The sequence below is a fragment of the Marinactinospora endophytica genome (genome assembly GCF_054780875.1).
The window spans coordinates 1-115,343 of sequence record NZ_BAAGVM010000009.1; the positions used below are offsets into that span (position 1 = coordinate 1).

Annotated in this window: 96 protein-coding genes (1 of these 96 running past the window's edge); 41 read left to right on the forward strand and 55 right to left on the reverse strand. The window is 71.9% G+C overall.

What is annotated here, in order from left to right; all coding sequences use genetic code 11:
* Positions 1-1,351: ABC transporter ATP-binding protein (locus tag ACYVHU_RS17170; RefSeq protein ID WP_498948993.1), on the reverse strand; the 1,351-nt coding region annotated here is incomplete at its 3' end.
* Positions 1,352-1,492: 141 nt separating this feature from the next.
* Between ACYVHU_RS17170 and ACYVHU_RS17175 the strand changes: the two genes are divergently transcribed.
* A complete protein-coding gene (locus ACYVHU_RS17175) occupies positions 1,493-1,840 on the forward strand; it encodes an HGxxPAAW family protein (RefSeq protein ID WP_200813667.1) in 348 nt (115 codons plus the stop codon).
* 91 nt (positions 1,841-1,931) lie between these two features.
* Here the strand turns inward: ACYVHU_RS17175 and ACYVHU_RS17180 are convergent, their stop codons facing one another.
* From ACYVHU_RS17180 to ACYVHU_RS17205, 6 genes are all read right to left on the reverse strand, one after another.
* A complete protein-coding gene (locus tag ACYVHU_RS17180) occupies positions 1,932-3,581 on the reverse strand; it encodes a DEAD/DEAH box helicase (protein WP_078762571.1) in 1,650 nt (549 codons plus the stop codon).
* A gap of 332 nt (positions 3,582-3,913) precedes the next feature.
* On the reverse strand, positions 3,914-4,723 hold the full coding sequence (locus ACYVHU_RS17185) for an enoyl-CoA hydratase/isomerase family protein (RefSeq protein WP_498948995.1): 810 nt from the start codon (positions 4,721-4,723) through the stop codon (positions 3,914-3,916).
* A 192-nt stretch (positions 4,724-4,915) separates the two neighbouring features.
* Positions 4,916-5,128 (reverse strand): helix-turn-helix domain-containing protein, encoded by a 213-nt coding sequence (locus ACYVHU_RS17190; protein WP_078762569.1) that lies wholly within the window; start codon positions 5,126-5,128, stop codon positions 4,916-4,918.
* A gap of 192 nt (positions 5,129-5,320) precedes the next feature.
* Positions 5,321-6,919, reverse strand: coding sequence for an ABC-F family ATP-binding cassette domain-containing protein (locus tag ACYVHU_RS17195; protein WP_078762568.1), 1,599 nt, complete (start codon positions 6,917-6,919; stop codon positions 5,321-5,323).
* A 232-nt stretch (positions 6,920-7,151) separates the two neighbouring features.
* Positions 7,152-8,351 carry an AI-2E family transporter gene (locus ACYVHU_RS17200; protein WP_394330062.1) on the reverse strand — a complete coding sequence of 400 codons (1,200 nt, stop codon included), beginning with the start codon at positions 8,349-8,351 and terminating at the stop codon, positions 7,152-7,154.
* Positions 8,352-8,541: 190 nt separating this feature from the next.
* Entirely contained in the window at positions 8,542-8,949 is a 408-nt protein-coding gene (locus ACYVHU_RS17205) for a YccF domain-containing protein (protein ID WP_078762566.1), read from the reverse strand.
* Between the two features lie 292 nt (positions 8,950-9,241).
* Here ACYVHU_RS17205 and ACYVHU_RS17210 point away from each other — a divergent pair, with 292 nt between their 5' ends.
* The 3 genes from ACYVHU_RS17210 (at position 9,242) to ACYVHU_RS17220 (ending at position 11,009) form a co-directional block, all read left to right on the forward strand.
* Entirely contained in the window at positions 9,242-9,469 is a 228-nt protein-coding gene (locus tag ACYVHU_RS17210) for a hypothetical protein (RefSeq protein ID WP_078762565.1), read from the forward strand.
* 94 nt (positions 9,470-9,563) lie between these two features.
* Positions 9,564-10,217: an MBL fold metallo-hydrolase gene (locus ACYVHU_RS17215; RefSeq protein WP_078762599.1), complete on the forward strand. Its 654-nt coding sequence runs from the start codon at positions 9,564-9,566 to the stop codon at positions 10,215-10,217.
* Between the two features lie 492 nt (positions 10,218-10,709).
* Positions 10,710-11,009 carry a WhiB family transcriptional regulator gene (locus ACYVHU_RS17220; protein ID WP_123201111.1) on the forward strand — a complete coding sequence of 100 codons (300 nt, stop codon included), beginning with the start codon at positions 10,710-10,712 and terminating at the stop codon, positions 11,007-11,009.
* A gap of 255 nt (positions 11,010-11,264) precedes the next feature.
* Here the strand turns inward: ACYVHU_RS17220 and ACYVHU_RS17225 are convergent, their stop codons facing one another.
* Positions 11,265-12,569: a phosphoribosyltransferase family protein gene (locus tag ACYVHU_RS17225; RefSeq protein WP_498948998.1), complete on the reverse strand. Its 1,305-nt coding sequence runs from the start codon at positions 12,567-12,569 to the stop codon at positions 11,265-11,267.
* A gap of 129 nt (positions 12,570-12,698) precedes the next feature.
* A complete protein-coding gene (locus ACYVHU_RS17230; RefSeq protein WP_498949000.1) occupies positions 12,699-13,277 on the reverse strand; it encodes a GNAT family N-acetyltransferase in 579 nt (192 codons plus the stop codon).
* A 284-nt stretch (positions 13,278-13,561) separates the two neighbouring features.
* Between ACYVHU_RS17230 and ACYVHU_RS17235 the strand changes: the two genes are divergently transcribed.
* Positions 13,562-14,782: an MFS transporter gene (locus ACYVHU_RS17235; protein ID WP_498949001.1), complete on the forward strand. Its 1,221-nt coding sequence runs from the start codon at positions 13,562-13,564 to the stop codon at positions 14,780-14,782.
* A 55-nt stretch (positions 14,783-14,837) separates the two neighbouring features.
* On the opposite strand, the gene ACYVHU_RS17240 is transcribed toward ACYVHU_RS17235, so the two are convergent.
* Positions 14,838-15,575, reverse strand: a complete 738-nt coding sequence (locus tag ACYVHU_RS17240; protein ID WP_078762561.1) for an HNH endonuclease family protein — start codon at positions 15,573-15,575, stop codon at positions 14,838-14,840.
* A gap of 113 nt (positions 15,576-15,688) precedes the next feature.
* Positions 15,689-16,876 (reverse strand): YihY/virulence factor BrkB family protein, encoded by a 1,188-nt coding sequence (locus ACYVHU_RS17245; RefSeq protein WP_078762560.1) that lies wholly within the window; start codon positions 16,874-16,876, stop codon positions 15,689-15,691.
* A 439-nt stretch (positions 16,877-17,315) separates the two neighbouring features.
* Here ACYVHU_RS17245 and ACYVHU_RS17250 point away from each other — a divergent pair, with 439 nt between their 5' ends.
* From ACYVHU_RS17250 to ACYVHU_RS17270, 5 genes are all read left to right on the forward strand, one after another.
* Positions 17,316-19,001: a nitrite/sulfite reductase gene (locus ACYVHU_RS17250; protein WP_078762559.1), complete on the forward strand. Its 1,686-nt coding sequence runs from the start codon at positions 17,316-17,318 to the stop codon at positions 18,999-19,001.
* Positions 18,998-19,198, forward strand: coding sequence for a hypothetical protein (locus ACYVHU_RS17255; protein WP_078762558.1), 201 nt, complete (start codon positions 18,998-19,000; stop codon positions 19,196-19,198). The genes ACYVHU_RS17250 and ACYVHU_RS17255 overlap by 4 nt, the downstream gene beginning before the upstream one ends.
* Positions 19,195-19,887 carry a phosphoadenylyl-sulfate reductase gene (locus ACYVHU_RS17260; RefSeq protein ID WP_078762557.1) on the forward strand — a complete coding sequence of 231 codons (693 nt, stop codon included), beginning with the start codon at positions 19,195-19,197 and terminating at the stop codon, positions 19,885-19,887. The genes ACYVHU_RS17255 and ACYVHU_RS17260 overlap by 4 nt, the downstream gene beginning before the upstream one ends.
* Positions 19,869-20,657 (forward strand): sirohydrochlorin chelatase, encoded by a 789-nt coding sequence (locus ACYVHU_RS17265; protein WP_078762556.1) that lies wholly within the window; start codon positions 19,869-19,871, stop codon positions 20,655-20,657. Before ACYVHU_RS17260 ends, ACYVHU_RS17265 begins: the two co-directional genes overlap by 19 nt.
* 151 nt (positions 20,658-20,808) lie before the next feature.
* Positions 20,809-22,443, forward strand: a complete 1,635-nt coding sequence (locus tag ACYVHU_RS17270; RefSeq protein WP_432939851.1) for an acyl-CoA dehydrogenase family protein — start codon at positions 20,809-20,811, stop codon at positions 22,441-22,443.
* Positions 22,444-22,450: 7 nt separating this feature from the next.
* On the opposite strand, the gene ACYVHU_RS17275 is transcribed toward ACYVHU_RS17270, so the two are convergent.
* The 3 genes from ACYVHU_RS17275 to ACYVHU_RS17285 form a co-directional block, all read right to left on the reverse strand.
* The gene (locus ACYVHU_RS17275; RefSeq protein ID WP_498949004.1) at positions 22,451-22,753 is read right to left on the reverse strand and encodes a hypothetical protein; all 303 of its coding nucleotides are present in this window, start codon (positions 22,751-22,753) and stop codon (positions 22,451-22,453) included.
* Positions 22,754-22,940: 187 nt separating this feature from the next.
* On the reverse strand, positions 22,941-23,339 hold the full coding sequence (locus ACYVHU_RS17280) for a helix-turn-helix domain-containing protein (protein WP_498949005.1): 399 nt from the start codon (positions 23,337-23,339) through the stop codon (positions 22,941-22,943).
* 260 nt (positions 23,340-23,599) lie between these two features.
* Entirely contained in the window at positions 23,600-24,502 is a 903-nt protein-coding gene (locus ACYVHU_RS17285; protein WP_498949007.1) for a class I SAM-dependent methyltransferase, read from the reverse strand.
* Between the two features lie 588 nt (positions 24,503-25,090).
* Between ACYVHU_RS17285 and glgX the strand changes: the two genes are divergently transcribed.
* The 3 genes from glgX (at position 25,091) to ACYVHU_RS17300 (ending at position 29,076) form a co-directional block, all read left to right on the forward strand.
* Positions 25,091-27,205: a glycogen debranching protein GlgX gene (gene glgX, locus ACYVHU_RS17290; protein WP_078762554.1), complete on the forward strand. Its 2,115-nt coding sequence runs from the start codon at positions 25,091-25,093 to the stop codon at positions 27,203-27,205.
* Between the two features lie 68 nt (positions 27,206-27,273).
* Complete coding sequence (locus tag ACYVHU_RS17295; RefSeq protein ID WP_078762553.1) at positions 27,274-28,032, forward strand: pyrimidine reductase family protein; 759 nt, start codon at positions 27,274-27,276, stop codon at positions 28,030-28,032.
* Between the two features lie 276 nt (positions 28,033-28,308).
* Positions 28,309-29,076 carry a GntR family transcriptional regulator gene (locus ACYVHU_RS17300; RefSeq protein ID WP_078762552.1) on the forward strand — a complete coding sequence of 256 codons (768 nt, stop codon included), beginning with the start codon at positions 28,309-28,311 and terminating at the stop codon, positions 29,074-29,076.
* Between the two features lie 213 nt (positions 29,077-29,289).
* Here ACYVHU_RS17300 and ACYVHU_RS17305 read toward each other — a convergent pair whose 3' ends face one another.
* Complete coding sequence (locus ACYVHU_RS17305) at positions 29,290-29,550, reverse strand: hypothetical protein (protein WP_498949008.1); 261 nt, start codon at positions 29,548-29,550, stop codon at positions 29,290-29,292.
* A 345-nt stretch (positions 29,551-29,895) separates the two neighbouring features.
* Here ACYVHU_RS17305 and msrB point away from each other — a divergent pair, with 345 nt between their 5' ends.
* The 3 genes from msrB (at position 29,896) to pssA (ending at position 31,916) form a co-directional block, all read left to right on the forward strand.
* Positions 29,896-30,318, forward strand: coding sequence for a peptide-methionine (R)-S-oxide reductase MsrB (msrB, locus tag ACYVHU_RS17310; protein ID WP_078762550.1), 423 nt, complete (start codon positions 29,896-29,898; stop codon positions 30,316-30,318).
* A 130-nt stretch (positions 30,319-30,448) separates the two neighbouring features.
* Positions 30,449-31,102: a phosphatidylserine decarboxylase gene (locus ACYVHU_RS17315; protein WP_078762549.1), complete on the forward strand. Its 654-nt coding sequence runs from the start codon at positions 30,449-30,451 to the stop codon at positions 31,100-31,102.
* Complete coding sequence (pssA, locus tag ACYVHU_RS17320; protein WP_498949010.1) at positions 31,089-31,916, forward strand: CDP-alcohol phosphatidyltransferase family protein; 828 nt, start codon at positions 31,089-31,091, stop codon at positions 31,914-31,916. Before ACYVHU_RS17315 ends, pssA begins: the two co-directional genes overlap by 14 nt.
* Positions 31,917-32,027: 111 nt before the next feature.
* Here pssA and ACYVHU_RS17325 read toward each other — a convergent pair whose 3' ends face one another.
* From ACYVHU_RS17325 to hemG, 3 genes are all read right to left on the reverse strand, one after another.
* Positions 32,028-32,771 (reverse strand): DedA family protein, encoded by a 744-nt coding sequence (locus tag ACYVHU_RS17325; RefSeq protein WP_498949011.1) that lies wholly within the window; start codon positions 32,769-32,771, stop codon positions 32,028-32,030.
* Positions 32,772-32,980: 209 nt separating this feature from the next.
* Positions 32,981-33,622, reverse strand: coding sequence for a chlorite dismutase family protein (gene hemQ / locus ACYVHU_RS17330; protein ID WP_498949102.1), 642 nt, complete (start codon positions 33,620-33,622; stop codon positions 32,981-32,983).
* A gap of 126 nt (positions 33,623-33,748) precedes the next feature.
* Complete coding sequence (gene hemG / locus ACYVHU_RS17335) at positions 33,749-35,218, reverse strand: protoporphyrinogen/coproporphyrinogen oxidase (RefSeq protein WP_498949013.1); 1,470 nt, start codon at positions 35,216-35,218, stop codon at positions 33,749-33,751.
* A gap of 166 nt (positions 35,219-35,384) precedes the next feature.
* Here hemG and ACYVHU_RS17340 point away from each other — a divergent pair, with 166 nt between their 5' ends.
* A complete protein-coding gene (locus ACYVHU_RS17340) occupies positions 35,385-36,338 on the forward strand; it encodes a DUF4349 domain-containing protein (protein WP_498949014.1) in 954 nt (317 codons plus the stop codon).
* A 44-nt stretch (positions 36,339-36,382) separates the two neighbouring features.
* Here ACYVHU_RS17340 and hemE read toward each other — a convergent pair whose 3' ends face one another.
* Positions 36,383-37,351: a uroporphyrinogen decarboxylase gene (gene hemE / locus ACYVHU_RS17345; protein WP_498949103.1), complete on the reverse strand. Its 969-nt coding sequence runs from the start codon at positions 37,349-37,351 to the stop codon at positions 36,383-36,385.
* A 388-nt stretch (positions 37,352-37,739) separates the two neighbouring features.
* On the opposite strand from hemE, the gene ACYVHU_RS17350 reads away from it, so the two are divergent.
* The 4 genes from ACYVHU_RS17350 (at position 37,740) to ACYVHU_RS17365 (ending at position 41,508) form a co-directional block, all read left to right on the forward strand.
* Positions 37,740-38,318 carry a DUF3000 domain-containing protein gene (locus ACYVHU_RS17350; RefSeq protein WP_432939835.1) on the forward strand — a complete coding sequence of 193 codons (579 nt, stop codon included), beginning with the start codon at positions 37,740-37,742 and terminating at the stop codon, positions 38,316-38,318.
* 128 nt (positions 38,319-38,446) lie between these two features.
* Complete coding sequence (locus ACYVHU_RS17355; protein ID WP_498949016.1) at positions 38,447-39,721, forward strand: ribonuclease D; 1,275 nt, start codon at positions 38,447-38,449, stop codon at positions 39,719-39,721.
* A gap of 176 nt (positions 39,722-39,897) precedes the next feature.
* The gene (locus tag ACYVHU_RS17360) at positions 39,898-40,788 is read left to right on the forward strand and encodes a tetratricopeptide repeat protein (protein WP_394330061.1); all 891 of its coding nucleotides are present in this window, start codon (positions 39,898-39,900) and stop codon (positions 40,786-40,788) included.
* Positions 40,789-40,923: 135 nt separating this feature from the next.
* On the forward strand, positions 40,924-41,508 hold the full coding sequence (locus ACYVHU_RS17365; RefSeq protein ID WP_498949017.1) for a tetratricopeptide repeat protein: 585 nt from the start codon (positions 40,924-40,926) through the stop codon (positions 41,506-41,508).
* Here the strand turns inward: ACYVHU_RS17365 and ACYVHU_RS17370 are convergent.
* Positions 41,495-43,279: an ABC transporter ATP-binding protein gene (locus ACYVHU_RS17370; protein ID WP_498949019.1), complete on the reverse strand. Its 1,785-nt coding sequence runs from the start codon at positions 43,277-43,279 to the stop codon at positions 41,495-41,497. The two genes, ACYVHU_RS17365 and ACYVHU_RS17370, sit on opposite strands and share 14 nt — an antisense overlap.
* 287 nt (positions 43,280-43,566) lie before the next feature.
* Here ACYVHU_RS17370 and ACYVHU_RS17375 point away from each other — a divergent pair, with 287 nt between their 5' ends.
* The 3 genes from ACYVHU_RS17375 (at position 43,567) to ACYVHU_RS17385 (ending at position 47,655) form a co-directional block, all read left to right on the forward strand.
* Complete coding sequence (locus ACYVHU_RS17375) at positions 43,567-44,769, forward strand: thiolase family protein (protein WP_078762539.1); 1,203 nt, start codon at positions 43,567-43,569, stop codon at positions 44,767-44,769.
* Complete coding sequence (locus tag ACYVHU_RS17380; protein ID WP_432939829.1) at positions 44,766-46,859, forward strand: 3-hydroxyacyl-CoA dehydrogenase NAD-binding domain-containing protein; 2,094 nt, start codon at positions 44,766-44,768, stop codon at positions 46,857-46,859. The genes ACYVHU_RS17375 and ACYVHU_RS17380 overlap by 4 nt, the downstream gene beginning before the upstream one ends.
* Before the next feature lie 157 nt (positions 46,860-47,016).
* Complete coding sequence (locus ACYVHU_RS17385) at positions 47,017-47,655, forward strand: STM3941 family protein (RefSeq protein ID WP_498949020.1); 639 nt, start codon at positions 47,017-47,019, stop codon at positions 47,653-47,655.
* Between the two features lie 77 nt (positions 47,656-47,732).
* Here ACYVHU_RS17385 and ACYVHU_RS17390 read toward each other — a convergent pair whose 3' ends face one another.
* The gene (locus tag ACYVHU_RS17390; RefSeq protein WP_498949021.1) at positions 47,733-49,925 is read right to left on the reverse strand and encodes an MMPL family transporter; all 2,193 of its coding nucleotides are present in this window, start codon (positions 49,923-49,925) and stop codon (positions 47,733-47,735) included.
* 165 nt (positions 49,926-50,090) lie between these two features.
* On the opposite strand from ACYVHU_RS17390, the gene ACYVHU_RS17395 reads away from it, so the two are divergent.
* Positions 50,091-50,840, forward strand: a complete 750-nt coding sequence (locus ACYVHU_RS17395) for a TetR/AcrR family transcriptional regulator (protein ID WP_498949022.1) — start codon at positions 50,091-50,093, stop codon at positions 50,838-50,840.
* 102 nt (positions 50,841-50,942) lie between these two features.
* Positions 50,943-52,019 carry a neutral zinc metallopeptidase gene (locus ACYVHU_RS17400; protein ID WP_078762534.1) on the forward strand — a complete coding sequence of 359 codons (1,077 nt, stop codon included), beginning with the start codon at positions 50,943-50,945 and terminating at the stop codon, positions 52,017-52,019.
* Positions 52,020-52,924: 905 nt separating this feature from the next.
* On the opposite strand, the gene ACYVHU_RS17405 is transcribed toward ACYVHU_RS17400, so the two are convergent.
* The 4 genes from ACYVHU_RS17405 to ACYVHU_RS17420 form a co-directional block, all read right to left on the reverse strand.
* Positions 52,925-54,280 (reverse strand): ferredoxin--NADP reductase domain-containing protein, encoded by a 1,356-nt coding sequence (locus ACYVHU_RS17405; protein ID WP_498949024.1) that lies wholly within the window; start codon positions 54,278-54,280, stop codon positions 52,925-52,927.
* Positions 54,281-54,359: 79 nt separating this feature from the next.
* Entirely contained in the window at positions 54,360-56,273 is a 1,914-nt protein-coding gene (gene dxs / locus ACYVHU_RS17410) for a 1-deoxy-D-xylulose-5-phosphate synthase (RefSeq protein WP_078762531.1), read from the reverse strand.
* Between the two features lie 113 nt (positions 56,274-56,386).
* The gene (mug, locus tag ACYVHU_RS17415) at positions 56,387-56,959 is read right to left on the reverse strand and encodes a G/U mismatch-specific DNA glycosylase (RefSeq protein ID WP_078762530.1); all 573 of its coding nucleotides are present in this window, start codon (positions 56,957-56,959) and stop codon (positions 56,387-56,389) included.
* A gap of 54 nt (positions 56,960-57,013) precedes the next feature.
* Positions 57,014-57,733, reverse strand: a complete 720-nt coding sequence (locus ACYVHU_RS17420; RefSeq protein WP_078762529.1) for a TSUP family transporter — start codon at positions 57,731-57,733, stop codon at positions 57,014-57,016.
* A gap of 90 nt (positions 57,734-57,823) precedes the next feature.
* Here ACYVHU_RS17420 and ACYVHU_RS17425 point away from each other — a divergent pair, with 90 nt between their 5' ends.
* Positions 57,824-58,621 (forward strand): endo alpha-1,4 polygalactosaminidase, encoded by a 798-nt coding sequence (locus tag ACYVHU_RS17425; RefSeq protein ID WP_078762594.1) that lies wholly within the window; start codon positions 57,824-57,826, stop codon positions 58,619-58,621.
* 145 nt (positions 58,622-58,766) lie between these two features.
* Here ACYVHU_RS17425 and ACYVHU_RS17430 read toward each other — a convergent pair whose 3' ends face one another.
* The 5 genes from ACYVHU_RS17430 to ACYVHU_RS17450 all read right to left on the reverse strand — a co-directional run bounded on the left by ACYVHU_RS17430 (position 58,767) and on the right by ACYVHU_RS17450 (position 63,970).
* On the reverse strand, positions 58,767-60,017 hold the full coding sequence (locus tag ACYVHU_RS17430; protein ID WP_078762528.1) for a sugar ABC transporter permease: 1,251 nt from the start codon (positions 60,015-60,017) through the stop codon (positions 58,767-58,769).
* Positions 60,017-60,802: an ATP-binding cassette domain-containing protein gene (locus ACYVHU_RS17435; RefSeq protein WP_078762527.1), complete on the reverse strand. Its 786-nt coding sequence runs from the start codon at positions 60,800-60,802 to the stop codon at positions 60,017-60,019. Before ACYVHU_RS17435 ends, ACYVHU_RS17430 begins: the two co-directional genes overlap by 1 nt.
* A 113-nt stretch (positions 60,803-60,915) precedes the next feature.
* Entirely contained in the window at positions 60,916-62,055 is a 1,140-nt protein-coding gene (locus tag ACYVHU_RS17440) for a sugar ABC transporter substrate-binding protein (RefSeq protein WP_078762526.1), read from the reverse strand.
* 240 nt (positions 62,056-62,295) lie between these two features.
* Positions 62,296-63,477, reverse strand: coding sequence for an ROK family transcriptional regulator (locus ACYVHU_RS17445; RefSeq protein WP_078762525.1), 1,182 nt, complete (start codon positions 63,475-63,477; stop codon positions 62,296-62,298).
* Positions 63,478-63,598: 121 nt separating this feature from the next.
* Positions 63,599-63,970: a hypothetical protein gene (locus ACYVHU_RS17450; protein WP_078762524.1), complete on the reverse strand. Its 372-nt coding sequence runs from the start codon at positions 63,968-63,970 to the stop codon at positions 63,599-63,601.
* Positions 63,971-64,152: 182 nt separating this feature from the next.
* Between ACYVHU_RS17450 and ACYVHU_RS17455 the strand changes: the two genes are divergently transcribed.
* From ACYVHU_RS17455 to ACYVHU_RS17480, 6 genes are all read left to right on the forward strand, one after another.
* The gene (locus ACYVHU_RS17455) at positions 64,153-64,728 is read left to right on the forward strand and encodes a nucleoside/nucleotide kinase family protein (RefSeq protein WP_144390163.1); all 576 of its coding nucleotides are present in this window, start codon (positions 64,153-64,155) and stop codon (positions 64,726-64,728) included.
* 100 nt (positions 64,729-64,828) lie between these two features.
* Positions 64,829-65,233 (forward strand): nitroreductase family deazaflavin-dependent oxidoreductase, encoded by a 405-nt coding sequence (locus tag ACYVHU_RS17460; protein WP_078762522.1) that lies wholly within the window; start codon positions 64,829-64,831, stop codon positions 65,231-65,233.
* Positions 65,234-65,586: 353 nt separating this feature from the next.
* The gene (locus tag ACYVHU_RS17465) at positions 65,587-65,724 is read left to right on the forward strand and encodes a hypothetical protein (RefSeq protein WP_159457276.1); all 138 of its coding nucleotides are present in this window, start codon (positions 65,587-65,589) and stop codon (positions 65,722-65,724) included.
* A 44-nt stretch (positions 65,725-65,768) separates the two neighbouring features.
* The gene (locus ACYVHU_RS17470) at positions 65,769-67,577 is read left to right on the forward strand and encodes an asparagine synthase-related protein (protein ID WP_432939806.1); all 1,809 of its coding nucleotides are present in this window, start codon (positions 65,769-65,771) and stop codon (positions 67,575-67,577) included.
* Complete coding sequence (locus tag ACYVHU_RS17475) at positions 67,574-67,861, forward strand: lasso peptide biosynthesis PqqD family chaperone (RefSeq protein WP_078762520.1); 288 nt, start codon at positions 67,574-67,576, stop codon at positions 67,859-67,861. Before ACYVHU_RS17470 ends, ACYVHU_RS17475 begins: the two co-directional genes overlap by 4 nt.
* Positions 67,858-68,286, forward strand: coding sequence for a lasso peptide biosynthesis B2 protein (locus ACYVHU_RS17480; RefSeq protein ID WP_078762519.1), 429 nt, complete (start codon positions 67,858-67,860; stop codon positions 68,284-68,286). Before ACYVHU_RS17475 ends, ACYVHU_RS17480 begins: the two co-directional genes overlap by 4 nt.
* 105 nt (positions 68,287-68,391) lie before the next feature.
* Here ACYVHU_RS17480 and ACYVHU_RS17485 read toward each other — a convergent pair whose 3' ends face one another.
* Complete coding sequence (locus ACYVHU_RS17485) at positions 68,392-71,175, reverse strand: aconitate hydratase (RefSeq protein WP_078762518.1); 2,784 nt, start codon at positions 71,173-71,175, stop codon at positions 68,392-68,394.
* Positions 71,176-71,533: 358 nt separating this feature from the next.
* The gene (locus ACYVHU_RS17490) at positions 71,534-72,466 is read right to left on the reverse strand and encodes an LLM class F420-dependent oxidoreductase (protein WP_078762517.1); all 933 of its coding nucleotides are present in this window, start codon (positions 72,464-72,466) and stop codon (positions 71,534-71,536) included.
* A gap of 958 nt (positions 72,467-73,424) precedes the next feature.
* Here ACYVHU_RS17490 and ACYVHU_RS17495 point away from each other — a divergent pair.
* On the forward strand, positions 73,425-73,934 hold the full coding sequence (locus ACYVHU_RS17495; RefSeq protein ID WP_498949027.1) for a lytic polysaccharide monooxygenase auxiliary activity family 9 protein: 510 nt from the start codon (positions 73,425-73,427) through the stop codon (positions 73,932-73,934).
* 590 nt (positions 73,935-74,524) lie between these two features.
* Here ACYVHU_RS17495 and ACYVHU_RS17500 read toward each other — a convergent pair.
* Positions 74,525-75,784, reverse strand: coding sequence for a class I SAM-dependent RNA methyltransferase (locus ACYVHU_RS17500; RefSeq protein WP_078762515.1), 1,260 nt, complete (start codon positions 75,782-75,784; stop codon positions 74,525-74,527).
* 272 nt (positions 75,785-76,056) lie between these two features.
* Here ACYVHU_RS17500 and ACYVHU_RS17505 point away from each other — a divergent pair, with 272 nt between their 5' ends.
* On the forward strand, positions 76,057-76,746 hold the full coding sequence (locus ACYVHU_RS17505; RefSeq protein ID WP_078762514.1) for a potassium channel family protein: 690 nt from the start codon (positions 76,057-76,059) through the stop codon (positions 76,744-76,746).
* On the forward strand, positions 76,746-77,414 hold the full coding sequence (locus ACYVHU_RS17510; RefSeq protein ID WP_078762513.1) for a potassium channel family protein: 669 nt from the start codon (positions 76,746-76,748) through the stop codon (positions 77,412-77,414). The genes ACYVHU_RS17505 and ACYVHU_RS17510 overlap by 1 nt, the downstream gene beginning before the upstream one ends.
* A 46-nt stretch (positions 77,415-77,460) precedes the next feature.
* On the opposite strand, the gene ACYVHU_RS17515 is transcribed toward ACYVHU_RS17510, so the two are convergent.
* Positions 77,461-78,243: a DUF3159 domain-containing protein gene (locus tag ACYVHU_RS17515; RefSeq protein ID WP_078762512.1), complete on the reverse strand. Its 783-nt coding sequence runs from the start codon at positions 78,241-78,243 to the stop codon at positions 77,461-77,463.
* 286 nt (positions 78,244-78,529) lie between these two features.
* On the opposite strand from ACYVHU_RS17515, the gene ACYVHU_RS17520 reads away from it, so the two are divergent.
* Positions 78,530-79,624 (forward strand): serpin family protein, encoded by a 1,095-nt coding sequence (locus tag ACYVHU_RS17520; protein ID WP_078762511.1) that lies wholly within the window; start codon positions 78,530-78,532, stop codon positions 79,622-79,624.
* 10 nt (positions 79,625-79,634) lie between these two features.
* Here ACYVHU_RS17520 and ACYVHU_RS17525 read toward each other — a convergent pair whose 3' ends face one another.
* From ACYVHU_RS17525 to valS, 10 genes are all read right to left on the reverse strand, one after another.
* On the reverse strand, positions 79,635-80,153 hold the full coding sequence (locus ACYVHU_RS17525; RefSeq protein ID WP_498949030.1) for a GNAT family N-acetyltransferase: 519 nt from the start codon (positions 80,151-80,153) through the stop codon (positions 79,635-79,637).
* Positions 80,154-80,211: 58 nt separating this feature from the next.
* On the reverse strand, positions 80,212-80,760 hold the full coding sequence (gene idi, locus ACYVHU_RS17530; protein ID WP_078762509.1) for an isopentenyl-diphosphate Delta-isomerase: 549 nt from the start codon (positions 80,758-80,760) through the stop codon (positions 80,212-80,214).
* Positions 80,757-81,509 carry a glucose 1-dehydrogenase gene (locus tag ACYVHU_RS17535; RefSeq protein ID WP_235001031.1) on the reverse strand — a complete coding sequence of 251 codons (753 nt, stop codon included), beginning with the start codon at positions 81,507-81,509 and terminating at the stop codon, positions 80,757-80,759. Before ACYVHU_RS17535 ends, idi begins: the two co-directional genes overlap by 4 nt.
* 65 nt (positions 81,510-81,574) lie before the next feature.
* On the reverse strand, positions 81,575-82,699 hold the full coding sequence (locus tag ACYVHU_RS17540) for a tryptophan dimethylallyltransferase family protein (protein ID WP_144390162.1): 1,125 nt from the start codon (positions 82,697-82,699) through the stop codon (positions 81,575-81,577).
* 56 nt (positions 82,700-82,755) lie between these two features.
* Positions 82,756-84,102, reverse strand: a complete 1,347-nt coding sequence (locus ACYVHU_RS17545; protein ID WP_200813661.1) for a cytochrome P450 — start codon at positions 84,100-84,102, stop codon at positions 82,756-82,758.
* Positions 84,099-92,591 (reverse strand): non-ribosomal peptide synthetase, encoded by an 8,493-nt coding sequence (locus tag ACYVHU_RS17550; RefSeq protein ID WP_498949033.1) that lies wholly within the window; start codon positions 92,589-92,591, stop codon positions 84,099-84,101. Before ACYVHU_RS17550 ends, ACYVHU_RS17545 begins: the two co-directional genes overlap by 4 nt.
* Before the next feature lie 542 nt (positions 92,592-93,133).
* The gene (locus ACYVHU_RS17555; protein WP_078762504.1) at positions 93,134-93,865 is read right to left on the reverse strand and encodes a PIG-L deacetylase family protein; all 732 of its coding nucleotides are present in this window, start codon (positions 93,863-93,865) and stop codon (positions 93,134-93,136) included.
* 84 nt (positions 93,866-93,949) lie between these two features.
* The gene (locus tag ACYVHU_RS17560; RefSeq protein WP_078762503.1) at positions 93,950-94,813 is read right to left on the reverse strand and encodes a DUF3710 domain-containing protein; all 864 of its coding nucleotides are present in this window, start codon (positions 94,811-94,813) and stop codon (positions 93,950-93,952) included.
* A gap of 53 nt (positions 94,814-94,866) precedes the next feature.
* Entirely contained in the window at positions 94,867-95,355 is a 489-nt protein-coding gene (dut, locus tag ACYVHU_RS17565) for a dUTP diphosphatase (protein WP_078762502.1), read from the reverse strand.
* A gap of 105 nt (positions 95,356-95,460) precedes the next feature.
* Positions 95,461-98,034, reverse strand: a complete 2,574-nt coding sequence (gene valS / locus ACYVHU_RS17570) for a valine--tRNA ligase (RefSeq protein WP_078762501.1) — start codon at positions 98,032-98,034, stop codon at positions 95,461-95,463.
* A 186-nt stretch (positions 98,035-98,220) separates the two neighbouring features.
* Here valS and ACYVHU_RS17575 point away from each other — a divergent pair, with 186 nt between their 5' ends.
* A complete protein-coding gene (locus ACYVHU_RS17575; RefSeq protein ID WP_078762500.1) occupies positions 98,221-98,505 on the forward strand; it encodes a DUF4235 domain-containing protein in 285 nt (94 codons plus the stop codon).
* A 43-nt stretch (positions 98,506-98,548) separates the two neighbouring features.
* On the opposite strand, the gene ACYVHU_RS17580 is transcribed toward ACYVHU_RS17575, so the two are convergent.
* From ACYVHU_RS17580 to ACYVHU_RS17595, 4 genes are all read right to left on the reverse strand, one after another.
* The gene (locus tag ACYVHU_RS17580; RefSeq protein ID WP_078762499.1) at positions 98,549-99,439 is read right to left on the reverse strand and encodes a hypothetical protein; all 891 of its coding nucleotides are present in this window, start codon (positions 99,437-99,439) and stop codon (positions 98,549-98,551) included.
* A gap of 176 nt (positions 99,440-99,615) precedes the next feature.
* Positions 99,616-99,915, reverse strand: coding sequence for a DUF4193 domain-containing protein (locus tag ACYVHU_RS17585; RefSeq protein ID WP_078762498.1), 300 nt, complete (start codon positions 99,913-99,915; stop codon positions 99,616-99,618).
* A gap of 449 nt (positions 99,916-100,364) precedes the next feature.
* The gene (locus ACYVHU_RS17590; RefSeq protein WP_078762497.1) at positions 100,365-101,675 is read right to left on the reverse strand and encodes a sensor histidine kinase; all 1,311 of its coding nucleotides are present in this window, start codon (positions 101,673-101,675) and stop codon (positions 100,365-100,367) included.
* On the reverse strand, positions 101,672-102,325 hold the full coding sequence (locus tag ACYVHU_RS17595; protein WP_078762496.1) for a response regulator transcription factor: 654 nt from the start codon (positions 102,323-102,325) through the stop codon (positions 101,672-101,674). The genes ACYVHU_RS17590 and ACYVHU_RS17595 overlap by 4 nt, the downstream gene beginning before the upstream one ends.
* Positions 102,326-102,864: 539 nt before the next feature.
* On the opposite strand from ACYVHU_RS17595, the gene ACYVHU_RS17600 reads away from it, so the two are divergent.
* The gene (locus ACYVHU_RS17600) at positions 102,865-103,035 is read left to right on the forward strand and encodes a hypothetical protein (RefSeq protein WP_159457275.1); all 171 of its coding nucleotides are present in this window, start codon (positions 102,865-102,867) and stop codon (positions 103,033-103,035) included.
* 73 nt (positions 103,036-103,108) lie between these two features.
* Here the strand turns inward: ACYVHU_RS17600 and ACYVHU_RS17605 are convergent, their stop codons facing one another.
* The 3 genes from ACYVHU_RS17605 to ACYVHU_RS17615 form a co-directional block, all read right to left on the reverse strand.
* Positions 103,109-103,933, reverse strand: a complete 825-nt coding sequence (locus ACYVHU_RS17605; protein WP_078762495.1) for an inositol monophosphatase family protein — start codon at positions 103,931-103,933, stop codon at positions 103,109-103,111.
* 44 nt (positions 103,934-103,977) lie between these two features.
* A complete protein-coding gene (locus ACYVHU_RS17610) occupies positions 103,978-106,005 on the reverse strand; it encodes a S9 family peptidase (protein ID WP_078762494.1) in 2,028 nt (675 codons plus the stop codon).
* 103 nt (positions 106,006-106,108) lie between these two features.
* Complete coding sequence (locus ACYVHU_RS17615; protein ID WP_078762493.1) at positions 106,109-107,143, reverse strand: ferrochelatase; 1,035 nt, start codon at positions 107,141-107,143, stop codon at positions 106,109-106,111.
* 113 nt (positions 107,144-107,256) lie between these two features.
* On the opposite strand from ACYVHU_RS17615, the gene ACYVHU_RS17620 reads away from it, so the two are divergent.
* On the forward strand, positions 107,257-108,558 hold the full coding sequence (locus tag ACYVHU_RS17620) for a D-arabinono-1,4-lactone oxidase (protein WP_078762492.1): 1,302 nt from the start codon (positions 107,257-107,259) through the stop codon (positions 108,556-108,558).
* Positions 108,559-108,623: 65 nt separating this feature from the next.
* On the opposite strand, the gene ACYVHU_RS17625 is transcribed toward ACYVHU_RS17620, so the two are convergent.
* Complete coding sequence (locus ACYVHU_RS17625) at positions 108,624-109,733, reverse strand: hypothetical protein (protein WP_078762491.1); 1,110 nt, start codon at positions 109,731-109,733, stop codon at positions 108,624-108,626.
* A gap of 557 nt (positions 109,734-110,290) precedes the next feature.
* On the opposite strand from ACYVHU_RS17625, the gene sepH reads away from it, so the two are divergent.
* The gene (gene sepH / locus ACYVHU_RS17630) at positions 110,291-111,316 is read left to right on the forward strand and encodes a septation protein SepH (RefSeq protein ID WP_498949037.1); all 1,026 of its coding nucleotides are present in this window, start codon (positions 110,291-110,293) and stop codon (positions 111,314-111,316) included.
* Positions 111,317-111,328: 12 nt separating this feature from the next.
* Here sepH and ACYVHU_RS17635 read toward each other — a convergent pair whose 3' ends face one another.
* The 3 genes from ACYVHU_RS17635 to ACYVHU_RS17645 form a co-directional block, all read right to left on the reverse strand.
* Positions 111,329-113,083, reverse strand: coding sequence for a PH domain-containing protein (locus tag ACYVHU_RS17635; RefSeq protein ID WP_498949038.1), 1,755 nt, complete (start codon positions 113,081-113,083; stop codon positions 111,329-111,331).
* Positions 113,080-113,598, reverse strand: a complete 519-nt coding sequence (locus ACYVHU_RS17640) for a PH domain-containing protein (RefSeq protein ID WP_235001030.1) — start codon at positions 113,596-113,598, stop codon at positions 113,080-113,082. Before ACYVHU_RS17640 ends, ACYVHU_RS17635 begins: the two co-directional genes overlap by 4 nt.
* An 816-nt stretch (positions 113,599-114,414) precedes the next feature.
* Positions 114,415-115,343, reverse strand: the final stretch of a protein-coding gene (locus ACYVHU_RS17645) for an AfsR/SARP family transcriptional regulator (RefSeq protein ID WP_498949039.1). 2,398 nt of this gene lie beyond the right edge of the window; only the last 929 of its 3,327 coding nucleotides appear in the window; its start codon lies beyond the right edge, outside the window — the gene reads right to left on this strand; the stop codon is at positions 114,415-114,417.

The following is a 115,343-nucleotide window of genomic DNA, read 5'->3' on the forward strand; positions in this document are numbered from 1 at the left end:
GGTCCACCCCGCCCACGCGCACCACACCCTCCACCGGGTCGTACAACCGGGTCACCAGATGCGTCAACGTGGTCTTCCCCGCCCCCGACGGCCCCACCAACGCCACCATCTCCCCCGGCGCCGCCGAAAACGACACGTCATCGAGCACCAGCGGCGTCGCCCCGTCGGCCTCCTCCTTCCCCGATGTCCGCGACACCGACTCCAGGGAGGCCAACGACACCTCCGCCGACCGGGGATAGCGGAAAAAGACGTGGTCGAACTCCACGTCCAGCGGGCCTTCGGGCAGGGGGCGCGCGTCGGGACGGTCGGTGATCGCCGGGCGCAGGTCCAAGACCTCGAACACCCGGTCGAAGCTGACCAGCGCGGTCATCACGTCGACGTGGACGTTGGACAGCGCCGTCAACGGCCCGTACAGGCGGGTCAGCAGGGTGGCCAACGCGACCAGCGTGCCCAGCTCCAGGATGTCGCCGATGGCGAGCAGGCCGCCGACACCGTAGACGACCGCCGTGGCCAGGGCCGCCATGAACGTCAACCCGGTGAAGAAGATCCTGCTGTACATCGCCGAGGTGACACCGATGTCGCGCACCCGCGCGGCGCGGACCGCGAAGCGCTCCGCCTCCTCCTCCGGGCGCCCGTAGAGCTTGACCAGCATCGCGCCGCCCACGTTGAACCGCTCGGTCATGACCGAGCTCATCTCCGCGTCCAGCCGCATCCGCTCGCGGGTGATCCCCGCGAGACGGCGGCCGAACGCCTTGGCCGGAACGATGAACAGAGGGACCAGGACGAGGACGATCAGGGTGATCCGCCACGACAGCGCCAGCATGGTGGCCAGGACCAGGACCAGGCTCACGACGTTGGAGACCACCGACGACAGCGTCGTGGTGAGCGCTCGCTGGGCGCCGATCACGTCGGTGTTGAGCCGGCTGATCAGCGAACCCGTCTGGGTGCGGGTGAAGAACGCCAGGGGCATGCGCTGCACGTGCGCGAACACCTGGGTGCGCAGCCCGTAGATGAGCCCCTCGCCGATCCGCGCCGACAGCCAGCGTTGCGCCAGGGTCAGCACCGCCTCCACCAGGGCCAGGCCGGCCAGGGCCAGCGCCAACCCGACCACGAGGTCGGCGTCACCGGGGATGACGCCCTGGTCGATGAGCGCCTTCATCACCAGCGGCGTGGCGACGACGATGCCGCCGCCCAGGGCGGTCAACACGAGGAAGGCCACCAGCGCGGGCAGGTGGGGGCGCGCGTAGCGCGCGATGCGGCGGATCGTCCCCGGCCGCAGCCGCTCCTTTGTCACATCGCGGTCGCGGGAGAAGCTGCGGAAGGTGCTCCACGTGGCGCTGCTGCCCTGCATAGGCGCGTCTCCCCGGGGCGAGGCGGTCGGCCGACATGATCGTCAACACGCCCCTCCCCCACGCTCTTCCCCCGCCACGCCGCGCCGCCCCGGGTTTCCCCCTCCCCGGCGGGGGAAGGGCGCCAGGACAGGAGGTGGCACATGAACACACCAGACGAACGGAGCAGGGTCGGCAAGCCGGACGACCGGGGCAAGCTCGGTAACGAGCCCGAGGGCGGGAAGCTGGTCAAGCACTCCTCCCACCGTGGCCGCTGGCGCTCCTGGATCATGGTGGGCGTGATGACGGCGGGCTTCGTGCTGGCCGGTGTCGCGCTGACCCTGGGGCCCACGTGGTGGATGTTCTGGGCGGGAACCGCGCTGTTCGTCGTGGGAGGCGTGGTGGCCTACCTGCTGGGCATCCAAAACGACGTGGTGCTGGACGAGCCGAGCTGGCGGAACCCTCCCCGCGAGGACCGCGAGAACCGGGGCTACCCGAAGGAAGTGAGCTGAGCCGCGTTCTCCGCCCGGACCGCGACGGTCCGCGGCGAACGCGACGATGGCCGCGCCCCCATCGGGGACGCGGCCATCGTCGTCTCAGCGATCAGGCGCGCGAGGCGCCCGGGTGGCGGCGGTCGCCGCCACGGTAGGGCTTGCGACCGCCACGACGGTCGTCGCCGCGCCAGGCCGGCCGATCGTCGCGGGGCCGGTCCTCGCCACGCCAGTTCGGGCGGTCCTCACGCCGCGGACGGTCGTCGCGGAAGGGACGGTCGTCACGGAAAGGACGGTCGTCGCGCCGCGGACGGTCGTCACGGAACCGGTCCTCGCGGAAGGGACGGCGTCCCTGGTGGCCGTGCGACTCACGGCGCTCACCGCCGAAGTCGCGGCGCTCACCGCCGAAGTCGCGGCGCTCGCCACCGAAGTCGCGGTCGCGTCCGCCGCCCTCCCTGCGGTCACCGTAGGGACGGCGCTCACCGCGCGGGCGACCGCCGTAGCCGCCACCGTTGCGGCGCGGCCCGCCACGACGGCCCCGGGCGCCACGGCGCTCCGGCTCCGGCGGCTCGATCCACGGCTCCCAGGAGGGCTCGCGGGCCCCGGTGACCTCGGTGAGCAGCTCGTCACCCGGGTTGACCAGGTGCTGCTTGGCGTCCACCCCGGCGTCCATGAGCAGACGGCGGGCCTGGCGGCGCTGGTTGGGCGCGACGAGGGACACCACTCGGCCGGACTCGCCGGCGCGGGCGGTCCGACCACCGCGGTGCAGGTAGTCCTTGTGCGCGGTGGGCAGGTCGACGTTAACCACCAGGTCGATGCCGTCGACGTGGATGCCCCGGGCCGCGACGTCGGTGGCGACGAGGGCGCGGATGCGGCCCTCGCGGAACTTGGCCAGGGTCTTGGTGCGGACGCTCTGCGTCTTGCCCCCGTGCAGGGAGGCGGCCGGGACGCCCGCGTTGACCAGCTGCTCGCTGATGGTGTCGGCCCGGTGCTTGCTGCGCACGAACAGGATGGTGCGGCCCTCGCGCGCGGCGATCTGGGTCACGATCATGTTCTTGTCGCGGGGCAGCACCTTGAGGAGGTGGTGCTCCATGGTCGTGACCTGCGAGACCGGCGGGTCGACCGAGTGGGTCTTGGGGTCGTTCATGTAGCGGCGGACCAGCTTGTCGACGTCCCCGTCGAGGGTCGCGGAGAACAGCAGCGTCTGACCGCCGGGGCGCACCTGGTCGAGCAGCTCGCTGACCTGGGGCATGAAGCCCATGTCGCACATCTGGTCGGCCTCGTCCAGCACCGAGATCTCCACGTCGGAGAGCTCGCAGGCGCCCTGCTCGATCAGGTCGCTGAGCCGGCCGGGCGTGGCGACGAGAACCTCGACACCGCGGCGCAGCTCGTTGATCTGACGGGTGTAGGAGCTGCCGCCGACGACGTCGCCGACGCGGACGCCGAGCGTGTGGGCGTAGGGCTCCAGCGCGTCGCGCACCTGGTGGGCGAGCTCACGGGTGGGGACGAGCACCAGGGCGCGCGGGCGGCGCGACGCCGCCCGCTCCTCGGCGGCGCGGACAAGGACCGGCAGGCCGAAGGCCAGGGTCTTTCCCGAACCGGTGCGGCCACAGCCGAGGACGTCACGGCCGGCGAGCGCGTCGGGGATCGTGGCGGCCTGGATCGGGAACGGGGTGGTCAGCCCGTTCTGCGTCAGTTTCGTGACGACCTTCTCAGGAAGACCGAGATCGCCAAAAACCGGGCATACGGCAGTATCCGTCAAGTGACGTAAACCTTCCTCATCGATCGGCGGCGTTTCGAGGAAGGCTCCGTGGTCACAGCGGAAACCGCGAAGAAATCACACAAACGCGCCGGATAATGCGACTCGGGGGGTAGCTAAGACGTCCCCCTGCGCTGGGCGGCCCGGCGCGCCGGATGCGCGCAGCACGAATTGACCGCCTCCAAGAGCGTACTAGACATCCGATCAGAACGGGTAAGCGATGGCCGATATTCCCCGCTCCCCCGGGGGAGAAACGCCGTGATCCCGCACACACCGGCGGGGCCGCCACCTCTGCGCGCCCTGCCCGCCGTCGAGCGCGGGCAGGGCGCGAGACGCTAGCCCGCCGCGCGGGCCAACGCGGTGAGACGGTCGATCTGGGCGGCCCGCTCGGCCGCCGCCTGCTCTTCGAGGCCGGCCTCCGTGGCCCCCAGGAGCAGGGCCTTGGTGGCGGTGGCCGCCTCGGCGGGGACCGCCAGCAGCGCGGCCGTCAGGTCGGCGACCGCCGCCTCCAGCTCGTCCCCGGGGACGACGAGCTCGGCGAGGCGCAGCTCACGGGCCTCGGCCGCGGAGACGGTGCGCGCGGTCAGGCACAGTTCGATGGCGCGGTTCACCCCGACCAGATCCACCAGGGGCTTGGTCCCGGTGAGGTCGGGCACCAGCCCGAGGGCGGGCTCCTTCATGCACAGCCGCGCGTCATCGGCCAGGACACGCAGGTCACAGGCGAGGGCGAGCTGGAAACCGGCACCGATCGCATGGCCGCGCACCGCGGCGACGGAGACGATGTCGGGGCGGCGCAGCCACAGGTAGCCCGCCTGGTAGGAGGCGATGAGCGCGTCGATCTCGGAGCGGTCGCCGTCACCCGCGGCGATCCCGGCCATGAGCGAGGTCTCGCCGGGGACGCCCTCGGGAGAGAACATCGCGAGGTCGATCCCCGAGGAGAAAGACGACCCATCTCCGCTTATGACAACAATACGGACAGATTCGGGCAGACCATGGCCAATATGGGCCAGAGTCGTCCAGGTCCGTCCGGTCATGGCGTTACGCCGTTCAGGACGCGCCAGCGTGACCTTCGCGACCGCCCCCTGGATCTCCAGCCGTAGCCCCGCGGCCGTCAGCTCCTCGGCTGACGGCAGTGCCGCCTCCACCTCGCACACCTCCGCACACCGGCCCCTACCACCGAGCCGGATTCGGTCGACTTGACCGCCTCACCGTAGCCTTTCGGCAATCGCCTGCCATGACCGGGGGGCGAGTCCGGCGGTGAATACGGACGGCACCCTGCTCACGGCGGCACGGGGCGGTCCGGCGGCCGCGCGAGAGCGGCGACGCGCGGAACGGCCTCAGGAGGTGCTACGCCGCGTGGCTCCGCCACGGCCGCGCAGGCTCACTCCGGCCTCGGTGAGCAGACGGTGCACGAAACCATAGGAACGTCCCGTTGCGGCGGCCAGGGAACGGATGCTCTCGCCCTCGTCATAGCGCTTCTTCAGCTCGGCTGCGAGCTGGGAGCGCTCCGTTCCCGTCACGCGGGTGCCCTTTCTCAGGGTCTCGGCCACGTGTACCTCCTGTGCTCTCGGTCGACCGCAGCGACATTGCTGCCCATGATCAGCCATGGCATGCCGGCTGGCTACCCACCGGGAGGGGAAAAGAAGGCGTGTCGAACCGAAGACGAGGTTTCGGACAGTACCTATATCGGGGCCGGGTGGCTCTCCGAGCGGCCCGCCGCGCGGTCACGGCGGGCCGCGAACTCAGGCCAGCGCGATGAGATCGGTGAAGTCGGCGTTCCAGACGTCCTCGACACCATCGGGGAGCAGGATCACCCTCTCGGGCTGGAGCGCGTCGACCGCGCCCTCGTCGTGGGTGACCAGCACGATGGCGCCCTTGTAGTTGCGCAGGGCGCTGAGGATCTCCTCGCGGCTCGCGGGGTCGAGGTTGTTGGTCGGCTCGTCCAGCAGCAGCACGTTGGCGCTGGAGACCACGAGCGTGGCCAAGGCCAGACGGGTCTTCTCGCCACCCGACAGCACCCCGGCCGGCTTGGCCACGTCGTCGCCGGTGAACAGGAAGGACCCCAGGGTGCGGCGGGCCTCGACCTCCGGCAGGTCCGGCGCCGCGCTCATCATGTTCTCCAGCACCGAACGTTCGGTGTCGAGCGTCTCGTGCTCCTGGGCGTAGTAGCCCAGCCGCAGCCCGTGGCCGTGCACCACCCGACCGGTGTCGGGCTTCTCGACCCCCGCCAGGAGGCGCAGCAGGGTCGTCTTGCCGGCGCCGTTGAGCCCGAGGATGACGACGCGGCTGCCCCGGTCGATCGCGAGGTCCACGCCGGAGAAGATCTCCAACGACCCGTAGGACTTCGACAATCCCTCGGCCATCAAGGGCGTGCGACCGCTCGGCGCGGGATCGGGGAAGCGCAGCTTGGCCACCCGGTCCACCTGGCGCTGCCCGGCGACCGAGGACAGGATGCGCTCGGCCCGGTGCTCCATCTGCTGGGCGGCCTTGGCCTTGGTGGCCTTGGCCCGGAACCGGTCGGCCTGCTTCTGCAACGCCGACGCCTGCTTCTCGGCGTTGGCCTGCTCCCGGCGCCGACGCCGCTCATCGGCCTCGCGCTGGACCTGGTAGGCCTTCCAGCCCATGTTGTAGATGTCGATGACGCAGCGGTTGGCGTCGAGGTAGAAGACCTTGTTGACGACGTGCTCGACAAGCTCGACGTCGTGGCTGATGACGATCAGACCGCCCTGGTGGGACTTGAGGAAGTCCCGCAGCCACACGATCGAGTCGCCGTCGAGGTGGTTGGTGGGCTCGTCGAGCAGGAGGGTGTCGGCGTTGCTGAAGAGGATGCGGGCCAGCTCGACCCGGCGGCGCTGACCACCCGAGAGCGTGTGCAGCGGCTGCGAGAGGATCCGGTTGGGCAGCCCCAGGCTGGAGGCGATGGAGGCGGCCTCGGCCTCGGCCGCGTATCCCCCCAGCACGTGCAGGCGCTCCTCGGCCCGGGCGTAGGCCCGCACCCCCTGGTCCCGGATCTTGGGGACGTCGCTGCTCATCTTCTCTTCGGCGACGCGCATGCGGCGCAACACCTCGTCGATGCCGCGCGCGGCGAGAATCCGGTCGCGGGCGATCACGTCGAGATCGCCAGTGCGCGGGTCCTGCGGCAGGTAGCCGACAGTCCCCTTCGTGGTGACCTGTCCGTTGGCGGGCAGACCTGCGCCGGCCAGGACCTTGGTCAAGGTGGTCTTGCCCGCCCCGTTGCGGCCGACGAGGCCGATGCGGTCGCCGGCGGCGACGCGGAAGGAGGTGGGCTCCAGCAGGAGGCGGGATCCGACACGGATCTCCAGGTCGGAGGCGATGAGCATCAGGCTATGACTTCCTTGCGAGGGCATGCGTGGGGACGGTCGGGAACGGCTCCGCAGCGACGCCCGCGACGGCGGGCGGCGCGGAGGCATCGGGGTGGTCAGTCCGGAATCACACGCACGCCCCCAGCCTAGCCTCCGGTGGGGGCCGCCGCGTCCGCTCTGCTGGTTGCCCGTCCGCGCGGGAGGAGGGACCGCCTCCCGCGCGGACGCGCGGAACAACAGGGGACGCGGGTCAGGCCGTGCCGCCCTCCTGCGGGGCGACCGGCGCGGCGGGAGACGGCGGGGCCGGCTCGGGCCCGGGCGGGGCCGTGGCGACGATCCCGCCGGTGGCGATCCGACGCGCCTCGGCGGCCTCGCGCTCGGCGGCGGCGAACGGGCGGTTGCGCAGCAGGGCGGCGATGACCGCGGCCACCGGGGTGGCCAGGAAGGCCCCGGCGATCCCACCGACGATGGAGCCCACCGCGATGGCCAGCAGCACGATCGCCGAAGGAAGCTCCAGCGCCTTCCCGTAGATCCGCGGCGCGAAGATGTGGCTCTCCAGTTGCTGCACCAGCACGGTGGCGCCGATCACGACGAGCGCGATCACCCACCCCGCGTCGATGAAGGCCACCAGCGCGGCGATCAGACCGGTGAGGAAGGCCCCCACCACCGGGAGGAAGGCGCCGATGAACGTCAGCACGATGAGGGGGATCGCGAGCTGGATGTCGATGAGGAAGACGAGGAAGAGCCCGATGCCCACCGCGTCGATGAACCCGACGATCGCCACGCCGCGGACATAGCGCCCCATCACCCCGTAGGTGACCCGCCCCCCGACGCGCAGGGCGCGGCGGGACTGCTGCGGGAACAGTTCGCACACCCACTCCATGAGCCTGTCACCGGAGTGGACGAAGTAGACGGTGAGGACCAGGGTGAGCACCAGCCCGATGAGGACCTCGCCGACGGCGACGGCACCGGCCCAGGCGCCGCTGACCAACTGGGCGCTGTTGCGCTGGAGCTCGGCTTGGGCGCTGCGCACCAGCTGGTTGACCACCTGCTCGTCCAGCCCCAGCGAGGCGGCGAGCCGCTGGAGGGTGGCCACCGCCTGGTTGAGGCTGTCGAGGAGGCCGCCGACACCGTTGATCGCCGGCTGCACGATGAGGGTGACCACCCCGCCGAACACGATCATGGCGCCCAGGAAGGTGATCGTCGTCGAGGGGCCACGGCCCAGACCCCGCCGGCGCAGCCATTTGGCGGCCGGCATGAGCAGCGCGGTCAGGAAGACGGCGAGCACGATGGGCAGCGTGACGACCCGGGTGTAGGTGGCCGCCCACAGCAGCAGGGCCGCGACGACGCCGACGACCAGTATCCGCCAGGACGTGTCGCTGACCCGGCGCAGCAGGTCGTCCTCCTCCATCTCCCCGGGTTCGGGCGGCGGGACCTGTTCCGTCACCACCGGCCCGGTTTCGCGGACGGGCTCCGTCCTCTTGCGCCACATCCACCGCTGTCCCGGTCGGAACACCCTCAACTCCGGCCCCTCTACTCCGTTTCCTGACCAACCGCCGTCTCATCCCCGCACCGGTGGTCGTGTCCAACGTCGCTCAGCAAAGGCGGCGGTCGACGCCGTACCGGGCGGGAAGGGAAGTCTAGAACTGCCAGACGGAGCGGCGTTCGCCGCTGGCAACGATCTCATTGCCGAACGGGGCCAGTGCCACTGGGATCATCTTCAGGGAGGCCCAGGCCATGGGAATGCCGATGATCGTGATCGCCAGGCCGAACGCGGTGACGATGTGTCCCAGGACCAGCCACCATCCGGCGACGATCACCCAGATGACGTTGGCGACCGTGCTGCCGGTTCCCGCGCCGGGGCGGCGGACGAGCTCGCGCCCGAAGGGCCACAGCGCGTAGTTGGCCATGCGGAACGAGGCGACGCCGAACGGGATCGTGACGATCAGGATGCAGCAGATGAGACCCGCGAAGGCGTATCCCACGGCCAGCCAGAACCCGGCGACGAACAACCAGATGACGTTGAGGACGAAACGCAGCAGGGCCATTTCCCCCACCCTTCCCTGTACTCGCGTGTGAGGTTCGCGGGCGGTACGCCCCTCGCGCGCATGTCGTCGTTGTGCCGTTGTCCGCCCCCGGGTGGACCGCGGGGGCTTGCGCCCGCCCTCGCCTCCACCTAGTACGACGGGGCGTGGGCGGGCGTCGTTCCCGTGCGCGCCCCCGAACTCGTCCCTTAGGGGGTGGTGAGGGCAACGCGCCGGGCCGCCGAGGGGCAACAACGGACCAAAAATCCCGCCCCCTTCGGTGTGGCGTCTCGCCGGTCAGGGGAGGCCCTGTCCCGTGGACAAGACGCGAGAACCACACCTGCCCGTTTCGGCCGGAACCCCCGTCACCCCCACCCCGTCCGCCCCTCCCTTCCCGCCCGCGGAGGCCAGGGGGGCACGCGACTCCGTCGACGTCGCGGCGCTGGAGGAACTCCTCCGCCGGGTGCGCCGGGGTCCCCGCACCGCGCCGGCGGACCGCCGGCCCGCCCCCGTCCGCGAGGAGACCACTCCCTCGGCGGGTTAGGGTCGCGCGGCGGGGAGAGGTGTCATGGGAGAGGGCGGACGCCGAGGCGTCCGCCGGACACCTTCCATCCATCGACCGGACCGAGGAACCGACCGTGCGTATCACCAAACTGGGGCACTCCTGCGTACGCCTGGAACGCGACGGGGCGACGCTCGTCATCGACCCGGGCACGTTCAGCGAGCCGGACGCGGCGGCGGGCGCCGACGCGATCGCCATCACCCACGAACACCCCGACCACTTCGATCCCGATCGTCTGTACGCGGCCGCCACCGACAATCCGGAACTGGAGATCTACGCCCACCCCTCCGTGGCGGCGCGGCTCTCGGAGTTGACGGAGCGGGGCGTGCGGGTCCACGAGGTGGTCCATGGCGACACCCCGCGCATGGCCGGCTTCGACGTCCACGTCTACGGGGAGCGGCACGCGGTGATCCATCCCGACATTCCGGTCGTGGCGAACGTGGGGTTCCGGATCGAGGCCCCCGGTGGCGCGCTGTTCCACCCCGGGGACGCGCTGACCGTGCCGGAGGATCCGGTCGCCCTGCTCCTCCTCCCGTTGCACGCGCCGTGGATGAAGGTCGGCGAGCTGATCGACTACGCGCGCGAGGTGGCGCCGCAGCGGGCCGTCGCGATCCATGACGGCCTGCTCAACGAGGTGGGGGCGGGGGTCTACGCCAAGAACCTGGCGCTGACCGAGGTGGCGGGGGGCAACTACGAGCGCCTGACCCCGGGAGAGAGCCGCGAACTTTAGCAGCTCGTCGCCGCCGGGCCGAGGGGAACCGCACATCTCCTGGACCGGCGGCGCTACCGGGCTGGTGTGACCCGGCTATCAACCCGAACCTCTGGCCAGAGACCAAAAACAGACATACGATGTCCCATATCCGGCGCCCGCGTCGGTACTTGCGATTCCGTGGCAAACCGGGACAGATGGCCACACATCCACCGGTTCAAACCGGTTTTCGGTAACGGTTGAGCGAGTAATTTCCCCACCCCCCGTGCGCGATCGGGAGTGGGGATGGCATGATTACGTACCGGCCGGCAGGGAGAGCGTTTCTGCCTCCGCGGCCTATCGCGTGAGCGCCCGCCGGCTTCGGCGGATCTGCGCCGCCGTGGTCTCCACCACACCGGGAACACCGAAGCACGGCATGACGTTTCGTCATGCTGGGCGTCTCACGCTGCATGACCAGTTTTGTGACTCAGCTTCTGACAGCTTACTAGCGATTTCAGTAGAGGTGGTTCAACCATGTCTCAGGTACGCCGGCAGGCCACGCTGCGCCCCCGCCCGAGCTGGGGGTGGCAGGATGCCGCCGCGTGCCGGGGCGAGGACCTTGTGCTCTTCTTCGGCCCGGACGGCGAGCGCCAGCCCGAGCGGGAGATCCGTGAGCGCAAGGCCAAGGAGATCTGTGCTCAGTGCCCTGTTCGTACCGAATGTCTCGACTACGCGATCTCGCGTCCCGAGAAGTACGGCACGTGGGGCGGCCTGAACGAAGACGAGCGCGCTTCTGAGCGCCGTCGCCGCATGCGCCGCGCCAACGCAGCCTGATCCCGACGCCCGCCCCGGGCGAATCGCGGCGGTGACGGTGCGCGTCCTCACGACGCCCCGTGTCCCGCCCCCTCCGTGCGACCCCGTCATCCGCGTGTTCCGTCGCACGGCACGGGACCTCCGGACCCCTCCGGCGGTTCCCCGCCTTCACGGCTTCCCCTGGCCGGCCGTTTCGGCCGTCCCGCGCGATTCCCGCGTTCTTCCCGTGGCGCCTCGGCCCCGTGCCGGGGCGCCACGGCGTTTCCCACCCCGGCCTCACAGGTGCCGACCGAACCACTCCACCGCGGAGTCCGCGGCCCGTTGCCAATCCTCGGGGCCGCTGAGCAGCTGCTCAGCGCCGGCGACCACCCGCAGTTCCCGGGGACCGGCGAGCCGGCCCATCGCCCATTCGGCGATCTCCCGGACGAAGGAGTCCTCCCCCTCGGCCAGCGCGAGGACCGGGACCCGCACCCGCGTCAGCGCGTCCTCGGCCATGTCGATACGGCCGTCGCGGGCCAGGACCGCTCCGACGTCGTCGGGCAGCTCCGCGGCCGCCACCAGGGCCGCCGCCGCACCGGAGCCCGACCCGACGAGCCCCACCGGCCGGTCGGCGGCATCGGTCGACCTGCGCAGCCAGCGCACCGCCGCCGCCAACCGCTCTCCCAACCGGCGCGTGTCGACCCCGCTGGCCCCCGTCTCCTCCTCCCGTCGCCACTCCTGGGAGGTGAGCAGGTCCAACAGCAGCGTGGCATACCCCGCCCGGCGCAGCGCCGCGGCGACCGTGCGATGCCGCGGATCGTGGCGGCCGTGCCCCAGGGCGAAGACCACCGTGCCGTGCACGACCGAGGGCACCGCCAGGTCCCCGTCGAGGTGCTCCTCCCCCGCCCGGATGCGGACCGCGCGCTCGGAGTCGTTCTCGGCGCTCTGGTCGCGCAGCTCCGCCAGCAACGTGGTCACGTGCTCGTCGGAGAGCTGGCGGAAATCCCGGTACCACTCCCCCACCGCGCGGAAGTTCGCCGGGGCGGTGAGGACCACGAGCTGGTCGACCTCTGGACGCAGCGCCTCGACCGCCGTGCCCGAGGCCACCGGAACGGCGAGCACCAACCTGGCCGGGCGCGCGCGGCGCACCATGCGTAGCGCGGCGCGCGCCGTCCCGCCGGTGGCCACCCCGTCATCGACGACGATGACGTCACGTCCGGCAAGGCGCGGCGCCGACCGCGTCCCCCGGTAGACCTCCAGCCTGCGGGCGAGTTCGGCCCGCTCCGCCGCCACCGTCTCGGCCAGGCGCTCGCGCGAGACCCCCAGCCTGGCCAGCATGGAGTCGTCGAAACAGACATGGCCGTCCTCGGCCAGCGCGCCGACGCCCAGTTCGGCGTGGCCCGGAAGCCCGATCTTGCGCACGACCAGGACGTCCAAGGGGGCGCGTAGCCGGCGGGCGAGCTCCGCGCCCACGGGCACGCCCCCGCGAGGCAGGGCCACCACGATCGGGTCGGTGACCGCGAAGGCACGCACCCGTTCGGCGAGCCGGCGCCCGGCCTCGGCTCGATCGGCGAAGGGAAGCGAAACGGGAAGCGGACTCACGGCGACCTACCGCTTGACTCGGCAGTGAAGAGTGCCTACCGGCATACCCCCTCGTTCCACCGCCGCAACCCCGGAAAACCGCAAATCTACATCAGGGCCGACCATAGACGGCCATTCCCTCCGCCCGGCTCACCGGCCGGCCCGCTCCTCCGCCTTGCGGAAGTCGCCCTCCAGCGCGGCCATCACCAAGGCGTCATGGCGGCGCCCCTCCCACAGCAGAGCGTCACGCAACCGCCCCTCGACCACGAAGCCGCAGGCCCGGTAGGCGGCGATCGCCCGCATGTTGAAGGCGTAGACCTCCAGCCAGACCCGGTGCAGCCCGATCCGGCTGAAGGCGTAGTCCAGGACCAGTCTGGTCGCCTCCCGCCCCAGGCCACGACCGGTGAACTGGATGGCCGACAGCGCGATCCGGTAGGCGGCGCTCTCGTTGTCGGCGTCGACGTCCATCAACGACAGCTCGCCGACGTAACGGCCCTGCGCCCGGTCGATGATCGCGAGGTCGAGCCGGTCGGTCCGACGCGCCCGCGAGGCGCACCAGCGCAGCGCCTCTTCCCGGGTGAGGACACGGTGGGTGCCGGTCAGACGGCGGGTCTCGGCATCCTGGGTGGCCTCGTAGAAGACGTCGGCGTGCTCCTCCGCCAGCGGAACGAGGCGGACGAGGTCACCGGTGAGCGTCGGTTTGTCGCGCAGCGCGCTCGGATCGATCATCGGTCGGGGCTCCGGTCATCATGGGCGAGTGAGCGGGGATCGCCGGGTCGGTCGGACGGATGGGATGTTCACCAGGGCTCGGGGTTGCGGTCCGAAAGGACCATATGTAGGACGCCCGACACACGTGACGCAAGCCCGGCTCCCCTTCGGCTTGCCCTCGCTCCCCCCGTTCACGCGACGCCGCCGTGTTCTAGGGTTCGGAGAGTCCCGGCCCCGCCGGACCCGCCGGGCTCCGCGACGGAGGCGACGACCGTCGTCTGGGGCCCCACCCGAAGGAGGAACCGGTGTCCACACACCCCCAGGCCCCCGCGCGGCCGGACACGGTGGCGCGTCGGGCGCGCGCCGCCGTCGTCGTGCTGTTCCTGGTCAACGGCTTCACCTACACCAACGTGGTGCCGTGGCTGCCCGCCATCAAGGACGACCTGGGACTCTCCAACGCCGCGCTGGGCACCGCGATCGCCGCGATGCCGCTGGGGGCGCTGCTGACCGGCATGCTCGCCGGGCCGCTCATCGCCCGGTTCGGCAGCGGGCGGGTGTCGGTGGCCACCGGCCTGCTCGGCGCCCTGCTGCTCCCGCTGGTCGCCCTCGCCCCCAACTGGGGGGTCCTGGCCGTGGCCCTGTTCGGCCTGGGGTGCGCGGACGCCTGGATGGACTCGGCGATGAACTCCCACGGGCTGCGGGTGCAACGCCGCTACGGCCGGTCGATCATCAACACCTTCCACGCCGTGTGGAGCGTGGGCGCGGTGGGCGGCGGCCTGCTGGGAGCGTCAATGGCCGGCCTGGGGGTTCCGCTCCCCGCGCACCTCGGCGGCGTCGCGATCCTGTTGGCCGTTCTCTCCCTCACGGCGGCGCGGATGCTGCTGCCCGGCCCCGAGCACGCGGAACGCTCCGACGGTTCGCACGCCCCGGCCCCCGGCGAGGTGCTGCGGCTGCTGCGTCGCGCGGCCGGCCTCCTGCTCGCCTTGAGCGTGCTGTTGATGATGTCGGCCGCGGTCGAGGACGCCGCGGCGTCCTGGGGGGCGGTCTACATGCGCGACGAGCTCATGGCCACGGCCTTCCTGGCCGGCCTGCCCTTCGTGGCGTGCCAGGCGTTGATGACGGTGGGACGCCTCGTCGGCGACCGGCTGACCGACCGGTTCGGGGCCGTGGCGGTCGCGCGCACGGGACTGCTGCTGTCCGCGGCCGGGCTGGGGGCGGCGCTGCTGTTCCCCAGCCCCTGGACGACGATCGCCGGTTTCGGCCTGACCGGTCTGGGGGTGGCGACGTTGTTCCCGTTGACCCTCACCGCGGCCGGTGAGATCCCGGGGGTGCGCAGCGGCGACGGGGTGACCATCGTGGCCTGGCTGGCGCGTGTCGGCTTCCTGTGCTTCCCGCCCCTGGTGGGACTGGTCGCCGACTCCGCCTCGCTGCGTGTCGGGTTGGTCGCGATCCCCCTGGCGGCGCTCATCGGGGCGGCCCTGGCCGGGGCGCTACGCCCCCGGACCTCGACCGGGGCCGCCGCCTGAGGCCCACGGGGCCGCCCCGGGCGCGAGGTCGGGCGCCGGCGCGGACGGCCGGGGCTCAGCAGGTGCCGAGCATGTCCGCCAGCGCCGCGTGGTCCCGCGCCGCCAGCGGCAGGTCATAGCGGTGGGAGACGTCGATGTAGGCGATGGCGTAGGAGCACTGGTAGTCGGCGTGGGGGCGCCACTCGCCGGGACCGGAGTCGCTCTTCTCCCGGTTGGCCGGACCGTAGGCGGCGACCAGGTTGTCGGGGTCGTTGGCGAACTCGATCCGGCGTTCCCGGTCCCACTCGTCGGCTCCCATCCGCCAGGCCAGCGACAGCGGGACCACGTGGTCGATCTGCACCTGCTGGGGGTCCTCGCTGGTGAACTCGACGCGGTCGCCGGTGTAGGGGTCGTCGAGCACGCCCGCGAGGACCTTGCACTCCTCGTCGGTGCGCACCTGGTCGAGGTCGCGCGCCAGTATGTCGTTACGGGTGGAGCAGCCGTTGCCGTCGGTGTCGATCCACCCGTGGCCGAACTCCTCGCGTTCGTAGTCGCCCCGGGGGGCGGGCTCGGCGGTGGGGATGGCGGCCAGGAGGTCGGCCGCCCGTTCCGCCTCGGCCGAGGAGCCCGGAGCCGGGGAGGCCGGGGAGGCGGGTCCGCCCCCGTCCCCGGCGAGGTCGCGCAGCAGGCCGAGCGGATCCCGTCCGGTGAGCAGGGCCGCCAATCCGACCAGGGCCACGACGACGGCCAGCGCGGCGACCACCCCCGCCGGTCGTCGGCATCCGGAGCGTCGGTCACGGGACGGGACGGCCATGATGGTCACTCACCTCGACGGCGCGGGCTCGGGGACGGGGATGGACGCGCCGATGATCATGAGCATGCCGGATCCGCGCTCCCTCCGGTAGCCGCCGAAGGGTGCTCCTGCTCTCACCCCTCCCCGGCCCGGGCCACCGGCCCCGAGGGGGGAGTCTCGGCGCCCTCGTCCGCCGGCTCCTCCTCCTGCCGTTGCTCCTCGCCCTCCTGCCGTTGCTCCTCGCCGGTGGGGACCGCGGCGGCGACCGTTTCGCCCCGCTCCGGGCGGTCGTTTTCGGGCGCGGGTTCCACGTCGGCCTCGCCCTCCTCCCCGGCCACGCTCTGCAACGCCTTCTCGCGCCGCTCCACCAGACGCGCGGCGCGGGCGTGCCGCCGGGCGGCGATCTCGGCGCGCGCCGTCGCGGTCGTCTCGGTGGGCCACATCGCGTCGATCTCGGCGTTGAGGGACGACCCCACGAGGACGGCCAGGGCCATGACCCACAACCAGGCCAGGATCGCGATCGGCGCCGCGAGCGAACCGTAGATGGTGACCTGGCCGAAGGAGGCGTCGAGGTACAGGCGCAACAGCACCGACCCCGCCAGCAGGACCAGGACGGCGACCACCGCGCCGGGCAGGTGACGCCAGACGGGGGTGCGCACCGGAACGCTCAGCGTGTACAGCCCGACCAGGCACAGCAGGGACAGCGCGACGACCCCGGGCCAGTAGGCCAGGTGGAGGTGGTCGGCGGTCATCGGCAGCAGGTCGCGGACGAGCTCCGGCCCGGCCACGATCGCGGGCAGCACGACCAGGGCGAACAGCAGGCCGCCGAGGTAGCCGACGAACGCCAGGGCGCGCTGGCGGAAGTAGCCGCGCAGTTCCTCCAGACCGTAGGCGATCGTGATGGACTCGATGAACACGTTCATGGCGCGCGACCCCGACCACAGGGAGACCAGGAACGTCACCGAGATCGCGCCGCCCTGCGCGCCGGCCAGGAAATCGTCGACGAGGGGGGTGACCACGGTGTCGACGGTGTCGGTGGTCAGCGCGGTGGCGGCGAGCTCCAAGATCCACTCGCGCACCCCCAGGACCGTCTCGGCGCCCAGCAGCGGACGGAGGTGGCCGAGCGCGCCGACCAGACCGAGGAGCAGGGCGGGCAGTGACAGCAACGAGAAGAACGCCGACTCGGCGGCCAGCCCGACCACCCGGGTGCGGGAGGCGGAGGCCGCGGTACGTGCGACGAGGGAGACCACGGCGCCCAGCCGCGGGTTACGGATGCACAGATCGTCCAGATAGCGCCGGGCCCGTTCCGCGAGAACTCGCACACCGTCCAACCTAGCCGCCGGCTCCCGCCTCGGCGTCCGACCTGTCGATCCTCCCGGTTCCGATGACAAAACGTGACCCTATTTCCTACTTACTTTACCGGTTATACGTGATGTGCTTCACCGACAGGCGGGACGGCCCGCGCCTGGACAAAGGATTCCTCCGCGTGCCATTGTCGAGACCATGACCACTGTTTTGGACCCGATGCTCTGCGTGCGCCGGCACGTGGACTTTCTGCGGGTCCGCAGTGCCATCTGTCGCAACGTCGGCTGACTCCACCGCCGCACTGTCTCCACCCGCCCGCACCCTGGGGCGTATGCGGCGCCGACGTTGCCCTCCGCCTCGCACGACCCCGACTCCGCCACAACGAGGTGCGGATCCTGGGGCCGGTGGGGTGCGCGTCGGCCGACGCGCCCCGCGACCCGCTCGGAGGACCCCGCGATGCCTCCCGCATCCGCAAAGACCAGCCCCACGACCTCACGGCCGCGCCGTGGCGAGGGTCAATGGGCTCTCGGCTACCGCGAACCGCTCAACAAGAACGAAGAGAACAAGAAGAACGACGACGGCCTCAACGTCCGTCAACGCATCATCGACATCTACTCCCGCGCCGGATTCGACTCGATCGACCCCGCCGACCTGCGCGGACGGTTCCGCTGGTACGGCCTGTACACCCAACGCGCCCCGGGCATCGACGGCGGCAAGACCGCCGTCTTGGAGCCCGAGGAGCTCGACGACCGCTACTTCATGCTGCGCGTGCGCATCGACGGCGGCCGGCTCACCGTCGCGCAGCTCCGCGCCATCGCCGAGGTGTCCACGGCCTACGGTCGCGACACCGCCGACATCACCGACCGGCAGAACGTCCAGTTGCACTGGGTGCGCATCGAGGACGTCCCGGCGATCTGGGAGAAGCTGGAGGCCGTCGGGCTGTCCACCACCGAGGCGTGCGGTGACACCCCCCGCGTCATCCTGGGCTGTCCGCTCGCCGGGATCGCCGAAGAGGAGGTCATCGACGCCAGCGAGCAGATCCAGCAGATCTACGACGAGCACATCGGCAGCCCCCTCTTCTCCAACCTGCCGCGCAAGTTCAAGACCTCCATCGCCGGCTGCTCGGTCCACTGCGTCAACCACGAGATCAACGACGTCGCCTTCGTCGGGGTGATCGGACCCGACGGAACACCCGGATACGACCTGTTCGTCGGTGGCGGCCTGTCGACGAACCCGATGTTCGCCCAGCGGCTCGGCGTCTTCGTCCGCCCCGATCAGGTCAGCGAGGTCTGGGCGGGGGTCTGCTCGGTCTTCCGCGACTACGGCTACCGCCGGCTGCGCCACCGCGCGCGGATCAAGTTCCTGGTCAAGGACTGGGGGACGGCGAAGTTCCGCGAGGTGCTGGAGAAGGAGTACCTGGGCTACGCGCTGCCCGACGGCCCCGCCCCCGAGCTCGACCCCGGCCTGCGCCGCGACCACGTGGGCGTGCACCGCCAGCGCGACGGCCGCTACTACGTGGGCTTCGCCCCGAAGGTGGGCCGCGTCTCGGGGACCACGCTGGCGCGCATCGCCGACATCGCCGAGGCCCACGGTTCCGACCGGGTGCACACCACGGCCGACCAGAAGCTGGTCATCCTCGACATCGACGAGGAGCGGGTGGACTCGGCCGTCTCCGCCCTGGAGGCCGAGGGACTCCAGGTCAACCCCGGCACGTTCCGCCGCCAGACGATGGCCTGCACCGGCATCGAGTTCTGCAAGCTGGCGATCGTGGAGACCAAGGCGCGCGGCGCCACCCTGATCGAGGAGCTCGAACGGCGGCTGCCCGACTTCCCCGAACCGATCACGATCAACCTCAACGGCTGCCCCAACTCCTGCGCGCGCATCCAGGTCGCCGACATCGGGCTGAAAGGACAGCTCGTCACCAACGCCGCCGGCGAACAGGTCGAGGGCTACCAGGTGCACCTGGGCGGCGGCATGGGGCTCAACGCCGCCTTCGGCCGCAAGGTCCGCGGCCTGAAGACGACCGCCGAGGAGCTGCCGGACTACGTCGAGCGCGTGCTGCGCCGCTACCTGGAGCAGAAGGAGGACGGCGAGGCGTTCGCGCAGTGGGTGACGCGCGCCGGCGAGGGGGATCTGAAGTGAGCGAACGCGCCGCTCCCTACTACTGCCCCTACTGCGGGGACGAGGACCTGGTGCCCCACGAGGGCGACGCGCACAAGGGCGCGGGTTCCGCGTGGGCCTGCGGCGGCTGCGCGCGGGTCTTTCGAGTGAAGTTCGTCGGCCTACAGGGCATCGCCGCCAGGCCGGCCGGTGGCATACAGACGGGTGGGAACGCATGAACGTCACAGTGGACGGCGAGAGCCTGGCCACGCGCGCGGCGGCCGAGCTGGAGGAGGCCAGCGCGCAGGAGATCATCGAGTGGGCCGCCGACACCTTCGGCGACAGGCTGTGCATGACCTCGTCGATGGCCGACGCGCTCATGGTCGACCTGGTGTCCAAGGTCGTGCCCGGAATCGACGTCATCTTCCTCGACACCGGTTACCACTTCGCCGAGACGATCGGCACCCGTGACGCGGTCGAGGCGGTCTACCCGATCAACCTGATCAACGTCGAACCCCGGCGTACCGTCGCCGAGCAGGACCGCGACCTCGGTCCCCGGTTGCACGGCCGCAACCCCAACATCTGCTGCTACCTGCGCAAGGTCGAGCCGCTGCAACGCGCCCTGGAGCCCTACGACGCCTGGCTGAGCGGGCTGCGCCGGGACGAGGCGGTCACCCGGCGCGACATCGGCGTGGTGCAGTGGGACGCCCGCCGCCAGATGGTCAAGGTCAACCCCATCGCGCGGTGGACCCAGGCCGACGTGGACGCCTACATGGCCGAGCACGGCGTCATGGTCAACCCGTTGCAGTACGACGGGTACCCGTCGATCGGCTGCGCGCCGTGCACCCGGCGGGTGGAGGCGGGCGCCGACCCCCGCAGCGGACGCTGGGCGGGCACCGGCAAGACCGAATGCGGAATCCACCTGTGAGCGCGGCGGGACACGCCCAGGGCCCGCCGCTGGTCGCGGTGGCCCACGGCAGCAGGGACGCGCGCTCCTCGCGCGCCGTCGAGGCGCTGTTCGCGCGGGTGCGCCGGCTGCGCCCGGGCCTGGACGTGCGCGTGGCCTACCTCGACCATGTCGCGCCGGACCCGCGCGCGGCCGTGGCCTCGCTGGCCGCCGAGGGCGCGGGGGCGGCCGTCGTGCTGCCCGCGCTGCTCACCGCGGCCTATCACAGCAAGGTCGACCTACCGCGGGAGCTGGCCGCGGCGCGGGCGGCCTGGCCGTGGCTGCGCCTCGGCTACGCCGCCACGCTGGGACCGCACCCGTTGCTGCTGGAGGCGGTCGAGCGGCGGCTGGCGGAGGCCGGCGTCACCGCGGCGCCCGACACCGCGCTGGTCCTCGCCTCGGCGGGCTCCAGTGACGCCACCGCCAACGCCGTGATCACCCGGGCGGCGCAGACGTTGGCGGAGCGCGGACCGTGGCTCCGCGTGGTCGCGGCCCACGCCTCGGCGGCCTCGCCCACGCCGGGCGAGGCCGTGGCGCGGTTGCGCGCGCAGGGGGCGCCCCGGATCGTGGTCGCCACCTACCTGCTCGCACCGGGGTACTTCGGCGACCTGGTCGCCGAGCAGTCCCTGGCCGCGGGCGCCGACACGGTGTCGGCGGCGCTCGGCGACGCCCCCGAGGTCGCCCGGGTCGCGCTGCACCGCTACGACGAGGCGCTGCATCGGGTTCCGGACGAGGGGGCGGTGGTCCCCTAGGAGTCCGAGCGCGCCGCCGCGGGCACCCGTTCCCTGGGGGGCGGGTGCCCGCGGCGTCAGGGGGGACGTCTCCTACCGAATCCGGTTCGGTCGCGGGCGGAGTGCCGGTTACGCTGAGGCGATCCGTCCGCTCGCCCCCGAGGAGGGTCCCATGCCCGCCACACATGAAGTGTTCAACCAGCCCTCACCGCTGGAGGGCCACGACGTCGCCGCCGAGCCCGCGCTGCTCGAAGGAGTGCGGCGCGAGGGCGCCGGATGGGCGATGGAGGAGCTCCACGAGTTGGGCCGGATGGCCGGCGGCGCCGCCGCGCAGGCCTGGGCCGAACAGGCCAACGTCAACGAACCGGTGCTGCGCACCCACGACCGCTACGGTCACCGCGTCGACGAGGTCGACTTCCACCCCGCCTGGCACGTGCTCGTCGACACCGCCGTCACCCACGGCCTGCACGCCGCCCCCTGGGCCGACGAGCGGGCCGGCGCCCACGTGGCGCGCGCGGCGAAGTTCTACGTGTGGTCGCAGGTGGAGGCCGGCCACGGGTGCCCGATATCGATGACCTACGCCGCGGTCCCGGCGCTTCGCCACGCCCCCGAGCTGGCGGCCCGCTACGAACCGCTGCTCACCTCCCGCGAGTACGACTTCGGGCTGCGCCCGCCGCTGGGCAAACGGGGCCTGCTCGCCGGAATGTCGATGACGGAGAAGCAGGGCGGATCCGACGTGCGCGCCAACACCACCCGCGCCGTCGCCGGCGGCCCCGACGGGGCCTACCGGCTCACCGGCCACAAGTGGTTCACCAGCGCTCCCATGGGGGACCTGTTCCTCACCCTGGCCCAGACCCCCGAGGGGCTGTCGTGTTTCCTGGTGCCGCGCGTGCTGGAGGACGGCACCCGCAACTCGTTGTCCATCCAACGCCTCAAGGACAAACTGGGCAACCGGTCCAACGCCTCGGCGGAGCTGGAGTACGACGGCGCGCTCGGCTGGCTCGTGGGTGAACCCGGACGAGGCGTGCGCACGATCATCGAGATGGTCAACGGCACCCGCCTGGACTGCGTGATCGGTTCGGCGGCGGGAATGCGGGCCGGGCTGGTGCAGGCACTGCACCACGCGCGCGGGCGCCGGGCGTTCGGGGCCGCCCTCGTCGACCAGCCGCTGATGCGCAACGTGCTGGCCGACCTGGCCCTGGAGTCGGAGGCGGCGACCACGCTGATGCTGCGCCTGGCCGGAGCCGCCGACCGGGCGATCCTCGGCGACAGTGAGGAGGCCGCGTTCCGCCGGCTGGCGGTGGCCGCGGGCAAGTTCTGGGTCACCAAGCGTCACCCCGCGCACGCGGCCGAGGCGCTGGAATGCCTGGGCGGCAACGGCTACGTCGAGGAGTCCGGCATGCCCCGGCTGTTCCGCGAGTCGCCGCTCAACTCGATCTGGGAGGGGTCGGGCAATGTCGCGGCACTGGACGTGCTGCGCGCGATGGCCCGCGAGCCGCACAGCCTGGAGGCGTTCCTGTCCGAACTGGCCGCCGCGGAGGGCGCCGACGCCCGTCTCGACGCGGCCGTCAAACGGCTGCACGCCGAGCTGTCGGACCTGGAGGCCGCCGAGTACCGCGCTCGCGCGGTCGTCCAGTCGATGGTGCTGTGTCTCCAGGGCGCGCTGCTGGTACGGCACGCCCCCGCCGCCGTGGCCGACGCCTTCGTCGGCTCGCGCCTGGCCGGGGAGTGGGGCCACGTCTTCGGCACGTTGCCGCGCGGCACCGACGTCGCGGCCATCATCGAACGCGCCCGTCCCCGGGCCTAGCGGCTTGTCACGCGGCCTTGGAACGGTAATCGGTCCAGGACCGGATCGGTGAGTCGGGCGCGGAGTTCGTCTTCGGGTCTGCGCGGGGGCTGCGCCAGCGGACGTAGGCGGCGATGGCGGCGTTCTGTTCGTCGTGGCCGCGCCGGTCGGCGCCGTCGAGCGCGAAGGAGCGCAGGGCCGCGAACTCCGCCTCGATCCAGTTCGGCCAGGAGCCGCGGGACGGCGGAAAGACCGGCTCGATGTCGTCGTCGGCTGCCCGGGTGCGGACCTTGACGTGCTTGTGCGGGGAAGAAGTCGTCCAGCACCACATACGGCTTGTGCCCGGGCCGGCGGGCGTGCGGGGCCCTGAGGAGGTCGAGGAACTCGCGCCACCGCTTGCGCGGGCGAATTCGGCGCTACAGCTTTCCGGTGACCAGATCGAGGGCGGCGAGCATCTGCCGCACGCCGCCCTAGCGGTTGTAGGCGGCCCGCGGGCGGCGCGGACGCCTCACCGGCCCTCACGCCTTGTCCGTGCGGGGCATCGGGTTCAGCGGCCAGAACTCATCGACGCTTATCCCCCGCCCGTCGGCGGTCGGGGTGTCGTACAGCGCCAGGATCCGGCGCATCGTGGCGATGAACTCCGGGCCGGTGGACGCCTTGCACGTGGGGGTGGTCTTCCAGGAGACCTTGCCGGCGTGCAGGATCCGGCGCAGGGTCTGCCTGCTGATGGCCGCGGGCACCTTCTGCTCGACAAGGTGATCGGCGAGCCTGCTCAGGCTCCAGGTGGAGAACGCGGTGATCCTCCAGTCGGTGGGGGACGTCCGGGCGATCAGGCGGACGTGTTCGCCTACCTGGTCACTGATCGTCTTGGGACGTCCCCCTCCAGCCCCCCTGCTCGATGAAGGCGTGGATGACATCGCGGATGTAGTCCTCGCCGCCCTGCATCAGCACGGCGATGTCCGTGGCCGTCTGTCCCTGGGCGGGCATCAAGCGCCACGAGCGTCCGACGGAATCTCACCGGAGGCTTCGCGGTCCGGCTGATCCGCCGCGGCTTCCGCTTCTCCGCCATGCTCACCGACCGGACGAACACACTCGGACACCCCCACGACCACCTCCAAGATCCGCTCTTGGGAGCGGCCTGTCGGCCCACAACCACCAGATCAATCAGCGGCTCGGCCTAGCGGACTGGACCCGCCTGGCGGGTGGGGACGCTCGCACGGGCGAGGACGGACAATTCGAACGGGCGGAGCGCGTCGGTACGCTCCCACTGCGCAGGGGCGATCGTCTCGCGTTGCCGGACGTACTCGATCGGCTGGAGCCGGTGCTCGCGTAGGAGGGCGTCCATCTGCTCGATGCTGAGGAACGTCTGCCAGGGCTCGCCCTGCTCGGCCGCCGCGGCCATGACCAGCTCCGCATACGACTGACCCGCCTCGTCGCGGAGTCCGGCCGGGAGGAGGTGCTCCACGATGAGCTCCGTGCCGGGGGCGAAGCCGCCGATGACGGCCAGGGTCTGCCTGATCGCCTCCGAGGTCAGGTACATCGTGACCCCGAGCCAGCTGACCAGCGCGGGCCGGCCCGGGGCAAAGCCGGCCCGCACGAGGTGATCGGTGAGTGACCGGGCGGACTCCTTCTCGAAGTCGACCGGGACGAAGAAGGCGGACGGTGGCACCGCCGTTCCCGTCTCGACCAGCAGAGCCCGCTTCCAGCGCTGGGCCGTCGGTTTGTCCACCTCGAACACCCGTACACCGTCGGCCAGTTCCGACCGGTAAGCGAAGGAGTCCAGCCCCGCGCCGAGGATCACGTACTGGTCGACGCCCCGGCCGGCCAGCTCGGCCAGTCGGTCCTCGGTGTAGCGGCTGCGGGTAACGGCCGTCGTTCGCGCGCCGGACAGGACGGGGTGCCCACCATAGGACCGGTGGTAGCCGAGGAGTTCTTCAGCACGCTCCCCCAGGAAGGTCTGCGCCAGGGTGTCGGCGAAGATCGAGGGAGTCTCGTCGACGAGGAGGTGTGCCGCGCGTGCCGCGGCCGACATGAGAGCTGTCCGGCTGGGTTGCCCCTTGTTCATCATAATGCTGGACATTAGCCCAAGAATTGGGCATTATATCACAAAAATAAAACTTTCGGAAGGGCTTTCGAGCTCTATTCCGGTAACAAATGCGATCCTCGCGATCCTCGGAATAACCTGCGAGCCGACTCCGACAAGAGACGACCCCCTGCGCGTTCCATCCCTCGCGAGAACGCCCGACGGCCAAACGGCGCCGGATCGATTACGGGGCGCCCCATGGAGCAGGACCACTGGAGCGCCGACCACCTCCATGGACCGAGCGGAGGTGACGCGGCGCCTCCGGGCCGGGGCGGGAGAGGCGGCCCCCTCCCACCCCGGCCCGGCCACCAGACGTGACGGTCCACCCCGCTCCCCCGACGGAGCGGGGTGGACCGTCGCGCCTCCCTCTTCCGCATTCGCCCGCCTCCCCTCCTTTTCGGATTCGGCGCGTCCGATCAGGGGTATCGAAACCGTCACTCACGGTCACCGGAGGGGCGGAGACAGGGGATGACCAGCAAAGCCAGGCACGATCCGGTGTCGATCGCACGCAAACCGGCATACTCCCCCGGCGATGACGGAAGAACCTCCTCATCACGGAGGCCTGAGAAAGAGATAGCGACGCACATGGTGGACGTCTGGCCCGGAACCCCGTACCCGCTCGGAGCCACCTACGACGGCTCCGGAACCAACTTCTCCCTGTTCTCCGAGGCCGCGCACCGAGTCGAGTTGTGCCTGTTCGACGACCACGGAGCCCAGACCCGCGTCCCCCTGACCGAGAACGACGGGTTCGTCTGGCACGGCTACCTTCCCGGCGTCGGCCCGGGGCAGCGCTACGGCTACCGGGTGCACGGTCCCTACGACCCCGCCGCGGGGCTGCGCTGCAACCCCAACAAGCTGCTCGTCGATCCCTACGCCAAGGCCATCGACGGAACCCTGTCGTGGCACGAGTCGCTGTTCGGCTACCACTTCGACGACCCCTCGCGGCGCAACGACCGCGACTCCGCGCCGTTCGTGCCCAAGTGCGTGGTGGTCAGCCCCTTCTTCGACTGGGGCAACGAGAACCGGCCCAACATCCCCTACCACGAGACGGTGGTCTACGAGGCGCACGTGCGCGGACTGACCATGCGCCACCCCGACATCCCCGAACGGCTGCGCGGGACCTACGCCGGGCTCGCCCACCCGGTCATGGTCGACTACCTCACCACGTTGGGCGTGACCGCGGTGGAACTGATGCCGGTCCACCACTTCGTCCCCGAGCACGCCCTGGTCGCCCGCGGCCTGACCAACTACTGGGGGTACAACACCCTGGCCTTCCTCGCGCCGCACAGCGGGTACGCCGCGACCGGTTCCCGCGGCGAGCAGGTGCAGGAGTTCAAGGCGATGGTCAAGGCGCTGCACGAGGCCGGCATCGAGGTGATCCTCGACGTCGTCTACAACCACACCGCCGAGGGCGACCACATGGGACCGACCCTGTCCCTGCGCGGCATCGACAACCTCACCTACTACCGCGTACGCGACGACGACCGGCGCTACTACCTCGACTACACCGGCTGCGGCAACAGCCTCAACGTGCGCCACCCGCACTCGTTGCAGCTCATCATGGACTCGCTGCGCTACTGGGTGCTGGAGATGCACGTCGACGGGTTCCGGTTCGACCTGGCCTCGGCGCTGGCCCGGGAGTTCCACGACGTCGACCGGCTGAGCACGTTCTTCGACATCGTGCAGCAGGACCCGGTGATCTCACAGGTCAAGCTGATCGCCGAGCCCTGGGACGTGGGGCCCGGCGGCTACCAGGTGGGCAACTTCCCCCCGCTGTGGACGGAGTGGAACGGCAAGTACCGCGACACCGTCCGCGACTTCTGGCGCGGCCACCCGGTCCTGCCCGAACTGGGGTCGCGCCTGACCGGCTCCAGCGACCTGTACCAGGACGACGGACGCCGGCCGGTCGCCTCGATCAACTTCGTCACCTGCCACGACGGTTTCACCCTCGCCGACCTCGTCTCCTACAACGACAAGCACAACCTCGCCAACGGCGAGGACAACCGCGACGGCAGCGACGACAACCGGTCGTGGAACCACGGCGTCGAGGGGCCCACCGACGACCCGGCGGTGGTGACCCTGCGCCGTCGCCAGGTCCGCAACATCCTGGCCACCCTCATGCTGTCCCAGGGGGTGCCGATGCTGCTGCACGGAGACGAGATCGGCCGCACCCAGGCCGGCAACAACAACGCCTACTGCCAGGACAACGAGGTCTCCTGGATCGACTGGAAGGCCGCCCGCAAGGAGGAGGAGCTGCTGGAGTTCGTCCGCGGGCTGGCCAAGCTGCGCCGCGAGCATCCGGTGTTCCGGCGCCGCAGGTTCTTCCAGGGACGGCCGCCGCGCGAGGGGGAGCAGCGCGACATCGCCTGGCTGCGGCCCGACGGCTCGCTGATGGAGGACGCCGACTGGGGCCGTGGCGGGCGCGAGCTGGGGGTGTTCCTCAACGGCGACGCCATCACCGAACCCGATCCGCGTGGCCGGACCGTGCGCGACGACTCCTTCCTGCTGCTGCTCAACGCCGGCGACCGGGCCGTCGACTTCGCGATCCCTGGCAGGGAGTACGGCACCACCTGGGAGACCGTGCTGGACACCGCCGAACCCGACGTCCAGGACCGTCCCCTCCTCGCGGCCTCGGGCCGGCTGCGCGTCATCGACCGGGCCCTGGTGCTGTTGCGGCGGGTGTCCCACGCGGGGCGCTGAACCGACCCGGCCGGCGCGCCGCGGGGTTCCCCGGACCGCCGCGAGGCCCACCGCTACCCTCGGTGGACATGAGCCCTACCGACACCACGCCCCCCCGGTTCTCCCGTCTGCTGCCCACCCCCGGCGGCGAGGTCGACCTGGCGACGGTCTACGCCTATCCCGAGGGAATGGGCCGCCCCTGGGTGCGCGCGAACATGGTCTCCAGCGCCGACGGCGGCGCCTGGGGCGCGTCGGGGCGGACCGCCGAGCTGTCCTCGCCCGCCGACCGCGCGGTGATGGGCGTGCTCCGCGGGCTGGCCGACGTCGTCCTGGCCGGGGCCGCGACCGCCCGGATCGAGGGCTACCGGCCGGTGCGTCCGCGTGAGGTGTGGTCCCAGCTGCGGGCCGGCCGTCCGGCCACCCCGCCGATCGCCGTGGTGACCCGCACGTTGGAGCTCCATCCGGACCTGTTGACCAAGGCGCCCCCGCAGTCCCGCACGATCGTGTTCACCACCGAGTCGGCGCCGGCCGAACGGCGGGCCTGGGCCGCCGAGCACGCCGACCTGGTGGTGGCCGGCGGGGATCGGGTCGAGCCGGGGGCGATCCTCTCCGCGCTCGCCGAGCGCGGCCTGTACCGGGTCCTCACCGAGGGAGGGCCGCACCTGCTGGCGGAGCTGTCGGCGGCCGACGCCGTGGACGAGCTGTGCTTGACGGTGAGCCCCCACCTGGTGGGGCCGTCCGCGGCGCGCATCGTCGCCGGGGACGCGCCCTCTCACACCCGGCTGCTGCGCCTGGAACACCTTCTGGAGGCCGAGGGCGCCCTGTTCGCGCGCTACACGCGTGAATGACGACCACGTTCAGGTCATCCTCAAACCGGACTTTTGACGGGTTACGGAACAGGCAGCAATTAACCTCCCAGAGATATCCGAATTCGGATGAGTAACAATCACGCATAAAGCAACGGTCAACCGGACATACCCGCTGTGTAAGAGAGCGATGGCGACGTCCGCCATGACGGGGTGGGCAGGAAGCGGCCCACCGCCCGCCGCGGGGTGGCACCCCCTCAGGACACCACGCCGACGCAGGGAGGTCCCACCACGCGAAGGCGTGGTCCGGGCGAGAGGATGAGCGTAGTGCCGACGTCCGAAAAGGGCTCCCCACCGGTCTACCGGGAGATCGCCGAGGCGTTGCGCTCGGCCATCCTCTCGGGAGAGCTCTCCGACGGAGACCGGATACCGGGCGAGAACGAACTGATGAAGCGGTACGGGGTCGCCCGCGCCACGGCCCGCCAGGCCCTGGCCCTCCTCGTCAACGAGGGCATCGCGGTGGCCGTCCGCGGATCCGGCGTCTACGTGCGGGGGTTCCGTCCGCTACGCCGACACGGCCCGCGCCGCCTGTCCCGGGAGCTGTGGGGTGAGGGACGGGTCATCTGGCAGGCCGATGCCGGCGATCGGGCATTCCAGGTCGAGGACGTCCGGGTCCGCGAAACCGACGCCCCCCGCCACGTGGCCCGGGCGTTGACGCTGCCGGAGAAGGAACGGGTCGTCGAACGCCGCCGTCGCTATCTCGTGGAGGAACGGCCGTTACAGATCGCCACCTCCTACCTGCCGGCCAAGCTGGTGGCGGGCTCGCCGATCACCGAAGTCGACAGCGGTCCCGGCGGCATCTACGCCCGCCTCGCCGAACTGGGCCACGCCCCCGCCCACTTCACCGAGGAGATCCGCGTGCGCATGCCGACGCCGGCGGAGCGGGAGGAGTTACGGCTTCCCGCCGGCACCCCCGTGATCGACGTCGTGCGCACCGCGCTGACCGCCGACCACCGTCCCGTGGAGCTCAACGAGATGGTCCTGGACGGCTCGGCCTACGTGCTGCACTACGACTTCGACGCCTGAGCCCCCCAGAGGTGCGGCGCGGCCGTGGCGCCCTTCTACAGGAAATGGACATTCAAGGGGATACCGGTTGACGGGCCGGTGGTTCTGTGTCGATATAAAAGAGCCGGTTCTCTAGAGAGCCGCCTCGTGTCCCCGGACGACTCCGAGTCACGAGGGAGGGGCTGCGCGCGGTGGGCCGGGGAGGACGGCCCCGGCCCACCGCAGCGGACCGGATCAGTCCCTGGAGCGGCCTCGCCCGCCCCGTCCACGCGCCTGAGCGGTCACCAGGACGGCCAGGCCGAGAAGGATCACGGCCACCCCCAGGCCACCGCCCACAACGGGCAGGACGTCGCTGGAGGAGGTCGCCATCCAACGCGCCAACGCCAGGCCGAGCAGTCCGGCCGTCGCCAACCCGCACAGGCCGATCAGCGTGACCACCGCCAGCAGCGCCCCGTCCCCCAAGGGGCGAGGACGCGGCGTCGCGGCGACGGGCATCGCGCGGAGAACACGGACGGCACGGGGGGCACGAGAGGGGGCCACGGATGCGGGAGCGGACGGGAGGGACTCCGGCACGGGCGGCCTTCCTGGCCAAGGCCACCCAGGGATCATCGGTCGTCGTTGCAGGACTTGTCGATACGGAACGAGCACGGTCGCACTCCCTGCCGGTTTCGACGTTTCGTCCCGCCCTACCCGATTGGGTAAAGGAAGAACTTCTCACCCGCCAGGAAACCGGAAAAGGTGGACGGCTCCGCTCACCGCTCGCACGGCGCCCCGGCTCCACTGCGCGACGGACGGTGGGGAACGGGACGATCCCGCGCCGCCCAAGGTAGCGTCGCCTGTATGGACGAACCAAGGACACCGGTCGACCGGACCGAGGAGGAATGGCGCGAGCGGCTCACCCCGGAGGAGTACGCGGTGCTCCGCGAGGGTGCCACGGAGCGCCCGTGGAGCGGGGAGTACGTCTCGACCACGGTCAGCGGAGTCTACCGCTGCCGGGCCTGTGGCGCCGAACTGTTCCGCTCGAAAGAGAAGTTCGAGTCGCACTGTGGCTGGCCGAGCTTCTATGATCCCGCCGACAGCTCTGCGGTAACCCTGCATGAGGACCGATCGCTTGGCATGATACGTACCGAAGTGCGTTGTGCCCGCTGTGCGTCCCATCTCGGTCACGTCTTCCACGGGGAGGGTTACCCCACCCCGACCGACGACCGTTACTGCATCAACTCCATAGCCCTGACCCTGGAGGCGGACGGCCCAGTGGCATAACATCCTCGTTCATCAGACGGTGCCGGACCGGGTCGGGCGACCGCGACACCGCGGGCCCGACCACCGCGCCACCGCCCCGTGCCCGGCCGCCCCAGGTCCCCTCCGTATGGCTTCTCGACGAAAGCTCCCCATGACCGACGACCATTCCCCTGATCTCCCTCCCCGACCGCGCCTGCGCATGGCCCGCGGCTCGGCCCCCTGGTTGGTACCCGCCTGCGCGGCCGCCGGTGCCGCGGTCCTGAGCGCCCGCGGGTCGCGCGCGCGCACCGCCCTCGCCGTGTCGACGGTCGGCCTGGCGGCCGGCATGGCGTGGTTCTTCCGTGACCCCGAGCGCGGTCCGGCCAGTGGGCGGATCCTCTCGGCGGCGGACGGCGTCGTGCAGACGATCGACACCCAGCCCGACGGCCGGACCCGGGTGGCGGTCTTCATGAACCCGCTCAACGTCCACGTCAACCGCGCACCGCTGGCGGGCGTGGTGACCAGAGTGGAACACCGGCCGGGGGGCTTCCGTCCCGCTTTCGACAAAGACAGCGAGCGCAATGAACGCGTCATCTGGACCTTCGACACCGAGATCGGTGAGGTCACGGTCATTCAGATCGCCGGGGCGATGGTCCGGCGTATCGTCCCGTATTTCGGCGTCGGGCAGAAGGTGGAGCAGGGCGAGAGGATCGGCCTCATCCGCTTCGGTTCGCGCGTCGACGTGTACATGCCAGCAGGAATCGCCCCTGCCGTCGAGGTCGGCCAGAAGGTCCGAGCCGGCGAGACCCGACTTGACCGCGACTGACGAGAGGCTGGCCGCGGCCGTCACCGGCCACGAGCCGGCGCCGCGGCTGCGACTGGTCCTCGCCGACTACTTCACCCTGGGCAACGCGCTGTGCGGCTTCATGGCCGTCTGGCAGCTCGCCTCGGCGCAGGTCGACCAGTTCTCGGCCGGCGTGCACGGGCCGCTACAGCGCGGTGACGTGGCCGCGGCCGTGGTCCTGCTGCTGATCGCGGCCGTCTGCGACCTCTTCGACGGCCGTGTCGCGCGCAAGCTCGGTGGCAGTGGGATGGGCGCGGAACTGGACAACCTCGCCGACGTGATCAGCTTCGGCTTCGCCCCGGCGTTCTTCGTGATCGCCTGGGGCACGCTGGCCTCCGACGAGGGTGGTCTGCTCCCGATCGCGGCGGCGGCGGCCGTCCTGCTCGCGGTCGTGGTGCGCCTGGCCCGTTTCTCCTGCCAGGCGCCCGGAGACCACTACTTCACCGGACTGCCCAGCCCGTTCGGGGCGATGGCCGTCATCACCGTCGTGCTGCTCGACCCCCCCGTGTACCTCGGGGTGGCGACGATCTTCCTCGTCGCCTGGCTCATGGTCAGCCGGGTGGAGTACCCCAAGCCGCGGGGACGCACGGCGTTCGCGGTGCTCGCCTGGATCCTGGGCAGCGTGGGCTGCCTCACCGCCTGGGCGGTCAACGCCCCGGCCGGCGACGCGCTGCTGTACTCGGGGTCCAGCCTCGTGCTGGTGCTGATCCTGGCCATCCCGTTCTACGTGCTCGTGACGCGCCGACGCGCTGGACGGCCCGGCGAACACCCGGTGCCCTCCGCACGGAAGGGCTGACCCTCCGGCCCGCCCCCCCGAAGGGGCGGACCGGAAAGACGCAGAAAAAAAGGGGGCGCACCCGTACGGGTGCGCCCCCTCGGCGTGGAAGCCGGGTGTCCCTCGCCCTTGTCAGTCGACGACGCGGTGCTTGGCGACGTGGTGCCGTCCCTGCGGGCCCCGCGGAGGCTCCCCGCCGTTACGGCGACGCATGATCTTGCGCACGCGCACGACGATGAACCAGACGAACAGCACCGCGATGACGACGAGGACGGCGTTGCTGATGACGCCGCTCCACTCCTCCAGGACCGGCTTGATCGCCGGACCGAAGGCGTAGCCCAGGCCGATCCACAACCCGTTCCACACGGCGCTGCCGACGAAGGTGTAGAGCGAGAACCGCCAGAACGGCATCCGCTCGATACCCGCCGGGATGGAGATGAAGCTCCGTACCAGAGGCACGCAACGGCCGATCAGGACGGCGATGCCCCCCCAACGGGAGAAGAACGCCTCGGCCTTGTAGAAGTCCTCCACCTCCAGCAGAGGGGTCTTCTCCACCAGCCACTTGGTCCGCTCTCGGCCCAGCAACGCCCCCAGCGCGTAGAACCCCCAGGCGCCGACCAGGGCGCCGAGCGTGGCCGCCAGGATCGCCAGCCACAGGTTCATCTTGCCGTCGTAGGCGAGGAAGCCCGCTCCGGGCAGCACCGCCTCACTGGGCATCGGGGGGAAGAACGTCTCAATGAGAAGGGCGAGGCCGACACCGAGCTCGCCCAGGTCTGTCATCAGGCCGAGCACCCAGCCGATGAATCCCTCGTACCCCTCGGAAGGGTCGATGGACGTCGACGTGGTGGACGCGGCGAGCGACGTAGACCAGTCCACAGGTCCCATATTCCTCTTTGATCTCTATGAAGCGGGAAGGGGGGTAATAGCGCGTCTTCCGATCGACGCGGAGATAAGCAGAAAGCTCCGGCCGCCGGGCACGGGTGCCGCACGACGACCGGAGCCGCATTCCCGGAATTATAGGGCCGTGACACCGGTCGTGGCGTCGGTTGCATGCCACGCTCGAAGCACGACCGCTGCCCACGAGGTTAGGGCAGCGCCTCGACCAGTTCGGCCACGCTCTTGCGCCGCCCCGTGTAGAAGGGGACCTCCAGACGGGTGTGCCGACGGGCCTCGGCCCCACGCAGGTGGCGCATCAGGTCGACGATACGGTGCAGCTCCTGGCCCTCGAAGGCCAGCAGCCACTCGTAGTCGCTGAGCGCGAACGTGGAGACGGTGTTGGCCCGCACATCGGGGTAGGGCGCGGCCATCCGGCCGTGCTCGGCGAGCATGGCGCGGCGCTCCTCGTCGGGTAGCAGGTACCACTCGTAGGAGCGCACGAAGGGGTAGACGCAGATGTAGTCGCGCGGTTCCTCACCGGCCAGGAAGGCCGGCACGTGGCCGCGGTTGAACTCCGCCGGCCGGTGCATGCCCACGACCGACCACACCGGGGCGCTCGCCCGGCCCAGGGCGGTGCGCCGGAAGGACGCGTACATCTCCTGGAGCGCGTCGGGGGTCTCGGCGATCCACCAGAACATCACATCGGCGTCGGCGCGGAACCCCTGCACGTCGTAGGAGCCGCGGGTGGTGACCCCCTTCTCGGCCGCGGCGTCGAACAGGCGGGTGACCTCCTCGACCGCCGCGACGCGGTCGACCTCGCCGAGGTCGCCGACCTTGAAGACCGACCACATGGTGTAGCGGATGAGCTTGTTCAGCTCTTCGGCGTCGGAGGCGCCGTTGTGGCTCTCGTGCCCCGTCGTCACGTGGAACTCCCTTGTCGGTTCGATATCGGTGATGGCTGAGCGCCGTGACCGGCGTCAGTCGGAGAGCGCGGGTCCGGCGCCGTGCGCCACCCGCTCGGTCAGGACGGTCGTCAGCGTGCGGGCCGCCTCGGTGGCGCTCGCGACGCAGGCCGGGATGCCCACACCGTCGTAGGCGGCGCCGCACAGGGCCAGGCCGGGGTGCGCGGCCACGGCCGTGCGGGCCCGGGCGATCCGGGCCTCATGCCCCACCGTGTACTGGGGCAGACCGGCCTGCCACCGGGTGACCCGCTGCTCGACGGGCGGCCGGCCGATGCCGCAGATGTCGGCGAGGTCGGCGACCGCCAGCGCGGCCAGCTCCTCGTCGGAGTGCTGGAGCGTCTCCTCCTCGCCCACCCGTCCGATGGAGCAGCGCACGAGCACGGTCTCCTCGTCGGGATGGGCCGCGCGCAGCGCCTCGGCCAGCCAGGGCCACTTGACGCTGCTGAAGGTGGCGGCCTTGATCGTCCGTCCCTCCAGCGCCGGCACCAGGAAGCCGCTGCCCTTCGGCGGCGCGGCGAAGTCCCGCGCCCGGTAGGCCAGCGTGATGACGGCCATGCTGGCGTAGCCGATCCGTTCGAGCTCGCGCGCCGCCTCGGGCACCTCCACGCGCAGCAGCCGGGCGGCCTCGGGGGCGGGACAGGCCAGGACGACCGCGTCGGCCGCGACGGCGCGCTCCGCCCCGGGAGGGCCGGCGACGATCCGCCAGCCCGCGCCGTCACGTCGCAGCTCGCGCACCGGGGTCGAGGTCTCGACCGCGCCGCCCGCCGCCGTCACGCGGTCGACGAGCGCGTCGATGAGGGTGGCCAGACCGCCCCGCAGGGTGGCGAACACCGGACCGGGGGCCGCGTCCCTCGCCTTGGCCGCCTGCTCCTCCTTGATCTCGCGCACGGCGGCCATCAGGGACCGCCGGGTACGCGCGGCCGGCACGATCTGAGGGAGCGCCGCCTCAAGCGACAGGCGGTCGGCGCGGCCCGCGTAGACGCCGCCCAGCATCGGTTCGACGAGGCGGTCGACCACCTCGGACCCCATGCGGACGCCGATGTAGGTGGCCACCGGGACGTCCGCGTGGATGGTCGTGGCCGGCCAGACCAGGTCGCGCGCCGCGCGCAGCGTGCCCGTCCACGACAGGACGCCGCTGCGGGCCAGCGCGGTCAGGCCGCCCGGGACCCCCATGAGGTGCCCGCTGGGAAAGTCGCGCAGCGCGCCCCGGCTGTACAGACGCGCCGGCGCGGGGGCCGGATGGGTGAGCCGATCGCCCAGCCCCAGGTCCGCGACGAGCTCCAAGGCCTCGGGGCGGCGGGTGAGGATGGACTCGGCCCCTGAGTCCACCGGGACCCCGGCCACCGGGGAGCTGTGGAGCTTGCCGCCCGGTCGCGGTGCGGACTCCAGCACGGTGACCCGGGACCCGGTTTCGATGAGGCGATGGGCCGCGGTCAATCCGGACAGTCCGCCACCGACGACCACGACGTGCGGTTTCGTCTCCATGCCCCCAGCTTTCCAGATGGTTTCGCGTCCTCGTTCGCACCCCGCCATCTGCGCGCGTCCCTGGTGCGCGGGTGCTGACGGGGTGCCGTGAACCCGGCCCCTCCAATGTGATGCGAGCGTTATCCGAGGGCCGCAACGGCCTCACCCCGTGGCACGTCGAAGCCGCATGAACCTGTGTGTGGGAGCCCTGCGCGGCCGTCGCCGAGCCGTCGCGCTCGCCTGTCTGACGCTGGCAACCGCCCTGCTGGCGGGCTGTTCGGAGAGCCGGTCCAACCTCGGGACGGCCTCCGTTCCCGACGCCGCGATGGAGGCGGCGCCCCCCGAGGGAGGGGCCGACGGTGCCGCGGCCGAGGCCGCTTCCGACCTCTCTGTCGACGTGAGCGAACGCACAGTGATCTCCACCGCGTCGCTGTCGGTGGAGGTCTCCGACGTCGAGGACGCCTCCGAGCGGGCCGTCGAGCGGGTGGTGGCCGCGGGCGGCCACGTCGCCGCGGAGACCGCCTACTCCGACGGGGGCGAGCTCCCCAGCGCGTCGCTGACCCTCAAGGTCCCCCAGGACGGTTACGAGGAGGCGCTGGAGGAGCTGGCGGAACTGGGCGACCTGCGCAGCCTGGAGCGGCGGGTCGAGGACGTGACCGAGGAGGTGGCCGACGTCGACAGCCGGGTGGAGTCGGCCGAGGCCTCGCTCGCGCGGCTGCGGGACCTCCTGGAGGAGGCGGGGACCGTCGAGGAGGTGCTGGCGGTCGAGGCCGAGATCGGGACACGCCAGGGCGAACTGGAGGCGTTGCAGGCCCGGCAGGAGGCCCTGGCCGGGCAGACCGCCTACGGCACGATCGAACTGTCCCTGGTCGGACCGGCCTCCGCGACCGACGTGGACCCGTCAGGGTTCGGCGACGGGTTCGCGGCGGGGGTGCAGGCGCTCCAGACGTTGCTGCGCGGCATCGCGGTCCTCGTGGGCTGGCTGCTGCCGTTCCTGCCCCTGGTCGCGCTGGGCGGCGTACCGGTGTGGCTGCTGCTGCGGCGCAGGCGTCGCCCGGCCCGGGACGCCGCCCCCGGCCACGCGGACGTGGCCGCCGACGACGAGGCGGCCCCCGCTCCGCCCGAACGGGAGGAAGGGTGAGCGCGGGGTCCGGCCGCGCGCCGTCCGCGGCCGGACCCTGCGCCTCAGCGAGCCGTCTCCTGGTGCACGAAGTCGGTCAGGCGGGCCAGCATGTCCGGGTCGGTCGTCGGCAGCACGCCGTGACCCAGGTTGAAGATGTGCCCCTCGGCCGCCCGCGCGCGGGAGAGCACGTCGCGGGTACGCTCGGCGACCACCTCCCACGGCGCGAAGAGCGTGGCCGGATCGAGGTTGCCCTGGAGAGCGGTGCCGGCCTGGACCCGCTGGGCCGCGCGGTCGAGCGGAACCCGCCAGTCGACCCCGACCACGTCGGCCCCGGCCTCGCCGAGCAGGCCCAGCAGCTCTCCCGTGCCCACGCCGAAGTGGATGCGCGGCACGTCGAGCTCGCCCAGCTTGGCGAAGATCCACTTGGTGTAGGGCAGCACGCCGGCGCGGTAGTCCTCGGGGCTGAGCGCGCCCACCCAGGAGTCGAACAGCTGCACGGCGCTGGCCCCCGCCGCCACCTGGACCCTGAGGAACTCCAGGGTGATGGCCGACAGGCGCTGCATCAGCTCGGCCCACACGTCGGGCTCGCCGTACATCATGGCCTTGGTGTGTTCGTGGTTCTTGGACGGCCCTCCCTCGATGAGGTAGGAGGCCAGGGTGAAGGGGCCACCCGCGAACCCGATGAGCGGACGGTCGGCCAACTCGCCGACGAGCTCGCCGACCGCCTCGGTGACGAACGGGATGTCGTCGGGTTCGAGGTCGCGCAGGCGCTTGATCGCGTCAAGGTCGCGGATCGGCTCGGCGACCACCGGGCCGACGCCGCTCTTGATGTCGAGATCGACACCGATGGCCTTCAGGGGCACCACGATGTCGCTGAAGTAGATGGCCGCGTCCACCTCGTAGCGGCGCACCGGCTGCATCGTGATCTCGACGATCATGTCGGGCCGCGCGCACGCCTCCAGCATCGGGACGTCGGCGCGGACTCTGCGGTATTCGGGCAAGGAGCGGCCCGCCTGGCGCATGAACCACACCGGCGTGTGGGACACCGGCAGGCGCTGGCAGGCGCGGAGAAATGGAGAGTCTTGCAGCGTCACACCATTGATCGTGCCACGCCTTCCGAGCCTGTTGCGCCCCGACCGGGGCAGACGGGGCGCGAAGCGGCCGGAACCGATGGGCCCCGGGCGGGACACGCCGGCCCCGTGGACATCCCAAGATCATCACAAAACACCGACACGCCGGAAAAGCTCCCCGGAACCCGACGTGACTCGTGCCACCGTCGTGTGCGTGCCCACCCGGCGCGTGGAGTGAGGTCCGGCCTGCGCGGCGGTGGCCGTGAACTCCGCCGTGCCCGCGGGCCCGCCGGCCTCGCGGCCGGTGGCACGAAGTGGAGATTCCAAGATTAAGGCTGACGTTTCCATCATGCCCCCTGCCGTTAGGGACGATGACGCGCCTCCCTCGTTCCGGCGCGCGGTCGAGAGTCTGCGCGAACCTGTGGTGCGCCCCGAGATCGCGGTCGAGGACATCCCCGCCCCCCGGCGACTCGCCCCCCACGCCGTCGCGATGTCGGCGACCGTGACGGTCGACGACGACGACATCGCGCTGGGGCGACTCATCGTCCTGTACGACCCGGAGGGAACCCGCGACTGGCCCGGCCCGTTCCGGGTGGTCGCCTACGTCAGCGCCGAACTCGAACCCGAGATCTCGACCGACCCGTTGCTGGGGCAGGTGGCCTGGAGCTGGCTGACCGAGGCGTTGAGCGGACACGGGGCCGACCAGCGCGAACTCAGCGGAACCGTGACCCGCGCCACCACCGAGGGCTTCGGCGCCAAGTCCGGCCAGCCCACGACGACGGAGCTGGAGCTTCGGGCCTCCTGGTCCCCCCTCTCCGAGGACCTGTCCGGGCACATGTCGGCCTGGTTGGCCCTGCTGTCGGCGACCGCGGGCCTGCCCCCGGTGGACGTGACCGATATCAGCCAACGCCGGCCCCGCCACGACTGACCGAGCCGCGCAGCGGCGTCGGGGGAGCTCCGTGAGGAGAACGGGAAAGGGCGGGGCACCAGGGCCGGAGCGCTCCGAGGGACCTCGGCGTTCGCCTGCCCACCGGGCGGAGCACATACCGTAGTGCTGTGTCGAACGTGCTGAACTCCAAGACAGGTGACCAAGATCCCGGCTCCTCTCCGGAACGTCCGACCGGGGAAGCCCCGTTACTCCGGGAGCCGCGGGAGGGCCTGCCCCCGGTCGTCGGGGACGCGGCGCGCCTGGAACACGTCGTCGAAGCGTTCGGCGCGGGACGGGGCCCCGTGGCGGTGGACGCCGAACGCGCCTCGGGGTACCGCTACGGACAGCGCGCCTACCTGGTCCAGCTCCGCCGGGCCGGGGCGGGAACGGCACTGATCGACCCGATCCCCTGTGACGACCTGACGGAGCTCAACGCGGCCATCGCCGACGCGGAGATGGTGCTGCACGCGGCACACCAGGATCTGCCCTGCCTGACGGAACTGCACCTGCGTCCCGCCCGGCTGTTCGACACCGAGCTGGCCGGACGACTGCTCGGCTACCAACGGGTGGGACTGGGCGCCATGGTCGAGCGCGTGCTGGGAATGCGCCTGGCCAAGGAGCACTCCGCCGTGGACTGGTCGGTCCGCCCCCTGCCGGAGGACTGGCTGCGCTACGCGGCGCTGGACGTCGAGGTCCTGGTGGAGCTGCGGGACGCGCTGGAGGAGGAGCTGGCCGCGGCGGGGAAGCTGGAGTGGGCGCGCGAGGAGTTCGCCGCGGTGCTGGCGGCGCCCCCGAAGGAGCCCCGCCCCGACCCCTGGAGGCGGACCTCGGGCATCCACCGCGTCCGCAACCAGCGTGGGCTGGGCGTGGTGCGGGAGCTGTGGTCCGAACGCGACCGCATCGCGTGCGAACGGGACCTGTCGCCGGGGCGGGTGGTCCCCGACGCGGGTATCGTCGAGGCGGCGCTGGCGATGCCCCGCACCGCCCAGGACCTCGCCGCGATCAAGCCGTTCGGTGTCCGGCTGGCCCGCCGTTACATCCCGGTGTGGATCAAGGCGATCAACCGGGTGCGGGACATGTCCGTCGCCGAGCTGCCCCGGCCGAGCGCCCCGGGTGACGGTCCTCCCCCGGTGAACCGTTGGGCCGACCGCGATCCGGTGGCGGCGCGGCGGTTGGAGGCGGCTCGCTCGGTGGTGAGTTCCATCGCCGAACGTGTCACCATGCCGACGGAGAACCTGCTCCAGCCGGACGCCGTGCGCAGGCTGGCGTGGGCGCCGCCGCGTCCCTTGGACGAGGCTGCGGTCGCCCAGCACCTGCGGGGTAACAACGCGCGCGAGTGGCAGGTGGGGTTGACCACGGTCGCGCTCACGGAAGCACTTCAGAAAGCCGAAAAAGGGGTCTGAACCACCCCTGAAACCGTTCAATCGCTTATTACCGTCAAGTGACACAATTCACCAGGGGGCGACGGCCTCTCCTCACGGCACGGAACCCCCTGGACGGACTAAGTTATTGAATCGTGTTGTCGCCGCTGCGAAACGGTAAGAATGCCGGGTACGTCGCTCCTCGGAGCAGTGAGGTGGTGAGCCGGGTGTCGGTGTGGCGGTCCCTGCTGCGCAAGAGCAGGCTCAGGGGCACCGGCACAGGGGTTCGGGGCACCACGGCCCCCGGCGATCCCCCTCCGGGCCAGACGCCCGCCCAGCGGGCCGCGTGGCTGGAGCGCGTCCTGCACGACCAGATCGAGCGGTTCGGAGCACAGCACCCCCGCACCATCGCCGCCCGCAACAACCTCGCCAGCAAGTACGCCCAGATCGGGCGGCGCTCCGCGGCGATCGAGCAGTTCGAGGTCGCCCTGGCCGACTCGGTGGCCGTGCTCGGTGAAGAGGACGACCAGACCGACATCATCCGGGAGAACCTCGCCTGGTGCCAGGAGGACGCCGGTCGCTTCCACGACGCCGCGACCAACTGGGAGGTCCTGCTCCAGCAGCGCCTCCAGCGGCTCGGTCCCACCGCGGTCGAGACCGTGACCGCGCGTACCCGCCTGGCCTCGGCCTATCGCCGCACCGGACGCCCCGACGCCGCGATCGCGCACTTCGAGCGCGCCATCGAGGACTCCACCGGGGCCTCCGCGGAGGAGACGGAGAGCCTGCGCATCGGGCTGGCCCTCGCCCTGCGCGGCAGCGGCAGGTTCGACGAGGCGATCCCGCAGCTGCGCATGGTGCTGGCCCAACGGCACCGGCGTCTCGGCGCCCGCCACTACGACACGCTGGCCATCCACCACCAGCTCGGGTTGGCCTACCTCCAGGCGTCACGGCCGGGCGAGGCCGTCGAGACGCTGGAACGCGCCTACCGCAACTGTCTGGCCGCGGCGGGGGACCCTGAGATCCGGCTGCTGACCATGAAGGTCCGTCGAGACCTGGCGGGCGCCTACCGCGTCGCGGGTCGGCCTCGTGACGCTGCCGCGCTGTACTGATCCCGAACGCGACCGGCCCCTCCCCCGGTATCAAGATTCTCCCGCCTGGGAAGGTTTTCCACGCATAAGGATTATTCGAGCGATCAGCGTGGAATGTTACGCACCAGTTATCGAACCGATGCGGGGCGAGGAACCGTGGATCTCCCGAGATGGCTGGGACGGATCGGTCAGACGGTGGTGGCCTTCCTGCTCGGCGCGGCCGTGTGGTCGGCCGGTCGCCCATTCATGGCCGTGGGCCTGTTCCTGCTGGTGGCGGTCGTCATCCCGCTGGTCACCTGGTGGTTCTTCGAACGCCCCGGGCCGGGTCCGGACGGAGAGGCGCTACGCCGCCAGGTGGCGGATGAGGAACGTTCCCTGGCCCACCATGAGATCCTGCTCGGCCCGACACACCCCGACACCCTCACCGCGCGTAACAACCTCGCCTTCGACTACACCCGGGTGGGGCGGCTGTGCGAGGCCATCGCCCACTACGAACTGGCGCTGACCCTGGCGATCCACACCGTCGGTCCCCGGGATCCGGAGACCCTGCTGCTGCGCCGCAACCTCGCCGACGCCTACCGCATGGCCGGGCGGTTCGCCGACGCGATCATCCAGCTCGACCTCGCCCACTGCCCCGTCCCGCACCCCCACCCGGCCGACGCGGGGGCCGATGTCCACAGGACACCGGCCCCCGCGCGAGCGCGTGGCGGCGAGGGCGGTTCGACGGCTAGGACGCAGTGAGCAGCTGCGAGGCCGCGAGGTCGCGGTAGAGCTCGTCGGTGGCGACCAGCTCGGCGTGCGTCCCCACCGCGCGTACCCGTCCCGCCTCCATGACCACGATGCGGTCGGCGCTGGTCACCGTGGACAGCCGGTGGGCCACGACCATGACGCTGGTCTCGCGTGCCGCGTCGAGCATGACCTGCTTGAGCGCCGTCTCGTTGGCGGCGTCCAGCTGGGAGGTCGCCTCGTCCATCAGGAGCAGACGCGGGCGGCGCAGCAGCGCTCGGGCGATCGCGACACGCTGACGCTCGCCGCCGGAGATCGTGGTCCCCCGATGCCCGATGGCGCTGTCCAGGCCGTCGGGCAGACGGGCGACGAGCTCTTCCAGGCGCGCCGTGCGCACCACCGCGTCGATCTCCTCCGCCGTGGCCTGCGGCGCGGCCATGACGAGGTTCTGGCGCAGGGTGCCGTCCAGGACCGGCGCGTCCTGCTCGACGTAGCCGATCGCCGCCCGCAGCGCGGGCAGGGGCCAGTTCCGCACGTCCACCCCGTCCAGCAGCACCGCGCCCGAGGTCGCGTCGTAGAAGCGCTCCAGCAGCGAGAACACGGTCGTCTTGCCCGCGCCCGAGGGGCCGACCAGGGCGGTGAGCCCGCCCGAGGGCGCCTCGAAGGTGACACCGTGGTGGACCATGGGCGCGTCCGGCGCGTAGCGGAAGGTCACGTCGGCGAAGGCGACCGTGGCCGGACCGTTGGAGCCGGTCGGGGACTCGGGCGCCGCGTCGACCTCCTCCCGCTCCAGGGTGGCCACCTCGTCGATGCGGTGCACCGCGGCCAGACCGCTCTGCATCTCGGTGGCCGCCTGCACCAGCATGGCCAGCGGCTCCATCAGGTAGAAGAGCAGCAGCAGGAAGGCGATGAGCGAGGAGACCTCCAGTTCCCCGGCCGCCACGCGCACCCCGCCCATCCCGAGGACGGCGAGGAAGGCGATGTTCACCGCGAAACCGGCGACCGTTCCCGACAGGGCGCTCCAGGCCGCGACCTGCACGCCCTTGCGCCAGGCCGTGTGGGCCGCCGTCTCCAGGCGTTCACCCTCGTGCCGTTCGGCCCCGCTGGCCTTGACCGTCCGGAAGGCCCCGAAGAGCCGTTCGAGCAGCGCTCCCATCTCACCGACCGCGGCCTGTCCGGCGACCGTGGCCCGGCTGATACGGGGCAGGACCACCCCCATGACCAGGCCGACGACGACCAGGACCGCCATCGTGACCCCGAACAGGATCGCGTCCATGACCGCCATGAGCACGACGCCGCCGATGAGCAGGAGCGAGCCGGTGACGACGTTGGTGAGACTGTTGGTCACCACCGATCGCAGCAGCGTGGTGTCGGAGGTGAGGCGCGAGACGAGGTCGCCCGGCTTGAGCCGGTCCACGGCTCCCACGCGCAGCCGCAACAGCCGGGTGAGGAGCTGGCGGCGGACGGTCAGCACGACGCTCTCGCCGGTGCGCCCGAGCACGTAGGCGCCCAGGGCGCTGACGAGGGCCCCGGTGAGGAGGAGCACCCCCAGCAACAGCAGCGGCCGGGTGAGCGTCTGGTCCTGCGCCAGCGCGTCGATCACCAGCTTGGCCACGAGCGGCTGGGCCAGTCCCGCCGCGCCCCCGAGGAAGGACAGGAAACCACCGAGAAGGAGGGCGCCGGAGAGCGGCCGGGCGTACTCCCACAGCCGGCGCAACGGCGCCTTGGGGGTGTCGGGCGGCGTCCTCCCCTCTTGCTCACCCGCGTGCTGGGCCACCTCGGTCATCTCTGCCTCCATTGTTGATCGCGCCCATCGCCTGACGGCCGTTCCGGTTCGGCCGCCTCGTCTCCGACACGGCCAGCACCTCGGACTCTTCCGACGCTTCTCCCTATTACGGACCAGTCGCCGCATCAACATCTTTACGGGGCGTCCTGACAGCTCGCTGACAGCCCGCTGACCGATCGCGTCATCTTCCGGGGCGACCTGGCGGCCCCGGGGCTCGCACCATTAGTTACCGGCGAGTAGCATGTGGGACATCAACTCACCCATCCGTTGTCGAAGGAGGGGCAATCGTGCCGCGAACTGCCCGCGATGTCGTGTTTGTCGACGGGGTCCGCACCCCGTTCGGCAAGGCCGGCAAGGGCCTCTATGCCGAGACGCGCGCCGACGACCTGGTCGTGCGTGTCATCCGCGAGCTGCTGCGCCGCAACCCCGGCCTGCCGCCGGAACGTGTCGACGAGGTCGCCATCGCCGCCACCACCCAGATCGGCGACCAGGGACTGACGATCGGCCGTAGCGCAGCCCTCCTCGCCGGCCTGCCCCGCAGCGTCCCGGGGTACGCGATCGACCGCATGTGCGCCGGCGCGATGACCGCGGTCACCACCAGCGGCGCCGGCATCGCCTTCGGCGCCTACGACGTCGTCATCGCCGGCGGCGTCGAGCACATGGGCCGCCACCCGATGGGCGAGGGCGTCGACCCCAACCCGCGCTTCCTGTCGGAGAAGCTGGTCGACCCCTCCGCGCTCGTCATGGGCAACACCGCGGAGAACCTGCACGACCGCTACCCCACCATCACCAAGGAGCGCGCCGACGCCTACGCGGTGCGCAGCCAGGAGAAGGTCGCCAAGGCCTACGCCGACGGCAAGATCCAGCCCGACCTCGTCGAGATGCTGGTCCGCTCCGCCGAACAGGGCTACGGCCTGGCCACCGCGGACGAGCCCCCGCGGCCCGGCACCACCCTGGAGGCGCTGGCCTCGCTGAAGACCCCCTTCCGTCCGCACGGCCGGGTCACCGCGGGCAACTCGGCCGGCCTCAACGACGGTGCCACCGGCGCCATCATCGCCGCCGAAGAGGTGGCCGCCGAGTTGGGGCTGAACGCCCCGATGCGCCTGATCGACTTCTCCTTCGCCGGAGTGGAGCCCGAGGTCATGGGCGTCGGCCCGGTGCCGGCCACCGAGAAGCTGCTGGCCCGGCAGGGACTGACCATGGACGACATCGGCCTCATCGAGATCAACGAGGCGTTCGCGGTGCAGGTCCTGGCCTTCCTGGAACACTTCGGCATCGCCGACGACGACGCCCGGGTCAACCCCTGGGGCGGCGCGATCGCGCTGGGCCACCCGCTGGCCTCCTCGGGCGTGCGCCTGATGATGCAGCTGGCCCGCCTGTTCGCCGAGCGCACGGACGTCCGTTACGGCCTCACCACGATGTGCGTCGGCATGGGCATGGGCGGCACCGTGCTCTGGGAGAACACGAACTGGGAAGGGAACGCCAAGTGAGCAGCCCGATCGAACAGGCCCGCGCGCTGTTCGGCGACGAGATCGTCACCAAGGCCCTGGCGCGTGACGTCGAACTGCCCTACGGCGCCGGAACGGCCGTCCTCATCACCCTGGACAACGGCCACGACCACACCAAGCCCAACACCTTCGGCCCCGGCGGCCTGCTCGCCCTGGGCGAGGCGATCGACGCCGCGGTCGCGCGCACCGACATCGCCGCCATCTGCGTCACCGGCAAGCCGTTCATCTTCGCGGTCGGCGCCGACCTCAACGGCGTCCCCAAGATCCGCACCCGCGAGCAGGCGCACGCCATCGGCAAACTCGGCCATGACGTGTTCCGCAAGCTGGGCGAGACCGACATCCCCACCTTCGCCTTCGTCAACGGCGCGGCGATGGGCGGTGGCGTCGAGGTCGCGCTGCACTGCCGGTACCGGACGATCTCCTCGGGTGTTCCGGCGGTCGCGCTGCCCGAGACCTTCCTCGGCCTGGTTCCCGGCTGGGGCGGCACCTATCTCCTGCCGAACCTGATCGGCGCCGAGAAGGCCCTGAAGGTCATCATCGAGAACCCGCTGGCGCAGAACCGCACCCTCAAGGGCCCGCAGGCCTTCGAGCTGGGCATCGCCGACGCGATGTTCGAGCCGGCCGACTTCGTCGAGGAGTCGCTGCGCTGGGCGGCCCGCGTCGTCAAGGGCGAGGTCGTCGTCGAGCGGCCCGAGGTCGACCGCGGCGAGGCGTGGGACCAGGCCGTGGGCAACGCCCGCTTCCTCGTGGAGGGCAAGCTGCACGGCGCGGCCCCGGCCCCGGTCCGCGCGCTGGACCTGGTCGCCGCGGCCAAGGACCGCACCCGCGACGAGGCCTTCGCCGCCGAGGACGAGGCGCTGGCCGACCTCCTCATGAGCGACGAGCTCAAGGCCGGGCTGTACGCCTTCGACCTGTCCCAAAAGCGCGGCCGGCGTCCCGTGGGCGCCCCCGACAAGTCCCTGGCCCGCAAGGTCACCAAGGTCGGCGTCGTCGGCGCGGGGCTGATGGCCGGACAGCTCGCCCTGCTGTTCGCCCGCCGCCTGGAGGTCCCGGTCGTCATGACCGACCTGGACCAGGAACGGCTGGACCGCGGCGTGGGCCACGTCCACGGCGAGATCGACCGGCTGCTCGCCAAGGGCCGCGTCTCCCCCGACAAGGCCAACCGGCTCAAGGCGCTGGTCACCGGTTCGCTGTCCTACGAGGCGTTCTCCGACGCCGACTTCGTCATCGAGGCCGTGTTCGAGCGGATGGACGTCAAGCAGGAGGTCTTCGCCAAGGTCGAGCAGCACGTCTCGCCCGAGGCGATCCTGGCGACGAACACCTCCTCGCTGTCCATCACCGAGATGGCGAGCGGACTGGCCCACCCCGAGCGGGTCGTCGGGTTCCACTTCTTCAACCCGGTCGCCGTGCTGCCGCTGCTGGAGATCATCCGCGGTGAGAAGACCGACGACGCCGCGCTGGCCACGGCGTTCGCCACCGCCAAGGGCCTGAAGAAGACCGCGGTCCTGGTCAAGGACGCCCCGGCGTTCGTGGTCAACCGGCTGCTCACGCTCTTCATGGGCGAGGTGCTGGCCGCGGTCGAGGAGGGCACCGCCCCCGAGGTCGCCGACCGCGCCGTGGCCCCGCTGGGGCTGCCGATGCCGCCGCTGCTGCTGCTCCAGCTCGTCGGCCCGGCCGTCGCGCTGCACGTGTCGGAGACGCTCCACGCCGCCTTCCCGGACCGTTTCACGGTCTCCGAACAGCACCGTCGCCTGGTCGAGGCGGGTAGGACCGCCGTCTTCGGACCGGACTTCCAGATCGACCCCGAGGTGCGGGCGCTGTTCGAGGGCGGGGACAAGCCCTCCTCGGAGGAGGAGATCCTGGAGCGGGCGCTGACCGCGCTGGCCCGCGAGATCCAGATCATGCTCGACGAGGGGGTCGTGGCCGAGGCCGCCGACATCGACCTGTGCCTCATCACCGGTGCCGGCTGGCCGTTCCACTTGGGGGGTATCACGCCCTACCTGGACCGCTCCGGCATCTCTGAGAAGGTCAACGGCAAGCTGTTCCACCCCGACGGTCCCAAGGCGCTGTAGGCGTCCTGTCCCGTGCGGCACGGCCCCGCCTCCCTGCCGGGGGGCGGGGCCGGCCCATGCGCGCCGTCCCACGCTCCGGCTCCCCGTTTCCGGACTCCTTCGGGACACCCTGGGGATCATCCGCCCCGGAACGGGCGGGGCGACCTATCCTGGACGCATGACCAGCCGAAACGGATCGTTCGTGGTCAAAAACCGGCTCCGGTTGACGTGGGAGGGGGCCTGGCTCACCGCCGGCTGCCTCATCTTCGTCATCGCGGGCATCGCCATGATCATCGAGGGCACGACGACCAGCGTGGTGCTCGGGATCGTCGCCGTGGTCCTGTTCGGCGGCGGGGGGTTGCTGGCCGCCAGCCGCGTCCTGTCGCGCCGCCCGGTCCTGGAGATGGACGACTCCGGCGTCTGCGTCACCGTTCCCTGGCCCCGGTCGCACGCCGACGACCACCGGCTGGACTGGGACGAGCTCGCCGGAATCACCGCCTACACCGAACGCATCGAGCACCGCGGCGCCTGCGTGCGCCACCACTACCTGGCCTTCGTGCCCCGTTCCCGGGCCGAGTCCGCCGCGGTGGACTCCGGATCCTCGGACTCCGCCGAGCGCAGCGGAGCCAGCGTCGAGTGCCCCTGGGAACTGCGCTACGCCACGCACATCCGCTCCACCTGGGACCACTCTCCCGAGGAGGTCGTGGCCCAGGCCCGCCGACACCGCCCGGACCTGCCCTTCACCGATCGGCGGGACACCTCCTCGCCCTCGTCAGGCGGCGATTCGCCGGTCCGCCGGGGTGCCGGCGGCGGCTGAACCCAACGGCTCGGGCCGGCGCGGACGGTCACGCCATCCGCGCCGGCCCGAGCCACCTCGGATCCCGCGCCGGCCGGTCAGCTCCGTCCCGACCGGACCAGCTCCTCGGAACGCGCCTCCTCGGGCGCCTCCTCCGACTCGGTGATACCGACACGGTCATGCAGCCGGCGCAGCGGACCCGGCAGCCACCAGTTCGCCCGCCCCAGCAGGCGCATGGTGGCGGGCACCAGCAGCGCCCGCACCAGCGTCGCGTCGACGACCACCGCCATCGCCAGGCCCAGGCCGATCACCTTGAGGAACAGCAGCTCGGAGGTGCCCATGGCGGCCAGCACCACCACGAGCAGCAGCGCGGCGCTGGTGATGATGCGTCCGGTGCGCTGGAGACCGACGGCCACCGAGTGCGGGTTGTCCCCGGTGCGCAGGAACTCCTCACGGACCCGGCTGAGCAGGAACAACTCGTAGTCCATCGCCAGGCCGAACGCCACGATCAAGATGAGCACGAGATAGGTCGGGTCGAGCGTGCCCACCGGCTCGAAGCCCAGCACCCCGGCCAGGTGCCCCTCTTGGAACCCCCAGATGACGACGCCCAGCGACGCCCCCAGGGACAGCAGTCCCATGACGACGGCCTTGAGGGGCAGCACGATCGAGCCGAAGGCCAGGAACAGCAGCACCAGGGTCGCGGCGACCACGAAGACCAGGGTGGCGGGGACGGCATCGACGATCGCCTCGACGTTGTCGATCTGGCTGGCGGCGGTTCCGCCGACCAGCACCTCCTCGGCCCCCTCGGGCCCGGCCTCCGCGCGCACCTCACGCACCAGCTCGGTGGTCGCCTCGTCGTCCACCTCGCCCTCGTAGCCCACGCTGACCTCGGCGATGTCCTCGCCGGTCCGCTGCACGGCCGCCGACACCGCACCGTCCAGCCCGCCGAGGCGCTCGGCGTAGTCGGCCAGGTCGGCCTCCTCGACCGGTCCGAGAACCGCGATCTCCAGCGTGTTGGCCCCTCCGGAGGGGAAGTCCTCGCTCATCATCTCGGTGGCGACCCGGCTGGGGGAGTCCTCGGGCAGGTAGCGCTGGTCGGTGGAGCCGACCTGGTAGGACGTCAGCGCGGCGGCGAAGGTCCCCAGGACCACGACGACGGCGAGCAGGTAGAGCACCGGGCGGCGCATGACGCTGTGGGCCAGCCGCGTCCACGCGCCCGCCCGTTCGGCCACCGCGCCCGTCACGGTGCGCCGGGGCAGCGGAAGCCGCAGCGCGTCGATGCGGCGCCCGATGAGGGACAGCAGGGCCGGCAGCACCACCAACGCCGCGATGAGGTCGAACAGGACGACGGCGATCCCGCCCATGCCGATGGAGCGCATGATGGGCTGCGGGAAGAACAGCAGACCGGCGAAGGCGATGAGGACGGTGACACCGGAGAAGGCGACCGTGCGTCCGGCGGTGGCCAGGGTCACCGGAAGCGCCCGGCCGACGTCACCGGTACGGTCCAGTTCCTCACGGAAGCGGCTGACCAGGAACAGCCCGTAGTCGATCGCGAGCCCCAGGCCCAGAATCGTGGCGACGTTGACGGCGAAGACCGACACCTCGGTGACGTGGGTGAGGGCACGCAGCAAGGTCAGCGAGCCCAGGATCGCCAGGCCGCCCACGGCCAACGGCATCAACGCGGCGACGACGCCGCCGAAGATCGCGACGAGCAGCAGGAGCAGGATCGGCAGCGAGATCAGCTCGGCGCGCACGACGTCGCTCTCGGCCTTGGCCGACAGCTCCGCCTCCACCCCGACCGGACCGCCGACATAGGTCCGCAGCCCGTCGGCCTCCAGGTCCTCCTCGATCGCCGCGAAGGAGTCCATACGCTCCTCCTTGCCGTCACCGGCGAGGGTGATCGCCACATAGGTGGCGTGCTGATCCTCGGAGACCAGGGCGGCGCGCTGAGGCTCGGGCAGACGCTCGTCGAGATAGCTGGTGACCGAGGCGACCTCGTCCTCGGGCAGCCCGTCGACCACGTCGCGGACGGCGGAGGTGAACTCCTCGTCGTCGGCGCGCAGGTCGTCGCTGCGGTAGAGGGCGATGACGTCGACGGCGTCGTGGCCGAGCTCCTCCTCGATGACCTCGCCGGCGCGGGTGGACTCCGCGTTGGGACTCTCGAACCCGCCGTCGCTGACCTCGTTGAAGAGCCCCGTGCCCCAGATCGCGGCGAAAGCCACGAAGAGGGCGGTGAACGCGAGAATCCACAGGCGCGCCCGGTGGGTGAGGGCGCCCAGGGTGGAGAACATGAACCCGTTCCTCGGCTTCCTGTTAACGTTGGGTGAACGGCGAAAACGGTGCGAACACCGTAAGCTTACGGTGTTCACTTAAAAGGTCGCCATTCACTCACCTAGGGTGTGAGGTAGGGCATGTCCGGTTTATCCGGATCAAAGTGGGCGGGATAGGTGGCTCCGGTGTACGCACACGAAGCCGGCACGGCAACACCACGGACACGCCGGGAACGGCTACGCGAGGCGACTCTCACCGAGATCAAGGAGACCGCCCGCCATCACCTGGCCGAGCACGGTCCCAACGGCGTCTCCCTGCGCGCCGTGGCACGCGACATGGGCATGACCGCCCCCGGCCTCTACCGCTACTTCTCCAGCCTCGACGACCTGATGACGGCCCTGCGAGCCGACTTCTTCACCGAGCTGTCGCAGACCGTCACCCGGGCCGAGGAGGGCGTCGACCGCGACGACGTGGACGGGCGCATCCTGGCGTCACTGCGCGCCTTCCGCTCCTGGGCGGTCACCCACCGCGCGGAGTTCGCCCTCCTCTTCGCCTCCTCCGCCCCCGAACACGCGGTTCCGCACGACAGCGCGGCCCTCGAATCCGGCCGGCGTTTCGCGGCGACCTTCCTGACCCTGTTCGACCGGCTGCTGGAGGAGCGCCGCTTCCCCCTGCCCGCCGAGGAGGACCTTCCGCCCGCGCTGGTCCGCCAGCTCGTCGCCTTCGGCGAGCAGACCCGTTTCACCACCCCCAACGCCTCCATCGGGGCGCTGCGGGTGCTCACCTCCTGCTGGGTGCGGCTCTACGGGCTGGTGTGCATGGAGGTCTTCCAGCACCTGGCGTTCTCCATGGAGGCCATGGAGCCGATGTTCGAGGCCGAGTTGCGCGACATCCTGACGGACTTGGGCGTGCAGTACCGCCCACCCACCCATTGATCACGATCCAGCCCTGAAACGGGTGCTGTACACTCACACCCCTTTGTGCCCGAATAGAGTTGATCGCCACGATTAAAGCTGTTCATGGAGAAGGAAGCTTCTTTGGACACCATCCGCGGCGGCGCCTCCCCAGGCTCCGGCCCGGACCCGATGCCCGACGACGCCCCCCGCGAAGCGCGCACCGCCGGTCCTCCCCCTCGTCTCCCCACTCCCCCGCCCCACCCGTTCCCGCCCCCCTACCTCCCACCGCATCCCGGGGCGGTCGCCCCGCCCCCGCCGCGGCCGGCTCCACCGGACCACCCGCCGGGACCGGCGCTGTGGATCAGCGCCGGCGGTGCCGCCGTCGCCTCGCTGATCTCCCTCGTCGTCTGCGTCGTCCTCGTCGCCGGCTCCCTCAGCTCTCCCGACGGCGCGACCGGCAAACCCGGCCCCGCCCACACGCTCGACCTCACCCTGGTCCAGGCGCCCGGCCCGGCCGAGATCGACCTGGCCGAGCACCCCTTCTACGCGCTGCCGGCCCCCGACGCGGCGCGCTGCTCCCCTCCCGAACTCGATCTCGACTCCGCCGGCTCGTGGGAGGCGTTCACCTCCGCGCTCGGAGCCTGCCTGGACGAGGTGTGGACGCCCCGGCTCACCGATCTCGGCCTGCGCCCGCAGGCGCCGACCTACGTCGTCCTGGAGGAACTGCCCCAGGACTGGCCCGAGGAGGACATCGAACAGGACGGTGTCACGCTCGCCTACTACGAGGAGTGGACGAACACGATCACCGTGCTGCTGCCCAGCATCCGCCAGCTCGCCGGGTACCTCGCCGCACCCGACGACGAGGGGGTCTGGGGCGCGCTGATCGCCCACGAGTACGGCCACTACCTCCAGGCCGAGCTGGGGCTGCTCGGCGTCGTCACCGAGATGGAACTCTCCGCCAAGAGTGAGAGGGCGGCCTTGGCCGTGACCCGGCGCGCCGAGCTACAGGCCGACTGCCTGGGCGGGATCGCCCTGCGGGCGTTCGACGTCTACGACGACGCGCAGGCCGAGGCGATCAACACCGACTTCAACGGCGGCGGGGACTCCGAGACCCACGGCACCACCGACAACCGCCAGCACTGGTTCGAGGAGGGCTGGGACGCCGACAGCGCGGGGGCCTGCAACACCTTCGACGCCGAGGGGCGGCTCGTGCGCTGATCCGCCCCCCGGACCGCGCGACCGGGACCGCCTCGCCATCGTGGCGACGCGGAGCGCACACGCGGTCCCCGGGAACGGCCACCGGCAGCGCCACCGGCCGGGAGTTCCGGCCGGCCCGGCAGACGCCGGTGGGCGCCCCCGGCGGGCCGGCCTGTGGGCCGGGCCGTCCGCCGGACACGGCACCGTGTCCTTCCAGCCGGCCCGCGCCCGACGGCGGTCACGCCCACCGGCTCCGGTCGCGTCCGGGAAGGGGGCGTGTGCCGCCCAGCGCGGGGAGTCGTCGACGTGTCACGCCCACGTCAGCGGGACGGCGGTGATGACGGTCGCGCGGCGGGGCTCAGCGGTCCCGCCGTATCGGGCGGCGATCCCGCGCCACCGCCCCGAACGGCGAAGCGCCGTTTCACGACGCCGCGCCACTCCCTCACCGGCCCGTAAGGCCGGTGGGCACCCCCGGGAGCCGGTCCGGCCGCCGCGCCGACCGGCCGTTCGCGGCCCCGCGCGGGGAAGGTGGCGCCGTGCCCGGAGGTGGACCATCTCCCGGCCGCGGTCCCTGTCGCCGGGGACGCGGACGGGTACCCGGCCCGTGACCACCAGGGCGAGCGGACCCCGCCCGTCACGGGGCGGATGGTGCACCGGTCGGCCCGCTTCGGGACCGGCCGGGCAGCGGACCGTGGCGCCCGTCCGAACGCGCCGTCCGACGACGCACGCGGGTCCGCCGGCCCAGGACCCGTTCCGCTCGGGCGCGTCCCACCCCCTCGATTCCGCCGGGGCATCCGGCCCCGGCCGCCCCGGCGAGGACCGGGACGGCGACGACCCCACGCGGTCCCGCTGGACGTCGACCGGTCCGCGACGACCCACCACGGACCGTGGCGATCCGCCGGGCGCGACCGCGCCGACGACGCGTCCTAACGCCCGATCGCGTCGTAGAGCTCGCGCCAGCCCGCGAGCTTGACCCGCTCGCCACGGCCCAGTTCGGCGCCCCGGGCGGCCTCGGCCGCGTCGATCGCCAGCCAGTCCTGGTAGTCGGTCACGACGGCACCGCGCCCCTGGAGGAGGTCGTCCAACCCGTCCAGGGCGGGCGCCTTCGCCACCAGCGTGGGAGCGTCGGCCAGCAGGGAGCGGACGGTCGCCGCGGCGTCGGACTTGTTGGTGCCGATCACCCCGGAGGCGCCGCGCTTGAGCCAGCCCGCGACGTAGTCGCCCACAACAACCTCGCCACGGCTATCGAGGACCCGGCCCTCGCTGTGGGGAACGGTGCGCGCCGACGGGTCGAAGGGCACCCCCGGCAACGGAACGCTGGCATAGCCGATCGACCGGAAGACCATCCCGACCGGCAGGGACTCGGTCTCGCCGGTCCCCACCAGGCGTCCCTCCTCGTCCAGGCGGGTCCGCTCCAGCTCGACCCCCTCGACCCGGGTGGCGCCGTGGAGGGCGATCGGCCGGGTCCAGAAGCGGATCTCGATCCGGCGCGACCGGCCCAGGGGCGCGCGCCCCGCCCACGAGCCGAGGATCTCGATATTGGTGCGCGCCGCGCGGGCCGCGTGCAGCATGGCCTCGCTGTTGAGGTCCACGTCGACGTCCGCGGAGCGCACCGACACGTCGGCGTCGCGGAGACGGCCCAGTTCACGCAGCTCGTTGGCGGTGAACTTGGCCTGCATCGGGCCCCTCCGGGCGAGCAGGTGGATGCGGCGCACCCGGCTGGCCGCCAAAACGTCGAGGACCGGCTGGGGGATGTCGGTGCCCCGCAGCTCATGGGCGTCCTTGGCGAGGATGCGCACGACGTCCAGGGCGACGTTGCCCGCGCCGACCACCGCGACCTCCTCGGCGTCGAGCAGGAAGCGCTCCACCTCGGAGTCGGGGTGGCCGCAGTACCAGTTGACGAAGTCGGTGGCGGCGACACTGCCGGGCAGGTCCTCCCCCGGGACCCCCAGACGGCGGTCGACGGTGGCCCCGGTGGCGTACACGACGGCGTGATAGGCGCGGGCCAGGTCGGCCCGGGTGACGTCACGCCCGAACTCCACCCCGCCGACGAACCGCACGTCCGGGTGCTCCAGGACCCGGCGCAGCGAACGGGCCACTCCCTTGATCGAGGTGTGGTCGGGGGCGACGCCGTAACGTACCAGGCCGTAGGGGGTGGGCAGGCGATCGATGATGTCCACGGCCACGGGCTGGCGGGTCTGCCGCGTGAGGGCGTCGGCGGTGTAGATGCCCGCGGGGCCGGAACCGATCACCGCTACGCGCAGGAGGTCGGGAGTGGTCATGGTCCTATTGTCGCCCACCCCGGCCCTCGCGGTCGCGGCGGTGATCCCGTGGGCAGGGCGACGCCCCGCCCACATCGGACTACTGGGCCGGCTCGTCCTCGCGGGAACGCTCGGTGTGGCGCGCGACCGTCTCGGTGAGCTTGCGGGCGAGGTCCTGGGAGGTCAGCCCCATCTCGGCGAGGATCACGTCGCGCTTGGCGTGGTCCAGGAAGTCCTGCTCGATCCCGAAGGTGCGGACCGGGATGTCCAGGTCGGCGTCGCGCAGCGCGCGCGCCACCGCGTCGCCGACCGCGCCCACCCGGCCGTTGTCCTCGACCACGGCGACGACCCTGTGCCGGGCGGCCTCCGTGACCAGCGCCGGGTCCAGCGGCTTGACCCAGCGCGGGTCGACCACGGTCACCCCGATCCCCTGGTCGGCCAGCCGGTCGGCGGTCTCGCAGCACGTCTGGGCCATCGAGCCGACCGCGACGAGCAGCAGGTCCTCGGTCGCGCCGGTGTCGCCCGCGCGGCGCAACACGTCCATGCCGCCGGCCTTGCCGATGGCGGGGATCTCCGGGGCGACCGTGCCCTTGGGGTAGCGCACCACCGTGGGACCGTCGTCGACGGCGACCGCCTCGCGCAGCAGCTCGCGCAGCCGCTGGGCGTCGCGCGGCACGGCCAGGCCCAGGTTGGGGACCACCTGGAGGATCGACAGGTCCCACATGCCGTTGTGGCTGGCGCCGTCGTCGCCGGTGATGCCGGCGCGGTCCAGGCAGAAGGTGACGCCCTGACGGTGCAGCGCGACGTCCATCAGAACCTGGTCGAAACAGCGGTTGAGGAAGGTCGCGTAGACGGCGACGACCGGGTGCAGGCCCCCCATCGCCAGGCCCGCGGCCGAGGTCGCCGCGTGCTGCTCGGCGATGCCGACGTCGTAGACGCGGTCGGGGTAGGCCTCGGCGAACGGCGCCAGGCCCGTGGGGTGCAGCATCGCCGCGGTGATGGCGACGACGTCGTCGCGTTCGGCGCCGAGCGCGACCATCTCCTCGCCGAAGACCGAGGTCCAGCTCAGGCCGGACTTGGGCTTGGCCTCACCGGTCTCGGCGTCGAAGACGCCGGTGGCGTGGAACTGGTCCTCCTCGTGGTTCTCGGCGGGGGCGTACCCCTTGCCCTTCTGCGTGATGCAGTGGACGATGACCGGGCCGCCGAAGGCGCGGGCCCGGCGCAGCGCGCGCTCGACCGCCTGCTCGTCGTGGCCGTCGATCGGCCCGAGGTACTTCAGGCCGAGGTCCTCGAACAGCACCTGGGGCTGGATGGCGTCCTTGAGCCCCTTCTTCAGCCCGTGCAGCGCCTCGTACAACGGCGGGCCGACGACCGGCGCGCGGTTGATCGCGTTCTTGGCCATGTCGAGGACCTGCTCGTAGCCCTGGGTCATGCGCAGGGAGGCGAGGTGGTCGGCCAGGCCGCCGATCGTGGGCGAGTAGGAACGGCCGTTGTCGTTGACGACGATGACGACCCGGCGGTCGCGCCCCTCGGCGATGTTGTTGAGCGCCTCCCAGGCCATGCCGCCGGTGAGCGCGCCGTCACCGATCACGGCGACGACGGTGCGGTCGGTGCGGCCGAGCAGCTGGTTGGCCTTTGCCAGGCCGTCGGCGTAGGACAGCGCGGTGGAGGCGTGGGAGTTCTCGACGAAATCGTGCTCGGACTCGGCGCGGGAGGGGTAGCCGGACAGTCCGCCCTGCTGGCGCAGCCGGCTGAAGTCCTGCCGCCCGGTGAGCAGCTTGTGCACGTAGGACTGGTGTCCGGTGTCGAACAGGATGGGGTCACGCGGGGAGTCGAACACGCGGTGCAGGGCGATCGTCAGCTCCACGACACCCAGGTTGGGGCCGATGTGCCCCCCGGTCCGGGAGACTTCCGCGATGAGGAACTCCCGGATCTCATCCGCCAGCCGGGGGAGCCGGTCCACGGCGAGTTTCTTCAGGTCGTCCGGATTTCCGATCGACTCGAGCAGCGTCACTCTCGTCATTCCCCTCGTCTGCGGAATCTGTGGCGGGCCGACCGGTACGGTCCCGGCACGCACTGCCAACCGAGTTTAAAAGCAGCCATGGGCGTCTTTTGCCCGAACCTATCTCAATCGGACTGCGCCGTCCCCGTGTCCGTGTCGAACGCCCAACGACGCATCCGTGTCAGTTCCTCGGCGATGCCCGCCGCGCTCCAGTGCGCGTTGAGACCGCTGGGGTTGGGCAGGACCCACACCGGGGTGTCGGCGATCCGCTCCGATTGGAGGCCGACCTCCGCCCTGGGACGGCCGAACGCCTGCCGGTAGGCGGTCACCCCCAACACCCCCAAGACGGCGGGCCGGTAGGTCCTGAGACGGTCGGCCAGCACCTCGCCCCCCTCCTTCAGCTCCTCGCCGCTCAACTCGTCGGCACGCGCCGTGGCCCGCGCCACCAGGTTGGTGATGCCCAGCCCCCACCCGGGAAGCAGGTGCTGCTCCTCGGGGCGCAGCAGACGCGGGGTGAAACCCGAGGCGTGCAGCGCCGGCCAGAAGCGGTTGCCGGGCCGTGAGAAGTGGTGGCCCGTGTAGCCGGAGTACAGCCCCGGGTTGATCCCACAGAAGAGCACCCGCAGGCCGGGGGCCAGCAGGTCGGGGATCGTCGTACCGTGTGCGGCGGCCAGGTCCGCCTTCGTGGGTCGTCTCATAGGGGTTCCAGACTATGAGACGCGCCCCACCGTCGGCGCCAGGGGAATTCCCCATCACGACAACGACCGGGCCAGCAGGACGATCCCCGAGAGCGTGACCACCACCAGCAGCGCGGCGCGCAGCCGCTCGCCGTCCACGGCGCGCCGGAGGGGTCGGGACAGCAGGAACCCCGCCACCACGAACGGGACGAGCGCCACCCCCGCCACCACCTGACGGTCGGACACCTGTCCCCCCAGGGCGAGCGCGGCCAGCGAGAGCAGGGCCCCGACGGCGAAGTAGCCGGCGAGGGTCGCGCGAACGCGCGGGCCGGCCGCGTGCTGGTAGACCAGCGCGATCGGCGGCCCACCGATCGACGTCGCGGTGCCGGTGACCCCCGAGACCAGGCCGGCCAGCCCGAGGGTTCCCGGTGTGGCGCGCAGCCGGACCGCGCGCACCGTCAACGCCACCGCCACCAGGACCATCACGCCGACCACCGCCTCCAGCTCGGCGGCGGGAAGCACCGCGACGACCCAGACGCCGGGAAGGGTGCCGACCAGCCTGCCCAGCAACGCCCAGGAGAGCCCCGGCAGGTCGGCGTGGCGCCATTCGGTGCCGATCGTCAGCAGCGGCAGCACCGCCGAGACGACGAGCATCGTCCCCGGCATCAGTTCGGGGGCCAGCATCGAGACCACGGGGGCCGCGACCAGACCGACGCCCAGGCCGACACCGCCCTGCACCGCGGCCCCCACCAGGACCGCGGTGCCGGCCACGAGAAGGAAGGTGAGATCCGGCATGGGCAGCGACGCTACTCCCCCGCCCGAGGACACCTGCGGTGGGGGCGGGACCGCGGGGGCGCGCCGCGGGTGCAGGATCGGAACGTGAAGATGCTCTCCCGATGCTCCGTCCCGTCCTGTCTGCTGCTCGCGTTGCTCCTCGTGTGCGCCGGCTGCTCCCCCCGATCCGACGTGCAGCCGCCCCCGCAGGACGCCGGCTTCGACTACCAGATCGGCGGCCCCTACCCGGCGGCGCAGGACGCGCGGATCGTGATCCGGGACCGTCTGGCCGAACCGGAGCCGGGACGCTACAACATCTGCTACGTCAACGGCTACCAGGCGCAGCCCGGCGAGGAGGAGGTGTGGCGCGACGCGGACGCCGACCTGTTGCTGAGCGACGCCCAGGGCGAGCCCGTGATCGACACCGACTGGGACGAACGGCTCCTCGACCTGTCCACCCCCGAACGGCGCGACGGGATCGCGGCGATCGTCGGCGGTTGGATGCGCGGCTGCGCGCAGGCCGGTTTCGACGCCGTCGAGGTGGACAACCTCGACTCCTGGACCCGTTCGGCGGGGCTGCTCTCCCGCGAGGACGCGCTCGCCCTGGCCCGGTTGTTCGTGGAACGGGCCCACCGGGAGGGACTGGCCATCGGCCAGAAGAACGCGGCGGAGATCGCCCCGCAGGCCGCGGCGGCGGGATTCGACTTCGCCGTGACCGAGGAGTGCGCGCGCTACGACGAGTGCGCCACCTACACCGCCGCCTACCCCGGCCGGGTCCTCGACATCGAGTACCGCGAACAGGACCTGCGCCGCGCCTGCGCCGGCGCCGCCGAGGGCGCGTCGGTGATCCTGCGCGACCGCGACGTCCTGCCCGACTCCAGCGCCGGGCACACGCGCGCGACCTGCTGACCCTCGCGCGACGTGCGGAGGCACCCCCGGAGAGGAGGGTGATCCGGGGGTGCCTCGAAAGACCGGCCGGGTCCGCCGGGTGGAGGGGTGGGCGGTGGCACGGCCGGCCGGCGGCCGGGGCCGTGGGCCCCGGCGCGGTCGGGGGTCAGCCTCTGGCGTGGGCCTTGCGGCTGCGCCGGGAGACCGCGTCCAAGACGACGGCGATCAGCAGGACCACCGCGGTGATCATGTAGCGGACCGAGGAGTCCATCTGGAGCAGGTACAGCCCTGACGTGATCGCGCCCAGCACCAGACCGCCGAGCAGGGCGGAGTAGGCGCTGCCACGACCACCGAAGAGGCTGGTGCCACCGATGACCGCGGCGGCGATCGCGAGCATCAGCACGTCGCCGGCACCACTGGACTGGGTGACCGCGAACCCGCGGGAGGCCGCCAGGATGCCGCCGACCGCCGCGAGCGTCGACGCCAGGGCGAACACCGAGATGCGGATCAGGTCGACGTTGATGCCGGCGCGCCGGGCCGCCTCCGCGTTGCCGCCGACCGCGAACACCATGCGGCCGTAGCGGGTCTTGCGCAGCATCAGGTCGAACACGACCACGAAGCCGAGGAAGATGAGGAAGGCCAGCGGGATGCCCTTCCACAGGTTGAGCACGATCACCGCGCCGAACACCGGGATCGCCAGCAGCACGGTACGGACCGCGACCTCCAGCACCGACTTGGCCGGCAGGCCCGCGGCGGCGCGGCGGCGCTCGCCGAGGAAGGTGCTGGCGAAGTAGACGCCGACCGCGCCGACGGCCAGCAGCCAGCCGATCCAGGGCACGAAGTAGGTCTGGGTCAGCGACGCGATCACACCGTCGTAGGGGACGTTGATCGTGCCGTCGGAGCCGAGAAGGTAGAGCTGGACGCCCTGCCAGCCGATGAGACCGGCCAGCGTGACGACGAACGCGGGCACGCCGACCTTGGCGAAGACGGTGCCGTGCAGGACGCCGATGAGGGTGCCGCTGAGGACGGCCAGGGTGATCGCCGCGATCTCGTTGATCCCCTGGTTGACCGCGAGCACCGCGAGCACCGCGCCGGCGACGCCCGAGACCGAGCCGACCGACAGGTCGATCTCACCCAACAGCAGGACCATGATGACGCCGCACGACATCAGCCCGGTCGAGACGATCTGGAGGGTCAGGTTCGACAGGTTCTGCGGTGACAGGAAGTTGGAGTTGAGCGACTGGAAGACCACGCAGATGATGACCAGGCCGATGATGACCGGCACCGGTCCGAGCTCTCCACCACGCAACCGGCGCAGGGCGCCGGAGACCAGGCCGCTGGGCGAGGCCGCGTCCACGATCAGCCGCGGATCGCGGGCACCCACCTCCTGCTTGGCGACAGGGGTTTGCTGGGCCATCACGCCTCCTCCGATCCCGGCACCGTGACGCGACCGGCGCGACGCGACACGGGGTTGTCCGCGGCCCCCGTGATCGCGGCCACGATCTCCTCGTAAGGGGTGTCCTCCACCCGGAAGTCGCCGGCGTTGCGGCCGAGCCGCAAGACGACGGCCCGGTCGGCGACCGCGCGCACGTCGGCCATGTTGTGGCTGATCAGGATGACCCCGAGCCCCTGGTCGCGCAGCCGCTCGATGAGGTCGAGGACCTGGGCGGTCTGGGCGACGCCCAGCGCCGCGGTCGGCTCGTCCAGCATGACGACCTTGGGGTCGCCCAGCAGCGAGCGGGCGATCGCGATGATCTGGCGCTGGCCGCCCGACAGGGAGGCCACCGGCACGCGCAGGCTCGGAATGCGCACCGACAGGGAGTCGAGCAGCTCCTGGGCGCGCCGTTCCATCTCCAGTTCGTCCAGCAGACCCGCCGAGGTCCGCTCGGCGCCGAGGAAGAGGTTGGCGACGATGTCCAGGTTGTCGCACAGCGCGAGGTCCTGGTAGATGGTGGCGATGCCCAGTTGCTGGGCGTCACCCGGACGGTTGACCGTGACCGGCTTGCCCTCCCAGCGGATCTCGCCGGTGTCGGCGGGGTTCACCCCGGCGATCACCTTGACCAGCGTGGACTTGCCGGCGCCGTTGTCACCGAGCAGGGCGACGACCTCGCCCGGGTGGACCCGCAGATCCACCTCGCTCAGCGCCTGAACCGCGCCGAATCGCTTGGAAATCCCGGAGAGCTCCAGGATCGGTTCGCTCATTGTTCTTCCTAACCCTCCCCCGGCAGGGGTCGACGTGCGGCGCGTTCGCCGTTGCCCGTGAGGACGCCGGGCGGGTGGGGGCCCGGCGCCCTCGGCTTTTCACGGAAGGGGGGTCACCCCTCGTTGGCCGACGTGCAGAAGTCGGTGTCGGCGTAGGCGTCGGTGCAGATCTCCTCGATGCTGTAGAAGCCGTCGGAGATCACGGTGTCCTCGATGTTGTCGATCGTCACCGCGGTCGGTTCGAGCAGGACCGAGGGGATGGTGTTGCCGTCGGCGTCGGTGACCTCGGTGACGGTGAACTCGCCGCCGCCGTCGTACTCCTCGCCCGTGGCCAGGGCGACCGCCATGCCCGCGGCGACCTGGGCCTCGGGGCGGATGGCCTTGTAGACCGTCATGTACTGGTCGCCCGCGACGATGCGCTGGATACCGGCGAGCTCGGCGTCTTGGCCGGTGACGGGGGGAAGCTCCTCGACGCCCGCGCTCTTGAGGGCGGCGATGATGCCCGCGGCCATGCCGTCGTTGGCGGAGTAGACGCCGGAGATGTTGTCGGCGCCGATGGAGGTGATGGCCTGCTCCATCTGCTGCTGGGCCTTGTCGGGCGACCAGTCGGCGGTGTCGTACTCGGCGCCGATCTCCACCTGGCCGTCGAGCACCTCGTGGGCGCCGGCCTTGAAGTCCGCGGCGTTGGGGTCGGTGGGCGAACCGTTGATCATGACGATCTCGCCCTCGTCGGCCTTCCCCTCGGCCTCGAGCGCCTCGATGAGGGCCTGCCCCTGGACCTTGCCCACCGTCTTGTTGTCGAAGGAGACGTAGTAGTCCACGCCGCCCTGGGCGAGACGGTCGTAGGCGACGACGGGCACGCCCTGGCCCTTGGCCTGCTGCACGATGCTGCCGGCCGCCTCGGCGTCGACGGCGTCGAGGACGAGCACGTCCACGCCCTCGGTGAGCATCGCCTCGGCCTGGGACTGCTGCTTGCTGGTGTCCTGGTCGGCGTTTTGGTACGAGACCTCGCACTTCTCGCACAGTTCGGCGACGGCCTCTTCGAAGTAGGGCCGGTCGAACTTCTCGTAGCGCGCCGTCTTGGACTCGGGCAGCAGCAGACCGATGGTGAAGCCCTCTTCGACCGAGGCGTTGCCTCCGGCCTCGCCCTCCCCACTGGTCGTGGTGGTCGCACCGCATCCGGCGGCGGCGAGGGTCAGGGCTGCGGCGGCGCCGACCGTGGCGCGGCGCACGAACCTGTTACGGGTGTTCAACGACTTTGACCTCCTCCAGAGGGCCGCCGAGCAAGGGGGATGCGGGGGCACCCGCTGCCACGTGGTCGGGATCACTCGGCGGTCCGGTGCGGTGAAGTCAAACCCCTCGCAACGTTGTCGTCAAGCCTTGAACACATAACTGAAACGTCACGACGGTAGTGTTCAATCTTTAAACACAGTGAACACGCAGGTCAGAGCGGTCACCCCCAGGTTGTGAAGTTCTGTTAGGGGGCCGAATTTTTACCTTATGGATTCACCCATTGTGGACAGGGCGAGTCGCAGCGCGCCCCGCAACGCCGCCCGAGCGCCCAGCTCCCCCCGGACGACGCGCACGTCGCGAAGTGCGCTGCCCAGCGTCCCCAGCTCCATGGCCCGGCGCATCGGCTCCAGGAACAGCTCCTCGGCGTCGGCCAGCTCCCCGCCGACGACGACCATCTGCGGGTTGAACATGTTCACGACGATCGCCACGCCACGGCCCAGCGCCGCACCGGCCTCGGCGACGATGCGACGGCATCCCGGATCGGCGTCGCGCGCCGCGGCCACAACGTCGCCCAGCGTCGCCAGGTCCTCCACGTGCCCCAGTTGCGGCAGCATCGCCAACAGGTAGGGCTCCCCCACGAGGGTCTCCAGGCATCCCCGGTTGCCGCACCGGCACACCTGCCCCCGCTCGTCGAGGCCGATATGCCCGATCTCGCCGGCCGTCCCCCCCGCCCCGCGGAAAAGGCGGCCCGAAACGAGGAGTCCGGCCCCCACCCCCTGGGACAGGCTGACATGGATGACGTGCTCGCGCCCGCGCGCCACCCCTTCGGCGGCCTCGGCGAGAACGGCCAGGTTCGCGTCGTTCTCGACGGCCACCGGGAGCCCGAGCCGCTCGGCCAGTTCCTCCCCCGGGCGCGCGCCGGCCCAGCGCGGCATGCAGGTGATGGTCCCGATCTCTCCGCTGACGGCGTCGACCGGCCCCGGCACGGCCGCCGCGACCCCGATGACCGTGGAGTGGTCGATCCGCGCCTGGGTGAGCAGGGTCTCGACGAGCCACACCGCGCGGCGCACACCCCGGCCGGCGTCGGAGGCGACGTCGTAGACGATCGTCTCCTCCAGCAGCGTGCGCCCCTGACTGTCCCCCAACGCGACCGTGATCCGGGAGAACGCGAAGTCGATGCCCACGACCACGCCCGGCGGTCTCACCAGGGTGACCGCGCGGGCGCGGCGGCCGTTCGAGGAGGTCTCGCGCACCGAGACCGTCCCCAGGCTCCGCAGGTCGCGCACGATGTTGGAGACGCTCGCCGCCGACAGGCCGGTGGCCCGCGCGATCTCGGCCTGGGTCATCGTGCCCGCGGCGCGCAGCGCCTCGACGACCCGCTGCCGGTTGGCCTGTCGCAACGCGGCCTGGGAACCGGGGGTGACCTCCGCGTCCGTCGCCAACGGGCCTCCTGAGCGTGCCGATCCGTGTGTTCGCTGCTGAAAGGGAGCTTACAAGCCTTGAACTCACGTGGCGCTGGCCGGCCCCACACGGCATTCGGGCCGCGTGGGGCCGCGAACGGGGTCAGGCGGTGACGATCACACCGTAGAAGCGGCCCAGCGTGGCGGCGGCCGACAGCGCGAGCTGCGCCGACTCGATCGGGTGGCCGCGCAGGAACTCGGTCACGGTCTCCAGCCCACGGCGCAACCGGCCGCGCTTGGGCTGGGGGCGGGCGACCTCCTCCTCGATGTGGCTCACCGCGCTGACGTAGTCGGCCTGGTCGACCTGGTCCAGGCGAAGGTCCTCCAGCGCGTCCCACATGTGCTGGACCAACGCCAGCGCCTCGGCCGAGGAGAGCGCGTGCCCGGCCGCCTGGCGCACCTGGCCCTGCGCCCCGATGACGAACTGACCGCCCGGCCCCTCGTTGTTGATGACCGTGTTGTAGTTGGTGGTCATACCGCCGGATTCCCCGGCCTGGCTCCCGCCGTTCACGGTTCCCCCGATCCCTCGACGTCGTGGCGAACCCCGGCGCCCCACGGCGGGCACCCCGGCTCACCGACCCGGTCTCCCCCGAGTACCGGAAAGACGACTATATTCGAACTCGTGTTCGAATCGCAATGGCGATTAGGCTACCGTCCGTGCTCACCCTGCCCGCCGACCCCGCGCTCGCGACCCACCTGGCCCGCCTGGTGGGCGCGGCCCCGCCCCGGGCCGGAGGGCGCCGCGTCCTCGCGCTCGAAGGCCGCTCCGGCTCCGGCAAGAGCCACGTCGCCGCGCTGCTGGCCGACCGGCTGGGCTGGCCGGTGATCCACATGGACGACCTGTACCCCGGCTGGGACGGGCTCGACGCCGGTGTCGCCCTGGCGCGCGCGTGGGTGATCGCACCGCTGCTGCGCGGCGCGGAGCCCCGGTGGCGGCGTTACGACTGGTCGGCCGGCGAGTTCCGGGAATGGCACCACACACCCGTGCGCGACACCCTCGTCGTCGAGGGGTGCGGCAGCGGCGCGCGGGAGCTGCGCCCGCACCTGTCCCTCCTGGCCTGGATCGAGGCCCCCGCTCCGGTGCGCGCGGCCCGGCTCGACCTGCGCGACGACGCCGTCGCCTACGCGCCGCACCGGAGGGCCTGGGCGGAGCGCGAGTTCCGTTTCCACACCCGAAACGGCCTCCCCGCGGCCGCCGACCTGCGCATCGACAACCCCGATCCGGCACCGTGAGCGCCCATGATCCCGCGCGGGGTGTTGCGCCCGCCCCCGCCCGGGGCAGAGGCTGGGGGCACCTGATGCGGGAGGCGTCCCGCGCGCAGAGGAGGACACGATGTTGTACGGCGCCGAGCACGTCAAGCGCTACATCGAGACCAACGGTGAAGAGGGACACGACTGGCAGGGCACCACCACCCTGATCCTGACCACGACCGGCCGCAAGTCGGGCAAGCCGCGCAGCACCCCGCTGATCTACCGGACCGACGGGGACGACTACGTCGTCGTCGCCTCCAACGGGGGCGCCACCGAGCACCCCCTGTGGTACCGCAACCTGCTGGCGGACCCCGAGGTCACGGTCCAGGTCAAGGGCGACCGGTTCAGGGCGCGCGCTCGCACCGCGAGCGAGGAGGAGAAGACGCGGCTGTGGCCGCGGATGGCGGCCACCTGGCCCGCCTACGACGAGTATCAGACCAAGACCGACCGATCCATCCCTGTTGTGATCCTGCAACGGGAGAAGTAGGCGAGACGGGCGGCGGGGCGTCCCGCCGCCCGGTTTTCGCGGTCTCCCTCCCCAGGCCGGATCCGGCCACCTCGCGTCACAGCACTCCCTCACGTCACCGGCGTCCCAGCCCGGGAACAGGGATTTCTCGATATTTCCCCCTTCTGCTCCACCGTCCGCCGTTCTTCGCCCGGCGCAGACGCCCACCCCTTACCCGTTTTCCCGCCACTGGCCTCACCAGCGCATTTCCCCCTCCTCCCGTCCCCTACCTGGACTGTTGCTCTACGACTAATACGCGCCTTAGCCTTACGCCGGAATGTCGGGTGCCATAAAGGCACCCGTGCCATCACCAATGGAATAGAGGTGACCGGCCCATGCAAAAGGAACAGGGCAAGCGCCGGAAATACGCGCCGCCCAGGCTGACGGAAATGGGCGCCTTCAAGAAGGCCACCGGATACAACGCGATCAACAAGTTGGAGATCATCTTCATCTGGCCGCGGCTCTTCAACTAAAGCGATCGCTCGGCATTCGGCAAGGTCCAGTATCCGGAGGAAAAGTGGTCGGTCACATCGGTTCGTATTTCGTCGTTCTGCCGGACGTCGCCCTCCCGGTCTCCGTGACCGGTCGCCTGCCGGCCGACGCCGAACGGCTGGCCGACCACCCCTCCGGACGTCCCTGGATCCTGGGCCGGCTCCCGGCCGAACAGGTCAGGACGGTGGTGGCGGGCGAGCGGCGTCTCATGCTCATCGGCCGCTGCCCGGTCCCCACGCGAAGGCTGGAAGAGGAACTCGCCCGGCTCGGCGACGTCTCCGCCCTGGACCGGATCGCGCGCTCGCTCCCCGGCAGCCTCCACCTCGTCGCGGCCTTCGGCGGACGCATCCGGGTGCAGGGCAGCGCCAGCGGACTACGGCGGGTCTTCCACGCCACCGCGGCCGAAACGACGGTCATCGCCTCGGACCGCTCCGACGTCCTGGCCGCCGCGACCGGCGCCGCCCCCGACCCCACGGTGCTGGCCCTGCGGATGCTCAACACCCTCGCGCACCCCCTCGGCGACTCCTCCGTGTGGAGCGGGGTCACGGCGGTCCCCTCCGACCACTACCTCGACCTGGCCGCGGACGGCGACGGCCACCGGGTGACCCGTTGGTGGGTCCCCCCGGAGGCGCACCTGGACCTTCCCGCCGGGGCCGACGCCCTGCGCGCGGCGCTCACCGAGGCGGTGGACGTGCGCACCCGCGACGGCCTCGTCATCAGCACGGACCTGTCCGGCGGTTTCGACTCGACGCCGCTGTGCTACCTGGCCTCCCTGGGCCCCGCCAAGGTCGTCGGCGTGACGATGACCAGCGACCTCGACAGCGACGACGACCTGCACTGGGCGCGCATCGCCCTGCGGGCGATGCCCACGATCGAACACGTCATCCAGCCGGAACGCAGCCTGCCCTCGTTCTACTCGGGCCTGTACGACGTGCCGGCGCTCATGGACGAGCCCTCCGCCGCCTTCATGAGCACGGCACGGGCCATGGCCCGCCTGGAACTCGCGCGGGAGTACGGCTCCCGGGTGCACCTGGACGGCCTGGGCGGCGACCAGCTCCTGATGGGACCGCCCGTCCTCTACCACGATCTGATGCGCAGCCGCCCGCTGCTGGCCGCGCGACGACTGCGCGGGTACGGGCTGTTGGGCCGGGTCCCGATGGGCGTGCTGACCGCCGCCATGGCCGACCGGCGCGGTTACCGGGAGTGGTTCGACGACGCCCGCGCGCGGCTGCTGTCGGGGCGTCCGCCCGGCCCCGGCGACCTGTTCGGCTGGGACATGCTCCCCGTGATCCCGCCCTGGTTCACCGGCGAGGCCAGGGAGGCGATCGTCGGGCACTTCGAACGGGCCCGCGACCACGCCCGGCCGCTGGCGAAGAGCCGCGGCCGCCACGCCGACCTGGCCGCGGTCCGCACGGCAGGCCGCGAGGTGCGCGTCCTGCACCAGATCGGCCTGCCGGACGGCCCGAGCGCCGACTCCCCCTTCCTCGACGACCGCGTGGTGGAGGCCTGCCTGAGCCTGCGCACCGAGGAGCGGATCACCCCCTTCGAGTTCAAACCCCTGATGAAGGCCGCGATGTCCGGTCTCCTCCCGGACGAGTTCCTGCGCCGCCGGACCAAGACCGACGGGTCGACACTCGCGGCCGAGGGGTTCGCGCACAACCGTGACGAGATAACCGGGGTGTGGGAGGACTCCCGACTGGCGCGCATGGGACTGATCGATCCAGCCCCCCTCCTGGAGCTGACGGCCGGGTCCTACACTCCCGACGACCATGATTGGAGCATGGAGATGACCCTGGCCTGCGAACTGTGGCTGCGTTCCCGGGAGCGCGGATGACAGGGGGGACGGCCGAGAACGCGCGGGCCCTGGTGCGGCTGCACCCGGAGGTCTCGATGGCCGACACTGACTACGGGCTGGTGCTGCTGGACCGGCGGGACGGCAGGTACTGGCAGCTCAACTCCACCGGAGCCGAGATCCTGCGCCGGCTGATGGACGGCGAAGAGGTCGGCGCGGTCGCCGGCTTCCTCGCCGCCGAGTACGAGGTCGACCCCGCCGAGGCCGAACGTGACGTGCGCTCCCTCCTCGACGAGATCGTCGGGAGGGGGATGGCGCTGCGATGACCTTCCACATGGCCCCCGAACAGGGTGACACCCGCCCCTCCCTGGTGGAGGGGCTCCTGGCCCGCTGCGCGGTCGGCGCGGCACGCCTCCTCGCCCAGGCTCCCCCCGAGCGCATCCGCGTGGTGCTGGAACGGGCGCTGCGCGGAACACGCCCCGCCTCCTACAGCGAGGCCAAGGCCGCCCGCGACGCGGTACTGGCGGTCAGCCTGCGCTGCGCCGGCCCCAAGGCGTGCCTGCCCCGCTCGCTGGCCGTCACCCTGTTGTGCCGGATGCGCGGGACCCGCGTGTCCTGGTGCGTCGGAGTGCTGCGCCGGCCGCCGTTCATGGCCCACGCCTGGGTCGAGGCCGAGGGCAGGATGGTGGGCGAGGGCAGGGGCGAGCGCGGCGACAGCGAGCACTTCAGCAAGCTGATCACCGTGGGGTGACCGGCCGCCCGACGGCGAAGGCCCGCCGGCGTCTTCTGGACGCCGGCGGGCCTTCGTGTCACCGCACCGGACCGGGTGGATCCGGCGAGACGCTCCTGGGCGGGACTACTTCGCGATGAGCTGGCGCAGCACGTACTGCAGGATGCCGCCGTTGCGGTAGTAGTCGGCCTCGCCCGGGGTGTCGATGCGCACCACGGCGTCGAACTCGACACCGGTGTCGGTGGACACCTTCACCGTCGCGGGGACGCGGCCCTCGTTGAGCTCGGTGATACCGGTGATGGAGAAGGTCTCCTCGCCGGTCAGCCCGAGGGAGTCGGCGGACTGGCCCTCCGGGAACTGCAACGGCAGGACGCCCATGCCGATGAGGTTGGAGCGGTGGATGCGCTCGTAGGACTCGGTGATGACCGCGCGCACGCCCAGCAGGCTGGTGCCCTTGGCCGCCCAGTCACGCGAGGATCCCGAACCGTACTCCTTGCCGCCGAGCACGACGAGCGGGGTGCCCTGAGCCGCGTAGTTCTGCGCGGCGTCGTAGATGTAGGTGACCGGGCCGCCCTCCTGGGTGAAGTCGCGGGTGTAGCCGCCCTCGGTCCCCGGAGCGATCTGGTTGCGCAGCCGGATGTTGGCGAACGTGCCGCGGATCATGACCTCGTGGTTGCCACGGCGCGAACCGTAGGAGTTGAAGTCACGGCGCTCGACGCCGTGCTCCTTGAGGTAGCGTCCGGCCGGGCTGTCGGCCTTGATGGCGCCGGCCGGCGAGATGTGGTCGGTGGTGACCGAGTCGCCGAGCTTGGCCAGGACACGGGCGCCGACGATGTCGGTCACCGGCTCGGGGGTCTCGGCCATGCCCTCGAAGTAGGGGGGCTTGCGGACGTAGGTGGAGTCCTCCGCCCACTCGAAGGTGTCGCCGGTGGGCGTGGGCAGCGAACGCCACCGCTCGTCGCCGGCGAACACGTCGGAGTAGGCCTGCTCGTACATGTCCGAGGCGATCGCGGAGTCCATGACCTCCTGGATCTCCTCGGCGGAGGGCCAGATGTCGGCGAGGTAGACCGGCTCGCCGTCGGAGCCCGTGCCCAGCGGCTCGGTGGTGATGTCGATGTCCATCGAACCGGCCAGCGCGTAGGCCACCACGAGCGGCGGCGAGGCCAGGTAGTTCATCTTGACATCGGGGTTGATCCGGCCCTCGAAGTTGCGGTTGCCCGAGAGGACCGAGGTGACCGCGAGGTCGCCGTCGGCGATGGCCTTGGAGATCTCCTCCGGCAGCGGACCGGAGTTGCCGATGCAGGTGGTGCAGCCGTACCCGACCAGGTTGAAGCCCAGCTTGTCCAGGTAGGGCGTGAGACCGGAGCGCTCGTAGTAGTCGGTGACGACCTTGGAGCCGGGCGCCAGCGAGGTCTTGACCCACGGCTTGCGGGACAGCCCCTTCTCCACCGCCTTCTTGGCCAGCAGGGCGGCGCCGAGCATGACCGAGGGGTTGGAGGTGTTGGTGCAGGAGGTGATCGCGGCGATCACCACGGAGCCGTGGTCGATCTCGGTCTCGGTGCCGTCGGCCAGGGTGACCTTGACCGGGTTGCTCGGCCGCCGGCCCAGGCGGCCGGTGGTGTGGTCGGCCGGCGCGCCGCCATCGGCGGAGACGGCGGAGAAGGCCGGGGAGTCCGAGGCCGGGAAGGACTCGGCCGACGCCTCGTCCACGCCGTTCTCGATGCCGTCGTCGTGCACGTAGTCGCGCACGTTCTTACGCCAGGTCGGCTTGGCCTCCGACAGCGCGATGCGGTCCTGCGGGCGCTTGGGGCCGGCGATGGACGGGACGACGTCGGCGAGGTCGAGTTCGAGGTACTCGGAGTAGACCGGCTCGACCGAGGGGTCGTGCCACAGCCCCTGCGCCTTGGCGTAGGCCTCGACCAGGTCGGTCTGCTCCTTGCCGCGGCCGGTGAGCTTCATGTACCGGATGGTCTCGTCGTCGATCGGGAAGATCGCGGCGGTGGAGCCGAACTCCGGGCTCATGTTGCCGATGGTGGCGCGGTTGGCCAGCGGGACGGCGGCGACGCCCTCGCCGTAGAACTCGACGAACTTGCCGACGACGCCGTGCTTGCGCAGCATCTCGGTGATGGTGAGCACCAGGTCGGTGGCGGTGGTGCCGGGCTTGAGCTCGCCGCTCAGCTTGAAGCCGACGACGCGCGGGATGAGCATGGAGATCGGCTGGCCCAGCATCGCGGCCTCGGCCTCGATACCGCCGACGCCCCAGCCGAGGATGCCCAGGCCGTTCTGCATCGTGGTGTGGGAGTCGGTGCCCACACAGGTGTCGGGGTAGGCCTGGCCGTTGCGGACCATGGTGACGCGCGCCAGGTGCTCGATGTTGGCCTGGTGCACGATGCCGGTGCCCGGCGGGACGACCTTGAACTCGTCGAAGGCGGTCTGGCCCCAGCGCAGGAACTGGTAGCGCTCGCGGTTGCGCTCGTACTCGATCTCGACGTTGCGCTCGAAGGCGTCGGGACGGCCGAAGACGTCGACGATGACGGAGTGGTCGATCACCAGCTCCGCGGGGGCGAGCGGGTTGATCTTGGCGGGGTCGCCCCCCAGGTCGCTGACGGCCTCGCGCATGGTGGCCAGGTCCACGACGCAGGGCACGCCGGTGAAGTCCTGCATGATGACGCGGGCCGGGGTGAACTGGATCTCCTGGCTCGGCTGGGCGCTGGCGTCCCAGTTGCCCAGGGCCCGGATGTGCTCGGCGGTGACGTTCGCGCCGTCCTCGGTGCGCAGGAGGTTCTCCAGCAGCACCTTCAGGCTGTAGGGAAGCCGCTCGGAGCCCTCGACGGCGTCCAGGCGGAAGATCTCATACGACTCGTCGCCAACGCGGAGCGTGTCACGGCTGCCGAAGCTGTTCGCGGACACGGTGTTTGCCTCCTGATCTCGCCACTTTCTCCCAGCATCCTGCCCTAGGGGCGGCACCGGGAAATCACTGAGGCTGCCCTAACGAGATCGCCCCGCACGGGAGGCGGATCCGCTCGCGCCGCGCCCCTGTGAGCCTTCGACCTGCGGCGACGGCCTTGGCCCTCCGTCAACGCGGCCGAGCGGCCCGGCCTCATCATCGCAGCGGCGGCACGCGATCGCGGTCAACCTCACGTGCTCAGTGATTCGCTCTCATTTATCTCGATATCAAGGTATCGGACATGTATCTCGACATCAAGTTACCGCCGCCCGCCGGGGCGGCACCGCCTTCCCTCGACGGCGCCGCCCCGCCCGGACCCGCTCAGTCGAGCTGCGGCGCGACCTGCGAGGCGATGAGCTCCAGGTGGTCCAGATCGGAGAGGTCCAGAACCTGGAGGTACATCCGCTCGGCACCGATCTCGGCGAAGCGCCCGATCTTCTCGACGATCTCGGCGGGGCTGCCGGTCAGCCCGTTTCGCCGCAGCTCGTCGACGTCACGGCCGATCGCCGCGGCCCGCCGGGCCACCTCGGCCTCGGTGCGCCCACAGCACACGACCTGGGCCGCCGAGTAGACCATGGGCGCGGTGCGCCCGGCCGCGCGCACCGCGGCGCGGGTCCGCTCGAAGGCGGCGGAGGTGTCGTCCACGGAGTTGAACGGCACGTTGTACTCGTCGGCGTGCGTGGCGGCCAGGCGGGGCGTCCGCTTGAGCCCCGTCCCCCCGATGAGCACCGGCGGACGCGGCGACTGCTGCGGCTTGGGCAGCGCCGGCCCCTCTCCCAGCCGGTAGTGCTTGCCCTCGTAGCTGAACGTCTCGCCCTCGGGCGTGGCCCACAGGCCGGTGATGATGTCGAGCTGCTCCTCGTAGCGGTCGAACCGCTCACGCGCCGACGCGGGGAAGGGGATGCCGTAAGCGGCGTGCTCCTCCTCGTACCATCCGGCCCCGAAGCCGAACTCCACGCGCCCACCGCTCATCTGGTCCACCTGGGCGACACTGATCGCCAGCGGCCCCGGGTGACGGAAGGTCGCCGCGGTCATGAGCGTGCCCAGACGGATCCGGGACGTCTCACGGGCCAGCCCCGCGAGGGTGATCCAGGCGTCGGTGGGGCCGGGCAGCCCGTCGACGCTTCCCATCTTCAAATAGTGGTCCGAACGGAAAAAGGCCTCGTAGTCAAGGTCCTCGGCAGCCTTGGCGACCGTCAGCAGGGTGTCGTAGGTGGCGCCCTGCTGCGGTTCGGTGAAGATCCTCAAACGCATGCCCGCATTGTCCTACCGAGAGCGCGGCGGACGGAAATCGCCGTCCCGGGGCGTGTTCCACCGGAGACCGATTTTTGACGCCCTTGGCCCCTCCTCCCCTCGCCGAGCGCGCCGGCGCCGGACGCGGATCCCGCTTCCCGCGTGAGGGCGCCGGGTCTTCGCCCGGTTCCGGCCTGCCGGCAGCGGACCGCGCGGCCCGGACGTCGGCCTCCTCCCACGGCGCGCGCCTGGCCATCGGACCGGGGCGGCGCGCCGGGAGATCGGACCGCCCTCGCCCCTTCCCTATGGGCGCCGCCGTCCCGCGCGGCCGACGTCACCGCGGGTACCGGAAGCGGCCAGCGGCCACTTCGGCACCGGCGGGAGCGGGCCAGGGGACGGACGGGGCGCGGCTGACCCGCAGGTCAGAATGTTCTTACGGTTTGTGCATTGCACAACGCTTTTCACCGATCGCGATTCGACCGAACACCCGAGAAGCCCACCGCCTTTTCCGGCGGGGTCCAGCTCAGCGACCGTACCAATTCCCCGAAAGGGCATTCGCCGCGCTCCGCAAACCATCCCAGGAAAGGCGACGATCTTTTTCTCGCCGCCTTCGGCACGCCTTTGCGGGGAATCCCCTCTTGACCACGGGAGAACACCGAATTACGGTCTAGACCAGATTAACGGACATGGATTCCGCTGGCCCCGCCCTGTGGCACCGGCGATTCACGGACGACGCCGTCCACACCACGGAACCGTTCCCGACCCGTTCCCGCGATCAACAGGGCCGAGCGGGTGTGCGCGCCACCCGGCTCCGCCACCGCGGTCGTATCGACCGAAGGGCCGATACCCGAGCGACTTTCCGCGGAACGTTCCCCCTCGGAACCCGTGCCCGTCCCCGCCCCGTTTTCCCGCGCACCACGCCCTCCGGTTCCCGCGTCGCCGGGAACCGGAGGGCGCGATTCCCGAGAAAGGATCCGCGATGTCGTTGAAGCGCAAACTGCTCTCCGCCGCCGCGATCGCCCCGTTCGTCTTCGCCCTGCTGCCCGCCAGCACCGCCCACGCCCACGGCTACGTCTCCTCCCCCGCCAGCCGGCAGGCCCAGTGCGCCGCCCGGATCGTCTCCTGCGGCCAGATCCAGTGGGAGCCCCAGAGCGTCGAGGGCCCCAAGGGGCTGCGCAGCTGCAGCGGCGGCAACAGCCGCTTCGCCGAGCTCGACGACGACAACAAGGGCTGGCGGGTCACCCCGGTCGGCCGTTCCCTCAACCTCACCTGGCACCTGACCGTCAGCCACGCCACCAGCACGTGGGAGTACTACATCGGCTCCACCCGCGTCGCCGTGTTCAACGACGGCGGCGCCCGCCCCGGCTCCACCGTCAACCACACCATCAACCTCAACGGCTACAGCGGCAAGCAGAAGCTCCTCGCCGTCTGGAACATCGCCGACACCGCCAACGCCTTCTACTCCTGCATCGACATCAACGTCAGCTGACCCACCACACCGGGGCGTGGGCGCCGATCCCGACGGCGGCGCCCACGCCCGACACCGGCGAGCAGCCGCGTCCCTTCCGGGCGCGGCCGCGCCCCTGGAGAGCGCCGATACGGACGAGGTCCACACCGGTCGTCGCCGTGCCGGCGGCATCGATAGGGTCCCGAGCCGGTGGGGCGCCCCGGCCTCCCCGCCGTTCCCCTCCGACGGAGGTAGGCCCCCGGGCCGCGGTCCGCCCCGCCTGGACGCGCGGTGCCCCGCGCCGCGCGGACGACTCGGGAGACGAAGACGCCCTGCCCGGCACCACCAGGCACACCACGCCGCGTCATCGCCGACGCGCGGAACGGGCAGCAGAAACCGAACCACGGACCTGCGCCGGGACCAAGCCGGCCCGACCCCGACGTGGACGGCTCGCGACGGCCGGTACGCCTGCGCGTCACGGCCCGCGCAGGTCGGAGCGCTGTACTGCCCGACCACGAGACCTGCACCATGGCGCGGTACTCCCCCACCTGGGACGCGCACGGCGCGCTGGACCGACCAGGGTGATCCCTTGGGGGGCCGGCGACGCATCCGGCGCCCGAGGGCCGCGGGTCCTAACTCCTGACCAGCACCGCCAGACACTCCACGTGGTGGGTCATCGGGAAGGCGTCGAAGGCGCGCAGGTTCTCCAGACGGTAGCCGCGCTCGGCGAACGTGGCGATGTCACGGGCCAGGGTCGCCGGATCACAGGAGACATAGGCGACACGGCGCAGCCGCAGGGCCGCCAGCGACTCCACGACCGCGCTGCCCGCGCCCGCCCGCGGCGGGTCCAGCACCGCGATGTCGGCCCGCAGATCGGCCCACTCGCGCAACCGCGAGGCGACGTCGCCACGGTCCACCCTGGCCTGGGGCTGGTGGCGCAGGTTGTGCTGGGCGTCGCGCACCGCGTCGGGCTGTCCCTCGACACCGAGGACACGGCCCTCGGGGCCGACCGCGTCGGCGAGCGCCCCGGCGAACAGCCCGGCCCCGCAGTACAGGTCCAGTGCGGTCTCGCCCGACTTGGGCTCCAGCGCGGCCAGCACCGCCTCGGTGAGCACCTCGGCGGCGGCCGGGTGGACCTGCCAGAAACCGCCCGCGCTGACCCGCCACTCGCGGCCGGCCACGTTCTCACGGATCCCCCGGCGCCCCTTGATCGGCTGGGTGCGTCCCCCCTTGAAACGGCGCAGCAGCGCCGAGGAGGCCTTGGGCTGGGGCAGCTGCGGCAGGCGCGCCCCGCGCGGGGTCACGATGACCGCGCTGTCGGCGGTGGACCCCGAGGCGACCGCCTCGACCTCGGAGACCCCGTCCCACTTCAGCTCGGTGACACCGAGCCGGTTCACCTCGGGGTGGGCGATCGGGCACTGGTCGATGACCTGCAGCTCGTGGGAGCGGTGCCGGCGCAGTCCGGCCGTGCCGTCGGCGGCGACCGCGAAACGGACCCGGGTCCGCCAGCCCAACCCGTCGGGGGTGCCCGGCAGCTCCTCGACGACGACATCGCGTTCGATCCCGGCGATACGGCGCAGCTGCTCGGCGACGACACGCCCCTTGATGGCCCGCTGCGCCTCCAGGGAGGCGTGCTGCCAGTCGCAGCCACCGCACTTGCCCGGACCCGCGAACCGGCACGGCGGGGTAACGCGGTCGGGCGAGGCCTCCAGGACCTCGACCGCGTCGGCGCGCAAGAAGCGCTTGGTCTCCTCGGTGACCAGGACACGGACGCGCTCACCGGGGAGGGCGTGGCGGACGAAGACGACCTGTTCGTCGTGGCGGCCGACGCACCACCCGCCGTGCGCGACTCCGTCGACGCGCAATTCAAGACGGGTTCCGACACGGCTCATGATGGTGACCTCCGGTGGACGGGACTGCTGGGCAACGCTCGGGTGACCCTCCGTCAGCCACCGCCCATCTGCGGTAACTCTAGTCGAGACCCAGACAACGCAGACCCGCCCGCGCGCCGGGGCGCAGGCCACGGGGCCGGCCGGGACCGTTCCTTTCCCTCCCCGACCTGCGCCTGCGGCGGAATCACCGTATCCTCCCGGACGGGGGCGGCGCCGATCCCAACGGGCGCGGCCCCGCAACGCGGGTCGGACGGTTCGGGAGCGGGTGACCAGTGCACATCGTCATATTGGGGTGCGGACGGGTGGGGTCGACCCTCGCCCACACCGTGGAGGACCTGGGGCACACCGTCGCCGTGATCGACCGCGACCCGGCCGCGTTTCGGCGGCTGCGTTCGAGCACGGCCAAGGCGGCCGTCACCGGGCTCGGCCATGACCGTGCCGTCCTGATCCAGGCCGGCATCGAGCGCGCTTCGGCGTTCGCCGCCGTCAGCAGCGGCGACAACTCCAACATCATCGCGGCGCGCGTGGCGCGCGAGACGTTCGGGGTCGGCGAGGTCGTCGCCCGGATCTATGACCCGCGGCGTGCCGAGGTGTACCAGCGGCTGGGCATCCCCACCGTGGGCACCGTGCGCTGGACGGCCGAGACGATCCTGCGCCGGCTGCTGCCGCAGGGAACGGGTCCCGCGGCCGAACCGCTGTGGCGCGACCCGTCCGGTGAGCTGGTGCTCACCGAGGCTCCGCTGCCCTCCGGGTGGGCCGACCGACGGGTCGAGGAACTCGAGACGGCCCTGTCGGCGCGGGTCGCCTACCTGGGACGCGGTGACGAGGTCCAGCTGCCCCGCGCGGACTCGACGCTGCGGGCCGGTGACGTCGTGCACCTGCTCGCTCGCGCCGAGGACCTGGACCGGGTTCGGGAACGGCTGCGCGGCGGGACGGACGTGACGACGGACGGAGGGCGCTGATGCGGATCGCGATCGCCGGAGCCGGCGGGGTGGGACGCTCCATCGCCGCCGAACTGCTCGACAACGGCCACGAGGTGCTGCTCATCGACAGGCAGACGCGGGCGATCAGGGTCGACGCGCTCGACCGGGCGGAATGGCTCCTCGCCGACGCCTGCGAGCTGAGTTCCCTTGAGGACGCGCGCCTGGAGGAGTTCGACGTGGTGGTCGCCGCCACCGGCGACGACAAGGTCAACCTCGTGGTCTCGCTGCTGGCCAAGAGCGAGTTCGGGGTCGGCCGGGTGGTCGCGCGGATCAACGACCCGGCCAACGAATGGCTCTTCACCTCGTCGTGGGGCGTGGACGTCGCCGTCTCGCCGCCTCGGATGATGGCCGCGCTCGTCGAGGACGCCACCGGCGTGAACGTCGCCGGCGAGGCGGTCTCGCTCATGACCCTGCCCGACACCGACCTGGTGGAGTTCACCCTGCCCGATGGCGCGCCGCACGCGGGCCGGCCGGTACGGGAACTGGAGGGGAACCTCCCCGAGAACGCCGTGCTGGTGGCGGTGGTCCGCAACGGGCACGTGCGCGCTCCCCGCCCCGAGACGGTGCTGGAGGCGGGGGACGACCTGGTCTTCCTGAGCGGTTCGCAGACCTCCGAAGAGCTCGGTGCGGTGCTGTCGCCGGAGTGATCCCGTTTTGCCCGGCACCGATCGAGGCGGTGCCGGGCGGAACGGGTCAGGTGGCGGCCCCGCCGCCCTCGTCCTCGCGCTCCTTGGGCTCCTCCATGGGGGTGTTGCCCCGGGCCAGCAGCCACACCATCGCCGCCAGCGCCGCGACCTGGATGGGCCACCCCATGACGACCTTGGCCGCGCCGAGCCAGGCGACCATCCCCGACGCCCACAGCGGGTACTGCACGACCACCCGGACCACGCACGGCAGGACGAGCAACCAGGTCAGCCGGGAGCTCAACCGCAGGATGGCGGGGTTGTCGCGCCAGCCCACGGGGTCGCCGGTGACGGCGCCGATCATCAGACCGATGGCGGGCCAGCGGAACAGGATCGTCAGCGTGAGCACGACCGCGTAGCCGGCGTTGTAGATGATGCCCGGCAGGAAGGCGTCCTCGGCCTGTCCGCTGCGCAGCGCGAACACCGCGGCGATGGTGATGCCCAGCAGGCTGTTGAACACGAACTGGACCGAGGAACGCTGCACGATCCGGACGAGGGCCAGGACCACGGCCGCCCCGATCCCCAGCCCGAGCGCGAGGTAGAGGTCCTTGGCGACCAGGTAGGTCACCGTGAAGGCGACGGTGGGCACGGCGGCTTCGAGCATGCCGCGCACGCCTCCGAGGGCCTTGGCCAACTGGGCCCTGACGACCGCCTCGACCGTGTGCTGACCGACCGGGGCGGGAGCCTGCCCGTCCGTTCCCTCGTCCTGCCCGGCGTCGTCGCGTCCTTCGCGGGACGGAGCCGTCCTTCCGGTCGCGTCACTGGTCTGGGCGGTCCGGTGTTGGTCGGTCATGCTGCTCCCGCTGGATTTCGGCGACGCGCCGTGGTGCGGATGGCGCGTCCGATGATGGCCCTATGACGTCCAGCGTAGGCGAATCGGCTTCGGGACAGGGCGATCTCCCCCCACGAAGTCGGAGGTCATGCGGTCTTTTCTGACCACTATGCCCACCTCATCGCCTTATGCCCGCCCTCTCCTCTTACTTCGTCGGAGCACGGGATGGTCCTCATGGCGACGGATGCGTAGGCTGGCGGCGAGGCGACCGCACGGACCGGCCGAGCACACCGAGGAGAACTCCGCGATGCCCAACGCCCCGCGCCCCGACCACCTCGCCTTCGCGACCCGCCTGGACGCCGCCCTCTCCTCCCCGGGCGAGGCGGGCCTGGTGTGGTCGCCCCACTCCGTCGGCTCGGCGCTGGGTCTGCTCGCCCTGGGGGCACGCGGTGACACGCGCGCGGAACTGGTCGGACTCCTCGGTGAGGACCTGGCCGGCCACCTGGCCGAACTCGACCGCGCGGCGGAAGCCGACTCCGACCTCGCCACGGCCACGGCCCTGTGGGTGGACCGGCGGCTCCCGATCGAGCCGGCGTTCGAAGCGGAACTACGCTCCCGCCCCGGGGCCGCGGTGCACCCGGCCGATTTCGCCCACGACGCCGAGGGCGCCAGGCGCGCCGCCAACGCCGAGGTCGCCAAGGTCACCCGCGGCCTCATCTCCGAGCTCCTCGCCCCCGGGACGGTCTCCCCCGCCACCCGGGCCCTTCTGGTCAACGCGCTGTGGGTCCGGCTGCGCTGGCGGGAGCCCTTCGATCCCGGGCAGACCGCGCCGCGGCGCTTCGCCTCCCCGCGCGGCCCCCGCGAGGTCGCCATGATGCGGCGCAGTACGACCCTCCCCTACGCCAGGACCCACGGCTGGCACATGGTGACCCTCACCGCCGACCACGACCTCGCGTTGGACGTGCTACTGCCCGAACAGGACTCCCCGGCGCCCGCGCCCCCCTCGGCCGCCACCCTCCGCGCGCTCTACCGCGCCTCTTCCCGGGTCGAGGTCGACCTGTCGCTGCCGCGCTTCGAACTGACCTGGCGCGCCGACCTGGCGACCGCCCTGGCCGAGGCCGGAGCACCGACCATGTTCAGCGACCGCGCCGACTTCGGGGGCGTCTCGGCGCAGCCCCTGCGCATCGACGCGGTCGTCCACCAGGCACGGCTGCGCGTGGACGAGAAGGGCGCCGAGGGCGCGGCGGCGACCGCCGTGGTGATGCGGCTGGCCTCCTTCACCCCCCGCCGGCCGGTGACCTTCACCGTGGACCGGCCGTTCGTCTTCGCGCTGCGCCGCGGCGCGACGGTGCTGTTCCTGGGCCGGGTGACCGACCCGCTCGACCCGGGGCCGGCGAAGTGAGCGGGCCGGTTCACAACCGCGTGAACGGCTCGGCGTAGCCGAACGCGCCCCGCGCCCGCGGCGTGTGGGCGGTGAGCAGGCGCACCTGGAAGTAGTCGCCCCACGCCGGATCGGGCGCGATGACCCCCTCCTCGCGGGCCGGCCGGAACCCGAACCTGCCGTAGTAGGCGGGCTCCCCCAGCAGCGCGACGAGCGGCTCGTCGAGCGCGTCGGCGGCGCCGAGCACCGCGTACATGAGCGCCGACCCCACCCCCGCGCGCTGGTGGCCGGGGACGACGCTCAACGGCCCCAGCCCCAGCGCGGGCACCGGACCGACCTGGCCTCGAGTGCACACGACGTGGCCGACCACCTCGCCCGTGTCCGCCTGGGCGACGAACGACAGTCCGGGCAACCAACCGGGGTCGGCCCGCAGCTCCTCCAGCAGGCCGGTCTCGACGGGTTCGCCGTCGAGATCGGGACGGTTGAAGGCCGCGGTGGTGACGGCCCGGATGGCGTCGATGTCGGCGGGACGTTCGCGTCGGATCAGCATCCGATCATTGTGTCCCACCACGGACGTGGCCGGTTCCGGGCCGCCCCGGTAAGCCCGGTCACGGCTCCCCGACCACGCCCGCCCGGGCCAGCAACGGGATCTGCAACGCGGCCCACGGGCTCACCGCCCACGGGGCGGTTTCGGCCAGGGTGACCAGCTCGCTCCAGTCCACCCACCGCCACTCGGCCACCTCGGCCACGGCGGGAACCGGGTCGGTGTCGGTGCGCGCCAGGTAGACGGGACAGATCTCGTTCTCGACGGTGCCATCGGCCGCGGTCGCCCGGTAGCGGAAGTCGGGCAGGACCTCGGCGAGGTCGCTCAGCTCCAGGGAGAGCTCCTCGCGGACGCGCCGGCGTACGGCCGCGGGCGTCGGTTCACCCGGCCCTGGATGGCCACAGCAGGAATTGGTCCACACCCCCGGCCACGTCCGCTTGGCGAGCGCTCTGCGGGTCACCAGCACCCTTCCCTGCCGTCCCAGGATGTAGCAGGAGAAGGCCAGGTGCAGTGGTGTGTCGGTGGTGTGCACGGTGGCCTTGGGCGCGACGCCGGTGGGCCGTCCCTCGTCGTCGACCAGCACCACCGATTCGACCTCTTCGGTGCCCCTCACGCGAGTCCTCCCGTGGCGCGCAGGTTCTGGCCGGTGAGCCAACGGGCGTCCGGACCGGCGAGGAAGGCCACGACATCGGCGATGTCGCTGGGGCGGCCGAGCCGGCCGAGCGGGGTGTCCGCGGCGATCTGTTCGAGCACGTCGGGTGGGTTTCCCTTCAAAAGATCGGTCTGAACCGGACCGGGAGAGACGGTGTTGACGGTGATGCCCCGCTCGGCGAACTCCCTGGCCGCGACGCGGGTGAATCCCTCCACCGCCGCCTTGCTACCGGTGTAGACGGCGGCTTCGGCCTCGGGCATGACGGTGTTGAGCGAGGAGACGTTGATGACACGTCCCCCGTCGCGCAGCCGCAGTCCGGCCTGGCGGAGGGCGAAGAGGACCCCCTTGGTGTTGACCGCCATCACCCGGTCGTATTCGGCCTCGGTGACGGCGGCGATAGGGCCGGCGGTGACCGTTCCAGCGTTGTTGACCAGGATGTCGACGGCGCCGAACCGCGCGACCGCGACGTCGAACAGCCGCTCGATGTCGGCGAGGTCGGCCAGGTCGACCCGGACCGCCTGGGCGCGCCCACCCGCGGCCTCGATCTCGGCGACGGCCGCGTCCGCCCCCGCCTTGTCCTGGTGGTATCCGGCCACCACCGCGGCGCCGTCACGCGCCAGCCGCAGGGCGATGGCCCGCCCGATCCCCCGCGATGCTCCGGTGACGACCGCGATTCTTCCCTTCAGCGCACCAGATGCCCTTTGCGGCACTTGTTCGTGATAAGACATGTGTCCCTTTCCGTCCAGGGCTGTCGGACAGGGCCGGCCCGGGACCGTCAGCGGTAAAGCCCCGGGGCGACGTAGCAGGCGAACCGGGGCCGTCCCCCAGGGGCGGCGGGCCGGTAGGCCACGAAGTTCTGAAGCGCCCGCACACCTTCGCCGTCCCCCGTGGCAGCGGCGAGAAAGGCGAGGTAGGCGGCGGAATCCAGGCCCGACCGCCGCATGAACGCGGCGCTTCTTCGGCGGGCATCGGACTCGGGAACCCCCGCCGGCATCGGGATGTAGAGAGTCGCGGCCGTCGGCACCCCCACGCCACGGTGGAAGGCGAAGCAGGTGACGGGAGGTTTGTGGGGAGGAACCTCCGTGCCGGTGATCTCCTCCAGCGCGGCCGAGAAGGCTCCGGGCACGTGCCCCCGGGCCACCGCCGCCTGTCGGTCGATGTCCGCCCAGTCCAGGCCGGCGTGCTGAACGTAGACCTTCACACGCGCGTCGTCGGTGTCGGCGAGATCGAGGGCGAGCGAACCGATACGGCCCGAACCACCGTGTTCGTCCAGCCAACCCCGTAGTCCCTGCCAGGCGGCCCGGACACCGAGCCGGTCCATCGCCTCGTCGAGGACGGACGGCGCCTCGGCCGCCCCCCGGGCGTCGGGATCGAGGTAGACCTTGAACAGGGGATCGGCGCCCGGCCGGCTGGCCATGCCGTGCATGATCCAGCACCGGTCGTGCGGGGTCTGGGGCCGGAAGAGGTCCTCCAGCGCGAGGACGCGCGCGGTGGCGGCCCCCGGGTGCCGGGAGAGTCCCCGCAGGTACTCCCAGCCGGCCTCCTGGTTCCCCTCGGGCGTCGGCGGGTCGGCCGTCGCCTCGACGGTGACGCGCACCTCCGCCGGCCCGTCACCGTTCCAGGCGGCGGACAGCTCGAAGGGGGAACCGTCGACCGCCACGTAGCTGCGCCAGCCGGGCCGCTCGACCGGGGTGTTCCCCCAACGGCCCCACAGCCGCCGAAGCAGGCAGACCGCCGCCTCGGCCTCGGACGGCGCCCGGCCCAGGGCCGCGTGACAGCGGACCAGGGTGTCGACGGCGGCGTCGAGGTGGGTGGCTCCCGGCGGGTACCGGCCGGGGACGGCCCGCAACGGGCGCTGGGAGGAGACCGTCCCGTTGTCGACGAAGGGGTCGCCGGCCATCACGCCCGTGGACGTGTCCGCCGTCTCCCGAGGGCCCCGTTCGGATCCGCGCGGGCTCACCATGTCACGGGGAGGGTCTGGAGGATCCGGACCTGGACCCCCTCCTTGAAGACCATCTCCTCGGGCGGCACCGCCGGGGACAGCCCGGGGAAACGGGCCAGGAGCCCGCCCAGCCCCTCCTCCAACACGACCTTCGCCAACGGCGCGCCGATACAGCGGTGGATCCCGTAGCCGAACCCCAGATGGGGGTTGCGGCCACGGCACAGGTCGAGTTCGTCAGGCCGGGGGAACGTCGAGGGGTCGCGGTTGGCCGAGGGCAGCACGGGCAGCACGGCCTCGCCCGCGCGGATGCGGACCCCGCTCAGCTCGACGTCCTCGCGGGCGTAGCGGCCGAAGGCCACGTGGGCGTCGAGGGGGACGAAGCGGATCAGCTCCTCCACGGCGCCGGGCAGGAGGCCGGGATCGGCGCGCAGCGCCTCGTGGGCGTGGGGGTGGGTGAACAGGACGAGGACGGAGTTGGCCAGCTGCGCCGAGGTCGTCTCATAGCCGGCGATCAACAGGACGCTGACGAGCTCGACGAGTTCTTGGCCGGTGATGCCCGCGGTCTCGTCGTGCGCGTCGACCAGCGCGCTGATCAGGTCGCCGGCCGGGTCGCTCCGGCGCTGGGCGACGAGACCGTCGATGTAGGCGTACAGCGCCTCGGTCCGGGAGTTGATCTGCTCGACGGACAGCGCCGTGGTGCTGGAGAAGGCGTCCAACCAGACGCGGAAGGCGGGCCGGTCCGCATAAGGCACGCCGAGGAGTTCGCAGATGACCAGGGCGGTCAGGGGGAGCGCGAAGTCCTCGACCAGGTCCGCCGGCGCGCCCCGCTTCGTCATCTCGTCGATGAGGGTGGCGGTGAACGCGCGCACGCCCGGGCGGAGCAGTTCGGCCCGCCGCGCGGTGAAGGCCCGCGCGAGCAGCCGGCGCAGCCGCGTGTGGTCGGGCGGGTCGGTTCCCAGGATACTGGTGTTGACGGGCCGGGGGGTGAGCCGCGACTCGTCGTTGTGGGCCGTCAGCGCCCGGCTGAACCGGGGATCGCCGAGGACGGTCTTGACGTCGTCGTAGCGGGTGACGAGCCAGGCGTCGTCCCCGTAGGGAGGCCGGATCCGCAGGACCGGGCGGTCGGCGCGGAGCTCGGCGTAGACGGGGTCCACGTCGAGCCGGTGGTAGTCCCGGAAGGGGTAGGGAACCGGGTCGGGGGGTCCTGCTGCCGGACAGCCCCGCTCGGGGAGGGCGTCGCTCTCGTCGGACGACCGCCAGCCGGGCGGGAGCGGCGCGGAGGCCGGCCAGGCCGAGCGGCGCCCGTCGCCGTTGACGAGGAGCACGTAGCTTCCTTCGGGGTCCGCGAAGAGGTTGTTCACACCTCGGCCCTTTCGCTTGTCGGGGGTTGTTGGGGGGTTCGCGCCGGCGCGGGGAAGACACCGCTGCGGACGAGGTGGTCGATGTAGCGTTCGAGCAGCACGGGCTCGGCTCCGGAGAGGTCCCATCCGGCCTCCGCCAGTCCCCGCAGGGTGTTGCGCCGGTCGAACCGCAGCGCGCCGAGCCTGACGATGCCGGGAAGGGCCTCGACGAGGAGCGCGGCGGCCGCCAGGCCGGTGCCCGTGTCGGGGTCCTCGGCCCGGCGCAGCAGCAGCTCGGCCCACTCCTCGTCGGCGAGCGGGGCCAGGACGTAGCCCCTGTCGCGGAACAGGGCGAGCAGCCGGGGGAAGGGGATCGGCCTGGGACAGGTCAGGTGGTGCACACGTCCCATGGCCTCGGACCGCCGCGCGAGATGGACGATGGCCCCGGCGACGTGGTCGACGGGAACCATGTCGACCATGGCCGCGTCGTGTTCGGCGCTGCGCGGAACCGCGCCGAGCAGCAGCATGGCCCGGACGAGTTGCCACAGCGTGTCCCCCGAACCCCCCACGCCGGTCCTGGAGTACCCGCTGATCCGGCCGGGACGGTGGATGGTGACGGGCAGCCCGCGTTCTCCCGCCGCGCGCACCAGCCCCTCGGCCGCCCACTTGGTGGCCACGTAACCGCTGGGCAGGAGGGAGGCGGAGGGGGCCCGCTGCCCTTCGAGGAAGGGGCCGTCCCCGTCGTCGCTGGACACCGCGACCGCCGCGGTCGACACGAAGTGCACCGGGACGGCCCGAACCCGCGTCGCCAGCCGGATGACCTCGTGGGTGCCGAGCACGTTGCCGGCCCGCAACCGGGAGTAGGGTTCGACCGCGCTCACCCCGGCCCCGTTGTGGTACACGGCGTCCAGCAGCTCGGCCAGGGCGTGGAACCGTTCCTCGGACAGGCCCAGCCGGGGCCGCGCGAGGTCCCCGGGGACGGCCACCACGCGCGCGGCACGCGCGGGGTCCAGTTCCACTCCGTGCCGGTGGAGGTTGTCGCGGATCCGGGCCAGGCCGGCGTCCCGGTCGAGGGCGCGGACCAGGCAGTGCACGGTGGCGTCGGTGTGGCGGAGCAGCTGGTCGAGCAGCGCTGCGCCGAGGAACCCGGTGGCCCCGGTGAGCAGGACGTGGCGGGGAGCGGCGTTGCGCGCGAGGTCGATCCCGTCCGCGGGGACCTTGACAAGCGGGTCGAGAACGGTGTCGGCGGCGGGATCGGGCTCGGACGGCCTCGCCCGCCCGCCCCGGCCACCGCCGATCTCGTGGGCGAGCCCCGCGACGGTCGGCGTCTCGAACAACTGCGCCACGCTCAGGTCGGCGCCGGTGCGGTCACGGACGCCCCGCAGGAGACGCGGGACGAGCAGGGAGTGCCCGCCCAGGTCGAAGAAGCCGTCGTCCACCGTGATCCCGGGCACGCCGAGGAGTTCCTCGAAGAGTCCGCACAGGGTGTGCTCGAGCGGGCTGCTCGGCCGGCGTCCTCGCGACACCGTGACCGCGACGGGGGCGGGGAGCGCGGCCCGGTCGACCTTTCCGCTGGGCAGGGTCGGCAGTGCCGCGATCGGGACGACCACCGAGGGCACGAGGTGGGCGGGAAGCAGGTCGGCGGCGTGCCGACGCACCTCGGCGGCGTCGACGGGCTCCCCCGTGGAGACGACGTAGGCCACCAGCCGCCGGTCCCCCGGCCGGTCCTCGCGCGCGACCACGGCCGCGCGCCCGACCGACGGATGCCGTTCGAGCGCCGCCGCGACCTCGCCGGGCTCGATCCGGAAACCGCGGATCTTCACCTGCTCGTCGCGGCGTCCCAGGAACTCCAGGACTCCCCCGCGGGTCCAGCGGGCGAGGTCGCCCGTGCGGTACATCCGCTCCCCCGGAACGCCGAACGGGTCGGCGACGAACCTGGCGGCGCTTCGCCCCGGATCGCCGAGGTAACCCCGGGCCAGCCCGGCCCCGGCGACGTAGAGCTCTCCGGGGGAACCGGGGGGAACCGGCCGCAGCCGGTCGTCGAGCACGTAACAGCGGGCGCCGATCGCGGGACGGCCGATGGGGGGCGGCGCCGCGCCGGCCAGGGGGTCGCTCAGCGTGGCGCACACCGTGGTCTCGGTGGGGCCGTAGCCGTTGAGCATCCGCCGCCCCGGCGACCAGGCGGCGACGAGCGCTCCCGAGGACGCCTCGCCCGAGACGATCAGGGAGGAGACGCCGTCGAGGTCGGCGGGCTCCATGACGGCCAGGGCCGTGGGGGGCAGGGTGAGGTGGGTGATCCCCCGCGCGCGCAGCAGCCGGACCAGGTCGGGACCCGGCATGACCTGGTCGGCCGGCGCGGTGACGAGGGTCGCCCCCACGGCCAGCGTCCCGAAGATCTCCCACACGGCGCCGTCGAAGGAGATCGGCGCGAACTGGAGGACGCGGCTGTCACGGGTCACCCCGAAACGTTCGCGTTGGATGTCGGCCATCCCCGAGAACCCGCTGTGGGTGACCACGACCCCCTTGGGCCGTCCGGTGGAGCCCGAGGTGTAGATCAGGTAGGCGGGGTGGTCGGGCAGCAGGGGCGTGCCCCGTTCCCCGTCGGTCACGTCGTTGTCGGCGAGGAGGGCGGCCTCGGCCTCAAGGCGGTCGAGGGGGAGAACGGGTGAGTCTCCGGGCAGCTCCGCGAGGGTGTCGGCCGTGCCGATGACCAGCGCCGGCCGGGCCTCGGCGAGCATCGCCTCAAGACGCCGGGCGGGCTGCGCGGCCTCGAAGGGGAGATAGGCCGCGCCGGCTTTCATGATGGCGACCAGGACCGTGACCAGCTCGGCCGAGCGGGGCAGGACGACGGCGACGTGGGTCTCGGGGCCGGCGCCGTATCGGATGAGGGCGCGGGCGAACCGGTTGGCCCGGGCGTTGAGGGCCCGGTAGGACCACGTGTCCTCCCCGTGGACCAGCGCGGTGGCCTCGGGAGCCGCGGTGACCTGGCGCTGGAACAGCTCGGGGAAGGTCGCGGGGGCGGTCCGTCCTCCGCTGTCGTTCCACTCCCGCAGCAGCCGACGGTGTTCCGTCCCCTCGAGGAGGTCGACCTCTCCGATCCGCAGACCGGGCCGCGCGGTGACGCGGTCGAGCAGCCGGAGCAGCCGCCGCACCAGCGCATCGACGCTCCCGGGATCGAACAGGTCGGTGTCGAACTCCGCGATCCCGTCCATCCCCTGTGGGGTCCCGTCGTCCGCAAAGCGTTCGGTGAGGCTGAGAACCAGATCGAACCGGGAGGTCCCGATGTCCATCAGGTCGGCCTCGGCGGTGAGGCCGGCCAGCCGGAAATCCGATCCGGGCGCGTTCTGGAGGGCCAGCATGACCTGGAAGAGCGGGTGGTGGGCGAGGGAGCGCGCCGGCCTGAGCTCCTCGACCAGTCGCTCGAAGGGCAGGTCCTGGTGTTCGTGCGCGGCGAGGACGACCTCGCGGACCCGGCCCAGGAGTTCGGCGAACGACGGGTCGCCCGAGGTGTCGGTCCGGATCACCAGGGTGTTGACGAAGAACCCCACGAGGTCGTCCAGGGCGGGGTCGGTGCGCCCGGCGATGGGACTACCGACGGGGATGTCGCTTCCACCGCCCAGCCGGCACAGCAGGGCGGCCAGGCCGGCGTGCAGCGCCATGAACACGGTGGCCCCGTGCTCCTGCGCCACCGAGACGAGCCGGTCGTGCAGGGCGGCGGGCACCGAGAAGCGGACGGTCGCGCCGCTGTGCCGGGCGAGCGGAGGGCGGGGCCGGTCGGTGGGCAACACGATCCGGTCGGGCAGTCCGGCCAGGCCCTCCCGCCAGTGGCGCAGTTGCGTCTCGGCCGTCCCCTCGGGGTTCCCTTCGTCGAGGAGGTCCCGCTGCCACAGGGTGTAGTCGGCGTATTGGACCGGCAGCGGGCGGTCGAAGGGGCGCCGCCCCGCCAGGCGCTCGCGGTAGGCGGTGGCCAGGTCGCGCCACAGGGGGCCCAGCGACCACCCGTCGCAGGCGATGTGGTGCACGACGATCAGGAGGACGTGCGCGTCGTCGGCGAGGCGGAAGAGGACCGCCCGGAACGGGATCTCCGTGGCGATGTCGAACCCGCACCGAGCCGCCGCACGCGCGTCCGCCTCGACCCGTTGCGGCGTGCTGGCGACGACCGGCAGCCGTACCTGTGCCTCGGTCACGAGTTGGTAGGGGACGCCCTCGTGCTCGGGGAAGACCGTGCGCAGGCTCTCGTGCCGGTCCACCAGGTCGCACAGTGCCGCGTGCAGCGCGGCGTGGTCGAGCGGTCCCGAGAGCCTGATCCGAAACGGCACGTTGTAGAGGGGGTCCGCGCCCGAGAACCGATGCAGGAACCACAGGCGCGCCTGTCCCGGGGACAGGGGGACGCGCTCGGGGCGCGCCCGGTGGGTCAGGGCGGGCCGGGCCGCTGTCCGGCCGAGGCGTTCGACGAGGTCGACGACCCGCGGGGTCTCGAAGACGGCGCGCAACGGGACCTCGACCTCCAGCCCGGCCCGGATCCTCGCGACCAGCCGTGTCGCCGACAGGGAGTGTCCCCCCAGCTCGAAGAAGTCGTCGTCGATGCTGACCGGGGAGACTCCGAGCACCTCGGTGTAGAGGGCGCACAGCCGCTCCTCCGTCGGGGTCCGGGGGGCGCGCCCGTCAAGGGTCGTCCCCGGTTTCGGCGCCGGTAGCGCCGCGCGGTCGAGCTTGCCGTTGCGCGTCAGGGGAAGCCGGTCCACGACGACGATGTGGTGGGGCACCATGTAGTCGGGAAGGCGCTCGCCGAGGAGGTCGCGCACCGAGGCGACCAGGGCGCCGGCCTCGCGGGAGGTACGGGGGCTGTTGGTGTGGGCGCGCAGGGGCGCGTCGGCCGTGCCCCGCGAACGGTACAGCCCGCAGGGCACGGGCTCCTCGGCTCCCAGGGCCAGGAAGTGCGCGTCGAGCGCTCCGTCGGAGGCGTCCGCGGCCCAGGTCAGCGCCGTCCGCAGCCCCAGAAGGCGCCCGACCTCCTCGAGCTCCGCGGGTTCGGGGAGTCCTCGCCCGGCCTCGTCCAGACGCCGCCGGGCGAGGTCGGCGTCCCGCTCCTCGCTCAGCGCCCGCCAGGCCAGCGCGGCCGGTGCGACGCGCGCGTTGGGCACGTCGAGCAGACGGACGTGCCGGTGGGTACGGGCGGCCAGCAGCCCGGCCAGCTCATCGAGTCCGGCCAGGTCCCTGCCCCAGACGAGGGTGCGGACGTCGACGTCCTCCTCCGGCGTGGTCGGCCGGTCGGCGCGTAACACGACGTCGTAGCGGTACTGCGTCATCTCGTTGCGGTGGCGGCCGCCCTTGACCTGGATGTCGGCCCCGGCCAGCCGGGGGACGTGGGAGCACAGCGCCATGAAGTAGTCCGGGGAGACCATGAGCTCCTGCTCGGCGGCGCTGTCGCGCTCGATGGTGGCGCGCACGGCCGCCGCGTCGTCGCCGGGGGCCGCGCGGCGCAGCGCGACCTCGGTGTGGAAGGGGCGGGCGAGTCGCAGGTCCCGCACGTCCCCCACGAAGATCGCCCCGCCCGGGGCGAGCAGCCCGGCCGCCCCGGCCAGCACCCGGGTGAGGTACCCGTTGTTGGGAAAGTACTGGGTGACGGAGTTGATGACGACGGTGTCGAAGAAGCCGGCCGGCAGTCCGCCGAGCTCGTCGGCCGCGCACACCCTCAACTCGACCCGCCGGGCGAGGGCGGGATCGCGGGCGATCCCGCGGCGCAGCCCCTCGATGGCGGGGGCGGAGAAGTCGGTCCCCCAGTACGACTCGCAGTGGGGGGCCAGTCCCGCCATCAGCAGGCCGGTCCCCACCCCGATCTCCAGCACGCGCCGCGGGCGCAGGGCCCGGATGCGCTCCACCGTGGCGTCGCGCCATTCGCGCATCTGTTCCTCGGGGATGGCGGTGCCGTCGTAACTGCTGTTCCAGCCGGTGAAGTCGGTCCCGAGGGGGGTCTCGGCCGGGGCCGTGTACAACCGGTCGTAGATCCCCCTCCACTCGCCGATCTGGTCGCCCTCGCCGTCGGCGGCCCCCTCGTCGCGGTCGGCGGGCACGATGTAGCCGACGAGCCTGCGCTCGCCGGGCCGCTCCTCGCGCGCCACGACCGCGGCCGCGCTGACCCCCGGATGGGCGCACAGCGCCTTCTCGACCTCGCCCGGCTCGATGCGAAACCCCCGGATCTTCACCTGTCCGTCGGCCCGGTGCAGGAACTCCAGGGCGCCGTCCGCCCTCCAGCGCACGATGTCGCCGGTGCGGTACATCCGCGATCCAGGGGGACCGGACGGTTCGGCGACGAAGCGTTCGGCGGTGAGGCCCGCGGCTCCCGTGTACCCCCGCGCCAGACCGATCCCGGCGAGGTAGAGCTCTCCCGGGACGCCGGGCGGGACCGGGCGCAATTGGTCGTCGAGGACGTGGCAGCGGGTGTTGTCCATGGGGCCGCCGATCGGCACCGGATCGCCCACCTCGGCCCGGGGGACCGGGTGACAGGTCGCGAACGTCGTGGACTCGGTGGGACCGTAGACGTGGACCAGGTGGAGTCGTGGACAGTGGTCGAGCACCCGCTCGACCGCCTTCGGCGGCATCCGCTCGCCCCCGGTCCACACCTCCCGGACCGTGGCGAAGCAGTCGGGCAGCTCCTCGGCGACGAGGGAGAACAGGGCGGTGGTGACGAACAGCGCGCCGATGCGCTCCGCGCGCAGGAGCCGGCGCAGTCGGACGGGATCGGTCTCGCCCGGGGGCGCGACGACCACGGTGCCGCCCCTCAGCAGGGGGACCCAGATCTCGTAGGTCGAGGCGTCGAAGGCGTGCGGGGAGTGCAGGAGCACCCGTTCGTGCGCGCCTCCGTCCCATCGCCGGTCGGCCGCGAGCGCCGCCACCGCGCGATGCGAGATGGCGATCCCCTTGGGGGCTCCGGTGGACCCGGAGGTGTACATGACGTAGGCGAGGCTGTCGGGGTGGAGAGCGCTTCGGGGCGTGCCCGGGTCCGCGCCGGCGGGGTCGGGGCCGACGGGGAGGAGGGCCATCCCGGCGAAGGCGTCATGTCCGTGCGTCCCGGGCTCGGTGATGACGATCCGCGTGCCGGTCTCCTGGAGGATCCGGCGCAGTCGCGGCCCCGGGGAGCGCAGGTCCAGTGGAACGTAGGCGGCCCCGGCCTTGAGTACGGCGAGGGTGGCCACGAGGAGGTCGGCCGATCGGGGAAGCGCGAGCCCGACGCTGGCCCCGGGGGAACAGCCGCGGTGGACCAGGCGGTGCGCGAGGCGGTTGGACCGGGCGTCGAGCTCGGCGTAGCTCATCTGCTCGTCGCCGTCCACGATGGCGACGCGGTCGGGGTCTCGACGCGCCTGTCGTAGGAACAGGTCGGGTAGGCAGGCCCAGGGCTCCGAGGAGGGGGCGCCGGTCGCCTCGGGCGGCCTTCCCGGCTGCTCCGCGGGAGCCGTCGCGCGGGCCTGCGCGGTGCCCGTCTCGGGGGTGGCGAGGACCTGGGCGACCAGCTCGAGGAGCCGGCGGTGCTGGAGCGTCGGGTCCGCGGCCTGGTCGGCCCCCGCGCCGATGAAGAGTTCGACGGTGTCCTCGCGCACGATGACCGCGGTGTGGTCGCCGTTGCCGGGGTCGAGGGTGTGGACGGTGGTTCGGTGGGGGCCGAGGAACACGACCGAGGCGTCGGTCTCGACCACCACGCGGGGAGGCTTGCGCGCCGTCTCCTCCCCGTCGCGGGGCTGGTCGACCGGGCGCGTCGCGGCGTCGCGGCGCAGCAGGGAGGCGGCCCGCAGCAGCTCGGCCGCGCTCACGTGGGGGTCGGCGGCGAGTCGGAGGGCGTGACGTCGCGCGTGGGAGGGCGCGGCCCGCCCTCGTTGGTCGGGTTCCCCGGTGACCAGGCCGACCACGGCCTCGTCGTGGCCGTCTCGGCCGTGGAGCGCCGCGGCGGCCAGGAACGGGTCGAGGACGGCGGCCCCCGGGTCGGCGGCGAAGGTCCCCAGGCGGTCCCGCAGGCCCGCCGGCAGGGCTCCGCTGTGTCCGCGGGGAGGACGCGCCCCGATGGGCCGGTCGGTGTCGGGGGACCGGGACGGTCGGGTGGCGTCGGCCGGCGGTCCGCCGGCGAGGTCGGTGTAGTACGCGGCGACGCGGGAGCGCAGCGCGGCGAGCCCCGTCCGGTCCAGGGCGAGGGGGTGGGCGTGGTGGACCCACAGGAGACGGTCGGGGGCGAGTCGGACCAGGGCGTGGTCGTACACCTCGTGGGGGGCGGCGGGGAGCCGTGGGAGAAGGCGCTCGCGCGCGAGGAGCCCGTGGACCTCTTCCCAGGGATCGGCGAGGTGGGTGAGGTCGATCCGCCGGAAGGCGGGCGTCGGGGAGGTGGTGAGGCGTTGCCGGATCTCCCCGTCGATCTCGGCGAACCCCAGGCGGAGCGCGTCGGTCTCCTCGGCCGCCCTACGGAACGCCGTGGTGAAGAGGGTCGGGTCCAACGGGCCGCGGATGTCGACGTACTCCCCCACCGCGCACACCTGGGGTGCGTGGCGCGCAGCACGCCATGACTCCAGCACGGCGTTTTGGGCGGAGGTGAGCGGAGACCACGGTCCATATGAATTGCACACGAAGATCGATCCCGTCGATCGGTGGAACACTAGGCCCACTCCCAACATCAGAGTGAAACAAATTCAAAAATGTCCCAAGGGGGAGCAGGCACCCGAATCGAGTTACCCATCAGGAAATCACGATAAACGATCCCCCTCACCCTCCACAGAGGGAAAATCCGAGCCGGGAATGCCCAACCAGGTTCGCAAGTATGCCGCGAGCAACACAAAACCCGACATGTCACAAGATATTTTCTAGGTCACCATCCACGGTGAGAAAAGATGAATTCGTTGCTCCTCCGCGTACCACGGACGAGAACGGCACCCCGGCCGTCCGCCGAGGTGCCGTTGAACCGTAGAAAGGGTTTTCCCGAATCGGAGGATTCCTGTCCCTCCCCCGAGCACACAAGAGGGATAGGGACGGCTTGAAATACCGACTTACCTCAGTTCCCTATCCCCGAACATCAGGTGGGGATCACCTCGAACAGGGTGGCCAGCCCCGTCCCGCAGGACTCGCCCGCCGAACGCGCCTCGGCGGTCAGGAACGCCTCGTGGTCGAATCCCCCGAGCGCGGAGAGGTAGGCGCGGTGCGCGGCCAACGAGGCGATCCCCGCGGCCAGTTCCCCTTCGCTGAGGGGGACGTGATGGGTCGCCCGAGGGGAGCCGGAGAACGCCGCGAAGCGAACGCCCGACCACGGTCGCAGCCCCTCGTCGGACAGGTCGGGGAACATCCAACGGTTCGCCGCGTCACGGACGGCGTCCAGGAGGGCGGGCCCCAGGGCACGGTGATCGGCGTGGTTGAACGCGGCGCTGCCCGGAAAGGTCTCGCGGAAGTTCAGCGAGATGAGCACCTCGGGACGGTGTCTGCGAATGGCGCGGGCCAGCTCGCGGCGCAGGTCGAGCCCGTACTGCAGGGAACCGTCGGGGAAGTCGAGGAAGGCGACCTCCTCCACCCCCACCACACGGGCGGCGGCGAGCTGCTCCGCCGTCCTCAGCGGTCCGCACTCCTGCGGGGCGATCGTGTCGATGCCCGCCTCGCCTCGCGTCACCAGGAGCTCCGCCACCTGCCGGCCCTGCCCCACCCAGCGGGTGATCGCGGCGGAGGCGCCGAACTCCAGGTCGTCGGGGTGCGCCACCACGGCCAACGCGCGCTGCCAGTCCTCGGGCAGGGGCGGGATGTCGTCTGAGGTCGTCATGGCCGCAAGGGTAGGTTCCAACGGCCGTGCGCGCACGTCCCGTCCGGCCCGGCCCCCTGGACGTCGGACCGGGCCGGAGGGGAACTAGGACCGCTGGGCCGGGCCGTCCTCGTCCCGCTCGCCGTCCTGCGCAGCGGCGTGGCGACCGCCCTGCTGGCCCGGGGCGGCGTGGCGGCCGCCTCCCGCCTCGGCCGGCGTCTCGGGCCGGGCCTGCGCGGGGCCCGCGTCCACCGTCGGGGCCGGGGCCCCCTGGGGTGGGGCCGTCTGGGGCTGGGCCGCGCGCTGCTTGGCCTGCGGGGGCAGGGCCAGTTCCAGCAGTTCCCGGGGCGGGACGGGCATGTCCCCGCGTACCACCACGATGCCCGCGAAGATCTCCTCGATACGGGCCGCGACGTCCGGCCTGACCGCGCCCTCCCCACGGATCACCCCGCGCAGGAACCAGCGGGGCCCGTCCACACCGATGAACCGGGCCGGCTGGCCGAGCTGATGGCCCTGCTCGTTCTTCTTGCCGGGGACCGGGACCACGGCGCGCAGTTCGGGTCCGAAGGTGCCCTCGAAGTCCTCGACGCGGCCACCGGTCTGGGCGATCTCCTGCCGGATCTCGTCCCGGACCTCCTCCCACAGCCCGCTGGACTTGGGCGCGGCGAAGGGCTGTATCTGCAAAGCGGTCTTGCCGTTGACGATGGTCACGCCGATGACCTTGTTGTGCTGCTTGGCGACGTTGACCTGCACCTCGATGTCGGGGCCGACCGGCACCCGCAGGGCTCCCAGGTCCACTCGCTGGACCTCGGGGAACTTCTCCGAGACGTCCCAGGGCCCCTGAGCGCGGAACCGGTCGTCGGGCTTGGTCGGCTCCTTGACCGGACTGTGGCGCTCGAGCGCCTGGACCGCCTCGGCGGTGTCGGCGGCATCGCTGCGGCCGCTCTTCTTGCGTCGGCGTCCGAACACGCCCTACACCTCTCCCGATTCGTCGCTCCCGGTCCTGCCGGGACGCGGTGCCGTCATGGGGCCACCGGCCGCGCGGCCTCGTGTCCCCCGGTGGATCCGAACCCGTTCGCGCCTCGAACGGATTCCGGAAGCGCCTCGACCTCCCTGAACACGGCCCGTTCGACCCGCTGGATGACCAGCTGGGCGATCCGGTCGCCGCGTGTCAGCCGCAGTGGTGTCGCGGCGTCGGTGTTGAGCAACGTCACCTTGATCTCGCCGCGGTAGCCGGAGTCGACGGTTCCGGGGGCGTTGACGACGGTCAGGCCGTGACGTGCGGCCAGTCCCGAACGGGGGTGCACGAACGCCGCGTAACCGTCCGGTAGGGCGATGGCGACGCCGGTACGCACCGTGGCGCGCTGTCCCGGTCCCAGTTCGACGTCCTCGGCCGTGACGAGATCGGCGCCTGCGTCTCCCGGATGGGCGTAACCGGGAAGCGGCAGATCGGGATCGATCCGGCGGATGAGGACCTCCGTCGGACCGGTGTCGAGGGAATTGCTACTCACACTGCGCGAGCCTATCGCGAGTCGCCTGCCCAGCCGTCGCTCGGACGGCAGACGCGCGGGGGCGCCACCGCTTCGGCGGCGCGCCCCCGCGCGGGACAGGTCGATCTACTGCTCGGCCTCGGGCAGGGTGACGTCGACGCGCAGCTCGGCGTCGTCGCTGCTCTCGAAGGCGATGGCGCCGGCCCGCCCGGCCGAGGCGATGTCGGCCTCGGCGAGCCGGGCCCGGTCCACCTGCTTGCCCCGGACGACGACCCGCTCGACCTCGGCGCGCATGGACAGCTTGGCCTCGGACTTGACCTTGCGGACCGAACGCAGCACCTCCGAGGCCGCGGCCAGGACCGCGGGGTCGCCGTCCTGCGCGGCAGCGCGGAACTCCGCGACCTCCGGCCAGGAGGCGGCGTGCACGGAGCCCTCCTGCCACCAGGACCAGACCTCGTCCGCGACGAACGGGACGAACGGGGCGAACAGCCGGTGCAGCGCCGACAGCGCGATCAGCAGGGCCGCCCGGGCCGACGCCCCGGCCGCCGACTCGGTGTCATAGGCGCGGGCCTTGACCAGCTCCAGGTAGTCGTCGCACAGCTCCCAGAAGAAGCGCTCGGTGCGCTCCAGCGCCCGGGTGTGGTCATAGCCCTCGAAGGCCGCGGTCGCGTCGTCGACGACGTCGGCGAGCGCCGCGAGCATGGCCCGGTCCAGCGGCTCGGTGACCGCGGCGGGATCGGGCACGGTGTCCTCGCCGGCGACGGACAGCGCGAACTTGCTGGCGTTGAGGATCTTGATGGACAGCCGGCGGCCGACCTTCATCTGCCCCTCGTCCAGCGCCGTGTCGGTGCCGAGCCGGCCGCTGGCCGCCCAGTAGCGGATCGCGTCGGAGCTGTACTTCTCCAGCAGGTCGATCGGGGTGACGACGTTGCCCTTGGACTTCGACATCTTCTTGCGGTCGGGGTCCAGGATCCAGCCGGAGATCGCGGTGTTGCGCCAGGGCAGGGTCGCGTGCTCGAAGTGGGAGCGCACGACCGTGGAGAACAGCCAGGTGCGGATGATGTCCTGCCCCTGGGGGCGCAGGTCCATCGGGAAGACGCGCTGGAACAGGTCCTCGTCGCGCTCCCAGCCACCGGCGATCTGCGGCGACAGCGACGAGGTGGCCCAGGTGTCCATGACGTCGGGGTCGCCCATGAAGCCGCCCGGGACACCGCGCTGCTCCTCGGTGTAGCCGGGGGGGACGTCGGAGCTGGGGTCGACCGGCAGCGCGGCCTCCTCCGGCAGGATCGGCTCGTCGTAGCGCGGGTTGCCATCGGCGTCGAGCGGATACCAGACCGGGAACGGGACGCCGAAGAAACGCTGCCGGCTGATGAGCCAGTCGCCGTTGAGCCCCTCGACCCAGTTCTCGTAGCGGGCCCGCATGTGCCCGGGGTACCAGGTGAGTTCCCGGCCGCGCTCCAGCAGCGCCGACCGGACCTCCTCGTCGCGCCCGCCGTTGCGGATGTACCACTGGCGGGTCGTGACGATCTCCAGCGGCTTGTCGCCCTTTTCGTAGAACTTCACCGGGTGGGTGATGGGCTTGGGCTCGCCGACGAGATCGCCGGAGGCGCGCAGGAGTTCGACCATCCGCTCGCGCGCGGTGTGCACCGTGGCCCCGGCGAGCCTGGCGTAGGCCTCGCGCGCCTGCGGGGAGTCGATACCGGCCGGCGGCTCGGCGACGATGCGCCCGTCCCAGCCGATGATGGGGCGGGTCTGCAACTGCAGCTCCCGCCACCAGGTGACGTCGGTGGTGTCACCGAACGTGCAGATCATGGCGATGCCGGAGCCCTTCTCCGGGTCGGCCAGGCGGTGCGCCTTGACGGGGACCTCGACACCGAAGACCGGGGTCCGCACCGTGGTGTCGAACAGGTCCTGGTAGCGCTCGTCGTCGGGGTGGGCGACCAGGGCGACGCAGGCGGCCAGCAGCTCGGGGCGGGTGGTCTCGATGTGGACGGGCGTGCCGTCGTGGCGGTGGAAGGCCACCCGGTGGTAGGCGCTGGGGCGTTCCCGGTCCTCGAGCTCGGCCTGCGCGACGGCGGTACGGAAGGTGACGTCCCACAGGGTGGGCGCCTCGGCCATGTAGGCCTCGCCGCGGGCGAGGTTGCGCAGGAAGGCCCGCTGGGCGGCCGTGCGGGAGGCGGTGTCGATGGTGGCGTAGGTGTGGCGCCAGTCGACGCTGAGGCCCAGCCGGCGCCAGATGCTCTCGAAGACCTTCTCGTCCTCGGCGGTGAGCCGGTCGCACAGCTCGATGAAATTGCGCCGCGAGATCGGGATCTGCTTCTTCGGGTCGGGCTTGGCCGGCGGCGTGAAGTCCGGGTCGTAGGGGATCGACGGGTCGCAGCGGACGCCGTAGTAGTTCTGCACCCGCCGCTCGGTGGGCAGGCCGTTGTCGTCCCACCCCATCGGGTAGAAGACGGCCTTGCCCCGCATGCGCTGGAACCGCGCCACGGTGTCGGTGTGGGTGTAGGAGAAGACGTGCCCGATGTGCAGCGACCCCGAGACCGTGGGCGGCGGGGTGTCGATCGAGTAGACGTCCTCGCGGCTCTTGGTGCGGTCGAAGTGGTAGACGCCGGACTCGTCCCACGCGTCTACCCATTTCGCCTCGATACCGTCGAGCGAGGGCTTGTCGGGCACGCGGAAGGAACGGGAGCGGTTGGTCATAGGGCTAATGGTATTGCTCTCGCGGCCGTGTTCGCTCCGCCCATCGCAGCCTCCGGGCCGGTAGGACCCGGCTCCGGCGACCTCGACACCCGCCCGGGCCCCTGCGCCACGTCGGCGGGGCATGACAGTATTTCCGGCGACATCCCGCATACCCGTGTACGACGACAACGGAAGTGGACGATCCACATGGCAGACAAGGACGGTGAGCTCGTCGCGCGGATCGCGGGCGGCGCCGCCGCTCTGGCGGCCGCCTACGCGACCCGCAAGGTCTTGACATTCGCCTGGACCCGGGCGGTGGGCAAGGAGCCCCCGATCGACCCCGAGTCCCCTGACATCGGCCTGGCCGAGGCGCTGGGCTGGGCCGTGCTGACCGGTGTCGGCATGGAGGTGGCCCGCGTGCTCGCGGTGCGCGCCACCCACAAGCGCTTCGCGCCACGTCGCCACCGCGACATCGAGGAGCTGCCGCTGTAGCGGGGGCCGCGCGGGTGGGGCGCCCCGGCGCCCCACCCGCGCCCTAGTCGCGCCGGGAGCGCGGCAGCAGACGCATCCGTGAGGGCGCCACCGGGCGGGTGGGAGAGCCGCCGGCCAGCCCCGTCGAGCGCAGGTCGGTGCGGACCGCCCGGGCCAGGGCCAGGGTCCCGGCGCGGTTGAGGGTCCCGCCGGCGACCGCGCCGGTCAGATAGGGGCCCAGTGTGGTCAGGTGACGTCCCATGAGCTTCATGAGCCGGTTGCGCAGCGCGGTCTTGGCCGCGGCCCCCAGGGCGACGGTGAGGGATTCGGCGCCCTGTAGCGGATCGATACCGCGTCGCTTGGCCCACGAGACCAGGTAGCCGGAGGTGCGCTGGAGCGGCCCGCCCGTCACGGCCCGGCCGTAGACCTCGTGCAGCTCGCCGATCAGCTTGACCTCGATCGAGGCGACGACCACGGTCTCGGCCGCGATCTGGGCGGGGGCGGTCAGCAACAGGGGCGGCGCGGTGAACTGCACGGCCGCCAGCGCCCCTCCGGCCGCGCCGACCGCGGCGGTGGCCCGCGCCGCGTTGCGCACCAGCGCGTCGGCGAGTTCCTCGCCGGTCAGTCCGCCGTGGTGGCGGCTGAGGGTCTCGGCGTCGCGGATGGGCAGGCGCGGCGCGATCTCGTCGGTGAACAGGTCGGTGATCCAGCGTCCTCCCGCGACCCCCGCGGCGCCGGCCGATCGGGCGCTGCCGGCCAGGGCCCCGCTCAATCGGGCGAGCAGCCGGACGCGGCGCTCCTTGCCGTCCTCCCCGGTGTCCTCTTCGACGATGCGGGCGACCAGCGCGCCGACGTCGCCGTCGGCGGCGGGGACCAGGTCGCCGCCGGGACCATCGACCTGTTCGGGCTCCCGCCCGTGATCGGATCCTCCGGTCGGTCCGTTCCCAGTGGTCACGTCCTCATCCCTTCGATGGCCTGTTCTGTCCACCCCAACGTAGGCGACGCGCCGAAGGTGCCCGCCGGAAGCGTGACATTCCCCCGGAAACGACGATGCGCTCCCGGTTCACCGGGAGCGCATCGTGCGCCACTGCGGATTTGGCCTTCGAGGCGACGGAGAGGGACCCCGCCCTTTCAGGCGGCACACTCCTTGCACACGAGCTGGCCGTTCCGCTCTTCGGCGAGCTGGCTGCGGTGGTGCACCAGGAAGCAGCGCGAGCAGGTGAACTCGTCCGCCTGGCGCGGCAGCACTCGCACGGCGAGTTCCTCACCGGACAGGTCGGCACCCGGCAGCTCCATGCCCTCGGCGACCTCGTCGGGGTCGACGTCGATGGTGCTGGTGCCCTTGTCCACCCGGCGGGCCTGCAGCTCCTGCAGGCTGTCCTCGTTCAGGTCCTCATCGGTCTTACGCGGGCTGTCGTAGTCGGTGGCCATCTTCCTTACTCCATCCCCCTCGATCTATGCCTCATCGCGCGGGTGTAACGCTTGAGAGACGTATCTTGTGCCCAAATCGGCTTGAAAAATCCCGTGGCGTAAGTGGACTGTGACCCCTCCCGGATGCGGTCGCACCCGATGGCAGCGCGTGATGGCCGGACACGGTCAACGGAAACCTCTCCGCGGCCCGGTCCATTCCCATGTGCTACCCAACGCCAGAAGGATTTCGACCTTTTCTCGCGTCCTTCACCGCACCGGCCTGAGGCGGGTACTCACGGCAGGTGACGAGGTCAGGACGGGCACGTTGACGGCGGGAGAATTCTCGCCGTGTCCACGCCCGGGAGAGCATACCTATCCCCGCGACCGGTTCGGACCGCGCGGGCCCGTGTCATCGGACACGTATCGGTATCACCGGTCTTCGGGGGCCTTGCGAAGGACCCGCGACCGTCTCAGTGCGGACTCTCCGTGTCCGTCCGATGCGTGTCCTGGGGGAAGCGGACGGTCACGACGATGCCGCCGCCCGAACGCGGCCAGGCCGTCACCGAACCGCCGTGGGCGCGCACGACCGAGCGGACGATGGACAGCCCCAGCCCGGCTCCCTTGTTGGACCGGACGCGGTCGCCGGAGCCGCGCCGGAAGGGTTCGAACAGTCCCTCGATCTCGTAGGCGGGGATGACCGGACCGGAGTTCTCGACCTGGACGGCGGGGGCGCCTTCGTTGATCCCCGAACGGACGGTGATCTCCCCGTCGGGGACGTTGTAGCGCAGCGCGTTCTCCACCAGGTTGGCGACGAGCCGCTCCAGCAGCACGGGGTCGCCGATGACGGGGGCCCCGCGCAGGTCCGAGCGCAGGGTCAGGCCGGACGCCTCGATCTCGCCGGAGAGCTGGCTGAGCACGGTCCTGGAGACCTCGCCCAGGTCGACGCCGGTGCGCACATCGAGCTCGCGGTCGCTCTTGGCGAGGAAGAGCAGGCCGTCGATGAGGCGTTCGTGCCGGGAGTTGGTCTCCAGCAGGGTACGGCCCACCGTCTTGAGGTCGCTGGACGCCTCGGGGTCGGCCAGCGCGACCTCCAGGAGGGTGCGGTTGATGGCCAGGGGGGTGCGCAACTCGTGGGAGGCGTTGGCGACGAACCGCCGCTGACCGTCGAAGGCCCGGTCCAGACGCTCCAGCATCGCGTCGAAGGTGTCGGCCAGCTCGCGGATCTCGTCATCGGGGCCGCTCAGGGCGATGCGCTCGTGCAGGGAGCGTTCCGACAACCGGCGCGCGATGCGGGTGATCTTGTGCAACGGCGACAGCGCGCGCCCGGCGACGGCGTAACCGAGCACCAGCGCCAGCAGCCCCACGGTGACCAGGGCGAAGATGGAGAAACGGGTGAGCTCGCCGAGCACGCCCTCGATGAAGTCGTTCTTGCCCTGTTCCACCACGGCCGGATCGAAGTCGTAACCGGGCGCGACGGTGAACTCCAGGCTGTCCAGGACCGTGGCGACGATGACGTAGTTGAGCAGCACCAGCAGCGAGCCCGCGGCGAAGAAGAGCGCGCCGTAGATCAGCGTCAGGCGCATCCGCAGGCTGATGTTGTCGGTCAGGTGGCCGACCCTGCGGACCATCGACGACCGCGGGGAGGAGGCCAACTCGACGGAGGGCGTCACCAGGCGCCGCCACGTCCCGGTGTCGCCCGGCGGGGTGGGCGGGACCTCGCCGGGGGGGACGGACGCCCCGTCGCCCTCGCGGGGCTGCCCCGGCTGCGCGCCCGGGGTCAAATCCGGTACCCCGCGCCCGGGACGGTGTGGATGACCTGCGGCTCACCGAGCTTCTTGCGCAGTGTCATGACGGTCACGCGCACCACGTTGGTGAACGGGTCGGCGTTTTCGTCCCAGGCCTTCTCCAGCAGGCCCTCGGCGCTGACGACGGTCCCGTTGGCGCGCATCAGCACCTCGAGGACCGCGAACTCCTTGGGGGTCAGCGCGATGTCGCGGCCGTCGCGCTGCACCGTGTGGTTGGCCGGATCGAGGGTGACGCCGTTGCGGCGCAGCACCGGCGGCAGGGGCGGCGCCGCTCGGCGGCCCAGCGCCCGGACCCGCGCGATGAGTTCGGCGAACGCGAAGGGTTTGGCCATGTAGTCGTCGGCGCCGATGGTCAGTCCGGTGACCTTGTCGTCGAGTTCGCCCGCCGCGGTGAGCATGAGGATGCGTCCGGGGTAGCTCTCGGCGGCCAGGGAGCGGCACACGTCGTCCCCGTGGGTTCCGGGGAGGTCGCGGTCGAGCACGATGACGTCGTAGTCGTTGACGCTCGCGCGCTCCAGGGCGCTGTCTCCGTCGTAAACGACGTCGACGGCCATTGATTCCCGCCGTAGGCCCACGGCCACCGCGTCGGCGAGGACCTGCTCGTCTTCGACCACCAGTACGCGCACTTCGTCCTTCGTTTCCACGGCGCGCCGGCCGGTCTGGCCGCTGCCGGCGCATCCCCCAACACACCGGCAGCGGCGTCAACCCCCGGCTGCGTCTACCGTTCTCCCACACTTCGGATAAGGATGGAGTAAACCATCCCTCACCCACAGGTCGGTGAACACGCAGGTCAGGCTATCCCCTTCGAGGGGGAGGCGACTAGGGCGCGGTGGTCTCGAAACGTTCCCGGGAGCGCTCCTGCCCCTGGAAGAACGGAGTCGCTGCCGGCGCATCCCCCAACACACCGGCAGCGACGTTCACCCCGCACATCTCAAATCTGACACATCCGGGATAAGAAAGAAATAAGAAATAGAACAAACGGGTGTTTGTGGCGCATGCCACCCTGGAAGAGCCCAACAGGGGACCGATTCCCAGGGTCGGCGCCCCCTCCCCACACGCTGGGGCCCGGTCGTCTCCGGTCAGGAGAGGACCAAAGTCAAGGTTTGAGCCAAGACCTCACATGGGTATGCCCAGCAACCGCTGTCCATGTGGTGAGAGGAGTGTGATGATGGGCGAGTTTCTGGCGGAGCTCCGCGTCCGTATCGCCGAGATCTCCGTTTCCCTCCAAGCCGCTCGCGCGGCCGGAGACGAGTTCCTTGTCGACGCCCATGCGTCGGAACTCGAAGACCTGCATCGCATCGCCGTCCGCAACGGGATCGACCCCCACTGCGCCTAGCGATCACCCGACACCCCAGGGCGTACGGCCGGCCGGGACCCACCCCAGGTCCCGGCCGGCCGCGTGCGGCCCGTTACCGGCCGTCCCCGCCATCGGTGTCGGCCCCCAGGGGCGCCAGCAGGTCGTGCAGGGCCTCGAACAGGCCGGGGGCGGCCGCGATCGCGAGATCCGGGCCGACCGGCGCCCCGTCGAGTCCGCCCACCCTGGCTCCGGCCTCCTCGGCCACCAGCGCGGCGGCGCTCCAGTCCCACGGGTTGAGTCCGCGCTCGTAGTAGGCGTCGATCCGGCCGTGGGCCAGCGCGCACAGGTCCAACGCCGCCGCGCCGGCCCTGCGGATGTCGCGCACCCGGGGCAGGACCTCGCTCAGCACCCGGGCCTGGTGGGCACGCCGCGACGCGGCGTAGCCGAAGCCGGTCGCGACCAGCGCCATCTCCAGCGGAACCCCCTCGTTCACGCGCAGCCGCTCCCCCGCGCACCAGGCGCCCTGACCGCGCACGGCCGTGTAGACCTCGCCGAGGACGGGGGCGGCCACCACACCCGCGACGACCTCGCCGTCGACCTCCGCGGCGATGCTGACCGCCCATTCCGCCCGCCCATAGAGGTAGTTGACGGTCCCGTCGATCGGGTCGACGATCCAGCGCACCCCGCTGGAGCCACCGCTGGCACCCCCCTCCTCGCCCAGCAGCGAGTCGCCCGGCCGCGCGCCGAGCAGGCGCTCGCGGATCAGGCGTTCGGCGGCGCGGTCCATCTCGGTGACGACATCGGTGGGCGTCGACTTGGTGGCGAGCACCCCGACCTTGGCCTGGCCCTCGGCGGCCAGCCGGCCGGCGTGCTCGGCGGCCTCCACCGCCAATGTCAGCAGCTCCCGCGGATCGGTCGCCGATGCGGACGTGGTCATGCTTCTCCCCTCACGATCGTGGCGTTTCCCGGCGCGCTGCGGGGTCACAGCAGGTCGGGACGGCGCCACTCCTTGCCTTGCACGTGGTGGTCCAGGAACGCGAACACCGTCTCGTACCAGACCCTGATGTTGCCCGGGGACAGGATCCAGTGGTTCTCACTCGGGAAGTACAGGAACTTCGCGTCGACCCGGTGGCTGACGAGGTCCCACCACAGCCGCAGCCCCTCGCCGATGGGGACCCGGTAGTCCTTGTCGCCGTGGATGACGAGCATCGGGGTGCGGATGGCCGCGACGTGGCGGTGGGGGGAGTTCAGCTCGTAGCGCTGCGGCTGGGTGCGCGGATCCCCGAACTCGCGCATCCACACCGGCGGGGAGTCGGTGGTGGCGTGGAAGCCGTCCAGGGCCCACAGGGAGGCATGGGTGACGATCGCCTTGAAACGGTCGGTGTGCCCGGCGATCCAGTTGGCCATGTAGCCGCCGAAGGAGCCGCCCATCGCCGCGGTGCGCCCGGCGTCGATGTCGTCGCGGGCGACCGCCGCGTCGGTGATCGCCATCAGGTCGGCGAAGGTGCGCGGCCCCCACTGGCCCCAGCCCCGGCGGAGCATGTCCTGACCGTACCCGGTGGACAGGGCGGGGTCGGGCAGCAGGACGGCGTATCCCCGGGCGGCCGGCAGCCACGGGTTCCACCGCCACGACCAGGCGTTGAAGCTCATGTAGGGGCCACCGTGCACCCACAACAGCAGGGGGGCGGGCGACTGCGCCGAGGCGCCGGGCGGCAGGACCAGCCAGGCGCGGATCCGGGTCCCGTCGTCCGCGGTCGTCTCGACCTCGGTCAGCCGCCCCGGCATCTCCAAGGGCAGCTCCGGGCCGGGCAGCCGCACCGGCTCCTGTCCGGCCTCATCGGCGGCCAGGCGGACCGGGGTGGGGGGCTCGTCCCAGGAGTCGCGCAGCGCGTACAGCGTCCGCCCGTCGGGGGCGGGGCACAGTTCGCTGTAGGCGCCGTCGTCGGCGGTGAGCCTGAGGAGGTCGCCGGTGGCGAGGTCCACTCGGAAGATCGGACGGCGCCCCGCATGGTCGGCGGTGAAGTAGACCGCGGAGGAGTCGGGCGCCCAGGCCAGGGCCAGGGGCCACAGCTCGTGTCCGGCCAGCACGTCGCGTCCCTCACCGGTGGCGAGGTCGACCACCCACAGCGTGGCGTCACGGACCTCGTTGTCGTAGTCGCCGTCGAAGGAGTGGATCGCGGCCACGCGGGTGCCGTCCGGGGAGACGCGCGGACCGTCGAAGTCGCGGCCGGGGCCCCCTTCGGCGACGCTCCTCCGTTCCCCCGTCGCCAGGTCGATCGCGACGAGGTCGTGGTGGTGCGTTCCCGGGCCGTCGGGGACGGCCCAGGAGGTGACGACGGTCCGCCCGTCCGGCGTGACCTCGTGCGCCGTCCCCTCCAGCGCGCTGCCCGGTTCGGGGGTGAGGTCGCGCCGGGGTCCCAGCGGCTCGTCGGGGGTGGCGGGCGGGTCGGCGGCGAACAGCCGCGGCCGAGCCGGCCCCAGGTCGTGGTCCCAGAAGCGCACGGGGTGCTCCTCGTGCAGGATCGCCGTGACCCCCGCGTCCGTCCGCGCCGCGCGCGCCTTCTCGTCGGCCTCGGCGTCGGCGGCACCGGGGAAGGTCGCGGAGGCGAAGACGACCGTGCCCGCCTCGGCGGCCACCGCGACCGCGCCGATCCCGCCCGGACGCGCGGCGACCTGCCTGGCCTCGCCCCCGTCCGCGGGTAGCAGCCACAGCCCGGGCACGGAGGCGTCGGTGGTTTCGGCCTGGGCGTCGGGACGCTTGGAGGTGAACAGCAGCGAGCCGTCGGGCAGGAAGCAGGGCGCGGACTCGCCCTCGGCGGAGCGGGTCAGCCGGCGCGCTCCGGCCTGGCCGCGCGGGTCGATCTCCCACAGCGCGGTGCCGAACGACTTCCCATCGGGCTTCAGCTCGCTGACGGGGGCGACCAGGCGTGTCCCGTCCGGTGAGAGACGCAGTCCCCCCACCCGCCGTAGCCGGACGTACTCCGACAGTTCATACCAAGGACGAGCCACGACAACCCCCGTTCTCCGGCACCGGATCCCTCCGACCCTATCGGGACCGGTCGGACGCTCGACAGAGCGGCGTCCGACCATGGGATGTGCGCGGCGGCCGGGGTCAGCGGAGCTTGCAGCAGTCCGGCGGGCAGTCGTGGCACTCGCGGGTGAGCCGGCTCAGCCCCGCGGGCTCGCGTCCCTCGGCCCGTTCCTCGACCAGGTCGCGGACCATCGCCACGAACGCGGGATGGGTGCCCGGGCTCAACGCCCGCTCCATCCGCAGGCCGAGCCGCTCGGCGGTGGCCACCGCCTCGACGTCGAGGTCGTACTTGACCTCCATGTGGTCGGAGACGAAGCCGTAGGGCACCACGACGACGGCCTTGACCCCCTCGGCGGCCAGCTCCTCCATCCGGTCGTTGATGTCGGGTTCCAGCCACGGCTGGCTGGGCGGGCCGCTGCGGCTCTGGTAGACGAGGTCATAGGCGTGCTCCCCGCCGACCCTCTCGGTGATGAGCCGGGCCACCTCGGCGAGCTGGTCGACGTAGGCGCCCTCGGGGCCGTGCTCACGCCGCGGGTCGCCGCTGGCCTGGGCCATCGCGATGGGGATGGAGTGCGCGGAGTAGAGCAGGCGGGCCTCGCCGCGCAGGTCGGCGGGCAGGCGGTCCAGCGCGGCCCGGGTGTGGTCGACGAAGGAGTCGATGAACCCCGGGTGGTCGAAGTAGGGGCGGATCAGGTCGATCTGCGGGGCGTCGGGGCCGACCGCCTCGCGGGCGCGGTCGATGTCCTCCAGGTACTGGCGGTGGCTGGAGTAGTTGCTGTAGGCCGAGGTGGCCAGGGCGACGACCCGCCGCACCCCGTCCTTGGCCATCTGCGCGACCGTCTCGGTCAGGTAGGGGTCCCAGTTGCGGTTGCCCCAGTAGATCGGCAGGTCGACGCCCGCGGCGTCGAAATCGGCGCGGATGGCGTCGATCAGGTCCCGGCACTGCTGGTTGATCGGGCTCACACCACCGAAGAGGAAGTAGTGCTCGCCGACCTCGGCCAGCCGCTCACGGGGGATGCCGCGGCCGCGGGTGACGTTCTCCAGGAAGGGGATGACGTCGTCGGTCTTCTCCGGGCCGCCGAAAGAGATGAGCAGAAACGCGTCGTAGGGCCTCATGGTCTCCATGAAACCAGGTCACGGCCACGACAAAGCCGTGACCCGGCGTAATGGAGGTCACCCGGGCCGGTGACCCTATCCCCTGGCGCCCGGCGTGTGTAGCCTCCTGGACCATGACGAATGTGACGTGGCGCACATGGTCGGGCACCTACGAGACGGTTCCTCAGCGGTGGACCGTTCCTAACAGCACCGCTGACGTGGTCACGGCGCTGCGATCGGCGGCGGCGGAGGGTCTGCGGGTACGCATGGTCGGCACGGGACACTCCTTCACCGGGGTGGCCCTCACCGACGGGCTCCTCCTGGCCCCCAGCGCGCTGACCGCGCTGCGCTCGGTCGACCTCGAAGCCGGCACCGCCACCGTCGAGGCGGGCAGGCCCCTGTGCGACTTCAACGAGGCGCTCGCGGCCCGGGGCCTGGCACTGGCGAACATGGGCGACATCGCGGTGCAGACCATGGCCGGGGCGGTCCAGACCGGCACGCACGGCACCGGACGCGACGCCGGCGGGCTGGCGGCGCAGGTGCGCGCCCTGGAGATGGTGCTCGCCGACGGGCGGGTCGTCACCTGCTCGCCCCGGGAGGAACCCGAGCTGTTCCACGCCGCCCGGGTGGGGCTGGGGGCCTTCGGGATCGTGACCGCGCTGACGATGGCGGTGGAGCCGGCCTTCCTGTTGCACGCCCGTGAGGAGCCCATGCCGCTGGACGAGGTCCTGGAACGGCTGGAGGAACTGCGCGCGGACAACGACCACTTCGAGTTCTTCTGGTTCCCGCACACGGGTCTGACCAACACCAAGCGCAACAACCGCGTGGCCGGACCGGCCGACCCGCTGTCCTCGTTCCGCGCCTGGTTCGACGACGAGTTCCTGTCGAACTCGGTGTTCGAGGTGGTCAACCGGCTGGGACGGCGGGCGCCTCGGGCGATCCCCGCGATCAACCAGGTGTCGGCGCGCGCGCTGTCGGCGCGCTCCTACACCGACGCCTCGTACCGGGTGTTCGCCAGCCCCCGCCGGGTGCGGTTCGTCGAGATGGAGTACGCGATCCCGGCCGATCACCTGCGCGAGGTCCTGCGCAGGATCCGCGCGGTGCTCAAGCGCGGCGACCACCGGATCGGCTTCCCCATCGAGGTGCGCTTCGCCCCCGCCGACGACGTGTGGCTGTCCACCGCCTATGGCCGTGACACCGCCTACGTCGCCGTCCACGTCTACCGGGGCTCCCCCTACCTGGAGTACTTCGGCGACCTGGAGCCGATCTTCACGGAGGTCGGCGGACGGCCCCACTGGGGCAAGATCCACACCCGCGACCGCGCCTATCTCGAATCGGTCTATCCGCGGCTGGGCGACGCGCTGGAGGTGCGGGAACGGGTCGACCCCGAGCGCAGGTTCGCCAACGCCTACCTGGACCAGGTGTTCGGGCCCTGACAGGCGGCCGGGCGCCGCTCCCCGCGGGGAGCGGCGCCCGGCCTCTCGCGTCGCCCACCGGTGCGTCACGGCACCGGCTGGCCCTGCTGCTGCGGAGCGGCCGGTGGGAACGCCCCGCTCCCCTGGCCGCCGCCTCCGGCGCCTTCGTCGGCGCCGCCGTCAAGGCCGTCCTGCCCGTCCTGGCCTCCTTGGCCGTCCTGCCCGGACGTGCCGTCCCCGGTCTCGCCCGACCCCGGCGCGGTGGGTGCGCCGGTCGGGTCGCCTTCGTCTCCCGGGGTCGCGGGGGCCGTGGGATCGGTGGACTCGTCCTGCTGTCCCCAGGGACCGCCCTGGCCTCCGGGCGCCTCGGTGGGGGCCGTGGTGGGCTGGCCGGTCGGCTCCTGCTGGTCCTCGATGCCCGTGTCGGGCCCGGTCTCCTGGGAGGGGGTCTCCTCCGTGGACTGCGCCGCGTTGCCGCCCAGCAACGAGGGCGCGGACCGGCCGTCCTGTCCGTGCACGGTCGCCGTCAGCGTCCGGCCGGAGAACAGCTCGAACGCGGTGATGACGGCCATGACCAACAGGAAGATCCCCACCGCGGGGATGATGATCTCCTTGCGCCGCCACCAGGTGCGGCTGTCCGGCCCTCCCCGGTCCACGCGCTCGTCCGGGAATTCCCCATCGGGGGCGTCGGGACGGGCCGCGCCCGTCTTCCGTCCCGTGGCGAGCAGCTCGGTGGCGTCGTGTCCCTCCGTCCGCCCGGTCGCCGGGAAGACGGTCGTGGGAGCGGCGTCTCCCACCGTGGGGAGCACCCGGGTGGCGGGGTCGTCCCTCTCGGCGGATGTCTCGCCGATCTCGGTCGTCGCCGCCAGCAGCGTGTCGGCGTCGCCGACCCGCCCCGGCCCCGCGGCGCGCAACTCCTCGGTGGCGCTGCGCGGTTCCGGCCGCCGGTTCCTGGTCAGGTGCGCGCGTCCGGCGAAGTCACGGGCCTTGTCCCCGCTTCGGCTCAGGAAGTGCTGGACCACCGCGGTCCCCGCGGTGCTGATGACGCTCATGACCGCGGCGCCGATGATGGTGCCGTAGACACCGAGGTAGGACGCCGCGGTCGCCGCGGTCAGCGTGGCCAGACCGCCACCGACCACCTGCGACATGCTCAGGTCGATGCGTTTTCTCTTCTTCTCGTCCTGGCCTTCGCTCATCCTCCCCCTCCGTCACCGCGCCGGACGCGGTGGTCTCCCCGTTGCTCGTCGGGGTGGCGTGCCCCGTTTGCGGACGCCGGCCGTCGCCGGCGCTTCTCGTCCATAAGTGGACAACTTCCGCCGCGCCCATCGATGTTCCGATAACCAAAAGAGATTTGATAGATCACCTTTGCGCAGCATACGGCGTGTCGATTTGCGTTCAGTCCCGCGATGAGCTCCTGCTTCCCGGCGAAAGGGGCGGAAGTTCCCGACGGAGTGGACCTATCGGGCGGTGGTGCCCGGCGGGAGATAGCATCGCCGTCAGGCGTCAAGACCCGACGGACCGAAACCGTTCCCGGCTGACGGGGATGGGGAGGCCGCCCATGTCAAGATGGGGGACGGCAGGGCCACATCCCCGCCGTTTCAGCATCGCGACGGCGGGCGGCACCGACGGTCCCACGGCCGCGCGGTTCGGACATGCCGGACGGGGTACTGGCCGAACGGGCGTACGCCGACGACACTTGAGACATGGGGGATGGCTTAGGACCTACCCTCGACGGGACGCGAAAGGGAGGGCGATGCAGGAGCTCCGCCTCGTCGCCGTCAGCGAGGACGGCACCTACCTGGTGTTGGCCAGCGCCGGCCGGGGGACCCGTTTCACGCTGCCCGTTGACGACCGTCTCCGCGCCGCCGTGCGCGGCCAGTTCTCCCGGCTCGGCCAGTACGAGATCGAAGTGGAGAATCCGTTGCGCCCCAAGGAGATCCAGGCCAGGATCCGCGCCGGTGAGACCGCGGAGGCCATCGCCGAGGCCGCCGGCATCCCGATCGAGCGTGTGCGCTGGTTCGAGGGTCCGGTGCTACAGGAACGCGAGTACATGGCCCAGCAGGCGCAGCGCGCCACCGTACGCCGGCAGGGCGACGCCGCCCCCGGTCCGGTCCTGGGCGACATCGTCGCCGAGCGCGTCGGCCAGCACCAGATCGAGACCGGCGACGCCACGTGGGACTCCTGGAAACGCGAGGACGGGGCCTGGCAGGTGCAACTGTCCTTCCTGTCCGACGGCGAGGCCCGACTGGCCCACTGGATCTATGAGCCACGCCGCCGCTGTGTGACCCCGGCCGACGACGAGGCCGCCCGTTTCTCCTCCCCCGTCCCCGAGGAACCGCTGGACCTCGGGCCGGGAAGCGCGAACGTGACCCCCTTCGTGCCCCGCCGTCAGCCCATGCGCGAGGCCCCGGCCGCGACGGGCGAGCCCTCCTCGCCCCCGGCCGACCTCGAAGGGGAGGCCGCGCCGCCGGCTCCCGCCGCCTCGTCTTCCGGCCGCGTCTCGATCACCCCCGAGCTCGTCCGCCCGGTCTCGCCCGTGGCCGACTCCGCCCCGGCCTCCCGCCCCGCCGCCACCGACCCCTCGGACCCGGCCGCGCCGGCGGCCCGGACCGAGCAGCCCGCACGCCACCCCGCCCCCTCCCCCGAGGAGGAGACCTCGCTGCCCGCCGCGGCCGCGGGCGGGGGCGGCGCCCAGGCGGCCCGTCGCAAGGGACGTGGCCGACGCGCCTCGGTCCCGTCGTGGGACGAGATCATGTTCGGGGCGAAGAAGCCCGAGTGAGCCCGCGGCCGATCACCCGATCGGCCGGGGCCCGCCGTCGCCCCCGGTGAGCGGCGGCTCCCCTCCGTCCGCGTCCCCCTCGGCCAGGAAGGGCCGCACCATCTCCGGCGTCACCTCCTGGGCGAACGCCACGGAGGCGGCGAACCCGACGTCGATCGCGTCGTAGCCGCCCCGCCCGGCCCCGACGGTGGCCCGCAGCGTCGCCAGACCGGCCCGGCGCTGGAACGGGCTGCTGCTCCACTTCCAACCGATGATCGCGTCGCGCCGCACAACGGACTGTTCCCGACGCAGCGACCCCGACCTGACGCTGACCTGCCGGCCGTCGTACCCGTGCCCGAGGGAACGGTAGCGGTCCAGTCCCAGCGGAACCCCCAGCAGGGCCACCAGCACGCACGCCGCGGCGACCCAGGGCAGGTCCGCCAGCGCGGCGGCGGCTCCCAGCGCCAGGAAGGGCACGATCGCGCGGAACAGCCGGCGGGAGCGGGCGGCGGGCGGATGGGGCGTCAGCGTCCCCCGATAGGGCGTCAACGCCGCTTCGACCACCTCGTGCACCCGCTCGCGCGGGCCGATCGGCAGCAGGGCGGCGCGTGTCGAGACGTCCCCCAGCCCGGTGACGATCGCCCGCAGGCGCACCGCCCGGCGCAGCCGTTCCAACGGGTTGTCGATGAGTTCGTGGCCACGGATGCGGCGGTGTTCCAGGGTCACGCTCTGCCTGGTGAACAGCCCCCGTTCGGTGACCAGGGACTGGTCGCGGCGCCGCAGGGTGAAACCCCAGTTGCCGACCGTGTAGGTGACGACGGCGAAGACCGGCATGAGCAGGATGAGCGTCACCACCCCGGCGATGGCGATGAGTGTCAGCAGCGCCGCGCCGTCGCGCATGAGGAGGGGGATGAGGTCGGCGGCCTCGTCCGCCACGTCGACACCGAGGTCGCCGCCGATCTGCCCCACGAAACCGATCAGGGCGGCCAGCGCGGCGAACGGGGTGAGCAGGTAGCCCAGGCTCAAGACCGCGTAGAGGTACCACCCCGGCGGCATCGAGAAGTAGACGACGTCGTGCGATCCGTCCGTCTCCGGCGTGTTCCCGTCCTCGGGGACCGTCGCCCCCGAAGCGGCGTGGTCGGCCGGGGCCCCGGCCTCCCCGGGCGTCTCCTCACCGCGCAGGACGGCCCTGCGGTGCAACAGGACGTCGCGCAGCCGCTCGGCCTCTTCCCGGGGCACCGCGTCGAGCCGGCCCTCCTCCTCACTGCCCCCGCCCGCGGCGGCCTCGACCTTGACGACGGCAAGGCCGAGCAGCCGGTGCAGCAGGGTGGAGGTGACATCGACCCCACGGATGCGTTCCAGGGGGATGGTCCGCCGAGACCGGTTGAGCAGTCCCTTGCGGATCTCCAGCCGCTGGGCGCCGACCCGGTAGCGGAAGGTCCGCCAGGTGACGAACCCGGTGACCAGCATGCCGAGCAGGACGGCGGCCGAGGAGCCCAGGACCCACGGGTTGAAGTTGCCGGCCACCAGGGCCACGGCGATCGGGACGATGAACGACTTCAGGTACCGGATCGGAGCCGTGATGACCGTCAGCGGGCTCAGCCGGTACTCCGGTTCGGCCTGGGGCAGCGGATCCGGGGACCCGGCCACGGGAGAGCGCTCCTCCCCCGGCCCCTGCGATCCGGCGGCGAACGCGGACCGCGAGGCCTCCTGGGACGTGCTCCCGCCTTCGCCGGCCTCCGGTTCGGGCCGGCCCTCGGCGGCGTGGCGTTCCTCCTCGCCGCTCATGTCGCGTCGTCCCTGAGTTCCCCGGCGCGCGCGGCCAGCTCCTCGGAGAGCTGCCGGGCCTGCGCGGCGTCCAGCCCCTCGATCCGCGAGGAGCCCTCGTGGGAGGCCGTCTGGAACACCAGGGTCGCCACCCCGAACAGGCGCTCCAGCCAGTCCTGGGTGTGGTCCACCGTCTGGATCCGGCCGACCGGGACGAGCTGCCAGTGCCGGTTGAGCCAGCCGACCCTGGTGTAGACGACGTCGGCGGCGATCTCCCACCGGTGCACGCGGTAACGCCACCGGGGCACCACGAGCGTCGCGGCGACCTGGTAGATCCCGTAGAGGGTGGGGATCCACCACAGCCGCTCGGCGATCGGGGCGGGGATCCAGGACCACTCGAAGTACCAGGCGGCCCAGACCAGCGCGGCCAACCCGGCGGTCATGATCAGTGCCCCCATCGCCCGGCGAACGGTCCACACGTGGACCGCGCGCGGCGAGACCCGATTGCGGGGAGGGCGGAGCGTGGCGGTCTTCACCCGTGTGAGTCTAGGGTGTGGCGCGCCCGTGCCGGCCTGCCCCGCCGGGCCGGCCGCGGCCACGGTCCGACCCCACCGTTTCGCCCCTCCGACGCCGGCCTCGCCGGCACGCCGCTGGAGGCCACACCCGGTTCCGCTCCCCATCCCGCCGCCGTATTGGTCCGGGAACCGCCGCGCGGCGCGCTCTCCCGCCGAAGTGACGCGCTCCGGCCGGGATCAGCGGCGGCCGGGGAAGAGAGCCGCGCCCGGCCCGCGGCCTCTCCGCCGGCCTGTTCGTGCCGTGTCGGGCGAGGCCACGGCGGGCGGCCGGCGGCCCAGTGGGGGCGCGTCGTCCCCGACCTCACCGCGCGGCCGACACCCCTCGCGACGGCCGGCACCGGCGTCGCGCCCACCACCGTCACCGAGACGGGGTTCGTCGAGCGCTTCCGCCGGCCGCCGTTCGTCCCCCGGCCTCCCAACGGCGCGATCCCCGGTGACGGGGCGCGCCGCCCGCCGACCGCGACGATGGCGCCGGGCGTCGCGGCAACGGCCAAGGCGGTCATGACGTCCGCGTTCCTCCCGGTTCCTCCCTGGCCGACCCCGACGTCCATGGGACCGTCGCCGCGCGCCGGCGACGGTCAGCGTCTTCGGCCCGCCACGGGCGTTCCCGCGGCCTTCGGCGGCCCCACACACGTGGAGGCCGAGCGGACGCCCGGAGGGGGCGCGCTCGCCCACACCGGGGACGCGACGCCGGACGGCCCGGCCGTCGCGGCGGGACGCGATCCGGCCGATCGCCGGCACCACGGCCTTCGCCCCGGGCAGCCCCCACCGAGCGGGCTACTCCCGATGGGCCGGCCGCGCGCCCGCCGTCCCCTCCTCGCAGGCGCGGCGGTGGTCGCGCAACCAGCCGTCGACCTCGGCGATGATCTGGGCCCGCGTGGCCTGGCGGGCCCGCTCGTGGATCGCGGCCGTGTCGACTTCCCGGAGCGCCTCGCGCACGCGTGCCGCCTCATGACCGGTCAGATCGGGCAGGCCGCGCAACGCCTCGGCGTAGCCCATGAGCGTCGCGGCCCGCTCCTGTCTCCCCTCGGCGACGAACAGCACCGCCACCGTCTCCAGAAGAGCCGCCAGATCGGGGCCGCCCGCGAACCCCTGGGCGCTGTCCCAGGCCGCGGCGAGATGCTCACCGGCCGCCCGATGACGCCCGCGGTCGATGGCGACGCGGGCGTGGTACCAGTGCCAGATGACCTGCAGCTGGGCCCGCAGCGCCACCCCCGTCGACTCCGGAACCGGCAGGAGGCCGCGCAGCACTTCCTCGGCCCGGTCATGGTCGCCGGCCCGCCAGGCCACCTCGACCTCGGCGAGCCGCACGACGGTGGACAGCTGTCCCTCCAGGATCCCGCTGTCCGCAGGCCTCCTGACGGCCCTCAGGTGCGCGTACGCCTGGTCGAGACGGCCCTGCTCGGCCTCCACCGATGCCAACCTGATCCGGAAGACCGCCACGGCGTCGATCAGTCCCATCTCCTCGGCCAGCCGCATGCCCTCGTCCAGGGCGGCGCGTTCGGCCTCGACGTCGGAGAAACGGAGGATCTCGGCCAGCGAGGTCAACACCTGAGCGATCCCCCAGCGGTCCCCGCTCCGTCGGAACCCCTCGACCGCCGCGGTCAACCGCTCTCGGGCGTATTCGGCCCGACCGACCTGGAAGGAGATGATCCCCTCCAGGAAGGCCCGCATCGCCCGCAGCCACGGGTCGTCCTGGCGTGGCC

Coding starts and splice junctions, on each gene's coding strand:
- ACYVHU_RS17175 (WP_200813667.1), top strand. CDS start 1,493: ATGAACACACCAGACGAACGGAGCAGGGTCGGCAAGCCGGACGACCGG.
- ACYVHU_RS17195 (WP_078762568.1), bottom strand. CDS start 6,919: ATGCTCATCGCCTCCGACCTGGAGATCCGTGTCGGATCCCGCCTCCTG.
- ACYVHU_RS17205 (WP_078762566.1), bottom strand. CDS start 8,949: ATGGCCCTGCTGCGTTTCGTCCTCAACGTCATCTGGTTGTTCGTCGCC.
- ACYVHU_RS17220 (WP_123201111.1), top strand. CDS start 10,710: ATGTCTCAGGTACGCCGGCAGGCCACGCTGCGCCCCCGCCCGAGCTGG.
- ACYVHU_RS17230 (WP_498949000.1), bottom strand. CDS start 13,277: ATGATCGATCCGAGCGCGCTGCGCGACAAACCGACGCTCACCGGTGAC.
- ACYVHU_RS17240 (WP_078762561.1), bottom strand. CDS start 15,575: ATGGCCGTCCCGTCCCGTGACCGACGCTCCGGATGCCGACGACCGGCG.
- ACYVHU_RS17250 (WP_078762559.1), top strand. CDS start 17,316: ATGCCTCCCGCATCCGCAAAGACCAGCCCCACGACCTCACGGCCGCGC.
- ACYVHU_RS17260 (WP_078762557.1), top strand. CDS start 19,195: ATGAACGTCACAGTGGACGGCGAGAGCCTGGCCACGCGCGCGGCGGCC.
- ACYVHU_RS17265 (WP_078762556.1), top strand. CDS start 19,869: ATGCGGAATCCACCTGTGAGCGCGGCGGGACACGCCCAGGGCCCGCCG.
- ACYVHU_RS17270 (WP_432939851.1), top strand. CDS start 20,809: ATGCCCGCCACACATGAAGTGTTCAACCAGCCCTCACCGCTGGAGGGC.
- ACYVHU_RS17275 (WP_498949004.1), bottom strand. CDS start 22,753: ATGTGGTGCTGGACGACTTCTTCCCCGCACAAGCACGTCAAGGTCCGC.
- ACYVHU_RS17280 (WP_498949005.1), bottom strand. CDS start 23,339: ATGTCATCCACGCCTTCATCGAGCAGGGGGGCTGGAGGGGGACGTCCC.
- ACYVHU_RS17285 (WP_498949007.1), bottom strand. CDS start 24,502: ATGTCCAGCATTATGATGAACAAGGGGCAACCCAGCCGGACAGCTCTC.
- glgX (WP_078762554.1), top strand. CDS start 25,091: ATGGTGGACGTCTGGCCCGGAACCCCGTACCCGCTCGGAGCCACCTAC.
- ACYVHU_RS17295 (WP_078762553.1), top strand. CDS start 27,274: ATGAGCCCTACCGACACCACGCCCCCCCGGTTCTCCCGTCTGCTGCCC.
- ACYVHU_RS17300 (WP_078762552.1), top strand. CDS start 28,309: ATGAGCGTAGTGCCGACGTCCGAAAAGGGCTCCCCACCGGTCTACCGG.
- ACYVHU_RS17305 (WP_498949008.1), bottom strand. CDS start 29,550: ATGCCCGTCGCCGCGACGCCGCGTCCTCGCCCCTTGGGGGACGGGGCG.
- msrB (WP_078762550.1), top strand. CDS start 29,896: ATGGACGAACCAAGGACACCGGTCGACCGGACCGAGGAGGAATGGCGC.
- ACYVHU_RS17315 (WP_078762549.1), top strand. CDS start 30,449: ATGACCGACGACCATTCCCCTGATCTCCCTCCCCGACCGCGCCTGCGC.
- hemQ (WP_498949102.1), bottom strand. CDS start 33,622: ATGTGGTCGGTCTTCAAGGTCGGCGACCTCGGCGAGGTCGACCGCGTC.
- hemG (WP_498949013.1), bottom strand. CDS start 35,218: ATGGAGACGAAACCGCACGTCGTGGTCGTCGGTGGCGGACTGTCCGGA.
- ACYVHU_RS17340 (WP_498949014.1), top strand. CDS start 35,385: ATGAACCTGTGTGTGGGAGCCCTGCGCGGCCGTCGCCGAGCCGTCGCG.
- ACYVHU_RS17350 (WP_432939835.1), top strand. CDS start 37,740: ATGCCCCCTGCCGTTAGGGACGATGACGCGCCTCCCTCGTTCCGGCGC.
- ACYVHU_RS17370 (WP_498949019.1), bottom strand. CDS start 43,279: ATGACCGAGGTGGCCCAGCACGCGGGTGAGCAAGAGGGGAGGACGCCG.
- ACYVHU_RS17385 (WP_498949020.1), top strand. CDS start 47,017: ATGACCAGCCGAAACGGATCGTTCGTGGTCAAAAACCGGCTCCGGTTG.
- ACYVHU_RS17390 (WP_498949021.1), bottom strand. CDS start 49,925: ATGTTCTCCACCCTGGGCGCCCTCACCCACCGGGCGCGCCTGTGGATT.
- ACYVHU_RS17405 (WP_498949024.1), bottom strand. CDS start 54,280: ATGACCACTCCCGACCTCCTGCGCGTAGCGGTGATCGGTTCCGGCCCC.
- mug (WP_078762530.1), bottom strand. CDS start 56,959: ATGAGACGACCCACGAAGGCGGACCTGGCCGCCGCACACGGTACGACG.
- ACYVHU_RS17420 (WP_078762529.1), bottom strand. CDS start 57,733: ATGCCGGATCTCACCTTCCTTCTCGTGGCCGGCACCGCGGTCCTGGTG.
- ACYVHU_RS17425 (WP_078762594.1), top strand. CDS start 57,824: ATGCTCTCCCGATGCTCCGTCCCGTCCTGTCTGCTGCTCGCGTTGCTC.
- ACYVHU_RS17430 (WP_078762528.1), bottom strand. CDS start 60,017: ATGGCCCAGCAAACCCCTGTCGCCAAGCAGGAGGTGGGTGCCCGCGAT.
- ACYVHU_RS17435 (WP_078762527.1), bottom strand. CDS start 60,802: ATGAGCGAACCGATCCTGGAGCTCTCCGGGATTTCCAAGCGATTCGGC.
- ACYVHU_RS17450 (WP_078762524.1), bottom strand. CDS start 63,970: ATGACCACCAACTACAACACGGTCATCAACAACGAGGGGCCGGGCGGT.
- ACYVHU_RS17460 (WP_078762522.1), top strand. CDS start 64,829: ATGTTGTACGGCGCCGAGCACGTCAAGCGCTACATCGAGACCAACGGT.
- ACYVHU_RS17465 (WP_159457276.1), top strand. CDS start 65,587: ATGCAAAAGGAACAGGGCAAGCGCCGGAAATACGCGCCGCCCAGGCTG.
- ACYVHU_RS17475 (WP_078762520.1), top strand. CDS start 67,574: ATGACAGGGGGGACGGCCGAGAACGCGCGGGCCCTGGTGCGGCTGCAC.
- ACYVHU_RS17480 (WP_078762519.1), top strand. CDS start 67,858: ATGACCTTCCACATGGCCCCCGAACAGGGTGACACCCGCCCCTCCCTG.
- ACYVHU_RS17490 (WP_078762517.1), bottom strand. CDS start 72,466: ATGCGTTTGAGGATCTTCACCGAACCGCAGCAGGGCGCCACCTACGAC.
- ACYVHU_RS17495 (WP_498949027.1), top strand. CDS start 73,425: ATGTCGTTGAAGCGCAAACTGCTCTCCGCCGCCGCGATCGCCCCGTTC.
- ACYVHU_RS17500 (WP_078762515.1), bottom strand. CDS start 75,784: ATGAGCCGTGTCGGAACCCGTCTTGAATTGCGCGTCGACGGAGTCGCG.
- ACYVHU_RS17510 (WP_078762513.1), top strand. CDS start 76,746: ATGCGGATCGCGATCGCCGGAGCCGGCGGGGTGGGACGCTCCATCGCC.
- ACYVHU_RS17515 (WP_078762512.1), bottom strand. CDS start 78,243: ATGACCGACCAACACCGGACCGCCCAGACCAGTGACGCGACCGGAAGG.
- ACYVHU_RS17520 (WP_078762511.1), top strand. CDS start 78,530: ATGCCCAACGCCCCGCGCCCCGACCACCTCGCCTTCGCGACCCGCCTG.
- ACYVHU_RS17525 (WP_498949030.1), bottom strand. CDS start 80,153: ATGCTGATCCGACGCGAACGTCCCGCCGACATCGACGCCATCCGGGCC.
- ACYVHU_RS17540 (WP_144390162.1), bottom strand. CDS start 82,699: ATGGCCGGCGACCCCTTCGTCGACAACGGGACGGTCTCCTCCCAGCGC.
- ACYVHU_RS17555 (WP_078762504.1), bottom strand. CDS start 93,865: ATGACGACCTCAGACGACATCCCGCCCCTGCCCGAGGACTGGCAGCGC.
- valS (WP_078762501.1), bottom strand. CDS start 98,034: ATGACCAACCGCTCCCGTTCCTTCCGCGTGCCCGACAAGCCCTCGCTC.
- ACYVHU_RS17575 (WP_078762500.1), top strand. CDS start 98,221: ATGGCAGACAAGGACGGTGAGCTCGTCGCGCGGATCGCGGGCGGCGCC.
- ACYVHU_RS17585 (WP_078762498.1), bottom strand. CDS start 99,915: ATGGCCACCGACTACGACAGCCCGCGTAAGACCGATGAGGACCTGAAC.
- ACYVHU_RS17600 (WP_159457275.1), top strand. CDS start 102,865: ATGATGGGCGAGTTTCTGGCGGAGCTCCGCGTCCGTATCGCCGAGATC.
- ACYVHU_RS17605 (WP_078762495.1), bottom strand. CDS start 103,933: ATGACCACGTCCGCATCGGCGACCGATCCGCGGGAGCTGCTGACATTG.
- ACYVHU_RS17615 (WP_078762493.1), bottom strand. CDS start 107,143: ATGAGGCCCTACGACGCGTTTCTGCTCATCTCTTTCGGCGGCCCGGAG.
- ACYVHU_RS17620 (WP_078762492.1), top strand. CDS start 107,257: ATGACGAATGTGACGTGGCGCACATGGTCGGGCACCTACGAGACGGTT.
- ACYVHU_RS17625 (WP_078762491.1), bottom strand. CDS start 109,733: ATGAGCGAAGGCCAGGACGAGAAGAAGAGAAAACGCATCGACCTGAGC.
- sepH (WP_498949037.1), top strand. CDS start 110,291: ATGCAGGAGCTCCGCCTCGTCGCCGTCAGCGAGGACGGCACCTACCTG.
- ACYVHU_RS17635 (WP_498949038.1), bottom strand. CDS start 113,083: ATGAGCGGCGAGGAGGAACGCCACGCCGCCGAGGGCCGGCCCGAACCG.